Source organism: Pantoea sp. FN0305, assembly GCF_050113845.1.
GTDB classification, from domain to species: Bacteria; Pseudomonadota; Gammaproteobacteria; order Enterobacterales; family Enterobacteriaceae; genus Mixta; species Mixta alhagi.
Window position 1 is genome coordinate 342,414 of record NZ_JBNJSN010000004.1, and the last position, 97,578, is coordinate 439,991.

The 97,578-nt window shown below is 53.5% G+C and carries 89 protein-coding genes and 3 tRNA genes (1 of these 92 cut by a window edge); 43 read left to right on the top strand and 49 right to left on the bottom strand.

Translation table 11 applies throughout. The features are described from left to right. The 5 genes from pykF to ACQE3Y_RS10645 all read right to left on the bottom strand — a co-directional run. Positions 1-123, bottom strand: the 5' portion of a protein-coding gene (pykF, locus tag ACQE3Y_RS10625; RefSeq protein WP_426981617.1) for a pyruvate kinase PykF. The gene continues 1,290 nt to the left of window position 1, outside the view; the window shows 123 of its 1,413 coding nt (coding positions 1-123); it begins with the start codon at positions 121-123; its stop codon lies off the left edge, out of view. A gap of 586 nt (positions 124-709) precedes the next feature. After that, positions 710-786 (bottom strand) — tRNA-Val (locus ACQE3Y_RS10630). A gap of 11 nt (positions 787-797) precedes the next feature. Beyond that, positions 798-874, bottom strand: a tRNA-Val gene (locus tag ACQE3Y_RS10635). A 4-nt stretch (positions 875-878) separates the two neighbouring features. Beyond that, a tRNA-Val gene (locus tag ACQE3Y_RS10640) sits at positions 879-955 on the bottom strand. A 138-nt stretch (positions 956-1,093) separates the two neighbouring features. After that, on the bottom strand, positions 1,094-2,467 hold the full coding sequence (locus ACQE3Y_RS10645) for an MATE family efflux transporter (protein ID WP_426981618.1): 1,374 nt from the start codon (positions 2,465-2,467) through the stop codon (positions 1,094-1,096). A 224-nt stretch (positions 2,468-2,691) separates the two neighbouring features. On the opposite strand from ACQE3Y_RS10645, the gene ACQE3Y_RS10650 reads away from it, so the two are divergent. Next, entirely contained in the window at positions 2,692-3,339 is a 648-nt protein-coding gene (locus ACQE3Y_RS10650) for a riboflavin synthase subunit alpha (RefSeq protein WP_426981619.1), read from the top strand. A gap of 63 nt (positions 3,340-3,402) precedes the next feature. On the opposite strand, the gene cfa is transcribed toward ACQE3Y_RS10650, so the two are convergent. Next, on the bottom strand, positions 3,403-4,551 hold the full coding sequence (gene cfa, locus ACQE3Y_RS10655) for a cyclopropane fatty acyl phospholipid synthase (protein ID WP_426981620.1): 1,149 nt from the start codon (positions 4,549-4,551) through the stop codon (positions 3,403-3,405). Positions 4,552-4,841: 290 nt separating this feature from the next. Continuing rightward, a complete protein-coding gene (punC, locus tag ACQE3Y_RS10660) occupies positions 4,842-6,044 on the bottom strand; it encodes a purine nucleoside transporter PunC (protein ID WP_426981621.1) in 1,203 nt (400 codons plus the stop codon). Between the two features lie 111 nt (positions 6,045-6,155). On the opposite strand from punC, the gene punR reads away from it, so the two are divergent. After that, positions 6,156-7,064: a DNA-binding transcriptional activator PunR gene (gene punR, locus ACQE3Y_RS10665; RefSeq protein WP_426981622.1), complete on the top strand. Its 909-nt coding sequence runs from the start codon at positions 6,156-6,158 to the stop codon at positions 7,062-7,064. A 35-nt stretch (positions 7,065-7,099) separates the two neighbouring features. Here punR and purR read toward each other — a convergent pair whose 3' ends face one another. Further along, on the bottom strand, positions 7,100-8,125 hold the full coding sequence (purR, locus tag ACQE3Y_RS10670; RefSeq protein WP_085071820.1) for an HTH-type transcriptional repressor PurR: 1,026 nt from the start codon (positions 8,123-8,125) through the stop codon (positions 7,100-7,102). 283 nt (positions 8,126-8,408) lie between these two features. On the opposite strand from purR, the gene ACQE3Y_RS10675 reads away from it, so the two are divergent. Beyond that, complete coding sequence (locus tag ACQE3Y_RS10675; protein WP_426972703.1) at positions 8,409-8,498, top strand: YnhF family membrane protein; 90 nt, start codon at positions 8,409-8,411, stop codon at positions 8,496-8,498. Positions 8,499-8,555: 57 nt separating this feature from the next. Here the strand turns inward: ACQE3Y_RS10675 and ACQE3Y_RS10680 are convergent, their stop codons facing one another. Continuing rightward, positions 8,556-9,374, bottom strand: a complete 819-nt coding sequence (locus ACQE3Y_RS10680; RefSeq protein WP_426972702.1) for a C40 family peptidase — start codon at positions 9,372-9,374, stop codon at positions 8,556-8,558. Between the two features lie 358 nt (positions 9,375-9,732). Here ACQE3Y_RS10680 and ACQE3Y_RS10685 point away from each other — a divergent pair, with 358 nt between their 5' ends. Beyond that, positions 9,733-10,068, top strand: a complete 336-nt coding sequence (locus ACQE3Y_RS10685; RefSeq protein ID WP_208615362.1) for a Grx4 family monothiol glutaredoxin — start codon at positions 9,733-9,735, stop codon at positions 10,066-10,068. A gap of 65 nt (positions 10,069-10,133) precedes the next feature. Here ACQE3Y_RS10685 and rnt read toward each other — a convergent pair whose 3' ends face one another. From rnt to eptA, 4 genes are all read right to left on the bottom strand, one after another. Further along, positions 10,134-10,829, bottom strand: a complete 696-nt coding sequence (gene rnt, locus ACQE3Y_RS10690; RefSeq protein WP_250652586.1) for a ribonuclease T — start codon at positions 10,827-10,829, stop codon at positions 10,134-10,136. A gap of 102 nt (positions 10,830-10,931) precedes the next feature. Continuing rightward, a complete protein-coding gene (gloA, locus tag ACQE3Y_RS10695; protein ID WP_085071815.1) occupies positions 10,932-11,339 on the bottom strand; it encodes a lactoylglutathione lyase in 408 nt (135 codons plus the stop codon). A gap of 125 nt (positions 11,340-11,464) precedes the next feature. Beyond that, positions 11,465-12,055, bottom strand: coding sequence for a TetR/AcrR family transcriptional regulator (locus ACQE3Y_RS10700; protein WP_426981623.1), 591 nt, complete (start codon positions 12,053-12,055; stop codon positions 11,465-11,467). A gap of 38 nt (positions 12,056-12,093) precedes the next feature. After that, positions 12,094-13,728: a phosphoethanolamine transferase EptA gene (gene eptA / locus ACQE3Y_RS10705; protein WP_426981624.1), complete on the bottom strand. Its 1,635-nt coding sequence runs from the start codon at positions 13,726-13,728 to the stop codon at positions 12,094-12,096. A 203-nt stretch (positions 13,729-13,931) separates the two neighbouring features. Between eptA and ACQE3Y_RS10710 the strand changes: the two genes are divergently transcribed. From ACQE3Y_RS10710 to slyA, 4 genes are all read left to right on the top strand, one after another. Next, on the top strand, positions 13,932-14,171 hold the full coding sequence (locus ACQE3Y_RS10710) for a DUF1289 domain-containing protein (protein ID WP_250652721.1): 240 nt from the start codon (positions 13,932-13,934) through the stop codon (positions 14,169-14,171). Positions 14,172-14,242: 71 nt separating this feature from the next. After that, positions 14,243-15,139 (top strand): aldo/keto reductase, encoded by an 897-nt coding sequence (locus ACQE3Y_RS10715; protein WP_426981625.1) that lies wholly within the window; start codon positions 14,243-14,245, stop codon positions 15,137-15,139. A 91-nt stretch (positions 15,140-15,230) separates the two neighbouring features. Next, positions 15,231-15,752 carry a superoxide dismutase [Cu-Zn] SodC gene (gene sodC / locus ACQE3Y_RS10720; protein WP_426981626.1) on the top strand — a complete coding sequence of 174 codons (522 nt, stop codon included), beginning with the start codon at positions 15,231-15,233 and terminating at the stop codon, positions 15,750-15,752. A 567-nt stretch (positions 15,753-16,319) separates the two neighbouring features. Further along, positions 16,320-16,763, top strand: a complete 444-nt coding sequence (gene slyA, locus ACQE3Y_RS10725; protein WP_167373298.1) for a transcriptional regulator SlyA — start codon at positions 16,320-16,322, stop codon at positions 16,761-16,763. Positions 16,764-16,812: 49 nt separating this feature from the next. Here slyA and slyB read toward each other — a convergent pair whose 3' ends face one another. Further along, positions 16,813-17,280 carry an outer membrane lipoprotein SlyB gene (gene slyB, locus ACQE3Y_RS10730; RefSeq protein ID WP_426972695.1) on the bottom strand — a complete coding sequence of 156 codons (468 nt, stop codon included), beginning with the start codon at positions 17,278-17,280 and terminating at the stop codon, positions 16,813-16,815. Positions 17,281-17,567: 287 nt separating this feature from the next. Here slyB and anmK point away from each other — a divergent pair, with 287 nt between their 5' ends. From anmK to pdxY, 5 genes are all read left to right on the top strand, one after another. Then, positions 17,568-18,686: an anhydro-N-acetylmuramic acid kinase gene (gene anmK / locus ACQE3Y_RS10735; protein WP_426981627.1), complete on the top strand. Its 1,119-nt coding sequence runs from the start codon at positions 17,568-17,570 to the stop codon at positions 18,684-18,686. 19 nt (positions 18,687-18,705) lie between these two features. Next, positions 18,706-19,020, top strand: a complete 315-nt coding sequence (locus tag ACQE3Y_RS10740) for an MliC family protein (protein WP_426972693.1) — start codon at positions 18,706-18,708, stop codon at positions 19,018-19,020. A 58-nt stretch (positions 19,021-19,078) separates the two neighbouring features. Beyond that, positions 19,079-19,735: a pyridoxamine 5'-phosphate oxidase gene (gene pdxH / locus ACQE3Y_RS10745; RefSeq protein ID WP_426972691.1), complete on the top strand. Its 657-nt coding sequence runs from the start codon at positions 19,079-19,081 to the stop codon at positions 19,733-19,735. A gap of 132 nt (positions 19,736-19,867) precedes the next feature. Beyond that, positions 19,868-21,142 carry a tyrosine--tRNA ligase gene (gene tyrS / locus ACQE3Y_RS10750; RefSeq protein WP_426972689.1) on the top strand — a complete coding sequence of 425 codons (1,275 nt, stop codon included), beginning with the start codon at positions 19,868-19,870 and terminating at the stop codon, positions 21,140-21,142. Positions 21,143-21,199: 57 nt separating this feature from the next. Beyond that, positions 21,200-22,060 carry a pyridoxal kinase PdxY gene (gene pdxY / locus ACQE3Y_RS10755; RefSeq protein WP_085071804.1) on the top strand — a complete coding sequence of 287 codons (861 nt, stop codon included), beginning with the start codon at positions 21,200-21,202 and terminating at the stop codon, positions 22,058-22,060. 55 nt (positions 22,061-22,115) lie between these two features. Here pdxY and gstA read toward each other — a convergent pair whose 3' ends face one another. The 3 genes from gstA to betT form a co-directional block, all read right to left on the bottom strand. Next, positions 22,116-22,721, bottom strand: coding sequence for a glutathione transferase GstA (gene gstA, locus ACQE3Y_RS10760; RefSeq protein WP_426981628.1), 606 nt, complete (start codon positions 22,719-22,721; stop codon positions 22,116-22,118). Positions 22,722-22,846: 125 nt separating this feature from the next. Beyond that, positions 22,847-24,334: a dipeptide/tripeptide permease DtpA gene (gene dtpA, locus ACQE3Y_RS10765; protein WP_426972685.1), complete on the bottom strand. Its 1,488-nt coding sequence runs from the start codon at positions 24,332-24,334 to the stop codon at positions 22,847-22,849. Between the two features lie 533 nt (positions 24,335-24,867). Further along, positions 24,868-26,877, bottom strand: a complete 2,010-nt coding sequence (gene betT, locus ACQE3Y_RS10770; protein WP_426972684.1) for a choline BCCT transporter BetT — start codon at positions 26,875-26,877, stop codon at positions 24,868-24,870. Between the two features lie 162 nt (positions 26,878-27,039). Here betT and betI point away from each other — a divergent pair, with 162 nt between their 5' ends. The 3 genes from betI to betA are packed head-to-tail and all read left to right on the top strand — an operon-like array spanning position 27,040 to position 30,845. Continuing rightward, positions 27,040-27,645, top strand: coding sequence for a transcriptional regulator BetI (gene betI / locus ACQE3Y_RS10775; RefSeq protein WP_426981629.1), 606 nt, complete (start codon positions 27,040-27,042; stop codon positions 27,643-27,645). A gap of 11 nt (positions 27,646-27,656) precedes the next feature. After that, on the top strand, positions 27,657-29,117 hold the full coding sequence (betB, locus tag ACQE3Y_RS10780; RefSeq protein ID WP_426981630.1) for a betaine-aldehyde dehydrogenase: 1,461 nt from the start codon (positions 27,657-27,659) through the stop codon (positions 29,115-29,117). A 42-nt stretch (positions 29,118-29,159) separates the two neighbouring features. Continuing rightward, positions 29,160-30,845 carry a choline dehydrogenase gene (gene betA, locus ACQE3Y_RS10785; RefSeq protein WP_426981631.1) on the top strand — a complete coding sequence of 562 codons (1,686 nt, stop codon included), beginning with the start codon at positions 29,160-29,162 and terminating at the stop codon, positions 30,843-30,845. 162 nt (positions 30,846-31,007) lie between these two features. Here betA and nth read toward each other — a convergent pair whose 3' ends face one another. The 9 genes from nth to ydgT form a co-directional block, all read right to left on the bottom strand. After that, positions 31,008-31,643, bottom strand: coding sequence for an endonuclease III (nth, locus tag ACQE3Y_RS10790; RefSeq protein ID WP_426972679.1), 636 nt, complete (start codon positions 31,641-31,643; stop codon positions 31,008-31,010). Beyond that, the gene (locus ACQE3Y_RS10795) at positions 31,640-32,329 is read right to left on the bottom strand and encodes an electron transport complex subunit E (protein ID WP_250652599.1); all 690 of its coding nucleotides are present in this window, start codon (positions 32,327-32,329) and stop codon (positions 31,640-31,642) included. The genes nth and ACQE3Y_RS10795 overlap by 4 nt, the downstream gene beginning before the upstream one ends. After that, on the bottom strand, positions 32,322-32,954 hold the full coding sequence (gene rsxG, locus ACQE3Y_RS10800) for an electron transport complex subunit RsxG (protein WP_426981632.1): 633 nt from the start codon (positions 32,952-32,954) through the stop codon (positions 32,322-32,324). The genes ACQE3Y_RS10795 and rsxG overlap by 8 nt, the downstream gene beginning before the upstream one ends. Before the next feature lie 3 nt (positions 32,955-32,957). Then, the gene (gene rsxD / locus ACQE3Y_RS10805) at positions 32,958-34,013 is read right to left on the bottom strand and encodes an electron transport complex subunit RsxD (protein ID WP_426972676.1); all 1,056 of its coding nucleotides are present in this window, start codon (positions 34,011-34,013) and stop codon (positions 32,958-32,960) included. Next, complete coding sequence (gene rsxC, locus ACQE3Y_RS10810; protein WP_426981633.1) at positions 34,014-36,455, bottom strand: electron transport complex subunit RsxC; 2,442 nt, start codon at positions 36,453-36,455, stop codon at positions 34,014-34,016. Then, positions 36,448-37,026: an electron transport complex subunit RsxB gene (gene rsxB, locus ACQE3Y_RS10815; protein ID WP_085071792.1), complete on the bottom strand. Its 579-nt coding sequence runs from the start codon at positions 37,024-37,026 to the stop codon at positions 36,448-36,450. Before rsxB ends, rsxC begins: the two co-directional genes overlap by 8 nt. Beyond that, the gene (rsxA, locus tag ACQE3Y_RS10820) at positions 37,026-37,607 is read right to left on the bottom strand and encodes an electron transport complex subunit RsxA (RefSeq protein ID WP_085071791.1); all 582 of its coding nucleotides are present in this window, start codon (positions 37,605-37,607) and stop codon (positions 37,026-37,028) included. Before rsxA ends, rsxB begins: the two co-directional genes overlap by 1 nt. Before the next feature lie 125 nt (positions 37,608-37,732). Continuing rightward, a complete protein-coding gene (locus ACQE3Y_RS10825; protein WP_426972672.1) occupies positions 37,733-38,176 on the bottom strand; it encodes a DUF2569 domain-containing protein in 444 nt (147 codons plus the stop codon). Between the two features lie 110 nt (positions 38,177-38,286). Beyond that, the gene (gene ydgT / locus ACQE3Y_RS10830) at positions 38,287-38,502 is read right to left on the bottom strand and encodes a transcription modulator YdgT (RefSeq protein WP_157130207.1); all 216 of its coding nucleotides are present in this window, start codon (positions 38,500-38,502) and stop codon (positions 38,287-38,289) included. A 681-nt stretch (positions 38,503-39,183) separates the two neighbouring features. Between ydgT and ytfQ the strand changes: the two genes are divergently transcribed. The 4 genes from ytfQ (at position 39,184) to yjfF (ending at position 43,726) form a co-directional block, all read left to right on the top strand. Further along, entirely contained in the window at positions 39,184-40,140 is a 957-nt protein-coding gene (gene ytfQ / locus ACQE3Y_RS10835) for a galactofuranose ABC transporter, galactofuranose-binding protein YtfQ (RefSeq protein WP_426972670.1), read from the top strand. A 71-nt stretch (positions 40,141-40,211) separates the two neighbouring features. Further along, positions 40,212-41,729, top strand: a complete 1,518-nt coding sequence (ytfR, locus tag ACQE3Y_RS10840; RefSeq protein WP_426981634.1) for a galactofuranose ABC transporter, ATP-binding protein YtfR — start codon at positions 40,212-40,214, stop codon at positions 41,727-41,729. Next, entirely contained in the window at positions 41,722-42,741 is a 1,020-nt protein-coding gene (ytfT, locus tag ACQE3Y_RS10845) for a galactofuranose ABC transporter, ATP-binding protein YtfT (protein WP_426972667.1), read from the top strand. The genes ytfR and ytfT overlap by 8 nt, the downstream gene beginning before the upstream one ends. After that, on the top strand, positions 42,734-43,726 hold the full coding sequence (gene yjfF, locus ACQE3Y_RS10850; RefSeq protein ID WP_426972666.1) for a galactofuranose ABC transporter, permease protein YjfF: 993 nt from the start codon (positions 42,734-42,736) through the stop codon (positions 43,724-43,726). The genes ytfT and yjfF overlap by 8 nt, the downstream gene beginning before the upstream one ends. Positions 43,727-43,922: 196 nt before the next feature. On the opposite strand, the gene araA is transcribed toward yjfF, so the two are convergent. Beyond that, positions 43,923-45,425, bottom strand: a complete 1,503-nt coding sequence (araA, locus tag ACQE3Y_RS10855) for an L-arabinose isomerase (protein WP_426981635.1) — start codon at positions 45,423-45,425, stop codon at positions 43,923-43,925. A 9-nt stretch (positions 45,426-45,434) separates the two neighbouring features. Then, on the bottom strand, positions 45,435-47,120 hold the full coding sequence (locus ACQE3Y_RS10860) for a ribulokinase (protein ID WP_426972663.1): 1,686 nt from the start codon (positions 47,118-47,120) through the stop codon (positions 45,435-45,437). A 372-nt stretch (positions 47,121-47,492) separates the two neighbouring features. Between ACQE3Y_RS10860 and ACQE3Y_RS10865 the strand changes: the two genes are divergently transcribed. The 6 genes from ACQE3Y_RS10865 (at position 47,493) to add (ending at position 54,288) form a co-directional block, all read left to right on the top strand. Further along, complete coding sequence (locus ACQE3Y_RS10865) at positions 47,493-48,476, top strand: arabinose ABC transporter substrate-binding protein (protein WP_426981636.1); 984 nt, start codon at positions 47,493-47,495, stop codon at positions 48,474-48,476. Between the two features lie 128 nt (positions 48,477-48,604). Further along, the gene (gene araG / locus ACQE3Y_RS10870; protein ID WP_426981637.1) at positions 48,605-50,128 is read left to right on the top strand and encodes an L-arabinose ABC transporter ATP-binding protein AraG; all 1,524 of its coding nucleotides are present in this window, start codon (positions 48,605-48,607) and stop codon (positions 50,126-50,128) included. A 15-nt stretch (positions 50,129-50,143) separates the two neighbouring features. Then, positions 50,144-51,127 carry an L-arabinose ABC transporter permease AraH gene (araH, locus tag ACQE3Y_RS10875; protein ID WP_249894527.1) on the top strand — a complete coding sequence of 328 codons (984 nt, stop codon included), beginning with the start codon at positions 50,144-50,146 and terminating at the stop codon, positions 51,125-51,127. A gap of 58 nt (positions 51,128-51,185) precedes the next feature. Next, entirely contained in the window at positions 51,186-52,103 is a 918-nt protein-coding gene (gene araC / locus ACQE3Y_RS10880) for an arabinose operon transcriptional regulator AraC (protein WP_085071780.1), read from the top strand. A gap of 299 nt (positions 52,104-52,402) precedes the next feature. Then, positions 52,403-53,125 carry a GNAT family N-acetyltransferase gene (locus ACQE3Y_RS10885; protein WP_426972658.1) on the top strand — a complete coding sequence of 241 codons (723 nt, stop codon included), beginning with the start codon at positions 52,403-52,405 and terminating at the stop codon, positions 53,123-53,125. Positions 53,126-53,289: 164 nt separating this feature from the next. Beyond that, on the top strand, positions 53,290-54,288 hold the full coding sequence (gene add / locus ACQE3Y_RS10890) for an adenosine deaminase (RefSeq protein ID WP_426981638.1): 999 nt from the start codon (positions 53,290-53,292) through the stop codon (positions 54,286-54,288). Positions 54,289-54,336: 48 nt separating this feature from the next. Here add and ACQE3Y_RS10895 read toward each other — a convergent pair whose 3' ends face one another. From ACQE3Y_RS10895 to manA, 3 genes are all read right to left on the bottom strand, one after another. Then, positions 54,337-55,119 carry a DUF1460 domain-containing protein gene (locus tag ACQE3Y_RS10895; RefSeq protein WP_426981639.1) on the bottom strand — a complete coding sequence of 261 codons (783 nt, stop codon included), beginning with the start codon at positions 55,117-55,119 and terminating at the stop codon, positions 54,337-54,339. Positions 55,120-55,320: 201 nt separating this feature from the next. After that, positions 55,321-56,817: a YdgA family protein gene (locus ACQE3Y_RS10900; protein WP_426981640.1), complete on the bottom strand. Its 1,497-nt coding sequence runs from the start codon at positions 56,815-56,817 to the stop codon at positions 55,321-55,323. A 74-nt stretch (positions 56,818-56,891) separates the two neighbouring features. Next, complete coding sequence (gene manA, locus ACQE3Y_RS10905; RefSeq protein WP_426981641.1) at positions 56,892-58,064, bottom strand: mannose-6-phosphate isomerase; 1,173 nt, start codon at positions 58,062-58,064, stop codon at positions 56,892-56,894. 199 nt (positions 58,065-58,263) lie between these two features. Between manA and fumC the strand changes: the two genes are divergently transcribed. Further along, on the top strand, positions 58,264-59,661 hold the full coding sequence (gene fumC, locus ACQE3Y_RS10910) for a class II fumarate hydratase (RefSeq protein ID WP_426981642.1): 1,398 nt from the start codon (positions 58,264-58,266) through the stop codon (positions 59,659-59,661). 97 nt (positions 59,662-59,758) lie between these two features. On the opposite strand, the gene tus is transcribed toward fumC, so the two are convergent. Continuing rightward, positions 59,759-60,697, bottom strand: coding sequence for a DNA replication terminus site-binding protein (tus, locus tag ACQE3Y_RS10915; RefSeq protein WP_426981643.1), 939 nt, complete (start codon positions 60,695-60,697; stop codon positions 59,759-59,761). A 139-nt stretch (positions 60,698-60,836) separates the two neighbouring features. Next, on the bottom strand, positions 60,837-62,093 hold the full coding sequence (locus ACQE3Y_RS10920) for an MFS transporter (RefSeq protein ID WP_426981644.1): 1,257 nt from the start codon (positions 62,091-62,093) through the stop codon (positions 60,837-60,839). A 94-nt stretch (positions 62,094-62,187) separates the two neighbouring features. On the opposite strand from ACQE3Y_RS10920, the gene ACQE3Y_RS10925 reads away from it, so the two are divergent. The 3 genes from ACQE3Y_RS10925 to bioD all read left to right on the top strand — a co-directional run bounded on the left by ACQE3Y_RS10925 (position 62,188) and on the right by bioD (position 65,353). Next, complete coding sequence (locus ACQE3Y_RS10925) at positions 62,188-63,087, top strand: LysR substrate-binding domain-containing protein (protein WP_426981645.1); 900 nt, start codon at positions 62,188-62,190, stop codon at positions 63,085-63,087. Positions 63,088-63,320: 233 nt separating this feature from the next. Continuing rightward, positions 63,321-64,538, top strand: coding sequence for a sugar metabolism global transcriptional regulator Mlc (gene mlc / locus ACQE3Y_RS10930; RefSeq protein WP_426972645.1), 1,218 nt, complete (start codon positions 63,321-63,323; stop codon positions 64,536-64,538). 131 nt (positions 64,539-64,669) lie between these two features. After that, positions 64,670-65,353, top strand: a complete 684-nt coding sequence (gene bioD, locus ACQE3Y_RS10935; RefSeq protein ID WP_426972643.1) for a dethiobiotin synthase — start codon at positions 64,670-64,672, stop codon at positions 65,351-65,353. A 112-nt stretch (positions 65,354-65,465) separates the two neighbouring features. Here bioD and osmV read toward each other — a convergent pair whose 3' ends face one another. The 4 genes from osmV to ACQE3Y_RS10955 are packed head-to-tail and all read right to left on the bottom strand — an operon-like array spanning position 65,466 to position 68,895. Next, entirely contained in the window at positions 65,466-66,602 is a 1,137-nt protein-coding gene (gene osmV, locus ACQE3Y_RS10940) for an osmoprotectant ABC transporter ATP-binding protein OsmV (RefSeq protein ID WP_426981646.1), read from the bottom strand. Continuing rightward, positions 66,602-67,249 (bottom strand): osmoprotectant ABC transporter permease OsmW, encoded by a 648-nt coding sequence (gene osmW / locus ACQE3Y_RS10945; RefSeq protein WP_426972641.1) that lies wholly within the window; start codon positions 67,247-67,249, stop codon positions 66,602-66,604. The genes osmV and osmW overlap by 1 nt, the downstream gene beginning before the upstream one ends. Positions 67,250-67,258: 9 nt before the next feature. After that, positions 67,259-68,170, bottom strand: coding sequence for a glycine betaine ABC transporter substrate-binding protein (locus tag ACQE3Y_RS10950; RefSeq protein WP_426972639.1), 912 nt, complete (start codon positions 68,168-68,170; stop codon positions 67,259-67,261). Between the two features lie 11 nt (positions 68,171-68,181). Then, a complete protein-coding gene (locus ACQE3Y_RS10955) occupies positions 68,182-68,895 on the bottom strand; it encodes an ABC transporter permease (protein ID WP_426972638.1) in 714 nt (237 codons plus the stop codon). A gap of 379 nt (positions 68,896-69,274) precedes the next feature. Here ACQE3Y_RS10955 and ACQE3Y_RS10960 point away from each other — a divergent pair, with 379 nt between their 5' ends. Beyond that, entirely contained in the window at positions 69,275-70,729 is a 1,455-nt protein-coding gene (locus tag ACQE3Y_RS10960; RefSeq protein WP_426981647.1) for an MDR family MFS transporter, read from the top strand. Positions 70,730-70,866: 137 nt separating this feature from the next. Here ACQE3Y_RS10960 and ACQE3Y_RS10965 read toward each other — a convergent pair whose 3' ends face one another. Together ACQE3Y_RS10965 and ACQE3Y_RS10970 are read right to left on the bottom strand one after the other, a co-directional pair. Continuing rightward, complete coding sequence (locus ACQE3Y_RS10965) at positions 70,867-71,163, bottom strand: DUF1161 domain-containing protein (protein WP_250652626.1); 297 nt, start codon at positions 71,161-71,163, stop codon at positions 70,867-70,869. Positions 71,164-71,215: 52 nt separating this feature from the next. Continuing rightward, on the bottom strand, positions 71,216-71,563 hold the full coding sequence (locus ACQE3Y_RS10970) for a DUF1283 family protein (RefSeq protein ID WP_250652722.1): 348 nt from the start codon (positions 71,561-71,563) through the stop codon (positions 71,216-71,218). Between the two features lie 120 nt (positions 71,564-71,683). Between ACQE3Y_RS10970 and ACQE3Y_RS10975 the strand changes: the two genes are divergently transcribed. Beyond that, positions 71,684-72,010: a YnfA family protein gene (locus ACQE3Y_RS10975; RefSeq protein WP_085071761.1), complete on the top strand. Its 327-nt coding sequence runs from the start codon at positions 71,684-71,686 to the stop codon at positions 72,008-72,010. A 98-nt stretch (positions 72,011-72,108) separates the two neighbouring features. On the opposite strand, the gene ydfG is transcribed toward ACQE3Y_RS10975, so the two are convergent. Continuing rightward, positions 72,109-72,858 carry a bifunctional NADP-dependent 3-hydroxy acid dehydrogenase/3-hydroxypropionate dehydrogenase YdfG gene (gene ydfG / locus ACQE3Y_RS10980; protein WP_426972636.1) on the bottom strand — a complete coding sequence of 250 codons (750 nt, stop codon included), beginning with the start codon at positions 72,856-72,858 and terminating at the stop codon, positions 72,109-72,111. A 360-nt stretch (positions 72,859-73,218) separates the two neighbouring features. Here ydfG and guaD point away from each other — a divergent pair, with 360 nt between their 5' ends. The 6 genes from guaD (at position 73,219) to bla (ending at position 82,315) form a co-directional block, all read left to right on the top strand. After that, positions 73,219-74,556, top strand: a complete 1,338-nt coding sequence (gene guaD / locus ACQE3Y_RS10985; RefSeq protein WP_426981648.1) for a guanine deaminase — start codon at positions 73,219-73,221, stop codon at positions 74,554-74,556. Continuing rightward, positions 74,553-75,995: a xanthine dehydrogenase small subunit gene (xdhA, locus tag ACQE3Y_RS10990; RefSeq protein WP_426981649.1), complete on the top strand. Its 1,443-nt coding sequence runs from the start codon at positions 74,553-74,555 to the stop codon at positions 75,993-75,995. The genes guaD and xdhA overlap by 4 nt, the downstream gene beginning before the upstream one ends. Further along, a complete protein-coding gene (xdhB, locus tag ACQE3Y_RS10995; protein ID WP_426981650.1) occupies positions 75,985-78,351 on the top strand; it encodes a xanthine dehydrogenase molybdopterin binding subunit in 2,367 nt (788 codons plus the stop codon). The genes xdhA and xdhB overlap by 11 nt, the downstream gene beginning before the upstream one ends. Further along, positions 78,338-79,129: a xanthine dehydrogenase accessory protein XdhC gene (xdhC, locus tag ACQE3Y_RS11000; RefSeq protein ID WP_426981651.1), complete on the top strand. Its 792-nt coding sequence runs from the start codon at positions 78,338-78,340 to the stop codon at positions 79,127-79,129. Before xdhB ends, xdhC begins: the two co-directional genes overlap by 14 nt. Positions 79,130-79,178: 49 nt before the next feature. Further along, positions 79,179-81,332 (top strand): peptidyl-dipeptidase Dcp, encoded by a 2,154-nt coding sequence (gene dcp, locus ACQE3Y_RS11005; protein ID WP_426981652.1) that lies wholly within the window; start codon positions 79,179-79,181, stop codon positions 81,330-81,332. Positions 81,333-81,448: 116 nt separating this feature from the next. Beyond that, positions 81,449-82,315: a class A beta-lactamase gene (gene bla / locus ACQE3Y_RS11010; protein ID WP_426981653.1), complete on the top strand. Its 867-nt coding sequence runs from the start codon at positions 81,449-81,451 to the stop codon at positions 82,313-82,315. 25 nt (positions 82,316-82,340) lie between these two features. Here bla and hpxO read toward each other — a convergent pair whose 3' ends face one another. The 3 genes from hpxO to ACQE3Y_RS11025 all read right to left on the bottom strand — a co-directional run bounded on the left by hpxO (position 82,341) and on the right by ACQE3Y_RS11025 (position 85,806). Continuing rightward, the gene (hpxO, locus tag ACQE3Y_RS11015; protein ID WP_426981654.1) at positions 82,341-83,498 is read right to left on the bottom strand and encodes an FAD-dependent urate hydroxylase HpxO; all 1,158 of its coding nucleotides are present in this window, start codon (positions 83,496-83,498) and stop codon (positions 82,341-82,343) included. A 155-nt stretch (positions 83,499-83,653) separates the two neighbouring features. Beyond that, the gene (gene glsB / locus ACQE3Y_RS11020) at positions 83,654-84,577 is read right to left on the bottom strand and encodes a glutaminase B (RefSeq protein WP_426972625.1); all 924 of its coding nucleotides are present in this window, start codon (positions 84,575-84,577) and stop codon (positions 83,654-83,656) included. A gap of 161 nt (positions 84,578-84,738) precedes the next feature. Then, positions 84,739-85,806 carry an SDR family oxidoreductase gene (locus ACQE3Y_RS11025; RefSeq protein ID WP_426981655.1) on the bottom strand — a complete coding sequence of 356 codons (1,068 nt, stop codon included), beginning with the start codon at positions 85,804-85,806 and terminating at the stop codon, positions 84,739-84,741. 96 nt (positions 85,807-85,902) lie between these two features. Here ACQE3Y_RS11025 and ACQE3Y_RS11030 point away from each other — a divergent pair, with 96 nt between their 5' ends. Then, positions 85,903-86,808 (top strand): LysR family transcriptional regulator, encoded by a 906-nt coding sequence (locus ACQE3Y_RS11030; protein WP_426981656.1) that lies wholly within the window; start codon positions 85,903-85,905, stop codon positions 86,806-86,808. On the opposite strand, the gene ACQE3Y_RS11035 is transcribed toward ACQE3Y_RS11030, so the two are convergent. The 5 genes from ACQE3Y_RS11035 to ACQE3Y_RS11055 form a co-directional block, all read right to left on the bottom strand. Beyond that, positions 86,805-87,725, bottom strand: a complete 921-nt coding sequence (locus ACQE3Y_RS11035) for a nickel/cobalt transporter (RefSeq protein WP_426981657.1) — start codon at positions 87,723-87,725, stop codon at positions 86,805-86,807. The genes ACQE3Y_RS11030 and ACQE3Y_RS11035 overlap by 4 nt on opposite strands. 188 nt (positions 87,726-87,913) lie before the next feature. After that, complete coding sequence (locus tag ACQE3Y_RS11040; RefSeq protein WP_426981658.1) at positions 87,914-88,873, bottom strand: UV damage endonuclease UvsE; 960 nt, start codon at positions 88,871-88,873, stop codon at positions 87,914-87,916. Between the two features lie 158 nt (positions 88,874-89,031). After that, entirely contained in the window at positions 89,032-89,832 is an 801-nt protein-coding gene (locus ACQE3Y_RS11045) for a MetQ/NlpA family ABC transporter substrate-binding protein (protein ID WP_426972619.1), read from the bottom strand. 120 nt (positions 89,833-89,952) lie between these two features. Beyond that, on the bottom strand, positions 89,953-90,987 hold the full coding sequence (locus ACQE3Y_RS11050) for a tyrosine-type recombinase/integrase (RefSeq protein ID WP_426981659.1): 1,035 nt from the start codon (positions 90,985-90,987) through the stop codon (positions 89,953-89,955). A gap of 265 nt (positions 90,988-91,252) precedes the next feature. Then, complete coding sequence (locus tag ACQE3Y_RS11055) at positions 91,253-91,486, bottom strand: hypothetical protein (protein ID WP_426981660.1); 234 nt, start codon at positions 91,484-91,486, stop codon at positions 91,253-91,255. On the opposite strand from ACQE3Y_RS11055, the gene ACQE3Y_RS11060 reads away from it, so the two are divergent. From ACQE3Y_RS11060 to ACQE3Y_RS11075, 4 genes are all read left to right on the top strand, one after another. Continuing rightward, positions 91,472-92,104 carry a VOC family protein gene (locus tag ACQE3Y_RS11060; protein ID WP_426981661.1) on the top strand — a complete coding sequence of 211 codons (633 nt, stop codon included), beginning with the start codon at positions 91,472-91,474 and terminating at the stop codon, positions 92,102-92,104. The genes ACQE3Y_RS11055 and ACQE3Y_RS11060 overlap by 15 nt on opposite strands. Positions 92,105-92,885: 781 nt before the next feature. After that, positions 92,886-93,965, top strand: coding sequence for a site-specific integrase (locus tag ACQE3Y_RS11065; RefSeq protein WP_426981662.1), 1,080 nt, complete (start codon positions 92,886-92,888; stop codon positions 93,963-93,965). Next, on the top strand, positions 93,928-95,592 hold the full coding sequence (locus ACQE3Y_RS11070; protein WP_426981663.1) for a site-specific integrase: 1,665 nt from the start codon (positions 93,928-93,930) through the stop codon (positions 95,590-95,592). The genes ACQE3Y_RS11065 and ACQE3Y_RS11070 overlap by 38 nt, the downstream gene beginning before the upstream one ends. Before the next feature lie 3 nt (positions 95,593-95,595). After that, the gene (locus ACQE3Y_RS11075; RefSeq protein WP_426981664.1) at positions 95,596-97,473 is read left to right on the top strand and encodes a hypothetical protein; all 1,878 of its coding nucleotides are present in this window, start codon (positions 95,596-95,598) and stop codon (positions 97,471-97,473) included. On the opposite strand, the gene ACQE3Y_RS11080 is transcribed toward ACQE3Y_RS11075, so the two are convergent. Next, positions 97,470-97,578: IS3 family transposase (locus tag ACQE3Y_RS11080; RefSeq protein ID WP_426981673.1), on the bottom strand; the 109-nt coding region annotated here is incomplete at its 5' end. The genes ACQE3Y_RS11075 and ACQE3Y_RS11080 overlap by 4 nt on opposite strands.

Sequence of the window (97,578 nt, forward strand, 5' to 3'; positions counted from 1 at the left end):
TTCGTAGTCACCGTGAGAGAAATTCAGACGCATAACATTCATGCCCGCTTCCAGCAGGTTGGTTAGCATCTCTTCTGATTCAGTTTTCGGGCCGATGGTACAAACGATCTTGGTCTTTTTCATGACAAGTTATCTGTAAGTTGTGATGGATGATTAAGGTTTGAGGTCGATGCCTGGTGCATCGGGGAAATATTCATGCTCAGTGAGCGGACTGCGATACAAACTAAGAATAGGTGACAGATATGAAGCGTGCAGAGGAAGTTGAGCGATGATGTTCCGTGGCCCCTGTGGGCGAGTTGCGCAACTGGTTGTGAGTGTAGGTAAGGGCACGTCAATTGGCTGAAACCATTCAAGTGAAACACCGAAGGATAGTATAGACGCTAAGTATACGAAAACCAATCAAAAAGGGTGGAAGCAGCTGGTGCAAGATCAAGGAAAGTGACGTTGCGGCAACTGTATTTTGCCTTTGCGCGGGGCGGAATTAGCGATAGAGATCGTCTCGGGCATCCAGACGGAATGCCGGTTGTATACCAGGAAAGTTCTGATATGGCGGATTTTTATTAAGGCTGAATTGGCTGATAAAAAACTTTTTTTAGCGGGATAAATTATGAATAAAATTACACTTGCTGTAAGCCGTACAGATGAAAAACCGGCGTAAACAGAACAAGGCTGATGAGAGAAACAGAGAAAAGGGAGAATACAAAGAGAGTGGTGCGTTCTAATGGACTCGAACCATCGACCCCCACCATGTCAAGGTGGTGCTCTAACCAACTGAGCTAAGAACGCAACGTAATTTTTGGTGCGTCCGAGTGGACTCGAACCACCGACCCCCACCATGTCAAGGTGGTGCTCTAACCAACTGAGCTACGGACGCACTTTGGTGCGTTCTAATGGACTCGAACCATCGACCCCCACCATGTCAAGGTGGTGCTCTAACCAACTGAGCTAAGAACGCATCTGCCGTCTTGGGTGACGGCGGGGACGAATATTAGCGACACTGCTCACCGCTGGCAAGCAGAAACATGCAATTTTCTGCGCAACTGCCCATCAACTGTGCGACCCGCCGTTTTTTTAGACGCGGCGGGCGTTTAACTTAATGCGCCGCACGGCTCAGGATCAGTTCAGCCGGTAATTTTTGCAGTCGGCGAATGCGCCACAGCATCATTACTGCCGCTGAGGTTAACCCAAGAATAAAACCGCACCAGAAGCCTGCCGGGCCCATAGGCGGCACAATCCAGTCGGTCAGCGCCAGCAGATAGCCGCTGGGTAAGCCAACCACCCAGTAAGCCACCAGCGTAATAAAGAAGATCGAGCGCGTATCCTTATAACCACGCAAGATACCGCTGCCGATCACCTGAATGGAATCAGAGAACTGATAGAGGGCGGCCAGCATCATGAGCTGCGCGGCCAGCGCAACGACCTGCGGATTATCATTATAGAGCAGGGCAATCTGCTCTCTGAAGGTAACCGTAAACAATGCCGTCGCGGCAGCCATCATGATGCCCACGCCCTGACCGGTCCAGGCCGCGACTTTTGCCGCATCGACCGAACCCTGCCCAAGGCGGAAGCCGACGCGAATGGTTGTTGCTACCCCCAGCGAAAGCGGAAGGACGAACATCAATGAACTAAAGTTAAGCGCAATCTGATGACCGGCAACATTAACGATGCCCAGTGGAGAAACCAGTAGGGCGACCACGGCAAACAGGGTAACTTCAAAAAACAGCGCCAGCGCAACCGGCAGGCCGAGACGGGTTAGCCGCGACAGAACCGTCCAGTCTGGGGCGCTGAAGTAGCCGGGCAGAGTAATATCGCGCATGGAGCGCGCCCGACGCACCCACAACCGCATAATGATAAACATCACCCAGTAAACCGATGCCGTTGCAACACCACAGCCAACCCCGCCTAAGGCGGGCATGCCCAGATGGCCATAAATAAACACGTAGTTAACCGGAATATTGACCAGTAAACCGATAAAGCCCATCACCATGCCGGGTTTGGTTTTTGATAATCCTTCGCACTGGTTACGGGCGACCTGAAAAAACAGATAGCCCGGCGCGCCCCACAGCAGCGCACGCAGATAACCCACCGCCTTATCAGCTAAAGCGGGATCAATATCGTGCATTGCATGGATCATATAACCGGCATTCCACAGCACAATCATAATCAGCACCGAGACCATCGCCGCCAGCCAGTAAGCCTGACGCACCTGACTGGCGATGCGTTCACGATGTCCGGAACCGTTAAGCTGCGCCACCACCGGCGTTAAGGCTAAAATAAGTCCGTGACCAAACAGGATAGCGGGCAGCCAGATTGAGGTGCCGACTGCAACGGCGGCCATATCGGTCGCGCTAACCGATCCCGCCATAATGGTATCGACAAAACCCATAGCTGTTTGCGCAACCTGCGCCAGAATAACCGGAATGGCAAGAGCCAGTAATTGACGCGCTTCTGTCACATACTTCTGCACGTATACACCTTTTTATGTTTTAAGAAATGGATAGATAGTGTCCAGAGGAACAGGATAATTAAGAATAGATAATGATGCACAACGCTGGTGCAGGATCATAACCACATCAGACGGTGAAGGAAACCGCATTTTATGGTACCGGGGTGGCGCTTTTCACGCTTCTGCCGGCCTGCTCTGCGTTGGAGAGTATGTTAATATCAGCAAAAACTCACTGAGGCCGATCTATGTTTACCGGAATTGTGCAGGGCACCGCAGAGGTGGTTGCCATTGAAGAAAAAACTAACTTTCGCACTCATATTGTTAAAATGCCGCAGGCGTTATTACCGGGTCTGGAGCTGGGTGCGTCGGTAGCGCATAACGGTTGCTGTCTGACCGTAACGGAAATTAATGGCGATCGGATCAGCTTCGATTTGGTAAAAGAGACGTTACGCATTACTAATCTTGGCGATTTGCAGCCGGGCGATACGGTAAATATTGAACGCGCGGCGAAGTTTAGCGACGAAATTGGCGGTCATTTGATGTCCGGTCATATTATGACCACGGCGGAAATCAGCAAAATCATTAATGCGGAAAACAACCGTGAGATCTGGTTTAAACCGCAGGACAGCACGCTACTGAAATATATCCTTCACAAAGGTTTTATCGGTATTGATGGCATCAGCCTGACCGTAGGCGATGTCACTAAAACTAAATTTTGCGTCCATCTTATTCCTGAGACGTTGATGCGTACCACGCTGGGCGCAAAAAGGCTGGGTCAGCGGGTCAATATTGAAATCGATCCGCATACGCAGGCGATTGTGGATACGGTGGAACGCGTACTGGCGCAACGTGATGCGGCGCTGGCGACCAGGCTGCAAAACAACGCGGAATAAGCTGGCACACCATAAAAAAACAGGCAACCCGATTGCCTGTTTTTTTATTTGCCCGGCATACCGTTAATGGGGTACGCGTAATCCGCCTTCGATGCCGCGACTAAATAGCACCTGCCATAGCTGAATATCACGTGCACGAAACGCGCCAGCACAGGCGTTAAGGTAATAGGTGAACATGCGTTTAAAACGCTCGCCATATTTCTCCGCAAGCTGTGGCCACGCCGCGAGAAAACGCTCATACCATGCCATTAACGTAGTATCGTAATCAGCGCCAAAATTATGCCAGTCTTCCATAATGAAATGCGGTTCGCTGGCTTCGGCAATATGACGTACCGACGGCAAACAGCCATTGGGGAAAATATATTTATCAATCCAGGGATCAACATCCATATTGGTTTTAATCGCGCCAATGGTATGCAGCAGGAACAGACCATCCGGTTTGAGATTGCGATCGACCACGTTGAAATAGGTGGCATAGTTTTTAGGGCCAACATGCTCAAACATGCCGACCGAAACGATCCGATCGTACTGGTTATCTAAGTCGCGGTAATCCTGCAGCAAAATGTTCACGTCCAGCCCTTCGCAGCGCAGCTGGGCCATTTTCTGCTGTTCGGCAGAAATCGTGACGCCATCAACCGTGACGCCATAATGACGCGCGGCAAACTCAGCCAGCCCGCCCCAGCCGCAGCCAATATCCAGCAGCTTCATGCCCGGTTTCAGCGCAAGCTTTTCGCAGATCATTTTTAGCTTCGCCTGCTGCGCCTCTTCCAGCGTTTGGGCGGTTTTCCAGTAGCCGCAAGAGTATTGCATGAAGGGATCAAGCATCAGCGAAAAAAGATCGTTGCCTAAATCGTAGTGCTCCTTGCCTACCATCCAGGCGCGTTTTTTTGACTGTAGATTGGTCAGGCGCGCTGCTGCAATCCGCAAGGTATCTTTAAAATGATGAGGGAGTTGTTGATCCAATTTGTGTTTCAGCACGCGATGGAAAAACATATCAAGGCGTTCGCAATCCCACCAGGCGTCCATATAACTTTCGCCCAGGCCAAGGGATCCCTCCTGTAAAACCCGTTTAAAAAAGTCAGGATTCTTTACCTGAATATCCCAGGGGCGGTTACCGTTGATTTCAATATCAGCCATCTCCAGCATTTCATGGACGATACGATACCAATGGTTTTCCTCCAGGTTCACTTCTTCTATGCACGATGAACTCATAGCTTCTCCATCACCTGTGTGATACGAACCTGAGAAAGAGAATAGTCAATTTCTCAGGATTGTGAGAAATCTCACGGAAGACCGTGTGCCAGATATCCGACGTTAAACAGAGGATTGAAACTGAATGAAAGCCCGGCCAGGCACGACATTGTCGCCTGAAAAGCGCAGGATGACCGGGAAAAAACACGCTGATTATTATAAGTCACTGCCTTGCAAGGAGTATATGCTCCCGCAAGGCAATATACAACGGCTAATAGTTAGGTTGCTAACTATGCCTGAAGCCGCGAGGTTTAATCGCTAAGATCAGCGCTGGCGCTCTTTTTTGTGTCCGCAGCGCTGTGGCGCGCAACGTACTGTAAAGCGTAACCCACCACCACCAGCAGAATGGTCGACAGCATAACCGTGCTGGTGGTCAATAATGGATGAGTCAGCCAGGATGAGACGGCCAGGCTGGCGAAAAAACAGAGGCCCAGCTGTAAACAGTTCTGCAGCGCTGCCGCTTTACCTGTGTCATCCGGAAAAGGCAGCAGGGCGTTAGCCACCACGATGGGATAAATCGCGCCATTTGCCAGCGCCATGCCGCAAAAAGGAATCAATAAACCCCAGAGCGTAACCTGACCGCTAATCGATACCATAAACAGCGCCGCAACGCTTAGCGCGTAAAAAACCAGCAGGAAGGGCAGGAGCGTACGACCGCTACGGCGCTGCAGCGCCGAACGGCAGCCAAAGCCGCCGACCAGAAACGCGACGGTTTGCGGAAGATAGCTCAGGCCAATATCGGCAGGCGTGAGGCCAAGATCGTGCAGAATAAAGGGCGAACCGGTCAGCCAGGCGAAAAAGCTGGCGGAACAGGCAGCATAAATCAGCACGTTGCCGCTATAAATACGAGACGTCAGCAGGCGGAAAAAACCGCTGCGTTGCCGCGATGGATCGGAAGCGGGCGCGGTTTTTTTCAGGTTTGCCGTGGCGAACAGCAGCGGTAGCGTAACCAGAAACAGCGCCAGAAAAATCGCGCGCCATGAAAAATGGCTGAGCAGCCAGGCGCCCAGCAGCGGCGCCAGCGCCGGCGACAGGGCTACCAGTGGCATAATGGTGGCAAAAACCCGATTCGCCTGTGCGCCCCGATAGCGATCAACCACCAGCGCCTGCCAGCTTACCGCCGCCGCGCAGACACCCACCGCCTGAATAAAGCGCAGGGTCAACATCTGCCAGGTGGCATCCGCCCACAGCATGCCTGCGCAGCCCAGCGCAAACAGCGTAAGGCCCAACAGCAATATTGGCCGACGACCATAACGATCGGAGAGCGGCCCCCACAAAAGCTGAGCGCAGGCAAAGCCGCCTAAAAAAACGGTCAGGCTGGCACTAATCACGCCAGCGGAAGTGTGAAAACTCGCCTGCATGGCAGTAAATGCAGGCAGATACATATCGGTGGCCAGAAAACCCAGCGTGCTGAGTAGCGCCAGATAGAGCATAAATCCTTTTGAAGCAGACATCTCTTTCTCATTTATAAGCAGGTGAACAGACGGCGCGAGGGTAAAGGATGTTTTTCTGAATGTGAAACGCTAAAATTTGCCGATTGATATCAAAATTTTTGCAGGCAAAAAATGTGGTCTGAATATGCACTGGAAGTGGTGGATGCTGTCGCACGCAATGGCAGCTTTTCCGCCGCCGCCGAAGAGTTACATCGCGTACCCTCCGCTATCAGCTATACGGTTCGTCAGCTGGAATCCTGGCTGGCGGTGCCGCTTTTCGAACGGCGTCATCGGGACGTGGTATTAACAGAGGCGGGAGAGCTTTTTATTCGTGAAGGGCGGGCTGTTATCAAAAAAATGCTAGCCACGCGCCGCCAGTGCCAGCAGGTAGCGAACGGCTGGCGCGGGCAGTTAAGCATTGCTGTGGATCGCATCGTTAAGCCGCAGCGTACCCGCCAGCTGGTGCTGGATTTTTACCGACATTTTCCGGATATGGAGCTGCTGATCACGCCGGAGGTTTTCAACGGCGTCTGGGATGCGCTGGCGGATGAACGGGTTGATGTGGCGATCGGCGCAACACAGGCGATCCCGGTGGGAGGGCGCTTCGCCTTCCGCGATATGGGCGCGCTGAACTGGCGTTGTGTGGTTAGCGTTGATCATCCTTTAGCCAGCATCACCACCGCGCTACAGGAGGATGATATTCGCCCGTGGCCGTCGCTGGTGCTGGAAGATACTTCCCGCGCGTTGCCCCGGCGCACGACCTGGACGCTGGATAATCAGCGTCGGCTGGTGGTGCCGGACTGGGAAAGCGCGTTTGATTGCCTGCGTGCCGGCCTGTGCGTGGGCATGGTTCCCGGTCATTTTGCCGCGCCGCTGCTTAAAGCCCGGCAGCTAACGGAGCTGATGCTGCCGGTGCCTTTCCCCGACAGCTTCTGTTGCGTCAGCTGGTCAGAGCAAAGCGCTTCACCTGCGCTGCGCTGGTTACTGGACTATCTTGGCGATACGGAAACAATCAACCGGGAATGGCTGCGTGAAGAGTAGTAGGCTCAGAAAAGGAGGTTTTCTGAGCCATCACATTAACGACGGTAGTCGCGGAAAGGGCCGTCGGCGACGGAGCGACGTTCAATCAGCGTGGGATGAACCTCTATGGTTTGCGGCTCTTCGCGTTTGCTGGTAATTCTGTCCAGCAGCATATCAAAGGCGGTTTCGCCCAGCTGCTCTTTGGGCTGGTGGACGGTGGTCAGCGCCGGGGTAAAATAGCGAGCGTTGCGCACATTATCGTAACCGATAACCGAAATATCCTGCGGCACGCGCAACCCCATTTCATCTGCTGCGCAAATCGCGCCCATTGCCATAATATCCCCGCCGCAGAACACGGCGGTAGGGCGCTGCTTTTGCGCCAGAATTTGCTGCATGGCGCGATAGCCCGACTCAGGTTCAAAGTCACCCTGTACAATCCACTCTTCGCGTACCGGGATATTAGCCTCATTCAGCGCTTTTACAAAGCCGGCAAAACGTCCGCTACCGGTATTGCGCTCCATCTGGCCTGGGATCACGCCGATGTCGCGATGACCGCGCTCAATCAAATAGCGCCCGGCAAGATAGCCGCCTTCGAAAGCGTTATCCAGCACGGTATCGGTAAAATCGCCGCGGGATTCGCCCCAGTCCATGACCACCATGGGAATATTGCGGTTTTCCTCAAGCATTTTCAGCAGTGCTTCAGGATACTCTGAACACATCACCAGCAGGCCATCCACGCGCTTTTGCGCCATCATTGACAGATAAGCCTGCTGTTTTTGCAGATCGTTATGGGCGTTGCCCAAAATCAGGGTATAGCCACTGGCGAAACAGCGCGTTTCTACCGCTTCAATAATTTCAGCAAAATAGGGCGCTTCACTGGAGGTTGCCAGCAGACCGATCGATTTAGTGTGGTTAACCTTCAGGCTGCGTGCGACTGCACTGGGCGAATAGTGTAGTTCTTTGATGGCTGCCCACACGGCCTCACGGGTTTCTTCCGCGACAAAACGGGTTTTATTGATGACGTGCGATACCGTGGTGGTGGAAACGCCGGCACGCTTCGCGACATCTTTGATTGTTGCCATTAAAAAGATACTCCTGCGCCTATCCTAATAGTTTGATAAGGCTAATGTTAATCGTTTGCGTCCACATGGCGTTATTCAGCGCGCGTTGAGGTTGTCATTATGCGGGCTGAGGTACGTCTGACAGGCGGGACGTCTTTAAAAAAGGGTGCCAACGGTTGTTTTTTGTCGTTGCGCAACGCAAGGCGGGGATTCTACCAAGCTGGCGCAAAGAAAACGAGATTTTTACCAGGGAGTATGGGAAAATCTATACCGTTACATTTTATGTGGGTAAAGGAGAGACCAGATGAGCACCGATTTGAAACTATCAATAGGCACCACAGTCATGGCATTGCTGATGATTATGGCGTTTAGTTTCACTGCCGTTATGCACTGAGCGTTGCGCAATAAAAAAAGCCTGTCTCATGACAGGCTTTTTTTATTGCGCAACGCGTTAGCGAATGGTGCGCGGCGTCATAACGCGGCGCGCGCCGACATAGTGCCGCTGCCAGTAATCATCACTAAGCTGGCTAATCTGGATATCTTTACCGGTACGCGGCGACTGGATAAAACGACCATTGCCCAGATAGACGCCAACGTGATCGGCTGCGCCACGGTTATTGATGCGGAAAAACACCAGATCGCCTTTTTCCAGCGCTTCACGATTAATGGGCGCTGCATCTCGCAGATGATACATCTCATTCGCGGTGCGGGGGATCTTGAATTTTACCACATCTTTATAGGCATACCAGACCAGACCGCTGCAGTCGAAGCCGGTATGGGGTGAAGTGCCTCCCCATAAATAGGGCTTCCCTAACTGGCTCATCAGTTTGTTCATCGCGGTTTCACGCGCTTTTTGATAGCGTTCACGGTGCGCCTTGCTCATCTCCAGCGGCCCGCGCCTGGTCGCTGCCGTTTTCTTATCGCCACGCTGGCGACCATAGCGCTGCGTGCCTTTTTTGCTGCTGCTTTTCTTGAAGCTGCTTTTTTTCACGCTGGCGGTTTTCACCGATGCGCGGCTTTTCTTTACGCTGGCGGCGGCAACGGCGGCCGGCTTGCTTTTTTTCTTTACCTTGTTTTTTTCAACGCTGGCCGTACGGGTTTTTTTACTGGTTGTTTTTACCGTCCGACGCTTGCGGCGGTCATCGTCACGGGCGGCTTTTTTATCAACTTTATGCTGACTGGCCTTTACCGGGGCCTGCGGTGAGGCATGGGCAACGTTGAAAAACAGTTGAGCTATAGCCAGCATAAAAAGCGTAATCAATAAACGCATGGTGTGGTTACACTCAAAGCGCAGTGATAGCGCAAGGTTAATCTTATTTCTGCCACATAGGGCAGACTCCTGGTGGGCAATTCTAATCGAACTTTTTCCGAAAAGATAAAGCCTTTTTTAATCAAATAAACTTTAAATGCATACAGATGTAAAAATAAGCATAGTCAGGTGCTTATCTCAGCAAATTTATTGCCAGGTATTAATCGTCGCTGCGGAAAGCGCCCAGGCTGGTGTTATTTTGGCCTGATAAACCGGTACAATAACCTGCATTATTTAACCTTACAGAAAATGTCGTTTTCAGCAACCCGCTACAGTCGCTACAATCAATAGACACGAAGCATGCTATTTAAGGAAGGCAATTATGAGTACTGTTGAAAAAATTCAACGCCAGATCGCAGAAAATCCGATTCTGCTCTATATGAAAGGCTCGCCAAAGTTACCAAGCTGCGGCTTTTCTGCGCAAACGGTCCAGGCGCTTTCTGCCTGCGGTGAGCGCTTCGCCTATGTGGATATCCTGCAAAATCCTGACATTCGTGCTGAACTGCCGAAATATGCTAACTGGCCGACTTTCCCGCAGCTGTGGGTAGATGGCGAGCTGGTTGGCGGTTGCGATATCGTAATCGAAATGTTCCAGCGCGGCGAACTGCAGACGCTGATCAAAGAAACTGCCGAAAAATATAAAGAAGCGGAATAAGCTGTTATCTCGCATTAAATCACGAAGGGCGCCTCAGGCGCCCTTTTTTTATGGCTGCTTAACGCTTATTCGCTGTCGCTGATTTCTGCATCGACAGGTTGTTCATCCACGGGCTGCTCATCGGCCACCGGCAGCGGCGGCCAGCCGCCCAGACGTTTCCAGCGGTTGACCAATTCGCAAAACAGTTCGGCAGTGCGCTCGGTATCATACAGCGCCGAGTGCGCCTGACTGGCGTCAAAAGCGACGCCCGCCGCCTTACAGGCTTTCGCCAGCACCGTCTGGCCGACCACCAGCCCGCTCAGGGCGGCGGTATCGAAGGTGGCGAAAGGATGAAAAGGATTACGCTTTAATGCAGTACGTTCGGCGGCAGCCATCATAAAGCTGTGATCGAAATTGGCGTTATGCGCCACGACGATAGCCCGATTGCAGCCCTGATCTTTCATGCCTTTACGCACCTGCTTAAAGATAGCGTGCAGCGCATCGTATTCGCTAACCGCGCCGCGCAGCGGATTATCAGGATCGATACCATTGAACGCCAGCGCCTCCGGATGCAGAATCGCGCCCTCAAAAGGCTCTACGTGAAAATGCAGCGTCTGGTCAAGCTGTAACCAACCCTCTTCATCCATTTTCAATGTAACGGCGGCAATTTCCAGCAGTGCATCGGTTTTGGCATTAAATCCGGCGCTTTCAATATCAATCACTACCGGATAAAACCCGCGGAAGCGGTCAGATAAAGCGTTCAGTTGTTTCGATTCAGACATCAGGATCTCATTGGCGAAAAAATGCAGCGCGCATTATGGCAAATTTCCACAGGGGTTGCAGCAGCGGGAAAAAGCAGGGCGCCACCAGGCGCCCTGAAAAACTTAGTTGCCGAGGCCATGCCCGGCATGTTGATTTTCAATCAGTTCGATTTTATAACCGTCCGGATCTTCTACAAAGGCGATAATGGTGCTGCCGCCTTTCACCGGGCCAGCTTCTCGGGTCACCTTACCACCAGCCTGACGAATTCTTTCGCAGGTGGCGGCAACATCGTCTACCCCAAGCGCGATATGACCATAGGCGTTGCCGAGGTCATATTGATCAACGCCCCAGTTATAGGTCAGCTCAATCACTGCGCCTTCGCTTTCGTCGGTGTAGCCTACAAACGCCAGGTTGTATTTATATTCCTGGTTTTCGCTTTCACGCAGCAGACGCATGCCCAGCACACGGGTGTAAAAATCAAGTGAGCGCTGCATATCGCCAACGCGCAGCATAGTATGAAGTAAGCGCATAATAGTCTCCAAAAGGGTGTCATCATCCGATGACGGTCAAAAAAGCTTAGTATAGCCGTCTATGGCCAACCGGGAGTGCCGGCCAATAATGAGTAGACCGGTCTTCTTGAAAACAGGTTTTTTTATTAACTTTCCGGCAAGAGCTGTAAAATTGCCTGGAGCGCATGGGTTAACGCACTGCCATCGCGCCCTATTTTACTCTGCAGACTGGCGCCCAGCCAGAGAGAATAGAGCGTTTGCGCCATAGCCTCAGGCGGGCAGGGAAGGTGAACTTCACCCTGCAAAACGGCGGTGCGCAGCGTCGTGGTCAGAATTGCTATCTGAGCTGCGGCACCCTGTTCCAGCGCCACTCTCATCTCTTCTGACAGGTCGCAAACCTCGGCGGATATTTTAACCGCCAGGCAGTTTTCAATATGGCCGGTTTCATGAAAACGCTGTTCCGCCTGACGATAATAGTCAAGCAGACGCTGGCGCGGCAGCACAGGTGAATCGAACCAGGTCAGCATGCTACGTTGCACAGCGCTAAAATAGCGCTCAAGCATGGCGATGCCAAAAGCTTCCTTGGATCGAAAATAGTGATAAAACGATCCCTTCGGCACGCAGGCCTGACTGAGCAATTCATTCAGGCCCATGCCGGTAAAGCCACGTTGCAAACAGAGCTGCTCGCCAATGGCGAGCAGCTGTTCACGGGTATCATGTCGGATCGATTTACTCATAGGGCTCAGGGTAATAGACCAGTTGGTCTAATGCAACCCTAATGCGCCTGACAGACCTTAAGCAAGTCAAGACGGGGCTGATACAATGCAGTCTCAATGTTGACCATGCCGAGCAGCGTATGGAAAACATTATCCTGTGAAACCGCATCCTGCTGCGCATGCTGGCGCAGACAGGACTCATCAACGTCATAAGTTCGGGCATAATCGGAAGAGAGCCATAGCAGGAAAGGTATATGCGTCTGCTGGCTGGGAGCAAACAGATAAGGCGTGCCGTGCAGATACATACCGCGTTCGCCCAGTGATTCGCCATGATCCGAAAGATAGATCAGCGCCACATTAAAACGATCCTGATAAGACTTTAACAGATCGATGGTATCGCTCAGCATGGCGTCGGTGTAAAGCAGCGAATTATCATAGGTGTTTACTAACGCCTGATGATCGCAATCCTGGATTTGTTTACTGTCGCAGGTAGGAGTGAACTGCCGCATAGCCGACGGATAACGTAAATAGTAAGCGGGGCCGTGGCTGCCCATTTGATGCAGTACAATCACCGAGTCATCCTTCAGACTATCAATATAATGCGATAAACGGTGCAGCAGAACCTCATCCAGGCAGTAGTCGCTGCGGCAAATATCCGTGAGTTTCCATAAGGTCATATCGGTGTGTGGAATACGGTTGCAGGCGCCTTTACAGCCGCCATCGTTCTCGCGCCACATTACATTGACGCCAGCATGTGCCAGGACATCCATCAGCCCTTCCTGATGTCGCGCCAGGTTAGCGTTATATTGCGAACGCGGCATGCCTGAAAACATACAGGGCACGGAAATAGCGGTTTCTGTTCCGCATGAGCTGGCGTGCGGATAGTAAATGACCTGCTGCTGTTTCAGTTTGGGATTGGTCTCACGGCTGTAGCCACCGAGTGAAAAGTTCTCCGCACGCGCCGTTTCGCCCAGCACAAAAATAACCAGCGTCTTTTTCCCGGCTGCTTTGACCAGTGGGCCTTTATGAGCGTCCTGACCAATGCGCACCAGATCTTGATTACCCTGCAACCAGCGGTCGTCGGCATAGTGCATTACGCCGCTGACTACGTTCACTGGCGTTACCATTTTCACCAGCCCTTTGTTATTGCGAAACAAAGAGGCGTAGTCTTTATACATCAGCGCCGCTATCAGCAAAATCATCAGGATGGAGCCGACACACCATAACGCCCGTTTCGCCAGCGTAAACCACCACGGGCGCGTCCGCGTGATGCGGGTGGCGCTTATTACTAATGCAGGTATCACGCCCAGTAACAGCAGCCAGAGCACGTAGCGCAGGCTAAGCAGGGCAGAGGCCTCCTGTAAATCTGTCTCAAAAACGTTTTGCACCATATTGGTGTCAATAACCGTACCGAAGCTATACATAAAGTAATTTGCCGCCGCGCCGCATAACAGCAAAATAATTAGCAGCGGCTTACGGATCCAGGGCAACGCCAACAGATTAAAAATCAGCATAAAAGCGCAAAACAGCACCACTGGAATGGTGGCGAGGAACAGATAATCGTGCAGACGGAGAAGAGGCGTTTTTTCTGCCGCACGAATAATAAACTGCGCGTTAAGAATAAAAGTAAAAAACAGGGCGCAACCAATAAGAAACACAGAGTCATTACAGCGTATTTTTTTCAGCATCTGCATAATCAAAATAAAAGTGGAAGAGTTTCGCGCAGACTATTTTAAAAACCTTAGTAAAACCTTAACGTGGACTAACAAAGGCGCCGCTATCCCCCCGCAAGTCACAGATGCTGGCTTATTGGCAGATAGCATGAATTTTCTGAACAGGCTTGCGCTCCAGCCAGAAGCTGTCTTGAATGAAAGAAGACAATGACTCAGGAGGCGATGTGGCAGAGCAGCTTGAATTTTTCCCGGTGCCAAGCCCGTGCCGCGGTATTTGTCAGTCCGATGAACGCGGATACTGTCGTGGCTGCCTGCGCAGCCGTGAAGAGCGTTTTAACTGGATGAAATACAGCGATGCGCGCAAGCGCGAAGTGTTGCGCCTTTGTCGGCAGCGCTGGTTACGGCTGCATCGCAGCGAAAAACCCTCTTCACCTGAAGAACCCCAACAACCGTCACTGTTTTGATATCTTTCCCTTTTTTTCTCTGACGCCAGCGTATACTGCGGCCTGAAAACGTTAGTCGCAAAGGTGAAAAAATGACAGAACGAGTGCGTATCGCGCCGCAGGGGCCAGAATTTTCCCGTTTGGTGATGGGCTACTGGCGGTTGATGGAGTGGCAAATGTCCGCGCAGCAGCTGACAGGCTTTATTGAGCAGCATCTGGCGTTGGGCATTACCACCGTGGATCATGCGGATATTTATGGTGATTATCAGTGTGAAGCCGCTTTTGGTGCGGCGCTGCGCCTGCAGCCTTCGCTACGTCACCAACTGGAACTGGTAACCAAGTGCGGCATCGCCACTACTGCCAGGCCAGAAAATGCGCTGGGCCACTATATTACTGATAGCGACCACATTATCCGCAGCGCAGAAACCTCCTTACGCCATTTCTCTACCGATTATCTCGATCTGCTGCTGATTCATCGTCCCGATCCGTTAATGGATGCGGACGAAGTGGCGGAAGCTTTTAGCGCGCTGCATCAGAGCGGTAAAGTGCGCCATTTCGGCGTATCCAATTTCACGCCAGCGCAATTTGCGCTGTTGCAGTCACGCTTACCCTTTACGCTGGCGACTAACCAGGTGGAAATTTCTCCGCTTTGTCAGGATACGCTATTGGACGGCACGCTCGATCAATGTCAGCAACTGCGCATTAAACCCATGGCCTGGTCCTGTCTCGGCGGGGGACGGCTGTTCAGCGAAGATAAGTTTGCGCCGCTGCGTGCTGAGCTACAGGCCGTTGCCGAAGAAACAGGGGCCGAATCGCCGGATCAGGTGGTTTATGCCTGGATTATGCGTCTGCCCTCTGCGCCGCTGCCGGTTATTGGTTCGGGTAAAATAGAGCGGGTGCGTGCCGCACAAAAGGCCGCTTCATTGCAGCTTAGCCGCCAACAGTGGTTCCGTATTCGAAAAGCTGCGCTGGGTTATGATGTGCCGTAAAGAAACGCAAAAAAATGCTGCATTGTTCAGCTTATACGTGATTTTCAGCCAGGCTGGAAAGGTAAGCTGACATTAATCTGCAGGAGGTTAGATGAAATATTACGGTTTGGCAGCGTTAACGCTGCTGGTATGTGGCTACGCACAGGCAGCCAGCGAAGAGGTGACGCTGCATAGCGTAACCAAAGAGGGCGTCGGCGCGGTTGTCGGCACGGTAACGATTGACGAAACGGCCTATGGCTTAACCTTTACGCCTAATCTCAAACGGCTACCGCCGGGCATTCATGGTTTCCATGTTCATGCCAAAGGCAGCTGTGAACCTGCCACTACCGACGGCAAAACGGTGCCGGCGGGCGCGGCGGGCGGCCACTTTGATCCGCAGAACAGCGGTAGTCACCTGGGGCCATGGGGGGAAGGTCATCTGGGCGATCTCCCGGCGCTGTATGCTAACGCCGACGGTGATGTCACCTATCCCGTACTGGCACCGCGTCTGAAAAAAATCAGTGACATTTCCGGTAAGGCGCTGATGGTGCATGCGGGCGGCGATAACCACAGCGATCACCCACAGCCGCTGGGCGGCGGTGGCGCGCGTTACGCCTGCGGCGTTATTAAGTAAGCTTTGGTTGATATTGCTATGCCTGATTTTGGGATCGGGCAGATTTTATGTCGAACCCGGGTTCTGTTGCGGTAAAACACGCCAGGTTTACCGCACGATAGCCTGAACAGCCTACTTTATCGACCCTTTGAGACGATACCCATTGATGTAACTGCCTGTCCCGGCATGATGACCGGGACGCACGCATCTGAATGCGCCGTGCGTGACGGTAAAATAACTCTTCATTTGGGCGTCTAACGCCCCGATCGGCTACAGCAAAGCCATCCTGGGCGATCAAGGCAAATGGATGAGCTGATACAGCACTGGCCAGTCACGCAGATCATTCTGACTTCCGCGTTGACGGTACTTAACTGAACCACAGCGTCTGGTCGGCCAGGTGAAAATCTGAAAAACATTGCTAAACAGCAGGATAGGCCAAACAAGCGATCCCTATTCACACAGAGATGCAAGGTGTTGAAATCAGAAACCAACGCCCGTTACACAGCGTGCTGAATTTGTATTTTGCCCGTTAAACTCGCAGAATAGACTAAAATCACGCTTGATTGCTAGCAAGCTAATTATAAGGAGATGAAATTGGATACGCCATTAGGAACGGATTTAGCACGCTTAGTGCGCATCTGGCGTGCGCTGATCGATCAACGTCTTAAACCGCTGGAACTGACGCAAACGCATTGGGTTACGTTGCATAATATCCATCAATTACCCCCGCATCAGTCACAAATTCAGCTGGCTAAAGCTATCGGCATTGAACAGCCTTCGCTGGTGCGTACCCTCGATCAGCTGGAAGAGAAGGGGTTGATTATGCGCTGTACCTGCGCTAACGACCGCCGGGCGAAACGCATCAAGCTAACGAAAGCGGCGGAGCCGGTTATCCAGCAGGTGGAACATGTTATTGACGCCACGCGTGATGATATTTTAGCGGGTATTTCGAAGCGCGAAGTTGAGCAGCTGATTACGCTTATTGCCCGTCTGGAAAAAAATATTGCCGAACTGCAAAAGAAAAGCGAGTGACAGGCGATAAAAAACCGACGCGACGCGTCGGTTTTTTGCGCAACAGGATTTAACGCGGAGAAACGGTCACCTGGCTGCCGTTTGAGGCAAGCACCACGCGCTGGCCCACAGAATAGCGGCTGGCAGCCTGTTTCTGTACCACCATAATGGTGTTGCCGTCATCCTTACGAATTTCCAGCTCGACGCCGTCCGCTTTATTCATCGCGCCCTGAACGCCCTGACCAGCCACGCCGCCCAGCACTGCGCCGCCTGCGGTCGCCAGACTACGGCCAGTGCCGCCGCCCACCGTATTACCCAGGAAGCCGCCCAGCACCGCGCCACCGATAGCGCCGATAACGTTACTGTCATCACCACCCTGGATTTTAACCGGGCGAACGGATACCAGCGTCCCGTAACTTACGCTTTGCACCTGTTTAGCTTCGTTAGCGCTGTACACGTCACCGGAAAGCGTATCCGTGTTAGCACAGCCTGCCAGCGTCATGCCTGCCAGCGCCACAACTAATAAACGCTTCATCATTATAAAGCTCCTTTCATGATTGTTGACTGCACTGTAAAGCAGCCACAGATGACCTAATTATACGGCAGAACCTACGCCTGTTTTAAAATAGTGAAAAAAAGACGAGGGCTGAGCATAGACCGTATCAGATAAACAAAGATTCAATTACGCCAGCAAAAAATCATGCCTGAATGTAAAAGCGTCGGGTCGTACATGAAAAACAACAATTAATCATAGAATTACCCAGCCTTTTTTGCCAGGCTGAGAGCTGTTTGAATTCTCTTCCAGAGCGGAAGTAAGGTCAGTTGATGAAATCGGGACGCTATATTGGCGTAATGTCCGGCACCAGCCTGGATGGCGTGGATGTGGTGTTAGCCGCGATTGATGAACGAATGGTGGCGCAACAGGCGAGCTATTGTCATCCGGTGCCGCAGGCGATACGCCAGCAGCTGTTGGCGATCAATCAGGGGCAAACCCTGACGCTGTCGCAGCTGGGGCAGCTGGATACCCGTCTTGGCCGCCTGTTTGCGGAGGCGGTATTAACGTTAATGAAACAGCAAAACCTGAGCGCCGATGATATCACCGCCATCGGCTGTCATGGCCAGACGGTATGGCATGAGCCCTATGGCGATGCGCCCAGTACGCTGCAAATTGGCGACAATAACCAGATTGCCGCTGCGACCGGCATTACCGTAGTCGGCGATTTCCGTCGGCGCGATATGGCGCTGGGCGGACAGGGTGCGCCGCTGGTGCCCGCTTTTCATCAGGCGCTGCTGATGCATCCGCAAGAGCGTCGCATGGTATTAAACATTGGCGGCATTGCGAATCTTTCGGTGCTGCTCCCTGGCAGAGCGCCGGGCGGGTACGATACCGGCCCTGGCAATATGCTGATGGATGCCTGGATCTGGCGTCATCGCGGTCTGCCTTATGATAAGGATGGCGCATGGGCAGGCAGCGGAAGGGTGATTCTGCCGTTACTCAAGCAGATGCTGAGCGACGGCTGGTTTGCGTTGCCGGCACCGAAAAGCACCGGCAGAGAGTATTTCAATTTCAGTTGGATCGAAAAGCAACTAAGCCATTTCCCGGGCCTGGCTGCGCAGGATGTACAGGCTACGCTGCTGGAGCTGACGGTGATGACCATCAGCGAACAGGTGCAACTGAGCGGTGGCTGCGACCGTCTGTTGGTATGCGGCGGCGGCTGCCGTAATCCGGCGCTGATGGCGCGTCTGGCAACATTATTAGCAGGCACGGAAGTCTCAACCACGGATAAAGTCGGCATCAATGGCGATGATATGGAAGGGCTGGCTTTCGCCTGGCTGGCTTTCCGCACGCTATCAGGATTGCCAGGTAATTTGCCGTCGGTTACCGGCGCTCGCGAAGCCAGCATACTGGGCGCTATCTATCCGGCCAATCGGCCACCGCTGTGAGGTATCGTAAGGAGATCGCATGCACAAGTATCTGATACTGATTCCGATCATGCTGCTTTCCGGCTGTGGCCTGTTTGGCAAACATCAGCCGCAAGAGCAGACGTTACACTATCTGTGTGGCACGCTGCCGCTGACGGTTAAAATCGCGCAACAGCAGGCGCATTTTATTATGGACGGCCAGCCGCTCACGCTGACTGAGCAGCAATCCGCTTCCGGGGTGATTTACAGCGACGGTACCTACCGTTTCTGGTCAAAGGGCAACAGTGCGTTTATCGAGCGTAATCAGCGCATTATTGTCAATGATTGCCAGCTGCAGCACGCGCCTGCGCGTTGAATATTATCAGGGTGAATAGCACAATAGCGGCACCCTATTGCTATGGTTGGATCCGGTTATGAGTGACAATGAGAGTTTGCAACAGATAGCCCATTTGCGCCGTGAATATACCCGCGGCGGTCTGCGTCGTAAGGATCTGCCTGAGCAGCCGCTGGCCTTATTTGAACAGTGGCTGCGTCAGGCGTGCGATGCCCGGCTGCCCGATCCCACCGCGATGTGCGTGGCGACGGTTGATGCACAGGGTCAGCCTTATCAACGCATTGTGTTGCTTAAGCATTACGATGAGCGCGGCATGATTTTTTATACCAACCTGGGCAGCCGTAAGGCGCAGCAGCTGGCTGAAAATCCGCGCGTGAGTTTGCTGTTTCCCTGGCATTTTCTGGAGCGTCAGGTGATGGTGCTGGGCCAGGTAGAAAAGCTGTCGACGCTGGAGGTGGTGAAATATTTCCACAGCCGTCCGCGTGATAGCCAAATTGGTGCCTGGGTTTCGCAGCAGTCCAGCCGCATTTCAGCGCGCGGGGTACTGGAAAGTAAATTTCTTGAGCTGAAACAGAAATTCAGTCAGGGCGAGGTGCCGCTGCCCAGTTTCTGGGGCGGATTTCGCATAAAAATCGACGCAATGGAGTTCTGGCAGGGCGGCGAGAACCGGCTGCACGATCGCTTTTTCTATCAGCGCGACGGCGAGCGCTGGAAAATCGATCGGCTGGCGCCCTGATTCACTAAATATCCGCCTGAGGCGCTGGCGCTGGCGACAACAGCGCTTTATTCTATAGGCCTTCATTTCTCCGCACGTCAGCGGAAAGCTGTGTACCAGCATAGGTGCAGTCGTTACAACATGGAGTCTTTAATGACCAGCAGTAACCTGATTAAACAATTGCAAGAGCGGGGCCTGATCGCCCAGGTAACGGACGAGGATGCGTTAGCAGAGAGACTGGCGCAAGGGCCAATCGCTCTCTATTGCGGCTTTGATCCCACTGCCGATAGCTTGCATTTGGGCCATCTGGTACCTTTGCTTTGTCTGAAACGCTTCCAGGATGCGGGACATAAACCGGTTGCGCTGGTGGGCGGAGCCACCGGTCTGATTGGCGATCCCAGCTTTAAAGCGGCAGAGCGCAAGCTGAACACGACTGAAACCGTAAATGAATGGGTAGATAAAATCCGCAAACAGGTCGCCCCGTTCCTGGATTTCGACTGTGGTGAAAACAGCGCTATTGCGGCCAACAACTACGACTGGTTCGGCAGCATGAACGTGCTGACTTTCCTGCGTGATATTGGCAAACACTTCTCTGTTAACCAGATGATTAACAAAGAGGCGGTGAAGCAGCGTCTGAATCGCGAAGATCAGGGCATCTCCTTTACCGAGTTCTCCTACAATCTGCTGCAGGGTTACGATTTTGCCTGCCTGAACGAACGCTACGGCGTGGCGCTGCAGATTGGCGGCTCCGATCAGTGGGGTAACATCACTTCCGGCATCGATTTGACGCGTCGTCTGCATCAAAATCAGGTGTTTGGCCTGACCGTACCGTTGATCACCAAGTCTGACGGCACGAAATTTGGCAAAACGGAAGGCGGCGCGGTATGGCTGGATGCCGCGAAAACCAGCCCGTACAAATTCTATCAGTTCTGGATCAACACCGCCGATGCGGACGTTTATCGCTTCCTGAAATTCTTCACCTTTATGAGCATTGAAGAGATCAATGCGCTGGAAGAAGAAGATAAAAACAGCGGCAAAGCGCCGCGCGCTCAGTATGTGCTGGCTGAACAGGTTACCCGTCTGGTGCATGGCGAAGAGGGGCTGACTGCGGCGCAGCGTATCACGCAAAGCCTCTTCTCCGGCAGCCTGAGCGAGATGACCGAAGCGGATTTCGCACAGCTGGCGCAGGACGGCATGCCGACCATTACGCTGGAGGCCGACGCCGATCTGCAGCAGGCGCTGGTTAATGCGGAACTGGTGCCGTCCCGCGGACAGGCGCGCACCATGATCAATTCTAACGCGGTTACGGTTAACGGTGAAAAACAGTCTGATGCGGAATACCGCTTCAGCGACAGCGACAGGCTGTTTGGTCGTTATACCTTGCTGCGTCGCGGTAAAAAGCACTATTGTCTGGTGTGCTGGAAATAAAGATAAAAGGCCGGTTCGCCCGGCCTTATTTTTTGGCAGGGCTGTGCAAGGTTTAACATGAAAAATATTCTCGCTATTCAGTCTCACGTAGTTTTTGGTCACGCCGGCAACAGCGCGGCGGAATTCCCGATGCGTCGTATGGGCGCGAACGTCTGGCCGTTAAATACCGTTCAGTTTTCCAACCATACGCAATACGGGCACTGGACCGGCACCGTTATGCCGGCTTCACATCTGACCGATATCGTGAAGGGCATTGCCAATATCGATCGCTTAAAAACCTGCGATGCGGTGCTGAGCGGCTATCTCGGGTCTGCCGAGCAGGGTGAACAGATTCTGGAGATTGTACGCCAGGTCAAACAGGCCAATCCCGACGCCTGGTACTTCTGCGATCCGGTGATGGGACATCCGGAAAAGGGCTGCATCGTGGCACCGGGCGTGGCGGAGTTTCACTGCAAAGCGTCGCTGCCTGCCAGCGATATCATTGCGCCGAACCTGCTGGAGCTGGAGATGCTCAGCGGCAGCAGCGTGACATCAGTCGATGAGGCGGTGACAGTGTCACGCAAGCTGATTGCGCAAGGGCCAAAAATTGTGCTGGTTAAACATCTGGCGCGCGCCGGACGTCGCAGCGATCGTTTTGAGATGCTGCTGGTTACGGCCCAGGAAGCCTGGCATATCAGCCGTCCCCTGATCGATTTTGGCGTCAGACAGCCGGTAGGCGTTGGCGATTTAACCAGTGGCCTGCTGCTGGTGAATTTGTTAAAGGGCGAAACGCTGAAGCAGTCGCTGGAGCATATCACCGCAGCGGTGTATGAGGTGATGCTGAAAACCCATGAGATGGGCGAATATGAACTACAGCTGGTGGCGGCCCAGGATTTGATTGCGCAACCACAGCAGCATTTTGTCGCTGAGAAACTTTAAGCGACCAACAGACGAAAAAGAAAAATAGCGGGACGCGACAGCGTCCCGTTCGATATCAGGCCAGGCCTTCCGCTTTCAATGCGGCAATCACGGCGGGTCGTTCAGCCACGCGCGCCTGCCAGGCCGACAACGCTTCCAGCTTGCTCAGGTCTAGCTGCACCGCGTTTGCCCAGCGCAAGACAACAAAGAGATAGGCATCCGCCACGCTAAAGCGCGAACCCACCAGCCACTGTTTATCCTGCAGCTCATCATTAACATAGCGGAATTTGCGATCCAGCTGCTGACGCTGTTGCACCTTAACCTCTTCTGGCGTATCGGGGCGGAACAGCGGGGTAAAGCCTTTATGCAGCTCAGTGGCGATATAGTTCAGCCATTCCAGCGTATGGTAGCGTGTCAGGCTTCCGGCTGGCGCCAGCAACTGACGATCGGGCTTTAAATCGGCCAGATATTGTACAATAGCCGGGCCTTCAGTGAGCAGCGTACCATCATCCAGTTCCAGGGCCGGAACCTGCCCCTTGGGATTGATCTGCCAATAGTCTTCGCCGCGCTCGGTTTTTTTGCTGGCTAAATCGACATTCACCTGGGTGAAATCAAGGCCGCACTCGCGCAGGATGATATGGGGAGAGAGGGAACAGGCACCGGCTTTACTGAACAGTTTCATACAATGCTCCTTGTTGCATGCGGGGGTGAGCCTCATCCTACTGCGGGCTTTGAAAAATGTCAGCGTAAAAAAACAATAAAAAAAGCCGTCACGAGGACGGCTTTTTTATGCATCACACCAGCCGCTTATGGCTGTTTAGGTGCATCATGATCGATAGTCATGCGGTTCAGGATCGGCGCGGTCAGCAGCATCAGCACGGCGATAACTGCGGTGGCGATACCGATCTTCTGGAACACATCGCTGTAGATTTGCAGCGACTGCAGCGGATCGTTGATGCCTTCCGGGACTGCCATCAGGTTAGCAACCTTACCGGCAATCATGGCGGCACCAGCGGTGGTCAGGAACCAGGAGCCCATGATAAAGCCCATCAGACGCTGCGGCACCAGCTGAGCAACCATCGCCAGACCCAGTCCAGAAATCATCAGTTCACCGATACTTTGCAGCCCATAGCTCAGGATCAGCCAGCTAACGGATACGATGCCTAACTGATTGGCGAAGCTTGCGCCCAGCGGCAGCACCAGGAAGGCACCAGAGCAAAGCACCATACCAATAGCAAACTTATGCGGCATCGGCAGGCGGTCGCCCATTTTGTTATAAACGGCGGCCAGGATTGGGCTGGCTACCATGATCCAGAACGGGTTCAGCGCCTGATACTGCTCAGGTTCAAAAGCAATGCCCAGAATACTGTGTTCTACGTTACGAATGGCGAAGAAGTTAAGCGAGGTCGGCATCTGCATATAGAGTACGAAAAACACAATCGCTTCGACCATCAGCAGGAAAGCAACAATCATGCGGCGACGCGCCGCGCCTTTCAAGGCGAATGCTTCTTTCGCGAAGACCAGCAGAATGCCCAGCGCAATCACGCCCAGGACGATGCGGGCAATAAACTGATTATGCAGCAGCCAGGTGGCGATAGAAATAAGCACCACTACGCCGACCAGCGTTACCAGCAGTTTACCGATATTCAGCGGCGCGAAATCGGGTTTAGAACCATAGTCTTTCACCATTTTCTGACACAGCAGGAAGTTAATAACCGTGATTGCCAGGCCGACCACGGAAAGGGCAAAGGCCACGCTCCAGCCGTAGCGCGCCGCCAGCCATGGCGTCAGCATCATGGAAACCAGCGAGCCCACGTTGATCGACATATAAAACATGGTGAAAGCGCCGTCGATACGCGGGTCATCTTTGTCATAGCAGGTGGAAAGCAGCGAAGATGGGTTAGCTTTAAACAGGCCGCTACCCATGGCGATGGTAGCCATGCCGATATAGACCATTGACACATCATGCCCTGACCAGGCAATCAGGCTGTAACCTACCGCCAGCACCAGCGCACCAAGCACGATCACACGTTTGGTGCCGAGCACTTTATCCCCCAGCCAGCCGCCGATAGCGGTCAGGCCGTAAACCAGCGCGCTGAACGATGAGAAAAGCGTGATGGAGTCAGATTCGGACATACCCAGCTGTTTAACCAGATAGACCGCCATAATGGCTTGCAGACCGTAGTAACCGAAACGTTCCCAAAGTTCGATAGAAAAGATCAGATAAAACGCTTTTGGTTGTTTGAACGCATTAAGGCTTGCCGCCTTGTCAGTGTGTTTGTTTGCTGTAGACACTGTTACCTCTGTTGTTTCAACCTGATTTTCATCAGGAAATAAGACTGCGTCGCTGGCGAAACCTGCGCGCGGTTCTGTAATAAAATCTGAAAAAACGGCGGTTAATTTCTCTTATCCCGCCACGAGTGGCAAGTGTTTTTTTATTTGCTATCCCAGCCTTAGCGCATAGGGTTAACAGCAAGAGTTAAGCGTGTTAAATAGTGTTAAGTACTATTTGGTAATTTATTGACGGAACAATATGTCATTTTAACCTGAGGGGCAGGGCTGAAGGGCGATTGTTTTCTGGTAACGCTATTAACCTTATGACACGCAAAAATTCACTAAAAACGCAGAATAAATCGCTAATAAAACGCTTTTAGTGAAAATTTTATCAATGTTTATAGAGGGTTGCACAACGGTGGAAATTAAGCAGCTTCAAGATGTGAACGGGATCACAATTTAACCGATTAATTCAGGATTCAAAATAAGTGGTGATGAATTAATAAACTATAAAAGCCGGGCATAACACTATTATGCCCGGCTAAAGATACAGATTAGCGAATTAAATGCAGGAACTGCAGATGTCGCTCATAGTGATCCAGAATATCGTTAATTATCTGCTCTTCGGTATAACCCACCAGGTCATATTCCTGGCTGCCCTCCCATAAATGGACTTCTGCACGATAATAGCGGCTGGCAGTAGGTAAATTACCGCCGCGACGCATAAAGGACGGGGTGCTGTAACCCTGCATCTGCACGCCGTATACAAAAGGCGCTTCCTCGCCGTGTTCGACGCGAATGCTCATTGAAAAATCCTGCGGCGACAGATCGCTTTCCACCTGTAAACCTTTCTCTTCCAGGACCTCAACGACCTTACTCAGCGCCGGACGCGCCGTCTCATCCATAAAACGATAAACCATATCGCGTCCCGGATAAGAGATAGCCCGGTTCAGGCGTCGACGCCAGCTGCTGGTATGGCCCGGACGATAACGCCCGTTAAGCAGCGGTGAGGCAATGGCCAACGAGCGGCTGCGATCGCGCTGTTTTTCATGATGCAGCGCACGATACATCGCCACCACAAACAGCACCAGTACCAGAGAAAAGGGCAAGGCGCTCAGCACCACTGCGGTTTGCAACGAGGTATAGTCACCGGCAAACAGCAGAGAAAGCGTGAGCATACAGACCGCCGCTGCCCAGAAAATTCGCAGCCAGTTGGGCGCATCGCTGCTGCTGTCGCCGGTACAGGAGAGATTAGCCACCACCAGCGCGCCGGAGTCGGCTGAGGTTACAAAAAAGATAAAGCAGATGGCTACCGCCAGCACAATAAGCGGCGTCGCCAGCGGATAGCTGGAGAGCATATGGTAAACCGCCATCGCCGGCTCGCTCAGAGCAATATCGCCCAGCTGTTTCATTCCATGCTGGAAGAAACTCAGCGCGCTGTTGCCGAATACCGACAGCCAGGCCAGCGTAAAGCCCATCGGGATCAGCAGCACGCCAATAACAAATTCGCGCAGAGTACGGCCACGGGAAATACGCGCGATAAACATGCCGACAAACGGCGACCATGCAATCCACCAGGCCCAGTAAAACACCGTCCAGCTGCCCAGCCAGCGCTCTTTACCACTATTGCCGTAGGCGTAGAGATCGAAAGTTTTACGCGGCAGGCTGGTAAAATAGTCGCCGAAGTTTTGCACCAGCGTGTTCAGCAGATGGCTTGTTGGTCCGGCAAACAGCACAAAAAAGAACATCAGCAGTGCCAGCAGCATATTCAGCTCCGACATCCGACGAATGCCTTTATCGACGCCGCTGACGGCGGAAAGGGTCGCAGCACCCATTACCACTACAATCAGAATCACCTGCATAGTATGACTCTGCGCGATGCCGGTTAAAAAGCTAATGCCGGAATTAATCTGCATTACGCCGATGCCCAGACTGGTTGCCAGGCCAAACATAGTGCCGACGATGCCGAATATGTCGACCGCATGGCCCACAGGGCCGTTGATACGATCGCCAATCAGCGGATAAAACGCGGATCGCAGCGCCAGCGGCAAATTATGACGATAGGCAAAATAGGCCAACGCCATCGCCACCAGCGTATAAATGCCCCAGCCGTGCAAACCCCAGTGCATCATGGTCAGCACCATGCCGTCGCGCGCCGCCTGGGCGGAGCCTGCAACCCCTTCCGGCGGCAGCAGCAGGTGATCCAGCGGCTCTGAAGCGCCAAAAAACAGCAACTCGGAACCGATGCCGGCGGAAAATAGCATCGCTGCCCAGCTGCCATAGCTGAAATCGGGCGTCGCGTGATCCGGGCCCAGTTTGATATCGCCATAGCGGGAAAGGGCGACAAACAGCACAAAGCCCAGATAAAAAGCCACCACCAGCATGTAATACCAGCCGAAGGTGGCGGAAGCCCAGGTTTGCGCCTTACCCAGTATCAGGCTCGCCTGTTCAGGAAAGGCGAGTACGCAAGAGGAAAAAAGCACAATGATCAGCGCAGCGCCATAAAACACTGCGCGGTTAAGCGTAACGGATTGAATGGTATCTCGGTCTTGTGACCCCGGCATGCAAGCTCCCCATCAAATTAAGTGAATCATCCCTGCCTGAAAGCCCCTGTAAAGTTCAAGGTTTTGTTATCCATTTGTTATAGATAGTAGGTTTTATTGATTGAACGTTCAATATAAAAAAGCTAGCCTATAGAGACTTTAGTGGTGAAAAGTGACAGCACGATGCCAAAAGTCGGAATGAAAGCCATACGCCAGGCGCAGCTAATCAAAGCGACCCTGACGGTAATCGATCGGGTAGGACTGGCGGAAGCCAGCATTGCGGTTATTGCCAAAGAGGCGGGTGTCTCGACCGGCATCGTCAGCCACTATTTTGGCGACAAAAATGGCCTGCTGGACGCCTGCATGCGGCAGATACTGGCCGATCTCTACCTGGCGGTAGAGCGACAAAGACGTCAGGTGCCGGATACGCCGGAGGCGCAGATACGCGCCATCATCGACGGCAACTTTGACCTTTCGCAGGTTGATGCTCCGGTATTAAAAACCTGGCTGGTGTTCTGGACGAACAGTTTGCATCAGCCCAGGCTACAGCGCCTGCAAAGCATCAACGATCGGCGGCTGTGGTCGAATCTGACCGCTCAGTTTGCCCGCGCCATGCCGCGCGAGCAGGCGCGAGCGGCGGGCAGCAGCATGGCGGCAATTATTGACGGATTGTGGCTGCGCATGACGTTATCGTCAGAGTCCATCGAAGATGGGCTCCGACGGGCCCGAACGCTCTGTTATCAGAATCTCGCGCTCTGGCTACGGTCGCCGGAGCAGAACCCGTATTAACAGGAGGAATCATGGCTGAACGCCGCGGAAACTATATTAACGGTTGCGAAGAGCCGGGTCAGGGCGCAATTTTTACCAGCGTCAACCCCGCTAACGGCAAGGTGCTGGCGGAAATCAGCGCCGCCAGCCGTGAGGATGTGGATCGCGCCGTGGCCAGCGCCCAGGCTGGACAGCGTATCTGGCGCAGCTATACGCCGGTTGAGCGTAGTCGCGTGTTGCTGAAGGCGGTTGCGCTGCTGCGGGAACGCAATCAGGCACTGGCTGAGCTGGAAACTGCCGACACCGGTAAGCCGATTAGCGAAACGGCCGCTGTGGATATTGTGACCGGCGCTGATGTGCTGGAGTATTACGCAGGCCTGGCGCCTGCGTTGCAGGGTGAGCAGATCCCGCTGCGCGACAGCGCGCTGGTATACACCCGCCGCGAGCCGCTGGGCGTCTGCGCCGGGATTGGCGCATGGAACTATCCGATTCAGATCGCGCTCTGGAAAAGCGCGCCCGCGCTGGCTGCCGGTAATGCGATGGTGTTTAAACCCAGCGAGGTCACGCCCTTAAGCGCGCTGGAACTGGCCAAAATCTATAGCGAAGCGGGCCTGCCGGACGGCGTATTTAACGTGGTGCAGGGGGCTGCCGAGGTCGGTCAGGCGCTGAGCCAGCATCCCGACATCGAAAAAATCTCTTTTACCGGTGAAGTGAACACCGGCAAACGAGTGATGGCGGATGCGGCGCTGGCGAACCTGAAAGAGGTCACCATGGAGCTGGGCGGTAAGTCACCGCTGATTGTGTTTGATGACGCTGACCTGGAGCGCGCCGTTGATGGCGCCATGATGGCCAATTTTTATAGCAGCGGTCAGGTTTGTACCAACGGCACGCGCGTTTTCGTTCAGCGCTCACTGCTGTCGGCATTTGAACAGCGTCTGCTGGAGAAAATGGCCCGTATTAAAACCGGCGACCCGCGCGATCCGGCGGTGAATTTCGGTCCGCTGGTCAGCGCACAGCACTGTGAAAAAGTGGTCTCTTACCTGCAGCTGGGCAAAGAGGAGGGCGCGCGCCTGCTGGCGGGCGGGCAGCGCATTACGGAAGGCGAGTTGGCTGCGGGTTACTACGTAGAACCCACGGTATTCAGCGACTGTGATGATGAGATGCGCATCGTACAGGAAGAGATCTTCGGCCCGGTCATGAGCATTCTGGTCTTTGACCACGAAGGCGAGGTGATTCAGCGTGCTAACGCCACCGGCTACGGTCTGGCGGGCGGCATTTTTACCCAGTCGCTGAACCGGGCACACCGCGTGATCCATCAGCTGGAAGCAGGCATCTGCTGGGTTAACAGCTGGGGAGAGTCCCCGGCCCCGATGCCGGTTGGCGGCTATAAGCAGTCTGGCGTAGGTCGTGAAAACGGCATCGATACGCTGCAGCACTATACCCGCACCAAATCCGTGCTGATTGAGCTGGGCGACTACCCGTCAGCGTTTTAATGCATACACCGGCGGCGCAGGCCGCCGGATTCTGGAGGTTTAATGCAGGAATTTGATTACATTATTATTGGTGCTGGTTCAGCGGGAAATGTGCTGGCGACGCGCCTTACCGAGGATGCTGACGTATCGGTACTGTTACTGGAAGCAGGCGGACGCGATCACCGCTGGGACTTCCGTACCCAAATGCCAGCCGCTTTGGCTTATCCGTTACAGGGTAAACGCTATAACTGGGCCTACGAAACCGATCCTGAACCCCATATGAACCATCGCCGGATGGAGTGTGGACGCGGCAAAGGGCTGGGCGGCTCCTCGTTAATCAACGGTATGTGTTACATTCGCGGCAACGCGCTGGATTACGATGGCTGGGCAAAAAAATCGGGGCTGGAGAGCTGGTCTTATCTGCACTGTTTGCCCTATTTCCGCCGGGCGGAAAAGCGTGATATCGGCGAAAACGACTATCATGGCGGCGAAGGCTATCTGAGCGTAACCACGCCGAAAACCGGCAATAATCCGCTTTATCGCGCCTTTATCGAGGCGGCAAAACAGGCAGGACACCCTGAAACCGACGATCTGAACGGCTATCGCCAGGAGGGTTTCGGGCCGATGGATCGCACCGTTACGCCACAGGGACGTCGCTCCAGCACCGCGCGCGGCTATCTTGACGTGGCAAAACAGCGTTCAAACCTGACGATTATTACCCATGCGCAAACCGATCGTATTCTGTTTGAGGGTAAAACCGCCAGCGGCGTAACCTGGCTGCGCAAGGGCGCGCGTCAGCAGGCCCGCGCACGGCGAGAAGTGTTGCTGTGCGCGGGCGCCATCGCCTCGCCGCAGATCCTGCAGCGCTCCGGCGTGGGGCCGAAAGAGTGGCTGAGCGAACTGGATATTGATGTAGTGCATGCGCTGCCGGGCGTAGGGCGTAATCTGCAGGATCATCTGGAAATCTATATGCAGTTTCGCTGTAAAGAGCCCATTTCTCTCTATCCCGCACTGAAATGGTGGAACCAGCCGGCAATCGGTGCCGAGTGGCTGCTGAAAGGAACCGGCATCGGCGCCAGCAATCAGTTTGAAGCGGGCGGTTTTATCCGCAGCGATAAACATCCGGAATGGCCGGATCTGCAATATCACTTCCTGCCAGTGGCAATTAACTATAACGGCAGCAGCCCGGTTAAAGAGCATGGTTTCCAGGCGCACGTCGGGCCGATGCGTTCCATGAGCCGCGGGCGTATTAAACTCAAGTCAAAAGATCCTTATGACGCGCCGTCAATCTTTTTCAACTATATGTCAGAAAAGCGCGACTGGGTGGAGTTTCGCGCGGCGGTGCGGCTGACGCGCGAGATCATGCGTCAGCCGGCGCTTGAGCCCTACTGTGGCGCGGAAATCCAGCCGGGCATCGCAGTGCAGAGCGACGATCAGATCGACGCCTTTATCCGCGAGCATGCGGAAACTGCTTACCACCCCTGCGGCAGCTGCGCGATGGGTTACGGTGAAATGGACGTGGTAGACAGTGAAGGACGGGTACATGGTCTGCAGCGGTTGCGCGTAGTGGATGCCTCGATCATGCCGCAAATCACCACCGGTAACCTGAACGCGCCAACGGTAATGATCGCTGAAAAAATCTCCGACTTGATCCGTGGCAAACAGCCGCTCACGCCATCGCAGGCGGACTATTACCGCCTGCAGCGCGAACAGGAAATAGCCGAGGCGGATGCGCAGGAAAGCGCGTAAGCAAAGCCGGCCAGCATCACCGGGCCAGTCAGTTCAGGCTGACTGGCCTTTTTTATAAAGAAGAAAGCGGTCAGGCATCCTGTACTCAGGAAGCCCGCTCTCCAGTAAACCCGATTGCAATGCCTGCCTGTCAGCAGGTGATTTGGCACAAAACACAACGTTTCAGAGCTCGACTTTCTCTTTATATTCGCACAGATCTTCAATCAGGCAGGAGCCGCAGCGCGGTTTACGGGCAATGCAGGTATAACGTCCGTGTAAAATCAGCCAGTGGTGGCAATCCACTTTAAATTCAGCGGGCACCACTTTTAGCAGCTTCTCTTCTACCTGCTCAACGTTCTTGCCAGGCGCAAAATTGGTACGGTTACAGACGCGGAAAATATGGGTATCCACGGCGATTGTCGGCCAGCCAAAGGCGGTGTTCAGCACCACGTTGGCGGTTTTACGCCCAACGCCGGGCAGGGCTTCCAGCGCGGCGCGATCTTCCGGCACTTCGCCATTATGCTGCTCCAGCAGTATGCGGCAGGTCTTGATCACGTTTTCCGCTTTGCTGTTAAACAGGCCGATGGTTTTAATGTACTGCTTTACGCCCTCGACGCCGAGCTCCAGCATCCCTGCGGGCGTATTGGCGACCGGATAGAGCTTCGCCGTTGCCTTATTGACGCTGACATCGGTGGCCTGCGCCGAGAGCAGCACCGCAATCAGCAGCTCAAAAGGGGAGTTAAACTGTAGCTCGGTTGTGGGATGAGGATTGTTATCCCGCAGTCGTGACAGAATCTGATAGCGTTTTTCTTTATTCACACCGCTTTCCCGGCTGGCTCCTGTGCAAGGCTCTGCTGCGCGGCGGCACGCGCCTTCAATTTCTGATCGATGATATATTTGGCCGCCAGCAGCATACCGAGGCCAATAAAGGCGCCCGGTGGCAGCATCGCCAGCAGCATTGGCGAATCGAAATGTACGACTTCGATGCGCAACACTTTCGCCCAACTGCCCAGCAACTGATCGGCACCGTTAAAAATTGTACCGTTGCCAATAATTTCACGCAGGCAGCCCAGCACGAACATCGCGCAGGTGGCACCCATACCGATGGCAAAGCCATCCAGCGCCGACAGCGGCACAGAACTTTTCGAGGCGACCGCCTCCGCGCGTCCCACTACAATGCAGTTGGTAACAATCAGCGGGATAAAGATCCCCAGCGACTGATACAGGCCGTAAGCGTAAGCGTTAATCAGCATCTGCACACAGCTCACCACCGAGGCGATGATCATAACGTAAATAGGAATACGGATTTCCGACGGCACCCAGCGGCGCGAGGCGGAGATAGCGCTGTTGGTGATGGTCAGCACCAGCGTGGTCGCCAGCCCCAGCCCCAGCGCGTTGGTAGCAGTGGAGGTCACGGCCAGCAGCGGGCAGAGGCCCAGCAGCTGCACCAGCGAAGAGTTGTTCTTCCACAGGCCGCCGATTAATAAATTTTTAGCTTCACTCATTAGCGTCTCCACAAACGGGTAGCGCAGAAATTTTTTCTGGCAGAGATTCTATAAGCAGCGTAGCGCGTTTAGCCGCGTTAACCACTGCACGTGGGGTAATGGTCGCGCCGGTAAACTGATCGAAATCACCGCCATCTTTCTTTACCGCGAAATGGGTATCCTGTGCGCCGTTCAGTTGCACGCCACTAAAAGCCGTGATCCAGTCGGAAATGCGCAGATCAATTTTATCGCCCAGGCCTGGCGTTTCATGATGTTCAACCACCCGTACGCCCAGTACTTTGCCATGGAAATCGGCGCCAACCAGCATCTGGATCGCGCCGGAATAGCCGTCTGGCGCGGTGGTTTCCAGCGCTGCTGCGACCGGGCGATCGTCTTTACGCGCCACGTATAAACGGTGGGGCTTGTCATTGCCTAACGCGCTATCGGTGACAACGTAACATTCATCCTGCATTACGTTATTATATTTTTCAGGCGGCACCACCTGATCCAGCAGGATTTTTTGCTGCACTGCGGTTTGGTGAGCAATAGTCGGCCTGGTAACCGTATTGATCACTGCGGTCAGGCCGGTGGTTACAGCGGCAAACAGCGCCAGCCTTACGCCATTTTTACGTATGGTATCCAGCATGCTTTACTCCTTGCGGTGGCCGTATACGCGCGGCTGGGTATAGTAATCAATCAGTGGCACGCAGATATTCGCCAGCAGCACCGCAAAGGCAACGCCATCCGGATAACCGCCAAAACTACGGATCAGCCAGACCAACAGACCAATCAGTGCGCCATAAAGCAGGCGGCCTTTATTGGTCGTGGAGGCGGTAATCGGATCGGTTGCGATAAAAAACGCGCCCAGCATGGTTGCGCCGGAAAAGAGATGAATCATCGGCGACGCCAGCGTAGCGGGAGAAAACAGCCAGCCCAGCGTGGCGCAGAGCAGCAGCGCAAGCAGAAAGCTCAACGGAATATGCCAGCGGATAGTGCCTTTCGCCAGCAGAAACAGCCCGCCCAGCAGAAAAGCCGCATTTACCCATTGCCAGCCGAGGCCGGCAAGCACGCCGCTGTAGATCGGCTGGGCCAGCAGCTGATCGGCGCTGTGGCCGGCGCGCAGGCCGGTTTTAAAATTATCCAGTGGGGTTGCCTGGCTAATGCCGTCCACGCCCAGCTGCAGCTGTTGCATGGTATCGCCTGCCAGCGTGTGATGCGTAAAGATCATGCTCAGCGAGTCAGCCAGGCCGGGCGTGACGGATTGCAGCGCCTGTGGCGGTAGCCAGCTGGTCATCTGCACCGGGAAGGAGATTAACAGCACCACATAACCGATCATCGCCGGGTTAAACGGGTTTTGTCCCAGCCCGCCATATAGATGCTTGGCGATGATAATGGCAAAGGCAGTGCCAATAACGATCAGCCACCAGGGAGCCAGCGGCGGCAGGCTAATGCCCAGCAGCACCGCGGTCAGCAGGGCGGAGTGATCTTTCAGGTTTACCAATACCGGCTGTTTACGCAGATGTAAAATGGCCGCCTCGGTGCCCCAGGCCGTCAGCGCCGCCAGCGCTATCTGAATAAGGTTGCCATAGCCAAAGAAATAGCACTGGGCAATGATGCCCGGTACGGCGGCCAGCAGCACCAGCAGCATAATGCGGCTGGTGGCGCGATGGTTATGCGTATAAGGGGAGCTTGCAATACGAAACATTTAATCCTCAAGGCTCTGCTGCTGTGCTTTACGCGCTTTGGCGCGGGCAACGGCGGCGGCAACGGCAGCCTTACGGCGCGCATCCGCATCCGTATCCGTTTCCATGTTGTTGTCCGCCTGCTGTTGCTGCTGTTGCTGTGCTTTTTTCGCTTTGGCACGGGCAATGGCGGCTTCTACCGCTGCCTTGCGCGGATCGACCGGCGCTTCGTCAGCCGCCGGGGGACGTTGCGGCTGCCCGTCAACGCCTGGCGCATCAGCGCTGGCGGCCTGCGCCTGTGCCGCTTTCTTCGCTTTGGCGCGGGCAATGGCAGCCTCCACCGCTGCCTTGCGCGGATCGACCGGCGCTTCGTCAGCCGCCGGGAGACGTTGCGGCTGCCCGTCAACGCCTGGCGCATCAGCGCTGGCGGCCTGCGCCTGTGCCGCTTTTTTCGCTTTGGCACGGGCAATGGCAGCCTCCACCGCTGCCTTGCGCGGATCGACCGGCGCTTCGTCAGCCGCCGGGGGACGTTGCGGCTGCCCGTCAACGCCTGGCGCATCAGCGCTGGCGGCCTGCGCCTGTGCCGCTTTCTTCGCTTTGGCGCGGGCAATGGCGGCTTCTACCGCTGCCTTGCGCGGATCGACCGGCGTGGCGGCGTCGGCAACCGGAGAGGTCGCATCGGTCGCTGGCACGCTGTGACTTTCCGCATTCATGTCATTCTCAGCTTCTGACCGCGCGACGCCTGCCGCCTGCGCTTTTTTCGCTTTGGCGCGAGCGATAGCGGCTTCCACTGCCGCCTTGCGCGGATCGCCTGCCTGACGCGACAGCGGCTCGGTTTCCGCCTGTTTTTCCGCCTGACGGGCGCGGGCCATCGCCTTACGCGCTTCGCGTTGCGCAATAACCGCAGCGTTGTCAGGTTCCTGTCCGGCTTGCACTTCAACAGTTTCGGCTGCTTTCCTGGCCTTCACGCGCTCAAGCGCGGCGGCGATTTCATCCTGCTCGCTGGCGCTGACCCGGCGTTTCGCCTGGGTATGACGCGCTTCGCGCTCCAGCTTTTCACGCTCAAGACGCGCCTGGCGCGCTTCAAAACGCGCTTTGGCCTCAGCGGTACGCTTCGCCTCCAGATCGATAGCGCGCAGTTCTGCTTTTTCCTGACGGTAATACTGCACCAGCGGGATATTACTGGGACAAACCCAGGCGCAGGCGCCGCACTCAATGCAATCGTCAATATGATAAGCCCGCGCTTTGTCATGATCGCCCCCCTGGCTGTACCAGTAGAGCTGTTGCGGCAGCAGATTCGCCGGACAGGCATCAGCGCAGGCGCTGCAGCGAATACAGGAGAGTTCCTGTTGGGGCGCGCCCATCTCGCTGGCAGAGGGTGCCAGCAGACAGTTGGTGATTTTTACTACCGGCACATCCAGCGCGGGCAGGGTAAAGCCCATCAGCGGACCGCCCATAATCACCATCTGCTGCGGCTGCGGCTGGAAACCCGCCTGATGCAGCAAATGGCTGACGGGGGTACCAAGACGTCCCCAGACGTTACCGGGCTGCGTCACCGCTTCGCCAGTCAGGGTCACCACGCGTTCGGTTAGCGGCTCGCCGTCGATAATGGCGCGCTTAACCGCCCAGGCAGTGCCGACATTTTGCATCAGCACGCCAATATCAGAAGAGCGCCCGCCGTGTGGAACCTCTTTGCCGGTAAGAATTTTAGTTAACTGTTTTGCACCGCCGGAAGGGTACTTTGTAGGGATCACGCGGAGTTGCAGATCGGTGCTGTTGCCCAGCGCACGCTTCAGGGCGGCAATCGCTTCTGGCTTATTGTCCTCAATGCCGATCAGTACGCGTTCCGCCTGCAACACCCAGGCAAGAATACGGCTGCCTTCCAGCACCTCATCGGCACAATCCTGCATCAGCCGATCGTCGGCAGTGATATAGGGTTCACATTCGGCGGCGTTAATAATCAGCGTACGAGTGCTGTTAAGCCCGCCTTTTAACTTGGTTGCAGTAGGGAAGCCTGCACCGCCAAGACCTGCCACGCCTGCCTGATGAATACGTTTTATCAGCTCTTCACACGGCAGCTGGCGATAATCGGTCAGCGGTTGGCGCTCAATCCAGCGATCTTCACCGTCAGGAATGATAAATACAGAGATCTCAGCCAGCCCGGAAGGATGCGCAGTCATATGCGGACCAATCGCCTCTACCGTGCCGGAAGTGGGCGCATGTACCGGCAGCATTCGACCATTGCCGAATGTCAGCGGCTGGCCGCGCAGCACCTTGTCGCCTGGCTTAATGCAGAGTTCGCCTTCATGGCCGATGTGTTGTTTCAGCGGGATAATAAAGCGGTCCGCCAGCGGCAGATGACGCAGCGGCGTGCCGTTTGACTGGGTTTTCATTTCAGGCGGATGAATGCCGCCGTCGAAATCCCAGATTTTATCTTTACGGAATAGATTCAGAAGGTTAAGCATGATGTTCCACAGGAATAACCCGAACAGGGATAGTGTGCAGATCCCATTTCCAGTTGGCTGTCGTGGTGGCAACCGGGCGCATTTCAATACAGTCGGTCGGGCAGGGGGCGACGCAAAGGTCGCAGCCGGTACACACATCGCTTAGCACGGTGTGCATGGCACGGGTGGCGCCGACGATAGCATCTACCGGACAGGCCTGAATGCACTTGGTACAGCCAATACAGTTGGCCTCGTCGATCCAGGCAACGGTGCGTACCGGCTCTTTGACGCTGGCATCGCCATCCAGCGGCTGCGGCTCAACATTCAGTAGCTCTGCCAGTTTCAGCATGGTTTGCTCACCGCCGGGGGCGCATTTATTGATCGCCTCGCCATTGTTGCCGACCGCTTCGGCATAAGGGCGGCAGCCGGCGTAACCGCACTGCCCGCACTGGCTCTGCGGCAGAGTTGCGTCGATTTGTTCCACGATGGGGTCCGCTTCTACTTTGAAGCGGCGCGAAGCGTAGCCCAGCAGCCCGCCAAAAATCAGGCCCAGGGCGCTAATTGCAATAACAGCTATCCAGATAGCGGACATCAGAATTTCACCAGACCAGAGAAGCCCATAAACGCCAGCGCCATCAGGCCAGCGGTAATCAGGGCAATAGAAGAACCTTTGAACGGCGCCGGCACGTTAGCCAACACCAGACGCTCGCGCATCCCGGCAAATAACACCATTACCAGCGAAAAGCCCAGCGAAGCGCTGAAGCCATAGAGCGCCGCCTGCAAAAAGGTATGGTTGAGGTTAACGCTCAGCAGAGGCACCGCCAGCACCGCACAGTTGGTGGTAATCAACGGCAAAAAAATACCCAGCAGACGATAAAGCGGCGGACTGGTTTTACGCACCACCATTTCGGTGAACTGTACGGTTACCGCAATCACCAGAATGTAGGAGAGCGTACGCAGGTAAACGAGATCCAGCGGCAACAGAATCAGATGGTTCACCAGCCAGGAGCAAATTGAGGCCAGCGTAATCACAAAGGTGGTCGCCAGCCCCATGCCTATCGCCGTTTCCAGCTTTTTGGAGACGCCCATAAACGGGCAAAGGCCGAGAAACTTCACCAGAACGAAGTTATTCACCAGCACGGTGCCAACAAAAAGAAGCAGGTAATCGGTCATCGTTTCGCCCGGAGTAATAAAAGCCGCTTATTATCAAATATTCCCGACGCTATCACAACGGCACCGCGCCGTTAAAAAAGCAGCAAAAGCACTCAGGATTAAATTTAAAGTAATTTTCATGGCGCTCAGGGCGCAATAAACGTCGCTTTTACCCGTCGGGAACGTCTGAAATAGGGCACCAGTACCGCCGCCGCCAGCAAAGCGATCAGCAAAGAGCGCACCGCCGCGCCATCGGTGACCGGCGAAAAGGCGAAGGTTTTCAAAGCCAGCACCACCGTTAACAGCAGCCAGATAACGTAATGGCGTGGCAGGCGCCGCGAGCGCAAACAGAAAATCCACGTTACCCAGGCGCTGTAACACCATACGGCCAGCGAAGTTGCCAGCGATAATCCCCACTGTAAAAGAAACGTATGGTCATGACTGAACAGCAGTTCGCGCCACGCGGGATTAAACAGGGCGCTAATATACATCACCACGACCAGCGCACTGGTTATCAGGGTCACAATCAGCCAGGCGAGCGGCAGCAGTAGCCAGCCGCCAGGACGCGGCGGGGAAGAGGTTAATGACATAATGCATTCCTTACAGCAGAAACGGAGGCGTGAGACAGGCGTTGTCCAAGCGAATCACGCCTGTTGGACCGGGCATTATAGGGGAAAGAAGCGGAAGGAAACAGGCAGGATTAAACCACGTAGCGCCAAACCGACTTAGGCACTTCGCCTAAATTAAATAACCGTCCGCCGGAAACCAGCTCTGCACGACGATGATCGGCAGCGCGGTACATATTCATTAATTCCCGATCGTCAGTCAGCGAGTAATTAAGATGATCAAATAATTTTTCCAGACTTTCAGAGGTATTCACTTTACGAAATTTTAACAGGTAATCTTGCGCTGTCATAATAACCATAATTATGGAAAGAAGAATGAGCGACTCAGTATAGAGAGGCCGCGCCATCTGTCCAGATCCTGCCGGATAAAAATTGGTTAAATTCAGAAAATAGCGCTGTTCAGAAAGAGTTAAGATTCAAACTTAACCTTTGATCGGCTTTTTTATTATCGCAAACGATTACGCAGCGACTTATTACCAGAAATGAAGCGAGAGCTAGGATTTTTCCTAATAAATAATATTTAACTACAGAGTTGTCATATAAGGAAAAAGTGACAGATTCTCTGTCACAATAAACCTCTATATTCTTACATTCTGGCCATTTGCGCCTTAATTGTTAACATTTTTGCTAAAAATCACGCACTCCTGCATTGTGCGAATCATCACAAATCCATTATTTAACTGCCCGAATCTGGCGTTAACGCTGACGACTGAAGTTTACACGACTTTGTAATCGGTTCCAAAGATGGGTGCGCTAAGCGCTTCTCTTTATTACATTTATTTAACAGTCTCGCCATTCAGCTTCAGGTAAATTGTCCATATTGCCCACAGAAAATTATCAAACATGAAACAGTTAACTCATTTAATTAATTGAATTTTGTGAAGTATATCCAAATCTGACGTAGCCGAATCGGCCAGGCTGTAGGGGCTTTTGTACCTGAACATCTGAATCCCATCAGAGGAATAAATATTATGTGGAAGCGTTTACTTATCTCAGCCATGGTGAGCGCTGCGCTCGCCGCGCCGGTGCTGGCGGCAGATTTAACCGTTGGCTTTTCCCAGGTTGGCTCTGAATCAGGCTGGCGCGCCGCTGAAACCAGCGTAGCGAAAAGCGAGGCGGCAAAGCGTGGCATCACCCTGAAAATTGCCGATGGTCAGCAGAAACAGGAAAACCAGATCAAGGCGGTACGTTCGTTTATTGCGCAGGGCGTAGACGCCATCTTTATTGCGCCGGTGGTGCAAACAGGTTGGGAACCAGTACTGGAAGAAGCCAGGGATGCGGAGATCCCGGTGTTCCTGCTTGACCGCGCTATCGTAGTGAAAGATCCGTCACTCTATATGTCAGTGGTCACGGCGGACAATGTGTTGGAGGGTCGGCTAATCGGCGACTGGCTGGTAAAACAGATGAACGGCAAGCCTTGTAACGTTGTGGAGCTGCAGGGAACGGTAGGGGCCAGTGTGGCTATCGATCGCAAAAAAGGCTTCGCTGAAGCGATCGCCAATACGCCGGGGATCAAAATAATTCGTTCGCAGTCCGGCGACTTTACCCGTAGCAAAGGTAAAGAAGTGATGGAAAGCTTTATTAAGGCGGAAAATAACGGAAAAAATATCTGCATGGTTTATGCGCACAACGACGATATGGCGATCGGCGCGATTCAGGCTATTAAAGAAGCCGGATTAAAACCGGGCAAAGATATTCTCACCGGCTCGATTGATGGCGTACCCGATATTTATAAAGCGATGCTGGCAGGCGAAGCCAACGCCAACGTTGAGTTAACGCCGAATATGGCTGGCCCGGCATTTGACGCGCTGGAGAAATTCAAGCAGAACGGCACCGTACCGCCAAAAGTGATTAAAACCGTGACTACGCTCTGGCTGCCTGCTGATGCACAAAGCGAGCTCGATAAGAAAAAAGATATGGGCTATTAAGGCGAGCTTAACCCCTGCTGTCGGCCAGGCATCGCTGCCTGCGCCGACCTTCTTATCTACCGAGGCGCATTATGAACGAGCAAACCGATCGGCTGCTGGATATTCGTGGCGTCAGCAAATTCTTTCCCGGCGTAAAGGCGCTGGATAATGTCTCTTTTAGCCTGGGGCGTGGAGAGATCATGGCGCTGCTGGGCGAAAACGGAGCGGGAAAATCAACCCTGATTAAAGTACTGACCGGCGTTTATCAGCGTGACGCCGGTGAGATTATCCTGGATGGTCAGCCGATAGCGCCGCGCAATACCGCGCAGGCGCAGCAGGCAGGGATCGGTACCGTTTATCAGGAGGTCAATTTGCTGCCGAACATGTCGGTGGCGGATAATCTGTTTATCGGGCGCGAGCCGCGCCGCTTCGGGATGGTTGATCGAAAGAGAATGGTCAGGGAGGCCCGCAGCCTGCTTAATCGTTATGGTTTCGAGCTGGATGTTAACCGCCCGCTGGGGCACTACTCTGTGGCGATGCAGCAAATTATCGCTATCTGCCGTGCGGTAGATCTCTCTGCTCAGGTGCTGATCCTGGATGAGCCCACCGCCAGCCTTGATGCCAGCGAAGTTGAAATGCTGTTTACCTTGATGAATCAGCTCAGAGCCAAAGGCATGAGCCTGATCTTTGTCACGCACTTCCTTGACCAGGTTTATCGCGTCTGCGATCGCATTACCGTACTGCGTAACGGGCAATATATCGCTACCCGTGACACCCATACGCTATCCCAGCTGGAGCTGATTAAACTGATGCTGGGCCGCGACCTGCTGCAAACGGCGCTACAGCGTGCCGGACGCACGCTGCGCAGTGAAAAACCGGTAGTGGAATTTCATCATTACGGTAAGAAGGGCGTGGTTGAGCCGTTTGATCTGCAGGTGCGCCCCGGCGAAGCGGTGGGGCTGGCGGGGCTATTAGGATCGGGCCGTACTGAGACAGCTGAACTGCTGTTTGGCATTCGCCGTGCCGATAGCGGTACGGCCATTATCCGCGGTAAAAAGCAAAATATCCGTAGTCCGGCGCAGGCTTCGCGACTTGGCATGGGATTCTGTCCCGAAGATCGTAAAACCGACGGTATCATCGGTGCCGCTTCGGTCCGGGAAAATATCATTCTGGCGCTACAGGCGCAGCGGGGCTGGCTGCGTCCAATTAGCGATCGTGAACAGAGTGAGATCGCCCAGCGTTTTATTCGCCAGCTGGGTATTCGTACACCCAGCGACGATCAGCCTGTTGAGCTGCTCTCAGGCGGTAATCAACAAAAGGTACTGCTTTCGCGCTGGCTGGTCACCCGACCCCAGTTTTTGATTCTTGATGAGCCAACGCGTGGCATTGACGTTGGCGCACATGCGGAAATTATTCGCCTGATCGAGACGCTTTGCGCTGACGGGCTGGCGCTACTGGTGATCTCTTCAGAGCTGGAAGAGCTGGTGGGTTACGCCGATCGCGTGGTGATCTTGCGCGATCGACAGCAGGTCGCGGAAATTCCGCTGGAGAAACTGTCGGTGGCGGCAATCGTCAGCGCAATTGCGGATGGAGGAACTCAACATGCCTGAAAGCCACCTGTTATCGGAGAAACCCGTGATGCAGAAGCGTAAATTCCCCCCTGGTATGCCACAGCTGGCGGCGTTGATTCTGGTGCTGCTGGTCGACAGTCTGGTAGCACAAAACTTTTTTGCGCTGCATTTGCAGGATGGGCGACTGTTTGGCAGCCCGGTTGACATACTTAACCGCGCAGTGCCGGTTGCACTGCTGGCCATCGGCATGACGCTGGTGATCGCCACCGGGGGCATCGATCTTTCCGTGGGCGCAATTATGGCGATTGCCGGTGCCACGGCAGCAACCTTAACGGTAGCGGGGCATAGTTTGCCGGTGATTATTCTGGCCACCTTGGCCAGCGGCGCGCTGTGTGGCCTGTGGAATGGCATTCTGGTGGCGCTACTGAAGATCCAACCGTTTGTTGCCACCCTGATCCTGATGGTGGCCGGGCGCGGGATTGCTCAGCTGATTACCCAGGGGCAAATCGTGACCTTTGACAGCGACGCGCTGGGCTGGATCGGTAATGGCGCGTTTGCGCTGTTGCCGGTGCCGGTGTGGATCGCTGCGATCGTCGCGCTGTTGGTTTGGCTGCTAACGCGTAAAACCGCGCTGGGGCTGTTTATCGAAGCCGTGGGCATTAATTTGCGCGCCGCACGTAACGCTGGCGTCAACGGCTGGCTGGTAGTGATGTCTGTCTATGTGATTAGCGGACTGTGCGCGGCGGTGGCCGGGTTAATTGTTGCAGCGGATATTCGCGGGGCCGATGCCAACAATGCCGGATTATGGCTGGAGCTGGATGCGATTCTGGCTGTGGTGATCGGCGGCGCTTCGTTGATGGGGGGGCGCTTTAATCTGTGGCTCTCGCTGCTGGGCGCGCTGATTATTCAGGCGATGAATACCGGCATTCTGCTTTCTGGCTTTCAGCCGGAGCTGAATCAGGTCGTCAAAGCGGTGGTGGTGATGGCGGTCCTGCTGCTGCAGTCACCGCGTTTTCTGCAATTACTGAAACGGCGAGGCAAAAATGCTTAAACGTCATTTACCCCTGATGATTACGCTGTTGGTGTTTGTCACGGGCTATCTGTTTTGTCTGACACAGTTTCCCGGCTTCGCCTCTACCCGCGTGATTGGCAATATTCTTACCGATAACGCGTTTCTTGGCATAGTCGCCGTCGGCATGACCTTTGTGATCCTCTCCGGCGGGATCGATCTCTCTGTGGGTGCGGTGATCGCCTTTACCGGCGTTTTTCTTGCCAGAGCGATTGGCGACCTCCATCTTTCCCCCTGGCTGGCTTTCAGCATTATTTTGCTGGCGGGTGCCGCTTTCGGCGCGCTGATGGGATGGCTGATCGATGCGCTGAAGATCCCGGCATTTATTATTACTCTGGCGGGGATGTTTTTCTTGCGCGGCTGTAGCTATCTGATCGCGGAAAGTTCGATACCGATTGATCATCCCCTTTACAGCACGCTTTCCAGTATGGCGTGGAAAATGCCGGGCGGAGGGCGGCTGAGCCTGATGGCGTTAATCATGCTGATGGTGGTGGCGCTGGGAATTATGCTGGCGCATCGTACGCGCTTTGGCAATCAGGTATATGCCATCGGCGGCAGTATGCATTCGGCGCAGCTAATGGGCGTTTCAACCCGCGCCACCACCGTGAAGGTTTACATGCTTTCCACTTTACTGGCAACGCTGGCGGGGATTGTTTTCTCGCTCTATACCTCGGCGGGCTATGCGCTGGCGGGCATGGGCGTGGAGCTGGATGCTATCGCATCGGTCGTTATTGGCGGCACGCTGCTTTCCGGCGGGGTAGGCACCGTGCTGGGCACGCTGTTTGGCGTGCTGATTCAGGGACTGATTCAGACCTGGATTAATTTTGACGGCACCCTGAGTTCATGGTGGACCAAAATCGCCATTGGCATTCTACTGTTTGCTTTTATCGCGCTCCAGCGTCTGCTGACAGTGATATGGGATCGGCAGCAGAATGCACCGGTGAGGCGTATTACGCTAAAACCCTAGCTATGGCGCACCATGTCTGACGGTATCCTTTGGCATGCCAGCCAGGGGTTACCGTTCATACGTGGTGTGCTTTTTAACAATATTAATTAGTTACAACATACTATGGAGTGGATTTCCGACCCGGTTTCAGCATGCACCGAACCCAAGTCATAAAAAAGCCGCATCATTGATGCGGCTTTTTGCTCAGCTAATGAAGTTAGCGGTTCAGGCGGTAATACACCTCATTCCAGCGCAGCGCATCCTTGAAAGCAGGCAGCGTAGTGTCATTATCAATCACCATCACCTCGATACCGTGCATCTCTGCATACAGACGCATATCATCCACATCCAGCGCCTGGCTGAAGACAGTATGATGCGCGCCGCCGCCGAGGATCCAGGCTTCAGACGCCGTGGCAAGCGAAGGCTGCGCTTTCCACAAGGCGTTGGCCACCGGTAGCTTCGGCAACGGCTGCGGCTGTTCAATCGCATCCACCACGTTGACCAGCAGGCGGAAGCGGTCGCCCATATCGATAATACTGGCGTTAACCGCCGGGCCGGCAGGCGTCGAGAAGATCAGGCGGGCCGGGTCGGCTTTGCCGCCAATGCCAAGGAACTGTACATCCAGCAAAGGTTTCTCTTCTTTAGCGATAGAGGGGCAAACCTCCAGCATATGCGAACCCAGTACCAGCTCATTGCCCGGCGAGAAGTGATAGGTGTAGTCTTCCATAAAGGAGGTGCCGCCAGGCCGATCTCCCGCCATCACCTTGAAAATATGCAGCAAAGCGGCGGTTTTCCAGTCACCTTCACCTGCGAAACCATAACCCTGCGCCATCAGGCGCTGAACCGCCAGGCCCGGCAACTGAGTCATGCCGTGCAGCGTCTGGAAGTTTGTTGTAAACGCGCGGCAGCCTTCATCGTCCAGAAAACGTTTCATACCCAGTTCGATACGTGCCGCATCCAGCACGTTCTGGCGTTTCTCGCCGTTAACGGCGGCGACGGCACTAAACCGGTACTGGCTTTCATATTCATCAATTAACGCGTTAACATCGCCATCGCTGACCTGATTAATCACCTCTACCAGATCGCCCACGCCCCAGCCGTTAACGGCATAACCAAACTGGATCTGCGCCGCAACTTTATCGCCCTCGGTTACCGCGACTTCACGCATATTGTCGCCAAAGCGCGCCACTTTCAGCTGCTGACTGGCGTGACGCGCCGCCGAAGCGCGCATCCACTTACCGATACGCTGATGGCTCTGGCTCTCCTGCCAGTGGCCGGTTATCACACTATGAGAAAGACCCATGCGCGCGCCGATAAAACCAAACTCACGGCCGCCGTGCGCCGTCTGATTCAGGTTCATAAAATCCATATCCATGGTTTCCCACGGGATCTCCGCGTTAAACTGGGTATGGAACTGCAGCAGCGGCTTATTCAGCACCGACAGACCGCCGATCCACATTTTGGCCGGCGAGAAGGTGTGCAGCCAGGTAATAATACCGATGCAGCTGTTGTCATAGTTAGCGTCGCGGCAGAGCGCCAGCGCTTCGTCCGGACTTTTCACCAGCGGCTTCAGGACCAGTTTTACCGGCAGGCCCGCTTCGCGATTCAGCCCATCGACCACCTGCTGCGCATGATCGGCGACCTGGCGCAGCGTCTCCGGTCCATACAGATGCTGGGTGCCAATCACAAACCACACGCTCAGCGAATCGAACTGTTGCATAAAAACTCCTTAAATAGCGGAAGAGGGACGTGCGGCATAATTCGGTTCAGCTGTCGCACACCACTGTTGATAACGTTCATAAAGTTGCTGATAGCGCGCCACGCGCGACGCATCGGGCTGCAGCGTTTTCTCTACCGGGCTGGCCATCTGTTGCTGGGCGCTGGGAACATCGTCATACACGCCCGCCGCTACGGCGGCAAAGATCGCCGCGCCCAGTGCACAGCACTCATCGGATGCCACAATATCCAGCGGTCGATTCATCACATCGCAGCAGACCTGCATAATTGCCGGAGATTTACGGGCGATGCCGCCCAGCGTCAGGATGTTCTCTACCGGGATCTGCTGCTGTTCGAAACACTCCATAATGGCGCGTGCACCAAAGGCGGTGGCGGCGATAAAGCCACCAAACAGGGTGGGCGCGTCGGTACCCAGATTGAGATCGGTGATCACGCCTTTCAGACGCTGGTTGGCAAACGGCGTACGGCGGCCGTTAAACCAGTCCAGTACCACGGGCAGATGATCCAGTTGCGGGTTAGCGACCCAGGCATCGGTTAACTGGCGCAGCAGGTCCTGCGACAACGCCTCAAGCTGCGGTTTTAACTCTGGCTGTTGACGGGCGGCCAGCTGCAGCGGCCAGTTCAGCAGACGACTGAACCAGGCATACATATCGCCAAAAGCGGACTGGCCCGCTTCCAGACCCATCGCGCCTGGCGTGACGCTACCGTCAACCTGACCACAAATTCCTTCAATCGCACGGCTGCCGACGCGTTCGCTGTCAGCAATCAGAATGTCGCAGGTGGAGGTGCCAATCACTTTTACCAGGGTATAAGGCTGGGCACCGGCGCCCACCGCGCCCATATGGCAGTCAAACGCGCCGCCGGAGAGCACCACGGAGGTAGAAAGGCCGAGACGCTGCGCCCATTCCGGGGTGAGCGTGCCAACGGGTTTTTCCGCGGTAAACGTATCGGTAAACAGGGGATAATCCAGCTGTTGAGTCAGCATGGGATCGAGCGCGTTAAAGAATGCCGCTTGCGGCAGGCCGTCCCACTGCGGATGCCACAGGGATTTATGACCAGCGGCGCAGCGCCCACGACGAATGGCTGCCGGAGCGGTGGTGCCGCTCAATAATGCTGGCACCCAGTCGCACAGTTCAATCCAGGAAACGGCGGCGTCGCGCACGGCGGCGTCAGCGCGGGAGACGTGCAAAATTTTTGCCCAGAACCATTCAGAGGAGTACACGCCGCCAATATAGCGCGAGTAATCTTCAAACTGGCCGCTGCGACAGAGTTGATTAATCTCCTCCGCTTCTTCAATGGCGGTGTGATCTTTCCACAGCACAAACATCGCATTGGGGTTATCAGCAAATTCAGGGCGCAACGCCAGTACGTTACCGTCACGGTCGATCGGTGCCGGCGTTGAGCCGGTAGAATCCACACCGATGCCGACAACCGCAGCGCGCTGCTCTTCGCTCAGGCGCGCCACCACGCCACAAATTGCTTTTTCCAGCGCCTCAATATAATCCAGCGGATGATGACGGAACTGGCTGACCTGCGGCACGCTATACTGGCCGGCCATCCAGCGCGTATAGGGCGCCACCTCTTTTTGTAGTTCCTCGCCGCTTTGGCAGTCTACTGCCAGGGCGCGAACCGAATCGCTGCCAAAGTCCAGACCAATCGTTATGGCACCAGCACGCATTCGGGCTCTCCTGTTAATGAACAATCGCAGGCTCTAACACTAAAAAGTGTGGCGGTTTTCGGTTAGCCCTTGCCAGCTGCATATATGCATTTTTCTGTCATCGTCATGGGTTATGTGAAGCCGGTCAAAAGTTAATGCTCGGTTAAATCTGCTGAATTTATGGATTAAATTGCTATTGTTTTGCTATGTGATACCGCTCTACATTTCCTGGTGCATTTCCCGCTAAAACTAGCCCAGCGTTTGTTCAGGTAACGCGCAATATTAAAGCTAATTACCTGATTTGCCGTTTTCATAATCTTTTTAATCCGATTGGTATCGTTTACACCGTTTCGTTGCGCACAACGAAATAATTACACTGCGCCGGAGAACACCATGCACAAATTCACTAAAGCGTTAGCCGCCATTGGACTGGCTGCCGTTATGTCACAATCCGCTATCGCTGAGACGATGAAACTCGGCTTCCTGGTTAAACAGCCGGAAGAACCCTGGTTCCAGACGGAATGGAAATTCGCTGATAAAGCGGGCAAAGATTTGGGCTTTGATGTGATCAAGATTGCGGTGCCTGACGGCGAGAAGACGCTGAACGCCATTGACAGTCTGGCCGCCAGCGGCGCGAAAGGCTTTGTTATCTGTACTCCCGATCCCAAACTGGGATCGGCGATTATGGCAAAAGCCCGCAGCTACGATCTGAAAGTGATCGCGGTGGACGATCAGTTTGTTACCGCCAAAGGCAAACCGATGGATAGCGTGCCGCTGGTGATGATGGCGGCGACCAAAATCGGCGAGCGTCAGGGCCAGGAGCTGTATCAAGAGATGCAGAAACGCGGCTGGGATGTGAAAACCTCAGCGGTCATGGCGATCACTGCGAACGAACTGGACACCGCACGTCGCCGCACCTCTGGTTCCATCGAGGCGCTGAAGGCAGCCGGATTCCCGGAAAAGCAGATCTATCAGGTTCCTACCAAATCTAACGATATTCCCGGCGCTTTTGATGCCGCTAACTCGCTGCTGGTCCAGCATCCGGAAGTGAAAAACTGGCTGATTGTCGGCATGAACGATAACACCGTGCTGGGTGGCGTGCGCGCCACTGAAGGTCAGGGCTTTAAAGCGGCCAACGTTATTGGCATTGGCATCAACGGCGTGGATGCCATCAGTGAACTCTCTAAAGGTCAGGCGACCGGCTTCTACGGGTCGCTGCTGCCCAGCCCGGATGTACATGGCTACAAAAGTATCCAGATGCTGCACGACTGGGTAACCAACGATAAAGAGCCGCAGAAATTCACCGAAGTAACGGATGTGGTGCTGATTACCCGCGATAACTTCAAAGCTGAACTGGCGAAAAAAGGGTTGATGTAACGCGTGGTTTCATCGACGGGCGGCATGTGTCGCCCGGTAAGCAGGCCCGCACGGTTGATGCGGGCAGGTTGTGCTCATCTTACGCCGATTAACCGGCGTTCACAGTGAACAGGCAAAGCGGAGACACCATGAACACTGATTCAGCCTTTCTGTCGTTTCATGGCATCAGTAAAACTTTTCCCGGCGTAAAGGCGCTGCAGGATATCAGCTTCAGCTGCCGTGCAGGCGAAGTGCATGCGCTGATGGGAGAAAACGGCGCCGGTAAATCGACGCTGCTGAAAATCCTTAGCGGCAGCTACCAGCCCAGCGGCGGCACCATTCAGATTCAGGGCAGGCCGGTAAATTTCAGTCACACCACCGACGCGCTGAATGCTGGCGTGGCCATTATCTACCAGGAGCTGCACCTGGTGCCGGAAATGAGCATTGCGGAAAATATCTACCTTGGCCAGCTGCCACAGCGCGGCGGACTGGTTAACCGTAAGCTGCTGCGCTATGAGGCAGGGCTACAGCTGAAAAACCTTGGCATGGATATCGATCCCGATACGCCGCTGAAATATCTGTCGCTTGGGCAGTGGCAGATGGTGGAGATTGCCAAAGCGCTGGCGCGCAACGCCAAAATCATCGCCTTTGATGAACCCACCAGCTCACTGTCGGCGCGGGAAATCGAGCAGCTGTTCCGCGTTATTCGTCAGCTGCGTGCGGAAGGGCGCGTGGTGCTGTATGTGTCGCATCGTATGGAAGAGATCTTTGCGCTTAGCGACGCCATTACGGTGTTTAAAGATGGACGCTACGTGCGCACCTTTGACGATGTGCCCAATACCAGCCACGACATGTTGGTACAGGCGATGGTCGGGCGCGATCTGGGCGATGTCTATGGCTATGCGCCGCGTGAGCATGGCCCGGTGCGATTGCAACTGGAGGGCGTACATGCGGTCGGCGTGCGCCAGCCGGTCTCGTTCAACGTACACGCCGGTGAAATCGTCGGGCTGTTTGGTCTGGTTGGCGCCGGACGCAGCGAGCTAATGAAAGGGCTGTTTGGCGCGACACGCCTGAAGGCGGGACGTGTGCTGCTGGACGGCAAAGCCCTGGCTATCAGCGAGCCTTCAGATGCCATTCGCGCCGGGATTATGCTCTGTCCGGAAGATCGCAAAGCCGACGGCATTATTCCCGTCCATTCGGTGCGCGATAACATCAATATCTCTGCACGACGTAATAACCTGACGGCGGGGTGTTTGATCGATCGGCGCTGGGAATCGCAGAACGCCGATAAGCATATCCGGTCGCTGAATATCAAAACTCCGGGACCTGAACAACTGATTATGAACCTCTCCGGCGGCAACCAGCAGAAGGCGATCCTCGGCCGCTGGCTGTCAGAAGATATGAAGGTCATTCTGCTGGATGAGCCGACGCGTGGGATAGATGTCGGAGCAAAGCATGAAATCTATAACCTGATCTATGCGCTGGCGCAACAGGGCATTGCCGTGCTGTTCGCCTCCAGCGATCTGCCGGAAGTCATGGGTCTGGCCGATCGTATTCTGGTGATGCGCGAAGGTGAGATCGCCGGTGAATTGTTACATGATGAGGCAACGGAACAGCTTACGCTGAGCCTTGCCATGCCGAAAAATACGCAACAGACGGCCGCCGTGGCCTGATGCAGGAGTAATGCTATGTCTTCCACGACTTCAAATACGCCGCCAGTAGCGCGTTCCGGTTTACGTTTGGGCCGTATCTGGGATAACTTCGGGATGCTGGTGGTTTTTGCCGTGTTGTTTATCGCCTGCGTACTGTTTATCCCTAACTTTGGCTCCTTTATCAATATGAAAGGGCTGGGTCTGGCGATGTCGATGTCCGGTATGGTGGCGTGTGGCATGCTGTTCTGCCTCGCCTCCGGCGACTTTGACCTCTCCGTGGCGTCGGTGATTGCCTGCGCCGGGGTGACCACGGCGGTGGTGATCAATATGAGCGAAAGCCTGTGGCTGGGCATCGGCGCGGGTCTGCTGCTGGGGATGCTCTGCGGCTTCGTTAATGGCTTTGTCATCGCCAAACTGAAAATCAATGCGCTGATCACCACGCTGGCAACCATGCAAATTGTGCGCGGCCTGGCCTATATCTTTTCCGATGGTAAAGCTGTGGGTATTGAAGATGAACGTTTCTTCGAGCTGGGTTATGCCACCTGGTTCGGCTTGCCGGCACCTATCTGGCTGACCATCGGCACCATGATTATCTTTGGTTTTCTGCTGAATAAAACCACCTTTGGCCGCAATACGCTGGCGATCGGGGGTAACGAAGAGGCGGCACGGCTGGCCGGCGTGCCGGTGGTACGTACCCGCATCATTATCTTTATTCTTTCCGGACTGGTTTCAGCCGCTGCCGGGATTATCCTTGCTTCACGTATGACCAGCGGTCAGCCGATGACTTCGCTGGGCTATGAGCTGATCGTTATCTCCGCCTGCGTGCTGGGCGGCGTATCGCTGAAAGGCGGAATTGGTAAAATCTCCTACGTGGTGGCAGGCGTACTGATCCTCGGTACCGTTGAGAATGCGATGAATCTTCTGAATATCTCACCTTTCTCACAATATGTGGTGCGCGGTCTGATACTGTTGGCAGCGGTGATTTTCGACCGCTACAAACAGAGCCATAAAGCGGCCTGATCGTCGTGGGCAGCCGCACGGCTGCCCGCAATTTCGACGCTTCGTTACGAGGATTATTATGTACCATCGTCAACCGATTGAGTCACAGCCCAACCCTTTACTACCGGGCTATGCGTTTAATGCCTGGCTGGTGGCCGGGCTGACGCCGATTAGCGCTGGCGGCGCGCTTGATTTCTGTATCGACCGCCCGCACGGCATGAAAGGCTATATTATCAACCTGACGATAAAAGGACGGGGCCGGGTATTTGACGGCGATGCCTCTTTCGACTGCGAGCCGGGCGAAATGCTGCTGTTTCAGCCCAAGACGCCGCACTATTATGGCCGGGCGCCCGATAGCGACTGTTGGTATCACCGCTGGATCTATTTCCGTCCACGCGCCTACTGGCATGACTGGCTGCGCTGGCAGGATGAAACCAATGGCGTGGGACGCCTGCGGCTGCCAGAGTCGCTGCGCGGTGAGTTTGATCGTCTGTTTGCTAATATTGAACAGACGCATAATTCCGGCCGTCGCTTTGCCGAAGAGCTGGCGATGAATTTGCTGGAGCGGCTCCTGCTGCGGGCAGTAGAGGAAGATCCGCGCTCGCATCAGCAAATTCGCGATCCGCGTATTATTGAAGCCTGTCAGTATGTGACCAGTAATCTGGCTGGCGAGCTAAAAATTGAGGCGGTGGCGAAGCACGTTTGTCTGTCGCCGTCGCGGCTGGCGCACCTGTTTCGTGAGCAGATGGGGGTAAACCTGCTGCGCTGGCGTGAAGACCAGCGGGTCATTCGTGCCAAGCTGCTGCTGCAAACCACCCAGGAGCCAATCGCTTCTGTGGGCCGTGAGGTCGGTTATGACGATCAGCTCTATTTCTCGCGTGTGTTCCGCAAACGCGTCGGTGTCAGCCCTAGCGATTTCCGACGCCGTAGCCAGGACGCGCATGACGCGTTGGTAGCACAGGAAACCTGGCAATTGCCAAAGCGAGCAGGGGAGTAAAAGGTTTGTTGGCCCGCGTCAATCGCATCGCGGGCCTTGTATTGAAAAGAAACAGTAGCATCGCTCATCTTTTTATCTGAAATATTCTTCTTTCTCTTTAGGCGTTACCACTCTTGCGCCTTACATCGACTGGCTTAGCGCCGCCTGTTTGCCGGAACTCTATGTTCAGGATCACAGGATATATATTGCATGATATTAATCTTTTATTTTTCGCTCTACATTATACTGTGCAATAAGCAGGGATTTCAGGCGGCTTACCGTCGTTATCTTTCAGGCAATAACCATGCGAAGGAGAAGGTATGCTTACTCATAACCACTATGGCCAGGCTTTAGGCAGAGAAATTAAAGATTGGGTGAAGAGAGCCGCTCCTGAAAAAGTCACGCTGAAAGGCGATTACTGTATCGTTTTACCGCTATCATCCGATCATGCCGAAGATCTCTTTCCTGAATGGCACAGCATTGACGATGACCGGGACTGGACCTATCTTTCTGATGCCAAACCTGCCACTAAAGAACAATGCTATCAGTATTTTAGAAAACTCAGCGCAGATAAAGATAAACTCTACTTCGCCGTGAAAGATATTCATGATGGTCACATAAAAGGCATGCTTTGCGTCACCCATATTGACCCGAATAATGGGGTATTTGCGCTGGCGGAAATCAACTGGACGCCGCTGATGAAAAGAACACGGCTCAGTACGGAGTCGCTTTTTCTGATCATTAGCTATTTTATGGATAAGCTGCATTACCGGCGATGCGAGTGGCAAACCAACAGCCTGAACACTCAGTCCATAGACTCGGCCCAACGTATCGGGTTTATCAGAGAGGGAATACTGCGTGATAAAAGGATCAGTAAAGGTTATGCCGAAGATATCGCGTTTTTTTCCATCACCGCTTCTGACTGGGTTGATACGGCTGCCGCACTTAAAGCCTGGCTGAGAAAAGAAAATTTTGATGAGCGTGGCAGGCAGATCCATAAGCTTGAGAGCTTCCGCGTTGCAGTGAACAGTGGCGAGGCATAAGCCGGGTTTAGGTTGAGTGCGCTTTGCGGCCTCTGCGCTGGCAACGCGCAGACGGCTATTTAATCAGCAGTTGGTTTAACATCTTGCGCAATTATCTGGCATAGTTGCGCAACTTATTTTTATACTACTCTGCACTTTACCTTAAAGATTAAAAGTGAGTGCATATGATCGACGCCCGCCTTCCGCTTACCGATATCCATCGCCATCTTGATGGCAATATTCGTGCCGCCACCATCCTTGATTTAGGTCGTGAGTTCAACATTGCTTTGCCAGCCAACAGCCTGGAAGCACTGCGTCCTCATGTTCAGGTGGTCGAAAACCAGCCCGACCTGGTAAGTTTCCTGCAAAAGCTTGACTGGGGGGTAAAGGTGTTGGGATCGCTGGAGGCCTGCCGTCGCGTGGCGCTGGAAAACGTTGAGGATGCCGCCCGCGCCGGGATCCATTATGCCGAGCTGCGTTTTTCGCCAGGCTATATGGCGATGAACCATCAATTGCCCATTACCGGCGTAGTGGAAGCGGTAATTGATGGCGTACGTGCTGGCTGCCAGCAGCATAATATTGATGTACGCCTGATCGGTATTATGAGCCGTACCTTTGGTGAAGAAGCCTGCCTGAATGAGCTGGAAGGACTGCTGGCCCATCGCGATGGCATTACCGCTGTGGATCTGGCCGGTGACGAGCTGGGATTCCCTGGCAGTGAATTCCTCAGCCACTTCAATCGCGCGCGTGACGCAGGCTTTCGAATTACGGTACATGCCGGTGAGGCTGCCGGTGCGGAAAGTATCTGGCAGGCGATTCGTGAACTGGGCGCCGAACGTATTGGTCACGGGGTTAAGGCAGTAGAAGATCCGGCGCTGATGGATTTCCTTGCCGCGCAGGGGATTGGTATTGAGTCCTGCCTGACTTCAAATATCCAGACCAGCACCGTAGCGCATCTGAGCCATCATCCGCTGGTGAAATTTCTTGATCATGGCATTCTTGCTACGCTGAATACTGACGACCCGGCGGTGCAGGGGATCGAAATTGCTCATGAGTATCAGGTTGCCGCACCGCAGGCTGGGCTGACGGCTGAGCATATTCTTACCGCCCAGGAAAATGGCCTGAAGATCGCCTTCCTGAGCGAAGAAGAGAAGCAGCGTATCCGTCAGCGTGTAGCGGGCTAAGCGGAACTGAGCCAGGGCCAGCCCGCAGCGTAATACGCTACGGGCTGACTAGCGCGGACGGGCAACCACAATGCCTGGCCGCGTTTTAATGTAAGAGAGCAGCGGTGTATCGACAACCTTCATATTTTTCTTTAAAGAAGAGGCATTACGTAACCAAACCTGATTACCTTTTTTAATGATAATTCCGGTATGCGAAACATCCAGACCCGCCAGCGGCGAATAAATTCCCACATAGTCGCCCGTTTGCAACGCTTTTAAAGTTCCCTTATTAATATTATTAGCTGGAATATAATTAATTATTCGGGGCGTTATCGGCAAGCCAGGTAAATATTTTCCGCCGTCGGTTTTTAAATTAAGCTGTTTAGTAATTTTAACCGTCGGGGTATTCAGTTTATCGGTAATATCGCGCGCATTTAAGGGTGCCAGGCTAAACCAGTCGGAGAAAAAATGTTTACGATGGACGAAACTCACCTCTCCCTGGTGATAACGCGTGAGGCGCAACTGAGTAAAAAAGTCGTCTCGGCTGCTGGCGTGGCTGAGCGCGGCAACATAATCCAGCAGCGTAAAGCAGTCGACGCCGTTAAAATTGACAACCAGCTGCTCTGGAACGTTATCCGATCCCGTTAGCGTATCTGCCTGATAAGGCGTCCCGAGAAAAGCCGCAGAGATATCGGCAATGCGCTCTCCCAGTGGTTTATTATGTGCGGGAATAACCTGCTGTTGCAGCATCTCATCAAGTCGCTCAGAGGTTTGTTTATCTATTACCGGGCGAGATGTAGTGGTGCAGGCGGCAAGAGAAAATATTAATAATAACGATGCTATTAATTTCATTTTTAATTCCTTCTGTATTATTTCTGTCAGGCAAGAAATAACCTCAATCCTGAGGATGGAGTGGCATAATTATTAAATAATCATCTGAGCGCAAATTTTATTTTTATGAATGAGAGGGGGCGCGCAAAAAAAACGCTGATATAAAAAAGGGCGACATGATGTCGCCCTGAGAGTGAATAGCGCGTTAAAAGCGCAATAACCTTATTCCGGCAGGTTTTGTGCCGGCGCGCCCAGCATATAACGGGAGAGAAAGCCGTCGAGCGGCATATTTTCACCGTTCATCGTCACCTGAGTGCCGTTAAACTGCAGGCTGGTCACGATGTTGTCATCCTGCTGCTGGGTCAGGCGGAACATTTGTCCCATCGCCGCCAGGCCTTTAATCTGCTGTTCAGCCAGCTTGCTGGCATCAGATTCCTGATAACCTTCCGCCATAGCAACCTGCTTCATCAGCGCGGTCGCCATCGGCATATTAATCACCAGTTTACCTTCCAGCGATTTTAGCATCCGGCTCAGCGCGTCAGCCGGCGTTTGCGCCACGCCCTGAGCAGTAGCGGGATCTTTAAAATGCGCCGCTAAGTTAAAGGTGCTTTCTCCTTTATCATTTTTCCAGCTTAGCGGAGCCACGGTCACCACCGGATCGCCTTTCAGCAGCAGCGGCAGGTTAGCGGCCATAATCTGACGTACGCCTTCCTGATAACGCTCGGGATCCTGTTCAATGCCGGGCTGATTGATTAATGCCTGCATCTGGCTGCGATAGTTATCCGAAGCCGTTTTCAATGCCTGTCCATCAAACTGTGACAGCTTCAGGGTCATCTTGCCGGAACCAAAACTCTGTTTTTCCAGCATGAGGTTATCAATGGCGTAATCCATCTGGCCAGAGAGCGTATTGCCGCTGGAATCAAACTGCGTTTTGATATCCATGCCTTCCAGCGTTGCTGTTTCCTGGCCGTTAACCGCCGTGGTCAGCTTTTTCAGATTGAAGTGTTGATCGCCAATACGCACACCCTGCGGGCTAAGGTGGGTTTTACCGTTAAGGCTAATGCCATTCAGGGTGAACAGCACGGGCTGATTTGCTTCGTTTCTTATTGTCAGCGCCACGCTGTCAATATCGGAATCGAAATTAACCCGATCGCCTTCGGCATCGCTGTCAATGCCCAGCGTGCCGCCGTTCCAGGCGTAGCGCTCGCCGGTTTCACTGTTTTGATAATCCAGCGGCAACAGACGAATCGTTGAAGCGGTAGCGCCGCTGTAACCGATACGGGTATCCGCATCAATCACCGATTTACCTTTGGTCAGCTCAAACAGCTTTTTCAGCGCGGGGGTATTTTCCAGCTCGCTGTGTACCGAGGCCATGCTGGGGATCAGATTAAAGTTTTTCAGCTGAGCGAAGGGGAAAGGGCCATGATCGATGGTCTCATTCAGCACCACGCTCTGGCCCGGCTTCAGCAGCGCATTATCTTCTGTCTGCGAACTGGCCTGTACTACCAGCTGAGTATGGCTGGTAAACAGGCCGCGCTGATAATTTTGGTAACTCACTTTCAGACGGCTGTCGGGCGCAAGCTTTGTCAGCTGCGCATTCGCATTTTGCACGATCTGATCCATGTGGCTTTCGATCTGCTTGCCTGTTAGCCAGGCCGCGCCCGTCCAGACCACTCCCAGCGCGACTACAACGCCAACCGCAATTTTCGTCTTGTTCATCGATTCGTCCTTTTTACGGCATCAATGCCTGATATTAATTTATTGAATAATCATAGCATTTGCAGAACTGGCCGTCAGCCTGGCAGGTTATAAACTCGGGCAAGTTGTCCCTGACCGCAAGCCGTTATCGGTGATTCGCTGGCGGCGACGAAACAGGATTCGCCTGCCCTGAGCGTCAGCGGCTGTTGGCCCGTCAGCCGGGCTTCGCCTTCAATACAGAACAGGATTGCCGCGCTCTGCTGGCAGAGCGTTATCGGTGTAGCGTTCAGCGCGTGAATTGCGAAAGCGAAATCATCCACCGGAACGGGAAATTCGCGCGTATTTCCCTGCTGCACCGGCTCGGTGAGCAGGGTATCCGCCGCGCGGGGCGTAAATTTTATGTTGGCCATCAGTTCATCAACATCAATATGTTTCGGCGTCAGCCCGGCGCGTAACACGTTATCTGAGTTTGCCATCACCTCCAGCGCCACGCCGCGTAGATAGGCATGGGGCGTCTCAGCAAATAAAAACATCGCTTCGCCCGGCTGTAGTTCAATCAGGTTTAGCAGCAGCGGAGAAAAAAGCCCGCTGTCATCAGGATACTCTTCAGCGATGTTGCGAATAGTCCGCCAGGGTTCGCCGTGTTGCGTATGCAGCGTGGCTTTAAGAATATCAATCGCACGTTGTTTCTCTGCCTGCTGTAACGAGAGCAGCGAGGAAAACAGTATGGCCAGGCTCGCCTCATCCGGCTGCTGTAAGAAGTGGGCGATGGCCGGATGCGCACCGGCAACCGGCTGCAGCAAGGAAATGATCTCCGCAAAAGGGCGAAAACCGTTAATGGCTAAAAAAGGGGTCAGCGCATAAACCAGTTCAGGCTTATGGTTAGCATCTTTATAGTTGCGTTCCGGCGCGTTCAGCGGGATGCCCGCTGCGTTTTCACGTGCGAATCCAGCCTCGGCGGCGGATTTGCCAGGATGCACCTGAATCGATAGCGGCTGTTCGGCACACAGCACTTTAAACAAAAAGGGGAGCTCGCCAAAACGTGCCGCCACTTTTTCTCCCAGCAGGCCCGGCTTATCTGATTCGATCATCTCCCGCAGTGAGCGCAATTCGCCGTTCACTTCAATCCCCGAGCTGCTTTTAGGGTGTGCGCCCATCCATAGCTCAGCCATCGGCTGCTGCGTCGGATTCTCAATGCCATACATCTCAGTTAGTGCCGTTTTACTGCCCCATGCATAGTTTTGCAGCGAATTGTGAAGCTTAAACATGATCTCTCCTTTTACTGGCGGCTGACCGCAGGTATTAAAGCAGAACGTGTTTTCGAAACCTGGACACAAGTCAAATAAGGACGATTGGCTCGCAGAATGTTAAATTATTGTATGTCACACTATGGCCCATGCCCGCTGTGTCGGATAGTCACAGGTCAGGGCTTTTTAAATCATATGTTTGTGCTAAAGGAGAGAAGTAATGGCAGCCAACCGCATTGAAAAAGATTCAATGGGACCTATTGATGTACCGGCTGATAAACTGTGGGGCGCGCAGACGCAGCGCTCGCTGGAACACTTTCGCATCTCTACAGAAAAAATGCCTGCCGAGCTGGTGCATGCGCTGGCGTTAACCAAACGCGCCGCCGCAAAAGTTAACAGCGATCTCGGCCTGCTGCCGCAGGAGAGAGCGGAGGCGATTATTCAGGCTGCGGACGAAGTATTGGCGGAAAAGCATACCGCTGAATTCCCGCTGGCTATCTGGCAGACCGGCTCCGGCACACAAACCAATATGAATATGAACGAGGTGCTGGCCAACCGCGCCAGTGAGATCCTCGGCGGTGAGCGTGGCATGTCTCGCCTGGTGCATCCAAATGATGATGTCAATAAAAGCCAGAGCTCCAATGACGTTTTCCCTACCGCTATGCATGTGGCGGCGGTGATCGCTCTGCGTGAGAACCTGGTTCCGCAGCTCAATTTACTGAAGCAAACGCTGCAGTCTAAAGCGGAAGCGTTTAAAGATATCGTTAAAATTGGCCGTACCCACCTGCAGGACGCCACGCCGCTGACGCTGGGCCAGGAGATTTCCGGCTGGGTAGCGATGCTGGAACATAACCTGAAGCATATCGAGCAGAGCGTGCCGCACATAACTGAGCTGGCGCTGGGCGGCACCGCCGTTGGCACTGGACTGAATACGCATCCTGAGTATGCAGTGCGCGTTGCTGAAGAGCTGGCCGCGCTGACGCGTCAGCCGTTTGTGACCGCGCCGAATAAGTTTGAAGCGCTGGCGACCTGTGATGCGCTGGTGCATGCACACGGCGCGCTTAAAGGTCTGGCGGCCTCGTTGATGAAAATCGCCAACGATGTGCGTTGGCTCTCATCTGGCCCGCGTTGCGGCATCGGTGAAATTGCCATTCCGGAAAATGAACCCGGCAGCTCTATCATGCCAGGTAAAGTTAACCCGACCCAGTGCGAAGCGATGACCATGCTTTGCTGTCAGGTGATGGGGAACGATGTGGCGATTAATATTGGCGGCGCGTCCGGCAACTTTGAACTGAACGTGTTCCGTCCGATGGTCATTCATAACTTCCTGCAGTCGATTCGTCTGCTGGCGGATGGTATGGATAGCTTTAATCATCACTGCGCCGTAGGCATCGAGCCAAACCGCGATCGTATAACGCAACTGCTGAACGAGTCGCTGATGCTGGTGACCGCGCTGAATACGCATATCGGTTACGATAAAGCCGCTGAAATTGCTAAAAAAGCGCATAAAGAGGGGCTGACGTTGAAAGCGTCCGCGTTGAAGCTGGGCTATCTCACGGAAGAAGAGTTTGATGCCTGGGTTCGACCAGAAGAGATGGTTGGCAGCATGAAGCAGTAAATTATCTCCCGGGGCCAGCAGGCCCCGGTTTTTGCTTTGCGCCTGAATCCGCGCGATTTAGCGCCGTTATGCTCTCTCTTTGCCTGTGATCTTTCCCTTAAACCGAACTTACTGGCCTGTCGCAATAAAGATGCAGTCGCGGGATCAACAGCCACAGCGGATCCGCCTGCGGCTTATAGCGATGGGTAATATTTTCCGCATCATAATTTAACAGCTCACCTAATACCGGCACCTGTTGCCGATCCGGACAAAGCACCAGCAGCGGGGAAGGGCAGGCCAGCTGCGTCTGTTTTTGCTGCTCTTTATCCCAGATACGTGCAATCGGCTGCACTTTAACCGGCCGTTTGATTTTCAGCTTCGCGCCCGCAGGCAATGACTGCACCGCGATCAGCTCCTGCTGTACCTTCTCCGCCCATTGCTCACGGGTCCAGGGCGCCTGCGCGCGGCCCGCCTTCAGGCTCTTTTCCAGCTTTGCCACAATCTCCTGCGGCGTTACATTTTTAATAATATGTTTGTTGGCCCAACCGAAGCGCACGCTGTCTGGCGCATCCAGCAGGGTAATGGCGCGGTAGGCGTTTAGCGTTAGCAGGCCGCGCAGATGCGTATGCACAAATTCAAAACGTGCTTCACTCGGTAAGCCAGATTCCACGGTAATGATCTGCTCCAGCCGCGCCTTAAGCAGATTGATTTTATCAACCTGCTGATGGAGAAGGGCATGCTGGTGGCTGTCTGCTTCAAAGCAGAGTGCGCCGGGCAGGCGAACAGCAGCCTTGGTGCTGATATTTTCCGACTGACGTTGAATAAACAGACGACAATAATGCTGCAAAGCAAGCTGTCGCGCCTCATCCCCCAAATGCTGGGTTACGCTGATTTGCGCTATGGGATCGTGTTCAGCGCCTTTTGCCACTGGCGGTAACGAGAACACCCGGCCGACCAGCAGCGGCAGCGACGTTAATTGTTGCTGGAGAACGCTAAGCTCCTCATCAAGCTGATTAGCGCACTGACGCAAATCTTCCACTAAGTCATAGCGAGGCATGGTGGCTCCTGCGGTGAAAAATATTATTAGTTACAACATACATATGAATAATCAAAAATACCAGTCCAGCTACGGGGAAATCATCAGTCAGGCAGAAAAAAAGGCCACGTGAGCGCGGCCAGAAGAAGATGAGGTGAGGCTAGAGTTTTTTACTGTGGAGTTGGCTGGCGACAAGCAACGCCAACAGCAGCATTATGGCAATAAATGTCGTAATGCCTGGCCAGCCCCAGGCGTGCCAGAATACGCCGCCCAGGGTGCCCGCAATGCTGGATCCCGCATAATAGCTGAACAGATACAGCGATGAAGCTTGCCCTTTGGCGCGACGCGTACGTGGACCAATCCAGCCGCTGGCAACGGAGTGGGCGGCAAAGAATCCGGCGGTAAACAGCATCATTCCCGGGAAAATCAGCCACAGGGAATTAAAAAGCGTGATAAGCAGGCCACACAGCATCAAAGCCGTGGAGAAAAACAGAACCGGGCCGCGTCCATAGCGGGCCGTCATCGCCCCCGCTTTGGGTGAGCTCCATGAACCGGTGAGATAAACCACCGACAGCAGGCCAACAACCGCCTGACTGAGAAACCAGGGCGCACTCAGCAAACGATAGCCAATGTAATTAAATAGCGTAACGAAGGCACCCATCAGCAAAAAACCCTCCGCAAACAGCAACGGTAAACCGCGATCGCGCCAGTGCAGGCGAAAGTTAATCGCCAGGCTACGGGGATTAAGTGAAGCTGGCCGAAAATGACGCGACGCAGGCAGAATTTTCCAGAACATCAGCGCCGAAGCCAGGGCAAAACAGCCGATCACGACTACCGCCACGCGCCAGGAGCTAAAATCAGTAATAACGCCGCTCAGCAAACGACCGCTCATCCCGCCAATAGAGTTGCCGCTGATATATAAACCCATGGAAAAGGCAACCACACTGGGATGAATCTCCTCACTCAAATAGGTCATACCAACCGCAGCCACACCACTTAGCGATAAACCAATCAGCGCCCGCATAATTAAAATGCCGTGCCAGCTGTGCATGGTGGCGGAGATCAGGGTGCATATCGCGGCCAGTAGCAGCGCGATCACCATTACCGGCTTGCGGCCCACGGCGTCGGAAAGCGGTCCGGTTACCAGCAGCCCCAGCGCCATAAGAGCGGTTGAAATTGACAACGAAATGCTGCTTGTTGCGGGTGACACGCCAAATTCGTGAGAAAGCACCGGCAAAATAGGCTGAACGCAGTAGAGCAGGGCAAAGGTGGCGAGACCTGCGGAAAACAGCGCCAGCGTTACGCGCATAAACTGCGGCGTGCCGCGTTTGATATAGAGGTTTTTATTCACGACAGCGGGCGAGACACGCTGAACCTGGTCAGCGGGTAACGTCGCGCCCTGGGATGAGCGTTCCACAATAGTTCCTTATTTAAACATCAACTATTTAATTGTGGGGCGACCTTATTATACTGTCTAATATATTAATTATCTGAATTGATACATGTAAAGTATGAATGTCGAACTTCGTCATCTTCGTTACTTCATCGCCGTTGCGGAAGAGCTGCATTTTGGTCGTGCGGCGCTGCGATTGAATATTTCACAACCGCCGTTAAGCCAGCAGATCCAGCAGCTTGAACAGCAGGTAGGCGCTTGTTTGCTGGCGCGCACCAATCGTAGCGTTCAGCTTACCGCAGCTGGACGTCAGTTCCTGCAGGATGCGCGCGTGATCCTGTTGGATGTTGAGCAGGCGGCCAGCCGCGCCGCGCGTTTGCATCAGGGGGAGGAAGGGGAGATCCGTATCGGCTTTACCTCATCGGCACCTTTTATTACCGCCGTTTCCGATGCGCTGTTTACCTATCGTCAGCGTTTTCCGCAGGTGCATATTCAAATGCAGGAAATGAACACCCGCCAACAGCTGACGCCTTTAAGCGAAGGGCGACTGGATTTTGGCGTAATGCGTAACACGCCTCTGCCGGAAACGCTGGCATGGCAGCTGCTGCTGCGTGAGCCGCTTTGCTGCATAGTGCATCATGCGCACCCTTTGGCGAGTCAGCAAAGCGTCTCGGTTACTGCCCTGGCCAACGAACCTTTTGTTTTTTTCGATGCGCAAAGCGGCACCGCACTGTATGGCGAAACGATGGCGCTTCTGCAGCGCTACCAAATCCAGCCTTATATTACGCAGGAGGTCGGCGAGGCGATGACCATCCTTGGCCTGGTTGCCACCGGGCTGGGCATATCTATCTTGCCCGCCTCTTTTCGCCGTGCGCAACTGGCTGGCGTGGTCTGGTTGCCACTACAGGAGGCGGATGCCTGGTCGGAAATGTGGTTGGTCTGGTCAAAACAGCGTGAAATCAGTGCGCAGATGAAGCAAATGAAGTCCTTGTTGCTAAGCGAAAGCTGGCGGCGCTGAGTTTGCAGCCCATTTATTGCTTACAATGGCGGATAGCTCCCGATTTATTCACATGCGCCTTGCAATATTACTCGGCGGGCCGCAGGCCTAATCGATCACAGCCTCTCTGCCTGGTCCTGTTTTTGTGCAGTAAATCACATTCCGAATCAAATAGTTGACGCCTGTTAATATCTCATCCACCATAGCCTGAGCAGGTTTATTTTGAAGCGCGAAAATAAGTGGGAGCAGGGGTAGTGATAGCGGACAGTCAACCTGGTCATATCGACCAGATCAAGCAGACAAACGCTGGGGCTGTATATCGCCTGATCGACCAATTTGGCCCGATATCGCGTATTGAGCTTTCCCGGCGGGCTCAGCTGGCGCCAGCCAGTATCACCAAAATTGTCCGTGAAATGCTGGAAGCCCATCTGGTACAGGAAACGGAGTATCAGGAGCCGGGCAGTCGTGGTCGGCCTGCGGTTGGCCTGATTCTGGATACCGTAGCCTGGCACTATCTGGCCGTTCGTATTGGCAACGGCGAGATCACGCTGGCGCTACGCGACCTCAGCAGCGCGCTGGTTACCGAAGAGACCCGGTCGCTGCCGGTGCAGAGCGAGACGCCGCTGCTAAACCGCGTGATCCTTGAAATCGATCAGTTTTTTATCCGCCATCAGCACCAGCTGGAGCGGCTGACCGCCATCGCCATTACCTTGCCCGGTATTATTCATTCCGGCAAGGGAATGGTTCATCGCATGCCGTTTTATCAGGTCGCTGATATGCCGCTGGGGCCGGAACTGTCCGCCCATACCGGTCTGCCGGTTTATATTCAGCATGATGTTTGCGCCTGGACCATCGCTGAATCGCTGTTTGGCGCATCGCGCGGGGCCAGCGATGTTATCCAGATCGTCATCGATGACAACGTCGGCGCAGGCGTAATCACTGGCGGTCGCCTGCTGCATAACAGTCGCAGTTCGCTGGTTGAAATTGGGCACACGCAGGTGGATGCGTATGGCAAGCAGTGCTATTGCGGCAACCATGGTTGCCTGGAGACGGTCGCCAGTATCGGCAGCATTCTGGAACTGACGTCACAGCGCATGCAGACCGCGCTCAGTTCTATTCTGCATCATCAGCCGTTAACCGTGGAATCACTGTGCGATGCGGCACTGAATGGCGACCCGCTGGCGCGCGATATCATTACAGGGATTGGCAATAGCGTCGGGCGCATTCTGGCCATTATGGTCAATCTGTTTAATCCGGAAAAAATCCTGATTGGTTCTCCGCTTAACCGCGCCGCCGAGGTGCTGTATCCGGCAATCGGCGCCTCGATCCGCCAGCAGGCGCTGCCAGCTTACAGCGCCGATATCCATGTTGAACCCACCCAATTTCCCAACGTCGGCACGATGCCTGGCGCTGCGCTGGTCAAAAACGCCCTGTATAACGGTGAACTGCTTATCAAACTGTTGCAGGGCTAATCTAATTTCAGTTATCACTAAAAAATTGCGCTAACGCAAGCTGTGCAAAAGCGCGATTTCCTACACTGTGCGACATAAACCGATGATTAATGTTTAACTATTTCAGGCCGACAGCCTGCCGGAGTGTTGCTATGCTGAGTCGTCTTTTCATTACCGGTACGGATACCGCCGTCGGTAAAACAGTTGTTACACGTGCCCTGATGCAAAAACTGGCGGAAACGCACCCGGCGGTAGTGGGATATAAACCGGTAGCCAAAAGTAGCCAGATGACGGCAGACGGGATACGCAATAAAGATGCGTTGATATTACATCGTGCCTCCACGCTTGATGTGCCTTATGAAGCGATAAATCCCGTTACGCTGCTAGAAGATGAAATCAGCACCCATCGCGGCGAAGCCATTAACTATGCGTGTCTGAGCAGCGGCCTGCAGGCGCTGGAAGCGCAGGCCGATGTGGTGGTGGTGGAAGGGACCGGCGGCTGGCGCAGCCTGATGAACGATCTGCGGCCGTTATCCGACTGGGTTATTCAGGAGCAGCTGCCGGTGGTGTTAGTTGTCGGCATCAAGCTGGGTTGTATCAGTCATGCCTTACTGACGGCGCAGGCAATCATTAACGATGGTCTGCCGTTGATGGGCTGGGTCGCCAACCGCATCAATCCGGGGCTGGCGCACTATGCGGAAATTATCCAGGTACTGCAGGAGAAAATCCCGGCGCCGCTGTTAGGCGAGCTGCCTTATTTGCCACGGGCTGAAGAGCGCGAGCTGGCAGGTTATATCGATCTCTCCTCGCTTTTACTGCCGCAGGCTGTCGCCTGATTCACAGAGGGCATACGCACAGTTATCGAATAAAGCGCGGGGGCAGGAAGAAAACGCCCCACGCAAACAAGGTAATCATTTTTTGATGCGCCCTCAGGGCGCAATCGTATGTTTAGCGACTGAGTGCGCGACGCGTACGGCCTGAACTCAGATAATCAGCGATATAATCCTGCGAAATTTCGCCGCTGTAGCGGCCTTCTTCATCCACAATGGGCATCCATACCAGATTATGTTCATAGAGTTTTGACAGTACCACACGCAGGTTTTCTTCCGCTTTGCCGGTTACGGTAAAATTGTGCAGTTTCTCTTCGCAGTAGCCGCTGGCTCCGCGCGCTTCACGCCGTTTCACAAAGCCCAGCGGGCGATCGTCGCTATCAACCACGGTAATGGAGCGCATATCATTATCATCCATGATCACAAATGCTTCTGACAACGGCGTGGACCGCTTAACGGTAAGGGTTTGCTGTTGATCGGTCACGTCGCCAGCCTGGACCAGCAGCAATCGTTTCAGTGTGCGATCCTGACCGACAAAAGAGCCAACAAACTCGTTGGCCGGTTTCGCCAGGAGTTCGTCAGGCGTGGCGCACTGCACAATTTTTCCCTGACCGAATACAGCGATGCGATCGCCCAGCTTGAGCGCCTCATCGATATCGTGGCTAACCAGCATGACGGTTTTCTTTAACTGGCGTTGCATTTCCAGAAACTCGTTCTGAATCGCCTCTCGGTTAATCGGATCGACCGCACCGAAAGGCTCATCCATCAGCAGGACCGGCGGATCCGCCGCCAGCGCACGAATGACACCTATACGTTGTTGCTGTCCGCCGGACATCTCTTTCGGATAACGATGCAGAAACTTATGCGGATCGAGTGCCACCATATTCATCAGCTCGCTGGCGCGATCGCGGCAGCGTTTTTTATCCCAGCCGAGCATGCGCGGCACGACAGTGATGTTTTCTTCGATAGTCATGTTAGGGAACAGGCCAATCTGCTGAATCACGTAGCCGATATTGCGGCGCAGGGTAACGGTATCCTGAGTGCTGGTATCTTCACCGTTAATGGTAATTTTACCGCTGGTTGCCGGAATCAAACGGTTTATCATTTTCAGCGTAGTGGTTTTCCCGCAGCCGGACGGACCAAGCAGCACGCACATTTCTCCCGCTGGCACGTGCAGGTTGACATTATCCACCGCATTAAACGTCGTGCCATTTTTCTGAATGAAGGTTTTAGTCAGGTTTTCCAGCTTTATCATTATCGAATCCCCTTCGGTGTCAGCACCAGCTGCAAGCGATGCAACAGCCAGTCAAGAATAATTGCCAGGAAGCAAATCAGCACTGCGCCTGCGATCAGCATACGAATATCGCTGCCGCTAATGCCGTCCAGCAACAGCAGGCCCAAACCGCCAGCACCAATAATTGCCGCAATCGCCATAACGCCTACGTTCATCACCACTGCCGTACGAATACCGCCGAAAATAATCGGCAGGGCAAGCGGGATTTCCACCCAGCGCAGGCGCTGCCAGAAGGTCATGCCGATACCGCGCCCGGCTTCGCGCAGGCCAGGCGGCAGACTTTCCAGCGCGGTATGGGTATTGCGTACAATCGGCAGCAGGGAATAGAGGAATACCGCTGTAATCGCCGGCACCACGCCAATACCCTGACCAATAAGGGAAAAAAGTGGGATCATCAGACCAAACAACGCGATCGAAGGGATAGTAAGCACAATGGTGGCGATCCCCAGCACCGGGGTCGCCAGCCATTTAAAGCGCACAATTAAAATGCCCAGCGGCACGCCGGCCAGAATAGCGCAGCCAACCGCCACCAGAACCAGCCACAGATGTTGCCAGCTAAGGGCGACGAGGTGAGGCCAGTTGTCGATCATATAGTGAATCGTATCCATAGCATCTCCTTACAGCATGCCTTTAGACTGCAGAAAATCGCGGGCGACCTGCTGCGGTGACTGATGATCGATATCGACCCGTTTGTTGAGTTCGGTAATTACGTCATCTGTGATCAATGCAGAAAGCTGATTGAGCGCCTCCGCCAGACCTGGATTCGCCTCCAGTACCTCTTTACGCACCAGCGGCGTCACGTTGTAGCTGGGAAAGAAATGCTTATCATCCTCCAGAATTTTCAGGTCGAAGCCTTTTACCCGTCCGTCGGTGGTATACACCAGTCCGGCCTCGACAAAACCGTCGCGAATGGCGTTATACACCAGCCCCGGATCCATCTGGCGGATTTGCGGACGATCCAGCGTTAATCCATACAGTTTTTGCAGCGGCTTCAGACCATCGGCGCGCCCGGCAAACTCCAGGTCCAGACCCAGCATCCAGTTATGGTCCGGATCCTGTTTGCGGATCTGCTCAATACGCGCCACCAGCTGTGAAACCGTGGTGATATGCTCTTTTTCGGCGCGTTGACGCTGCATGGCAAAAGCGTAGGTGTTATTCATGGGTGCCGGATTAAGCCAGATCAGACCTAATTTGCCATCCAGACGCTTTACCGTTTGGTAGGCCTGCTCAGAGGACATCCGGGTTGTAATATGATTAAAGACAATCAGTGAGGCGCCGGTATATTCCCAGGTCATGTCGATCTGTTTGTTCAGCATTGCGCTGCGCCCGATCGACACCGGGATATTCGTTTTAGGGATCACCTGAAAGCCTTTTTTATTCAGCCACAGCGTGGTCATTGCTGACAAAATATGTTGTTCGGTAAAGCCTTTGGTAGCCATGGTAATCGGTGCGGCCTGCACGGAGGAGAGGCATAGTAATAGCGTCGCCAGCAGCGTGCCCAGCGCCCGAGTCAAAACAGAAATAGTCATAAGGCTCCTTTTTACAGCGCATGTGGGCTTAACCAGCGACCCAGAGCCGCCAGCAGCATATCCAGAATCAGCGCAAACAGCGCCGTCGCCACCGCGCCTAAAATCAGGACAGGAAAGTCATTGAGGTAGATCCCAGGGAAGATCAGCTCGCCGTAGCTGCTGGCGCCAATCAGGAACGCCAGCGGCGCGGTGCCAACGTTAATTGCCATCGCGATGCGAATACCGGAAAGGATCACCGGACAGGCGTTAGGCAGCTCTACCTGACGCAGACGCTGCATTTTTGTCATGCCGATGCCGTTGGCGGCTTCCCGCAACGATTCCGGTACGCCAATCAATCCTGCATAGGTGTTACGCACAATAGGTAATAGCGAAGCAAGAAACAGCGCGAAAATCGCCGGCCGATCGCCAATGCCGATCACTACCATCGCCAAAGCCAGCACCGCTAGCGGCGGCAGCGTATTGCCGACATTAAAAATCTGCATAATGTATTCCGCCCAGCGGCGCATATAAGGACGACTGAGTAAAATACCGCTGGGAATGCCGACCAATAGAGCGAACAGCATCGACCAACCCACCAGCCAGAGATGTTGCCTGCCAAGGTAAATTAAATCGACCTGACGCGCTTTAATCACCTCAGGGCCGACACCGTAAATCAACAGCGCAGCCACCAGCGCTATCACCAGCAACGCCAGAATGATTCGCTTAATCGCGGGGGAAAAATGCATGAACAGCGTTCTCCTGGGGATGACCTGAAGCGCATCCCTGCAGGATGGCTCAATTGTTATATTAATCCGTGTGCATAGCGCCGTGGAAAGCGGTACGCGTCAGCGACGCCGGACGATAAAGATAAAGTGCTGATTTTTACGTCTTTATCAGCAAAAAAAACGTGGTGCCTTAAATCTATAGCAGCGCGCAGACGGGTTCGCCAGTTTTGCGGCAGGATCAGCAGGATAGTTTTTCCCGGCAAGGGGAGAAAACATGTTTTCAAACGCCAGCGGCAGACAGGAAACAACCAAAGCAAACTTAAGTGACAACGTCACTTAAGGGAGTGTACGCAATGCGCCGCGTTGGGCTACGCTTAGGAAATTAACAGGAAGGGAAAACATGTCAGAAGCTCAACATCAGACGGTCGCACACCGTCACTGGATTTTAATTGCCTGTATGCTGGCGATGTTTATGGCGGCAATTGAAGTCACTATTGTCGCGACGGCGATGCCCACCATCATTGCTCAACTGGGCGGCTTTTCGCAATTTGGCTGGGTTTTTTCCATTTACCTGCTAACTCAGGCGGTAAGCGTACCGATCTATGGGCGGCTCGCCGATCTGTGGGGACGTAAACGCATGTTCCTGATCGGCGCCTCGCTGTTTTTACTGGGTTCGGTGCTGTGCGGCATGGCGCACAGTATGACCTGGCTTATTCTGTTCCGTGCTTTTCAGGGGCTGGGTGCAGGAGCGATTATGCCGATCACCTCGACTATTGTGGCGGACATTTATTCGCCTCGCGAGCGGGCGGGCATTCAGGGCTGGCTTTCCAGCGTCTGGGGCGTTGCGGCGATTATCGGCCCGCTGAACGGCGCCTGGATTGTGCAACATTTCAGCTGGTCGCTGGTTTTCTGGGTTAACGTACCCTTGGGCATTATTTCAATGCTGATGCTGGCGCGCTGGCTGCCGGCGCATCAACAACCTTCAGAGCAGAGCCTTAACGTATCCGGCAGCGCCTGGCTGATGCTAAGCGTCAGCGCGCTGCTGGTTGCGCTGCTTCAGGCTGAGGCGCTGGGCTACTGGCTGTTGTTGTTTCTGGCCGTGGCGTTAATCGCCGGTTTTATTCTGCTGCACCATGAAAAAAAAGCCGAGGCGCCGCTGTTTCCGCTGGCTATCTGGCGGAGCCGGGTCATTGTTGCCGGTAATGCCGGGAATTTGATTATTGGCGCGGCGATGATGGGCATCAGCGCCTTTTTGCCCACCTGGATTCAGGGCATCAATGGCGGTTCGCCGTTGCAGGCGGGCAGCGCGCTGGCCATGATGTCGATTGGCTGGCCGCTTGCCAGTACCTTTAGCGGCCGTCTGATGCTGCATACCTCTTATCGTTTTACCGCTCAGCTGGGCGCGCTGTTATTGATTGCGGGCACGGCGCTGCTGTTGACGCTGCATGCCGGGAGCAGCCTGTTGCAGGCTGGCTTTGCCGCTTTTGTGATTGGTACCGGAATGGGCATGACCAGCACCACCTTTTTGGTCTCGGTTCAGAATAGCGCCGATTTCGCTATTCGCGGTATCTGCACCGCCTCGATTATGTTTAGCCGCATGCTTGGCTCCGCATTGGGTACAGCCATTATGGGCGCGGTACTCAATTATAATTTGCTGCTGCGGTTGCCTGACGCGCAGGATCCGGTGCAGCAAATTATGTCGCCGGAGCGGCGGCAGGCGTTAGACGGGGGCACCCTGCATCAGATGACGCTGCATATCGCTGCTTCGCTGCACTGGGTATTTATTGTCTCGCTGGTGATTGCCGTTGGCAGCCTGTTTATCGCCTGGACCATGCCACGACGCAGACCGGAATAGGAACGCGTGAAACAAGAATCTTAACCCTATTCACTATTGAAAAGTACCGGTACAAATAACCGGTAACTATCAGCTTAAATGTGATTAATAATTCGCTTGAGAAAAAACAGGCGCCGTTCAGGCGCCTTGAGGATAAATCAGGAAGCGGGGGCATCCTGTGCGGTACCGGCATCGGCAGGCACGTTAGTTTCACCGTCGACGCCGGTACGTTTATAAACGATTTTCTGTGAGTCGTTGTCACAATGTCCAACCACCTGGCCACCGGCAGCCTCAGCCTGATCGTTAGGCACAATATCCAGCGTAAAGCCTGATTCAGGCACGCCGTTATTGATGATCTTCTGACTAATATCCGCTTTTACCGATTCGCACGATGCCTGGGCTGCCAGCGGAGCAACAACCAACAGGGCGCTTAACATCCACTTCTTCGCTCTCATCACATCATCCTTTTGCAATAAAACCAGCGGTAACTATAGCAGCAAAGTAAGATCAGGGTGTTACGGGGCGTCCGGTGCGTCGATCCAGGCAGCGTAGGGTATTGGCTTCCCAGTATGCGTTGACGTTATAGCTTTTTTCACAGGCGTCACGGCTATCAAAGGCACGATCGGTTTTATCAAACTCTTTTTCGACGCGGCTGTTGAGCTTTTTACGCAGCATGCGCGTGTCATCCCACTGTTCTTTATTTTGACGCGCTTCTTCATTGCTTAACGCATTACTTCCGTTTTCAATGATCAAACGCTCGGTGCGCGCCTGGGCCGACGCAGATGACAGCGCCAAAGCGCTGAACAGCGTAAACGGAAGCAGAGCGACAGCCAGACGGGTAAATAATGTTTGCATCATCGGTTCCTTATCTTTATGGCAACCTGCCATGAGGTGATACCGCTTTTAGTATATCATCGTCGCTTGTTTACTCACCAGCGAGCCAGACGCTTCGTTTAGCTTTGAGAACGCTTTTTTATGATCAAAACCACGCTGCTTTTTTTTCTTACCGCACTGGCGGAAATTGTGGGCTGTTTTCTTCCCTGGCTGTGGCTAAAAAAGGGCGCGTCGGCGCTGCTGCTGGTTCCGGCGGCACTGAGCCTGGCGGCTTTTGTCTGGCTGCTGACGCTGCATCCCGCCGCCAGCGGGCGCGTTTATGCGGCTTACGGCGGCGTTTATGTGGTCACGGCGTTGCTGTGGTTGCGCTGGGTGGATGGCGTACGCTTAAGCTACAGCGACTGGCTGGGCGCGGCGGTGGCTTTCTGCGGCATGCTGATTATTGTGGCGGGATGGGGCAAAGCGTAACCTTACGCCGGGCAACTAAACCTGAGGAAATCAATCAGGCTTAGTTGCCATACACCTCGCAGTGCCAGAGCCGGACGGATGTTCGTCCGCCTCTGGCGTCAGGATTCTTTCGCCACTTTTAGCCCGGCGGTGGTCTGGCTAACCGGCATCATTTCCAGCGTATTAATGTTCACATGCGCTGGCAACGTCGCCACCCAATATACTGCTTCGGTCACATCTTCTGGCGTCAGCGCGGTAGTACCGGCATACACACTTTCCGCCCGACTATCATCGCCTTTAAAGCGCACGTTGGAAAACTCGGTGCCGCCCACCAGGCCTGGCTCGATGTCAGTCACACGCAGCGCTGTGCCGTGCAGATCGGTGCGTAAATTCAGGCTGAACTGACGTACAAAGGCTTTAGTTGCGCCATATACGTTGCCGCCCATATAAGGCCAGTTACCGGCAACCGAGCCGAGATTAATAATATGCCCGGTATTACGCTCTACCATGCCAGGCAACAGCGCGCGGGTCATGTACACCAGCCCTTTATTATTGGTATCGATCATGGTTTCCCAGTCGTCGATGCTGGCCTGATGGGCAGGTTCCACACCCAGCGCCAGTCCGGCGTTGTTAACCAGAATATCGACCTGTTGCCATTCAGCCGGCAGAGTAGCCAGCGCAGCATCGATTGCAGCACGATCGCGGACATCGAATTGCAGGGTATACAAATTTTCACCCAGTTCAGCCTTTAGCGCATCCAGACGATCCTGGCGACGTCCGTTAGCAATCACTTTATGTCCTGCTGCGATAAAACGACGGGCGATCGATTGACCAAAACCGGCAGTCGCACCGGTAACAAAGATTATCATCTCGCTGTTCCTTAACAGGTTTTTCAGGATAATTACCATAACACTTCGTTTTGCTGCTGCCCAGTACCGGTTAATGATGAACAAAAAGCACTGTACTGGTGCGCATTGCACCAAAAGTTTGCCGACATAACAGGTCGTTCAGACGTTCCGGCAGGGGCTATCTGAAAGGCCTGGGAAATATTAACGCTTTAAAGGCAGGCAAGCGTTTGCGCAATCGTTTGGGATAGACAGAATGAGTGTTATTTATGATAAATCATTGATTTTAAATATATTTAAACAAATAACCGGCTGGCATAACTCTTGCAGTTTGCTAAATACCCGCTCATTTGCCATAACGAAAATTTGGGTTAAGGAAGCTTTATGTCTGTGCCAGCCACTGAAACTTACGCCATCCGCAGTAGCTTTTTTGATATAACCGCTACGGTCAGCAATCCACAGGAGATCGAGCAACGGGCACGCTATATTGAAGACGGCCTGCTGCTGATCACAGCGGGAAAAATTGCCAGCCTGCGCCCGTGGCTGGAAGCGGAGGGCAGATTGCCTGCCAATTGCCCCATGCTCGATCGACGCGGAAGCCTGATCGTTCCCGGTTTTATCGACTGCCATATCCACTATCCGCAAACCGAAATGGTCGCTGCTTTTGGTGAACAGCTGCTGAGCTGGCTGGAAAACTACACCTTCCCGGTTGAAGGGCAATACCATTCAGCCGGGCACGCAGCAACAATGGCCGCCTTCTTTTTACAACAGCTGCTCAGCAACGGCACCACCAGCGCGCTGGTTTTTGGTACGGTGCATCCCGAGTCAGTTGAGGCGCTGTTCCAGGCGGCGGAACAGCGTGCGATGCGCATTATTGCCGGTAAGGTGATGATGGATCGCAACGCGCCAGATTATCTGCTGGAAACCCCGGAGCAGAGCTATCAGCAAACGCGCGCACTGATCCAGCGCTGGCACAAGCGTGGCCGCCTGGGATATGCGCTCACGCCACGTTTTGCGCCGACTTCATCACCAGAACTGCTGGAAAAAGTCACGCAGCTTCATCAGGAGTTTCCTGATACCTGGATCCATACCCATCTGGCGGAAAACCCGCAGGAGGTGGCGTGGGTGAAAAAGCTGTTTCCGCAGCAGGCAGGCTATCTTGATGTCTATCACCATTATCAGCTGACCGGCCCGCGCAGCATCTTTGCGCACTGTTTACACCTGGAGCCTGAAGAGTGGCGCTGCCTGCATCAGACCGATTCCGCCATCGCCTTTTGTCCAACCTCGAACCTGTTTCTTGGCAGCGGACTGTTTAATTTACAACGCAGCTGGCAGCAGCCGATCAAACTTGGTATCGGCACGGATATTGGCGCGGGCACCACCTTCAGCATGCTGCAGACGCTGGGCGAAGCCTATAAGGTCAGTCAGCTGCAGAACTATAAGCTGCATGCCAGCGAAGCTTTCTATCACGCCACGCTGGGCGGCGCACGGGCGCTAAGCCTGGATCATCTGATTGGTAACTTTATGCCCGGTAAGGAGGCAGACTTCGTGGTGCTGCAGCCTGAAGCTACGCCGCTGCAGAAAATGCGCTGGCAAAACAGCCGCGACATCTGGGAAAAACTGTTTGTGCTCATGACGCTTGGCGACGATCGTACTATCGCCGAAACCTGGGTAAACGGCCAGCTTGCCTGGCAACAACCCCATCAAGAGGCAGCGATATGATCCAGTTCCTGCTCAACCAGACGCTGGTAAGTGAGCATCAGATTGATGCAAATACCACGGTGCTGAACTATTTGCGCCAGCAAAAAGGGCGCTGCGGTACAAAAGAGGGCTGTGCCTCGGGCGACTGTGGCGCCTGTACCGTTACGCTGGGCAGCGTGGTGGATGGCAAAATGCGCTATGAGACAGTTAACAGCTGCCTGTTGCCGATTGGCGCGCTGGATGGCAAACAGCTGATCACCGTAGAGGATCTACGCCAGGGCGACCAACTGCACAGCGTGCAACAGGCGATGGTTAACTGTCACGCCTCGCAGTGCGGTTTCTGTACGCCAGGCTTTGTTATGTCGCTGTTTACACTACAAAAAAACAGCAACGGCTGGGATCGCCAACAGGCGGAAAGCGCGCTGGCGGGCAATCTCTGTCGCTGTACTGGCTATCGGCCTATTGTGGAAGCAGCGCGCATCGCCTGCAACCAACCGGAAAAAGACAGCTTTAGCCAGCGCGAGCAGGAGACCATCATGCGTCTGCAGGCGCTGCATCAGCACGCTATGAGTGACGTTGTCACTGAGTCTGTTCGCTGTGTGATACCCGAATCCTGTGCGCAGTTGGCAAGCTTTTATCTGGAAAACCCACAGGCGGTGCTGCTGGCTGGCGGTACCGATCTGATGCTACGGATTACCCAACAATATCAAAAGCTGCCGCTGATGATTGCGCTGGAAAGGGTAGAGGAACTTCGGCAGTGGCAGGAAACACCGGAAGCGATTGTGATTGGCGCAGCCGTGCCGCTCAGCGTTTGTCAGCAGCGCCTGCAAACCACCATCCCGATTTTTAGTGAAATGCTGCACCGCTTTGCTTCATTACAAATTCGCAATCGCGGCACGCTGGGCGGCAACATCGCCAATGCTTCGCCGATCGGCGATTGCTCACCAATGCTGCTGGCGCTGGGCGCATCGCTGATTTTGCAGCAGGGGGAACGCCTGCGTCAGCTGCTGCTTGATCAGTTTTTCCTCGGCTACCGGCGTACGGCGCTGGAAAGCGGCGAGTTTATTCGCGCCATCCATATTCCCAGAGTGACACTGTCACCTGATTTTCGCGCCTGGAAAGTTTCAAAACGCCGTGAGGATGACATTTCTGCGGTATTTGCCGCTTTTAATCTCAAACGAGATCACGGTGTGATCACCGAAGCGCGGCTGGCGTATGGCGGCATGGCCGGGGTACCGCGACGCGCTTCCGCCTGCGAAGCCGCGCTCCTTGGACAGACAATGTCAGCGACCACGCTGGAAAATGCCTGTCGGGCGCTGGAACAGGATTTTCAGCCGCTAAGCGATGCGCGAGCCAGCGCCGCCTGGCGCATGCAGCTGGCGAAAAATCTGCTGCGCCGCTATTTCCATCAGCTGAACGGCGAACTGGCCGTGAGCGAGGTATCCCACTATGTCTCATAATCGTCCGCCGGTTAAGCAAGAGGTTCTTGAAGCACAGTATCTGGCTGGCATCCAGCACGGCGTTGGCCGCGATCGGCAGCATGAAAGTGCGGAAAAGCACGTTAGCGGCGAAGCGCAATATATTGATGACCGGTTAGCCTTTCCGGGTCTGTTGCACCTTTGCCCACGTCTGAGCGATCAGGCGCATGCGCGTATCCTGCATATCGATACCGCAGCCTGTTATGCCATTCCCGGCGTGATTGAGGTTTTCACCTGGCGCGACGTGCCCGGCGAGCTGGATATTGGTGCGCTGGAGCCGGGCGATCCGCTGCTGGCGCGCGACACGGTCTGTTATGTGGGACAGATAGTGCTGGTTGTGGCGGCGGAAAGCGAAGAGGCAGCACGGCGGGGCGCGGCAGCTGGCCATATTGAATATGCGCCTTTGCCGGCAATTCTTGATGTGGAAACGGCTCTGGCACAGCGCCATTTTGTGCAGGAGCCGCATATCCATCAGCGTGGCGATGTCGATACCGCGCTGGCACGTGCGCCGCATCGCATTCAGGGGGCGTTTCATATCGGTGGGCAGGAGCACTTCTATCTGGAAACGCAGATCGCGCTGGTTGCACCGGGCGAGGATCGCTCTTTTCAGGTCTGGTCATCAACGCAGAATCCGACTGAAGTTCAGAAACTGGTTGCTTCAGTCATGGGCGTGGGGATGAATAACGTTACCATCGATATGCGACGCATGGGCGGCGGTTTTGGTGGCAAAGAGACCCAGGCGGCGGGTGTTGCTTGTTTATGCGCGCTGGCGGCGCATAAAACCGGGCGACCGGCAAAAATGCGTCTGGCGCGGCGTGACGATATGCATATCACCGGCAAACGTCATCCTTTCTTTGTGCGCTATGACGTGGGCTTTGATGATGACGGCCTGTTCTGCGGGGTAAACATCGAGCTGGCGGGCAACTGCGGCTATTCGCTCGATCTTTCCGGGTCAATTGTGGATCGTGCGATGTTCCATGCTGATAACGCCTATTATCTGGGCGATGCGCGCATTACCGGCTATCGCTGTCGCACCAATCTGGCTTCCAATACCGCCTATCGCGGCTTTGGCGGCCCGCAGGGCATGGTGGCGATTGAACAAATTATCGAAGCTATCGCACGCCACCGCCAGCTGGATCCGCTCACGGTACGTAAACGTAACTACTATGGACAGCAGACGCGTAATATTACCCATTATCATCAGCGGGTTGAGGATAACCTGCTGGAAGAAATTACCGCACAGCTTGAGCAGAGCGCTGATTATCAGACGCGTCGGGAAGCGGTACGGCGGTTTAACGCCGCCAGTCCGATCCTGAAACGTGGCCTGGCGCTGACGCCGGTGAAATTCGGTATCTCTTTTACCTCCAGCTTTCTAAACCAGGCCGGCGCGCTGATCCTGATTTATACCGACGGCACCGTTCAGCTGAACCACGGCGGCACCGAAATGGGCCAGGGGCTGCATACCAAGGTAGCGCAGATCGTAGCGGAAGTGTTGCAGATTGATGCAAGCGCCATTCGTATTACCGCGACCGATACCGGCAAAGTGCCCAATACCTCGCCGACGGCAGCCTCCAGCGGCACCGATCTTAATGGCAAGGCCGCTCAGCACGCGGCGGAAATTTTGCGCCAGCGACTGACGGAGATGCTGTGTCGCCTGCATCAGTGCCAGCCGCAGGAGGTAAGCTTCAGCAACGGCATCGTGCGGGTGAAGCAGCACTATTTTACCTTTAGTCAGGTCGCGCAGCTCGCCTGGCTGAATCAGGTGCCGCTGTCTGCCACTGGCTACTATCGTGTTCCCGGTATTCATTACGATCGTGAGGCGGGACGCGGTCAGCCCTTTTATTATTTCTCTTACGGCGCGGCCTGTAGCGAAGTACTTATTGATACCTTAACCGGTGAATATCGCCTGCTGCGTGCAGATATTCTGCACGACGTCGGTGCATCGCTGAACCCGGCTATTGATGTGGGGCAGGTCGAAGGAGGCTTTGTACAGGGCATGGGCTGGCTAACCTGCGAAGAGCTGGTCTGGGATAGCCAGGGACGCCTGATGACCGATGGACCGGCCAGCTACAAAATCCCTACCCTGGGCGATCTGCCTGACGATCTGCGCGTGACGCTGCTGGAAAACCGTAAAAATCCTCAGCAGACGGTATTTCATTCCAAAGCGGTGGGCGAACCGCCGTTTATGCTGGGTGTTTCCGTCTGGGTCGCACTACAGGATGCGATAGCCAGCGTGGCCGACTATCGTCAGCATCCGCATCTGGATGCGCCCGCCACGCCAGAAAAGGTTTTCTGGGCGGTAAACCGGCTGGCGGGAGAAAGTAATGCTTGCTCATGAGTGGATTGAAACGCTGCAGCGGCTACGAGCGCAGCGTCAGTCGTGCGTGCTGATTACCGTGCTTAACGAGCGCGGTTCAGTGCCGCGCGATCGCGGCAGCAAAATGATCGTGACGGCGGATGGGCAGTTTTTTACCATCGGCGGCGGACACCTGGAATTTCAGTGTATTGAGATAGCACGCAATGTGCTGATGCAGGGCCGCGAAAGTCTGCACAGCGAACAGTTCAGCCTGGGCGCGCGGCTGGGGCAGTGCTGCGGTGGTAGCACCAACATTTTGTTTGAGCCGCTGCTTTATGTACAGCCGCAGATCGCTGTTTTTGGTGCGGGACACGTCGGCCAGGCGCTGGTCACGCTGCTGGCGACGTTACCCTGTCACATACAGTGGTTCGATCAGCGTGCAGAGCTGTTCACGCAGGTGCCAGCTGGCGTCAGCGTCTGTCAGGTAGAAGAGCCGGTGGAGTATGTGTCGCAGCTGCCGCCAGAGAGCTATTTTGTAGTGATGACGCATCATCATCCGCTCGACCTGGCGCTGTGCGAGGCCATTCTGCGCCGCGATGACTATCGTTATGCCGGGGTCATTGGTTCAAATACCAAGCGTCAGCGCTTTGAGTATCTTTTGAGCGGCAAAGGATTCAGCCAGCAGCAGCTGGCGCGCCTGCGCTGTCCGGTAGGGCTGCCGCAGGTCAAGGGCAAACTGCCGGCGGAAATTGCCGTCGCCGTAGCGGCAGAAATTATCGCCGTTTATCAACAGACGCAGAATGCTGGCACCATCGGTTAACTGCGCTTATGATTCTGACTTTACAGGCAAGGAACAGGAGAGTAAGGATATGCGGTTATCGGTGTTATTTTTGGCCATTGGCCTGGCGCTGAGCGGCTCAGCTCAGGCAGCCGGTGCGACGGCGAATCACGATCAGGAGAAGACCATGTCCGGCGAACAGCACAATCCCTTCAGTCAGCCCAGCGCTCTGCCTTTTCAGGCACCGCCTTTCGACCGTATTAAGGACAGCGATTATCTTCCTGCGATTGAAGCGGGTATCCGCGATAAGCAGCAAGAAGTGGCGCGTATCGCCAACGATCCGCAGCCGCCTACTTTTGAAAATACCTATGTGGCGCTGGAGAAAAGCGGCCAGATGCTGAAGCGGGTGTTAAACGTGTTCGGCGCCATGACTTCTGCCAATACCAACGACGAATTACAAAAAATTGATGAAGAAACGGCTCCCAAACTGGCGGCGCTGGACGATGAAATCCACCTTAACAGCAAACTTTTTGCCCGCCTTGATGCGGTTTATCAGCAGCGCGACAAGCTTCAGCTGGATGCGGAATCCCGTCGTCTGGTTGACGTTATCTGGCAGTCGTTCCAGCTGGCTGGAGCCAGCCTGAGCGACCAGCAAAAAACCGAACTCAAGGCGCTGAATCAGGAAGCGGCGACGCTGAGTACCCAGTTTACTAATCGTCTGCTTGCGGCTACCAAAGCAGGCGGTCTGCTGATTAAAGATAAGGCGGCGCTGGCTGGCCTGAGCGAAGGTGAAATCGCGGCCGCCGCCGAAGCAGCCGGTGCGCGCGGCCTGAAAAACCAGTGGCTGCTGGCGTTGCAAAACACCACCCAGCAACCGGAACTGCAAAGCCTGTCGGATCGACAGACGCGTGAAGCGCTGTTCAACGCCTCCTGGCAGCGCGCGGAAAAAGGCGATGCCAACGATACACGTCAGCTGATTGCGCGTCTGGCTGCGGTACGGGCGCAGCAGGCGAAGCTGCTGGGCTTCGACAGCTACGCCGCATGGAAGCTGCAGGATCAGATGGCGAAAACCCCGCAGGCGGCGCTGGACTTTATGCGCAATATCGTTCCGGCCGCCACAGCACGCGCGCAGCGCGAAGCGGCTGATATTCAGGCGGTGATTGACCAGCAGCAGGGCGGCTTTAAGCTGGCGCCCTGGGACTGGACCTTTTACGCAGAGCAGGTGCGTCGCGCTAAATACGATCTCGACGAATCACAAATTCGCCCTTATTTCGAACTGAACAACGTGCTGGAAAACGGCGTATTTTATGCGGCCAACCAGCTTTACGGCCTGACCTTTAAGCAGCGTAACGATTTGCCGGTTTATCAGCCTGACGTACGTGTCTATGAAGTGTTTGATAAGGATGGCTCCTCGCTGGCGCTGTTCTATACCGATTTCTTCAAGCGTGATAACAAAGGTGGCGGGGCGTGGATGAGTAACTTCGTCGACCAGTCGAAGCTGCTGGGAACCAAACCGGTGATTTATAACGTCGCTAACTTCAGCAAACCGGCGGCGGGCCAGCCTGCGCTGCTGTCGTGGGACGATGTGATTACAATGTTCCATGAATTTGGTCATGCGCTGCACGGAATGTTTGCCGATCAGCAATATCCGAGCCTGTCCGGCACCGAAACCCCGCGTGATTTCGTGGAATTTCCGTCACAGTTTAACGAGCACTGGGCCAGCGATGATAAGGTGTTTAAACACTTTGCCCGCCACTATCAGAGCGGCGAACCCATGCCGCAGACGCTGCACGATAAGATCCTGAAAGCCAATAAGTTCAATAAAGGCTACGACATGACCGAGCTGCTGGCGGCGGCGCTGCTGGATATGCACTGGCACAGTCTTCGCGCCGGAGACGCGCAGCCAGATGTGGATGCTTTCGAGCAGAACGCACTGGCGCAGGATAAGGTCAACCTGCCGCAGGTGCCGCCGCGCTACCGCTCCAGTTATTTCCAGCATATCTGGGGCAACGGCTACGCGGCAGGCTATTATGCCTATCTGTGGACCGAGATGCTGGCGGATGACGGCTTTGCCTGGTTTAAAGAGCACGGCGGCCTGACGCGTGAAAACGGCCAGCGCTTCCGCAATATGATTTTGTCACGCGGCAACAGCAGCGATTTAAAGCAGCTCTATCATGACTGGCGCGGTCACGATCCTGACATCGAACCGATGCTGATCAACCGGGGGCTGAAGGAAGCACCTTAAACCGCCTCCTCATCATCAGGGGAAAAAGGGCAGCAATGCCCTTTTTTCCATCTGAAAACAGTCGTTTGATGTACAATAACGTTCAGGCACCAGGCTAACCTAAAAGGACGTTCCACATGCAAAAAAACTGTTTCTGGCGCTATTCGCTGCTGGCCGGATTGTTTTCGTTATGGTCGCTCAGCGCGATGGCTGATGAAGCCACTCTGACGCAAAAGTTGGCCGGACTGGAGAAAGCCAGCGGCGGGCGGCTGGGGGTGGCATGGATTGATGGCGATCGACGCTACGGCTATCGCGCCAATGAACGTTTTCCTTTGACCAGCACTTTTAAAGCGTTGGCGGTATCGGCCATTCTGCATAAAAGCGTCAGCCAGCCCGGTTTGCTGGAGAAAAAGGTGATGATCAACAACGCGGACAATGTTCCCTGGACGCCCGTCACCGGTAACTATATCGGCAAGGCCATGAGCATTGGCGCGCTGTGCGCCGCCGCCATTGAATACAGCGATAATCTGGCGGCCAATTACCTGCTGCATGAGCTGGGCGGCCCGCAGGGCGTTACCGCATGGGCGCGTCAGCTGGGCGACCGGATAACCCGGCTCGATCGCTACGAGCCCGATTTAAACAGCGCGGTGCCGGGCAATCAACGCGATACCAGCACGCCAGCGGCAATGGCATCTAACCTGAATCAGCTGGCGCTGGGCGATATCCTGCCGGTAAAGCAGCGCCAGATGTTTAACCGCTGGTTAAAACAGAACACCACCGGCGATGAGAGTATTCGTGCTGGCGTACCCGAGGGCTGGGTGGTTGGCGATAAGACTGGCGCCGGTGATTATGGCACCACCAACGATCTGGCCGTGCTCTGGCCTGATAAAGCACAGCCGAAAATTTTAGCCATCTACTTTACCCAGCCGCAGCGAAAAGCTGCCAGTAATAAAGCGGTGCTGGCCGCCGCCACGCGTGCGGTTATCGCTGAACTTCACCCATAACGGGCCGGGCCTGAAGCCCGGCTTTTCACGCCAGCGGGCCGCCGACAATGGTCTCCTGCATACCGCTCAGGATCCGTTCGCCGGTTTCCCGCTTCAGTTCTTCATACCAGGCAAGCGTTACCTCAGGCTGTTTACCGTGGGTCACATCGCAGCGTTTACGCGCCTTCAGCACCAGATCTTTGACGCGATCCGCGCGGCGAGCCTCATAGCGCCGCAGCGCATCCTCGATGCCCAGCGAGTGCGCCTGAAGCGTTAATGCCAGCACCACCGCATCTTCCATTGCGGCGCAGCCGCCCTGGCCAATATCCGGCGTAGTGCTGTGTCCGGCATCGCCCAGGAGCGCAACCCGACCTTTGACCAACTGCGGGAAAGGATCGATATCATGAATTTCAATACGGTTGGTGGTTTCCGGGTTAATCACGGCGATCAACGTCTGCACCGGTTCGGCCCAGCCGCTAAAATAGCGGGTTAAGTCCGCTTTTACAGTGCTGCGATCTTCCGCCAGCCCCTGCGGCAACGGCACATCAAAGAAAAAGTAAAAGCGGTTGCCGCTGACCGGCATCAAAGAGACGCGTTTGCCTTCACCGACAAAGGTGGTCCACTGATCGGCGGGAGCAATGGTTTCATCAATGCTCACCAGACCGTTCCAGTTAACGTAGCCGGCATAACGCCGCTCAGCGCGCTGACCGGTTACCGAGGGGCGGATTACCGAATGCGTGCCGTCGGCAGCGATCAAAAAATCGCCGCGCGCTTCGCTACCATCCTCAAACCAGGCGGTAACGCCCGTGGCGTCCTGTTCAATATGGCTGACGCGTTTGCCGAAATTAACGCGCTGTGCGCCGTAGCGATCGAGCAGCATCGCCTGCAAATCAGCGCGCGCTACCGGATAGGGACGTTCACCAACGCTTTCCACCAGCGGCATCATGGAGAAGCGGGTAAGGGTTTGTCCGTGCCGGAAATCGTTATAGGCCATAAAAGCCATATTGCCGCCCAGCGCCTGCAGCTGCGCTTTCAAACCCAGGAAGTTCAGGCATTTAACGCCGTTTGGCCAGATGGAAATCGCCGCGCCTACCGGGCGAATGGTTTTTACCGCTTCGTACACCTCGGTTTGATAACCGCTCTGTTCCAGCGCCAGCGCTGCGCACATCCCGCCAATACCGCCACCGATTACGATCGCTTTCATTGCTCTCTCCTTGCTGTTGATAGCAGGAAACTGCAACTTTTGTACCAGCTATGCAGGTGCCAAAAAGGGCGATGTTACCGTTGCGATTGCGCATTTACAGGGCAGGAGGCATGTTCAACGCTGCTTTAAGGTGCAACTTGCCTGTTGAACGCCCCTTAAAAGATTGAACAGCCGAGCCGCTCGGAAAGCAATTCCAGCACCGCAGTGCCTGCCAGGGAGTTGCCGGACGCGTCAAGGCCTGGCGACCAGACCGCGATCGTCATCTCCCCGGGTATAATGGCAATAATTCCTCCGCCCACGCCCGATTTCGCAGGCATTCCTACCCGCCAGGCAAATTCGCCTGCGCCGTCATACATTCCGCTAGTGATCAGCAGGGCGTTGATCTGGCGCGTCTGCCGTACCGTCAGTATTGGCGTTGTCTCGCCCAGCGGGCAGCCCTGGTTGGCCAGGTAGAAGAAGCAACGCGCCAGTTCCTTACAGCTCATCGCCAGCGAACAGTAATGAAAATAGGTTTGCAGCACGCCGGGTACATCATTATCAAAGTTTCCAAAGGACTTCATCAGCCAGGCGATAGCGGCGTTGCGCGCCGAGTGATCGAACTCGGAGCGGGCAACATAACGATCGTAGTTAATCGATGGCTCGTCACACAGCTGACGCACTACCTCCAGCATCCTTTGACGCGGGGCGGTCAGACGGGTTTCCAGCATGTCGCAAATCACCAGCGCGCCCGCATTGATAAAGGGATTGCGCGGCTTACCGCGTTCCATCTCCAGCTGCACCAGAGAATTAAACGGCTGGCCGGAAGGCTCTTTACCCACGCGCTGCCAGATCTCCTGTTCCTGATAACGCGTTTGTGCCAGCGTCAGCGACAACACTTTGGAGATCGACTGAATAGAGAAACGGACATCAGCATCGCCAGCCTGATACAGCGTGCCTTCGCGGGTGAGCACAGCGATACCCAGATAGTCAGGCGACACCTGCGCCAGCGCCGGGATATAGTCAGCCACTTTTCCCTGACGCGTTAAAGGGCGCACCTGCTGCAGGATCTCTTCCAGTAAAGCATTGCTGAGTTCAGCCACGACAATCTTCTCCGTTACGTTAGATGCGCAGCATGATGGGAGGTTGTCTTCACGGCGTCAATAAATTCAGAAAAAAGCGTCTGGCGCAGGAAAAGGTAGAAAGAAGGGATGGCCGGATCGCCTTGTAAACTGTCGCGTTCCGGCCTGTGTTTTGCGTGTGATCAGGATGGGATAATACGGTTAGCCTTCAGCTTATCAAACAGCGTAAAGAAGGCATCGCGCGTCGAGCGATATCCGGTAAAGCCCGCCTTGCGACTTTTGCTGATGTCGGTAAAGACTTCCATCGGACGACCGAGATCGGCATCGGTATGCCACCAGGAGGCGAGACGGGAAATCTCTTGCTCGCGCAACTGGTACTTCTCAGCAATTTTTCCCCAGTCATGATCGGCGTTCAGCATGCGGCCTTCCAGCGGCTGCATCTCACCGGGGAACGGCGCTGCTTCAATTCCAAAGTAATCGGCGATCTGCTCCCACATCCATTTCCAGCGGAAGACGTCGCCGTTTACCACGTTATAATCCTGATTTTGTGCTGCGGGAGACGTCGCGGCCCATTCCAGCTGCTCCGCCAGCAGGCTGGCATCCGTCATATCAGTTACGCCATTCCACTGCGCTTCTGAACCCGGGAAAATAAAGGGCTTGCCGGTTTCTTTGCACAGGGTAGCGTAGACGGCCAGCGTCTGCCCCATATTCATCGCATTGCCCAGTGCATAGCCGATAATGGTATGTGGACGATGTACGCTCCAGGTGCAGCCATATTTGTTGGCAGCGGCGAACAGCTCATCTTCCTGCGCATAGTAGAAGTTATCGACCGGCTGACGCCCCTGTTCTTCGCGGAACGGCGTCATTGGCACGCTGCCTTTACCATAGGCGTCAAACGGGCCAAGGTAGTGCTTCAGACCGGTAACCAGCGCGACATGGCTGCCTTTCAGGCGCTCGCCCATCGCTTCCAGAACGTTGCGCACCATCGCGCCGTTTACCCGGATATTCTCTTTCTCATTGGCCTGGCGCGACCAGACGCTAAAGAACAGGCTGTCAAAATGGAGATCTTTTAGCGTGGCGTTAACCGATTCCGCCGAGGTGAGATCGGCGGTCAGAGAGTGACAGCCCTGCGGCACCGGCGCGCGTCCCCGCGACAGACCGTAAACTTGCCAGCCATCCGCCTGTAGTTTTTCTGCCAGCGCGCTGCCAACTACGCCGCTTACGCCGATAATCAATGCTTTTTTGTTCATTACGCCTCCTGTAACAGATGCTGTTAAGCATAGTTCGGAATTAATTTCATATCTGAGGTATAAATTCACAAGATTTCGGAAAAGGATTCATGAATCATGATTGGCAACGATCTGCTTAAGGGCATTATGCCGTTTGTGGCAACGGTAGAAGCGGGCAGCTTCAGCGCGGCAGCGGAGCGGCTGAATCTGACCAGCTCAGCTGTCAGTAAAAGTATAGCCAGGCTGGAGCAGCGCCTGGGATCGCGGTTGTTTGAGCGCACCACGCGTACTCTGCGGCTGACCGACGCCGGAGAAGCCTATTATCAAACCTGTCAACGGGTGGTGAATGAACTGAGCGAGGCAGAAACGGTGCTGGCGGCACAGCGTACCCATGCGGTTGGACGCTTGCGCGTCGCAGTGCCGATGACCTTTGGCCGCACGCACGTCATGCCGTTAATCAATGACTTCTGCCGCGATTATCCCGACTTGCAAATCAACATGACCTTTGCCGATCGCTTTGTGGATCTGTTTGAGGAGAATATCGATATTGCGGTGCGCATTGGCGGCCCGGCAGATTATCCCGCCTCGCTGGGGATGCGCTATCTGGGCAACGAGCAGCTGGTATTTTGCGCCGCCCCGGACTATCTGCAGCGCTACGGTACGCCGCAGAGTTTCGATGAGCTGCAGCAGCATCGCGCTGTGGCCTATGAACGGGTGGACGGCACCACCACGCCCTGGCGCTTTATGGCAGCCGACGGCCGTGTCGCCAGCCGGACGGTAAACGCCAGGCTGGCCTTTGGCGATAGCGAAGCACAGCTAAGCGCAGTCAGCGCCGGTTTGGGTATCGCCCAGATGGCGACATGGCTGATACGGGAAGCAGAGCAGGCGGGCAGGGTAAAGATTATCCTGCCACAGCTAATGCTGGATGGCCTGCCGCTTTGGCTGGTTTGGCCGCGCAAGAAACAGCTGCTGCCAAAAGTGGATGCGCTACTGAAAACCTTTCATCATCTGGTGATTCGTTAGCAGCCCGCTGCAATAAAATCTCCGCTCGGGCTGACCGGCACTACGGTCAGAAACAGGATCAGAGCAAAAAGCAGCAGCAGTACGCCACCGGCAATGCGGACCAGCGCCATAATACTGGCGGCGGCAGGCGAATCGCGAAGCCAAACAGCGGTGACGGTATCGCGTAAACGGCTTACCGCCATAGCCAGTAATAACAGGGAAAGGCCGGTGCCCAGCGCCATGGTCATCACCGCCAGCATGCCCCATGTCACAATGCCAATTGCATTTGAGAACAATAAAACGGTAATCGCGCCGCTACAGGGACGTAAGCCGATGGCCATCATTACGCCAAGCAGCTCTTTCCAGTTTGCGGGCTGAGCCAGCGGCATATGATGACCGCAGCCGCATGGCTGATGGGTATTATGATGAGAGAAAGAAAAACTGCGCAATCCACGTAGCAACATCCAGCCGCCAAAAGCGGCGATCAGCAGCGCGCTGACCTTTTCCATAACCCAACGGCTAAGGCTTAAGTCACCTGCTACCAGGTTAAAACCCACGGCCAGAATAAACACAAACAGAATGGCGCTGAGTCCCTGAACCAGGCTGCCAACCAGCGGCACCGCTCGCCGCGCGGCAGTTGCATGCTGCGGTTGGGTACTCAGCCAGGTAGTGACAACGAACTTACCGTGTCCCGGTCCAACCGCATGCAAAACGCCATAGAGAAAGGTGAACAACAGCAGCCACAGCCCGCCGCTGTACTGACCGTTGTTGATTTGCAGCAGATGCAGTACCAGGTAACGATGCAGAGTAATCTGCGTCGCCAGACTCCAGGCGAGGAAATCATCCCAGTTCCACCAACAATACAGCGCCAGCAGCACCAGTGGCGTGACGACAACCATCAGAGCATGCTTGCCAGAAGAGAGGGAGCGACCAAACATAAAGCATCCTGATTAAGAAAAATCCGCCTTCAGTATACGGAGTCTGGTGCTTAGTGGAACGAAAACTCACGTTAAGCTATAAACGCCAGACCGGAACACCGATGGCTGCGGGAAAGCATGATGGCCGTGTGCCGGCAAACGCATCACCGGTTCGCGCCTTAATCCCGATAGCTTAGCATTGCATGCAGCTATTGGGACGCCTGCCGGTACTGGTAGAGCCGATCTCTGGCAAGATTCTTCATTTTCACCTCGCACATAATATCGAAATCAACAAATGATAATGCCCAGTCATTTAGCGTGTTGTTGAAATAATAGTCTGAATGGGAGCGGAATTTCATTTTTGATAAACCCAATGCAGCCTGATCGGGAAAACCCTCTTCAGGAATCAAGCCTTCCTGCGATATTGAATAATGCAAAACGGGTTGCACACCGCGCCATGATTCCTTTACCTGTTCAATACGCGGATCATCAGGCTTAATAAATTCATTTTCCTTTACCCAGTGATGATGAATATCTAAAACCACCGCGCAGAGCGCTTTGGCCTGTAATACATCGTCCAACGAACAGGAGATTTCGTCATTTTCAACGGTCAGCATTAATCGCGCTTCCGGGCTCAGTTTACCGAACGCCTGTTGAAAACCGGTAAATCCTTTTCGTCCGTTCATATGGATGTTGATTTTAAAATCCTGAAATGTGCGGCCATAACCCATTAATTTTGCACAAAGCGCATGATATTCAACATCTTCAATGGCCCGGATTACCACTGACTCATCCTCTGAAGCCAGCACGGAATATTGTCCCGGATGGAAAGAGAGACGGATATTATTGCCTCTGGCAAAATCACCGCACTTAATAAATAAAGGATAGAGGTCAGGTAAAAATTCCTGATATAAATCTGTTGCTTCGGGAACGGTATATAACGGCAACAGATCGCTGCCAATACGCATCATGCGTAAATCTTCGGGAAGCAAAGCCAATTGCTCCAGGGTTTGAAATAAATTAACCAGGTTGTTCTTAGCTAACTCATAAATAAGAAGGGTTCTTTGTTCATTATTCAGACTCAGAAAACGCTTCCTGGTGGTGGCTTTGAGCGGAAAAGGCTGTTTTAAATCAGCAGTAAGATATTTGCAAGCAAAGCCTAATTTCATAATTTCTCCTGTCTGTCGGGCATACTTAAGTGTAACAGCTAACAGAGAAATGAGATCATGCCGCAAGCAGTGTTACCGTACCGCTCGGGTCGGACAAGAAACAGATGAGCAAAAAAAAGCCGCGCAAGCGTGGTTTACGCGGCCTGTATCAGGGGAAATTACCAGCCTTTGATGATATCGCCTTTGTACAGTTCGTTGGCTTTGTCGAGCACTTGCTGCGAGCGGAAAGCCTCTTTCAGCTTCTGAACATTCGGGCTGTCTTTGTTGTCTTCACGCGCCACAATAGCATTCACATAAGGAGAGGCTTTGCCTTCCATAAACATACCATCGCGAGAGGCAGACAGATTCACCAGCGCGGCGAAGTTGTTATTGATAATGGAGATATAAACCTGCGGATCGTCCAGGGTACGGGCCAGCTGCGGCGTATCCACCTCAACAAACTTAAGTTTTTTCGGGTTAGAGGTAATATCCAGCGTGGTTGGTAACAGGCCAGCCTCTGGCTTAACGGTGATCAATCCCTGCGCCTGTAACAGCAGCAGGCTGCGGCCCAGCGTCGTAGCCTCATTGGAAATCGTAATGGTTGCGCCATCCGGCAACTCTTTTAATGTTTTGATTTTGTGTGAGTAACCCGCGATCGGGAAGACGAAAGTGTGGGTGATCACCGCAAAGCGATAGCCACGCTCTTTCGATTGTTTTTCCAGATAGGGCAGACTCTGGAAGGCGTTAGCGTCAACATCTTTGTTAAACAGCGCTTCGTTCGGCTGCACATAATCATTAAACGCCACCACATCCACATCCAGCTTATATTTATCATGAGCGACCTGTTTAACAGTTTCCCATAATTGCTGGTCGGGTCCGGTGTTAATCGCGACTTTGATTTTATTATCGCTGTCTTTATCACAGGCGCTGAGCAACGTTACTGATGCAGCAAGCAGGACCGTGAGCAGTGTTTTTTTCATTCTGTAGTTCCCTTATACGTGTTAGAAAAACACTATAATATACATCCAGACGTCTGTACATCCATAAGCGTTACGTTTGATGAAAATTACGTCAGATTGCCAGGTTGAACTGACGGGGGGTCAACGCTGGCCGCTTTTCTTTTCCATCAGATCGATCATCGCTCCGGCATGGGCATCAACATTACGAATATAACGCATCAGCGTTTCCGGTTTTTTCCAGGTGCCTTCCTGCATAATCTGCGCTACGGCATAACCCTGTTTTGCCATATCCTGAGCGGCACCAACGCGAGCGCTGTGTCCGCTCCAGCCACGATAGCGATTCTTGTTGCCCTTTGGCCGACTCTGTCCGATCTCTCGCCAGGCATGAATAAAAATATCCTCCAGCGCCGGCGTGCTTAAAGGCCGGTGCGTGGTGATCAACGCTTTATTGGTGCGATGTACCGGACAGAAGAGGAAGGCATCCGGTTCGGCAGCAAGACCGGCAAGTTGTATCCATTCCGTGAGGCGCTGTGACGAGAGCGTGCTGAGTGCTTTGATCAAGCCGCCGGTTTGAACAATGGTTTTTGTCCAGGCGACGTCCAGAATAATGCGGCCATCTTCGGCGCGCGTAATATCACTGACCCGCAGACGCGCCAGCTCGCTGACGCGTAATAGCGTACTGTATGCAACATGCAGAAATGCCAGATTACGCATCTCTTTTAATTGCGCTGAATTTTGCCAGCGTACATCCAGGGCGTTTAAATCTGACAGGCAGAAAGGGACGGCCTGTCCGGTTCGTTCTCCTGACACCACAGCCATGCGGTTGATCTTCTTGATCGCCCGGAACACCGCAGGAGAGGTGTTGGGCGGCAGCAGCCCGGCATTACGATGAAGCATGGAAATCAATGATGCATGGGTGGCGATAGTGGAAGAGGCCCGTCCGTTCGACTGTAAAAACGTCAGATAATCCCGCAAATCTTCCGGTGCCATTGGCAAAAAGCGGCGATCGTTTTCCGTGGCCCACTGATGGCAAATTCGCATAACGCTCAGTAACTGACGCCAGGTATTAGGCGAAAAGGCTTCCCGATCCTGCACAAAGGCACGCAATTGCCCGGCGATATCATCATCGGCGCTTAACGCCGGTAATTGCGCACTCTGTTGAATAGTTTTTGTCATTTTTTGCCCGGTAAATAACCGCTTTAACGGCGATCGCGCTACGTGAAATCTGAGCCAGAAGCAGGGCAGTTACCCTGCAGAATTTACGTAGCGACGTCAAAACAAGGACCAGATATCATCCTCTTAAAAGAGCTGCCCATGATACCTGTCTGAAAAAACGCTGTCCTGACTTTATATAAGTCCCATTATATAAAGCTAATCAGTTCAGATCGCAAGGATCGGGCTGGGAATCCAGGTTAGTCCCAGCCCGATTACGGTTACATGCTTATCGGTTATTTAATGTTTCCGACAGAGCCGGGATTTCACCAAGTCCGGCACCTTTGATTTTCATCGTCAACTGAACGTTGCGATGCGTCACAATGCTGATGGCGGCAAGCAGCGCGGGCAGGGCAAGGATAAAGAAGATGCCAGACTGGCCAGGAAACGCCCCCATTAACAGACCGCCCAGTGATGAGCTCAGGATAGCGCCAATGCGACCAATGCCATGCCTTTTGGTCATCTGTTTGAGATCTATTACGATACCGTGCGCTATCAGGCTGAAGCGGGTGAACGTCCATCGTTAAAAAATCTGGCGCAGCGCTATCATGGCCGTGGCGCTTCACCTCGCCGCCTCGATCATTTAAACCTGTTGGCAGCGGATGTCTCTGAATTTAAACGCTTTATGGAGAATTGTCTGGGCTCGCGGGTGACAGAGATGATCCAACTGGATAATGGCCGTATCGGTGGCTGCTGGTTTACCATTAACAATAAGACGTACGATCTGGCATGCACTGAAGAGCATGGTGGAGGCAACGGTCGTCTGCATCACGTTACCTATGCCACAGATACCCGTGAGGATATTTTGCGCGCTGCCGACATTTTTCTTGAGAACGGCGTGCACATTGAGACCGGACCGCACAAACACGCAATTCAGGGGACATTTTTCCTCTATGTCTGGGAGCCTGCGGGCAACCGGGTAGAGCTGGCAAACGCTGGCGCGCGTTTGATTCTGGCTCCGGACTGGCAGACGATCGTATGGACAGAGACCGAGCGTAAGAAAGGACAAGCGTGGGGGCTCAAGACCATCGAAACGTTTCATACGCACGGTACGCCGCCAGTGCCGAAAAATCTGCAATAAACATTTTTGTTTTTTATAAACGGCGCACTGTATGCACAGTCGTGCGCCGCAAATCATCGATCATGAAAAGCTGACGCCAGAGAAGCTCATAGCCAGTTAGCCGCAGCATGAGTATTCGAGCCTGAGATGTTGGCTAATTGAGGCTGAATATATGACTCAGTGAAGCTAACACTTCGGTGCGCATAATGTATATTATGTTAAATATGGTGGGTTTGTTCTTAGGTTCATGAGTTCCTCTCTTTCAGGAAATTACCGATGAATCAGTCAGTTGCCAAAGTTTAGTTGTGGACTTACGATGACTTCATAACGCAAAAATTACGGGGCATCCGCTAAGTTCATGGCATATTCCATCTTACATTTATCGAGGAACAACCAGAGAACTCATCTCATAGTTGATGATGTGACTACCCTACCGGTCATGTTCGCCACGATTTATGGAATGAATGAACTGAGCAAGAAACATCTGGGGACTCAAGAAAACATTCTGTGTTCGCTGCGTTTCTTTTACGTCTATTACTTTAAGAAGCACAAACGAACATTTGACTATGATTTCTATCGGTCTGGCTACAATATCTCCTGTTTTATCAGGGAGCTTGATGGCTTCTTTACTTACCTGCTCGGGAAGCAGCACCTAAGTGACGAGACCGACATAATCTCTACCGGGTTTTTACATTCTGCACTCTCCAGAACCAACAAGTCCACCTATGGTAACCACGTCAGAAACGTTGGCCGATTCCTTAAGTATCTCCACTATAGATATATGAATCTGGCATACCAGGATATGTCACCTGTTGAAGCTCACCAGATTAACCAGGCGAACCACAGAGATCTCGCTGACAGAATTAAGGTCTTCAACAGAGTTGAAGTATCCAGGAACGAACCCGCACACCGATACAAAAGTATCACCAGTCAGCAAAGTGTCGAACTAACGAACATGTTAATCCCCTCCACTCCTGAATTCTCAGATATCGAGACCGGCGAATTATTCACGGCCGTGGTTAATCCCCAAAACCCATTCGATTCAGGATTTCAACAATACCGTAACTACCTTATCCACCGGTTAATGTTTAACTATGGCTTACGTGTTGGTGAAGTTCAATTGTTGTTGAAGGATTGCGTGGGGCCAATCCTTCCAGACTCACGAGGTAACATTCGTTTCATCCTGATTGTACAAAATCTACCAGATGATGTAGTTGATCCAAGGAAACAACAACCTTCACTCAAGACTGAGCATTCACAGCGACAAATCGAACTGACCGAAGATGACTTCATTATGTTTACCATTTATATGGAGCAATATCGGTCCCCATTATTTGAAGAGAAAAAAATTGATGACCATGAATTTGTTTTTATTAAAGGCTCAGGTAGGTTAACTCCATTAACTTACGATGCAATTAGAACATTTTATAAGGAAAAAATTGATCCGGCATTCATTGCCCTATTCCCTCATTATCGTGCGAAAAGTAATAAGATTATTAATAATATGGTTAATATAACACCACACGTTGGGCGGCATACTTGGGCTAACATCACTCTTGAGTTTATTTACAATAGTCTCCTGAGTGAATCACTAATACTGGCGCAAGACTATGGTATTCGAGCAAGGATGAATGGAGTACTTGAACCAGCTATTGAACAACTTCGTGCTTTAGGCGGCTGGTCACTGACCAGTAAAGTTCCATTAAGATATGCCAAGCGGTTTATTGAAGTGGTGAGTAACCAGAGCAACTATAAGCGTACGAAACATTCAGATATGCATTTAGCTTCCCCAGGAACAAACATTTCGCAAACAAAAACCTACAACTTGCTAGAAGATAATGTTTATGACGAAGACTTCACATTCAAAGATCTATTCAACTGAGAGCGGTATCATCGGGGGCGATTTATTTAAAATCTCTCCCCTTCACTTTAAAAAAGAACAGCTTGAATGGATTGAAAATATTCAGCTCCCTACACGATTGTTTTTAATAAATGCAACAGAATTTGATGACCGATATTTATATCTACATGATGATTGGCGATACAGATTCTCAGGTAATAATGTGGCTATATTATTCTCTACTGGTAAATACTTTTGTGATTTATCACCAGTTTCACTCAAGCTCTTGAAATACTTAACGATCGCGTACATTAATGAGAACTCGGCAAGCGTTGCTGATAAATTTGCTCAGTTTGTCGCAACAACTTTCAAACAAATTGAGGTTATCACTCGCGAAAGCCTTATTGAAAAAATGCAAATGCTGGTTGCGAAGACTGAGCGAAATCACTCAGACAGCAGTCAGTTCTATTACACCCTCTATGCGTTACGAAAACTTGATCGTAGTGGGTTCTTCGAAAGTAAGGATGACAGTAATGAGCTGGAAGATCTATTGCTGGAAGTGCCACGCCCTAGGAACAATAACTGGGCTCGCTACCAAAACCTAGACCTCGTTATACCAGAAGAAGTATGCCTAATGATAGAAAATGGCATTCAACGTTGGGCATCTAAACTATGTCCAAAAATTGATGTTGAAGAAAATAAAAACATTCATCTGGAAACTGTAAAGAAAACCATTAAAATTGATACATTACGGGACTGCATTATTATTGGCATAGTATATTACATTGGGGCCAGACCTGTACAGATCGGTAAACTTTCCGGAGGCGATTTTATCGTTGATACCGAGAATAAGTACGGGATGCGTTATTCAGTACTTGTGCCATATGCCAAAAAGTCAAAACTAACTATCGATCGAGTTCGAGTTGCAATTCCGGAAGAACTTGGAAAGTTAATCTTACTGTATAAGTACCTAGTTGGAATTGGTGATACCGACCCAATGTTTTCCATCATAGTATCTTCAATGAAAATGGTGGAAGCGTCATTAAAGAAAATGCTTTTCAGATTTTCACCACAGGAGATTCAGGAGGCAGTAAAAAACGATCATTATCAACTACCTGTATATACCGCAAGCCTCTTTCGTCACAACGTTGGTCACTCAATGGCAATGAGTGGTGCCAGTGCTCCTGAGATAGCTTATATATTGGGTCAATCCTCTTATGTTGTTGCAGATCGATACATTGCAGCCACCCCTGAGATGGCTGATATTCGTGAGGCAGCTTTGGGTCGCAACCCTGTGTTTAAGAACATGATGGCACTCATGTTGACTGGGAATTTGGTTCACAGCAGCGAATGGGAAGGCCGCAATGTTGCAGGGTCAATTGGTGGGCAACTTCATTACCATCTCGGTGGATGTAATTATGAAGAAGACATGTGCCCCTTTGCACAGGGGCGTGGATGTTACGGTTGCCTGTATTTCAAACCATTTATAGATGGAAACCACAAAAAAGTATTTCTTTCGCTGAATGATGAAATCCAAAATGTCCGTGATGTTGCCGATGATGCTGGCCTTTTAAATCATCCACTTCTCAAGGAATTAGTGCGGCTGAAACAGCATGTAAATCAGGTTATGGCTCGCATTGAAATGGCAAACGTCCGGAGGGCTATTTAAAAGATGACTACGCAAATAACAATACTTAATAAACAGGCGGATAATCTTCTTATTTATATAGAGAAATATAAAGCAAAATTTGAAGAGCGTCTTGTTGCCTACAATGCTGTTGGGCAATTGGAGTGGAATGCCGGTTCCTGGCATTTTGGTGAGAAAGGTGTTGCATGGCTTAAAGAAACAAAAGATCGCGGCTTTAAGTGGGACGAAGTTTCTAGTCGTGTTAAGGGGCTCTCACAAATGAATATTTCTTCGGAGTTTCAGGATTTTATGCGAGCTTATCACATGCATCTGGTGTGTATCACTGGCGGATTACCATCAGGTTCTACACTAGACAAACCATTACAGGTGATGAAGCGCTGGTATTGGGAAATGGTAAATAAAACAAGTCAAACGCACCCAATGTATCTGACTTCCGATATTATTCATGCAGCGATGGAGCGGCATCATGAGAATTCTGACAGTCCTGATAATGTCAGTGACTATTGCGATATTGCAGTAAAGGCCATTGCTTTACTACGTCAATATGATCTTTTCTTAGTTAATATTGAAGTCAAAAATAAGTATCCTTGTCGAAATGGTTCTAACAGCACTAAAGAAAGGAAGAAAGCGCAAGAAGCCACCCCTGAGCAAACTGATGATGAAAGACTCATATCAATCCGTGCATTTATGTGTGTTATTGAGTTGATCGCTTTAGCTGAGAATAGTTATCAGCGTATCTTTTACAATATGTTGTTACTCACAATTATTTGCGGTTTCCGTTTCCAAGAAATAATGTTGCTGAAAATGACTTCTTTGGTTAAGCGAGAAATCACGGATAAAGAAAAACGTCAGCACGCAATAGATCAAGACTGGCCTACTTACAGGTTGGGTATTGAGTATCTTGGTGCGAAAAAGGCTGGATGGCGGATCCATTGGCTGGCGCCAAGCACTTATTCTGTCGTTGAGATGATTTATAAATCTGTTCAAGAATTGACCTTGGGGTTTCGTAAAACGATTCAGGGCTTCAGAGATTCTAATTTCACTAACCTGCTCCCAGATAAGATCGCTGATTTTCCTGATGAATGGATTGAGCAAAATTATCTTGAAGACATCATGTTTAGTGGTTCTGGTGGCTCTAGGAATGATCTTGGAAAGAGTATTCGGAATTCCATTGCGAACTTTAGTGGACATAAACCTAAGGTAATACCCGTTCATAAACAGAAGAACAGCTGGTACTTCACTAAAGAACAGTTGAATGATTATGTCTATCAGCGTTACGCTCAAGCAAAAAACTTCGAGCCTGGGCACCAGTGCATAATTTCAGCCAAAAACAATGGTGACTGGGAACACTTCAATTATGAAGACCTGATGTTCATCATGCCGGAAGGTGCATTTGGAATTGGTAAAGATTTTGTTTCATTGCAACATATTTTTCCACTTGATGAAAACTCAATAGAAGCGTGGTTAGGCGGAACACAAAACCGAAAATCAATCTTTGATCACTTTAATCTTTTTGAAGATGATGGGTCCCGTGTCATTATCAAAAAGCATGTACCGCGACATAACATAAATACATTCTTGGCAATCGCTGGAGTGACGGATCATATTCAGGCCATCCTAATGGGGCGTGTTGATATTACCCAGAATAAACACTATCAGCATCAGGCCGAATCACAGTCCTATCAGACCGCTTCTCTAGCAATCAATATGCTCGAAAAGGCTTATGATGAGAACAATCAAGCTCTCACGAAGAGTTTCCAGCTATCACTCTTTACTACGCAGCAGAAGCCCCGCATTCCGCTCAACCTACCCTCCCCCAGAACTGAGCTTAGCCGCAGAATGGCAGCTCTATCACAGTCTTCTAACACGGTAAAAAATACTGAATCGCCACGGATAATCTAGACACTTCTGAGCCGTTGATAATACTGGTTTTCATATTCTGCCGGTGACATCTGATCGCTAGAACCATGCCGACGCTTACTGTTATAAAACATTTCGATGTAATCA

What these genes read in the sequence shown, in the direction of transcription:
- ACQE3Y_RS11060 (WP_426981661.1), top strand. Translation starts at nt 91,472, where the DNA reads ATGCCTTTTGGTCATCTGTTTGAGATCTATTACGATACCGTGCGCTAT.
- ACQE3Y_RS11040 (WP_426981658.1), bottom strand. Translation starts at nt 88,873, where the DNA reads ATGAAATTAGGCTTTGCTTGCAAATATCTTACTGCTGATTTAAAACAG.
- slyA (WP_167373298.1), top strand. Translation starts at nt 16,320, where the DNA reads ATGAAATTGGATACGCCATTAGGAACGGATTTAGCACGCTTAGTGCGC.
- araA (WP_426981635.1), bottom strand. Translation starts at nt 45,425, where the DNA reads ATGCAACAGTTCGATTCGCTGAGCGTGTGGTTTGTGATTGGCACCCAG.
- ACQE3Y_RS10825 (WP_426972672.1), bottom strand. Translation starts at nt 38,176, where the DNA reads ATGTCATTAACCTCTTCCCCGCCGCGTCCTGGCGGCTGGCTACTGCTG.
- ydfG (WP_426972636.1), bottom strand. Translation starts at nt 72,858, where the DNA reads ATGATAATCTTTGTTACCGGTGCGACTGCCGGTTTTGGTCAATCGATC.
- ytfT (WP_426972667.1), top strand. Translation starts at nt 41,722, where the DNA reads ATGCCTGAAAGCCACCTGTTATCGGAGAAACCCGTGATGCAGAAGCGT.
- tus (WP_426981643.1), bottom strand. Translation starts at nt 60,697, where the DNA reads ATGCCTCGCTATGACTTAGTGGAAGATTTGCGTCAGTGCGCTAATCAG.
- ACQE3Y_RS10925 (WP_426981645.1), top strand. Translation starts at nt 62,188, where the DNA reads ATGAATGTCGAACTTCGTCATCTTCGTTACTTCATCGCCGTTGCGGAA.
- ACQE3Y_RS10865 (WP_426981636.1), top strand. Translation starts at nt 47,493, where the DNA reads ATGCACAAATTCACTAAAGCGTTAGCCGCCATTGGACTGGCTGCCGTT.
- betA (WP_426981631.1), top strand. Translation starts at nt 29,160, where the DNA reads ATGCAGGAATTTGATTACATTATTATTGGTGCTGGTTCAGCGGGAAAT.
- araC (WP_085071780.1), top strand. Translation starts at nt 51,186, where the DNA reads ATGTACCATCGTCAACCGATTGAGTCACAGCCCAACCCTTTACTACCG.
- pdxH (WP_426972691.1), top strand. Translation starts at nt 19,079, where the DNA reads ATGAGTGACAATGAGAGTTTGCAACAGATAGCCCATTTGCGCCGTGAA.
- ACQE3Y_RS10700 (WP_426981623.1), bottom strand. Translation starts at nt 12,055, where the DNA reads ATGAGTAAATCGATCCGACATGATACCCGTGAACAGCTGCTCGCCATT.
- manA (WP_426981641.1), bottom strand. Translation starts at nt 58,064, where the DNA reads ATGTTTAAGCTTCACAATTCGCTGCAAAACTATGCATGGGGCAGTAAA.
- hpxO (WP_426981654.1), bottom strand. Translation starts at nt 83,498, where the DNA reads ATGAAAGCGATCGTAATCGGTGGCGGTATTGGCGGGATGTGCGCAGCG.
- osmV (WP_426981646.1), bottom strand. Translation starts at nt 66,602, where the DNA reads ATGATAAAGCTGGAAAACCTGACTAAAACCTTCATTCAGAAAAATGGC.
- ACQE3Y_RS10895 (WP_426981639.1), bottom strand. Translation starts at nt 55,119, where the DNA reads ATGAAATTAATAGCATCGTTATTATTAATATTTTCTCTTGCCGCCTGC.
- punR (WP_426981622.1), top strand. Translation starts at nt 6,156, where the DNA reads ATGTGGTCTGAATATGCACTGGAAGTGGTGGATGCTGTCGCACGCAAT.
- betB (WP_426981630.1), top strand. Translation starts at nt 27,657, where the DNA reads ATGGCTGAACGCCGCGGAAACTATATTAACGGTTGCGAAGAGCCGGGT.
- ACQE3Y_RS10795 (WP_250652599.1), bottom strand. Translation starts at nt 32,329, where the DNA reads ATGAGTGAAGCTAAAAATTTATTAATCGGCGGCCTGTGGAAGAACAAC.
- anmK (WP_426981627.1), top strand. Translation starts at nt 17,568, where the DNA reads ATGAAATCGGGACGCTATATTGGCGTAATGTCCGGCACCAGCCTGGAT.
- ACQE3Y_RS11035 (WP_426981657.1), bottom strand. Translation starts at nt 87,725, where the DNA reads ATGTTTGGTCGCTCCCTCTCTTCTGGCAAGCATGCTCTGATGGTTGTC.
- ytfQ (WP_426972670.1), top strand. Translation starts at nt 39,184, where the DNA reads ATGTGGAAGCGTTTACTTATCTCAGCCATGGTGAGCGCTGCGCTCGCC.
- bioD (WP_426972643.1), top strand. Translation starts at nt 64,670, where the DNA reads ATGCTGAGTCGTCTTTTCATTACCGGTACGGATACCGCCGTCGGTAAA.
- ACQE3Y_RS11030 (WP_426981656.1), top strand. Translation starts at nt 85,903, where the DNA reads ATGATTGGCAACGATCTGCTTAAGGGCATTATGCCGTTTGTGGCAACG.
- ACQE3Y_RS10885 (WP_426972658.1), top strand. Translation starts at nt 52,403, where the DNA reads ATGCTTACTCATAACCACTATGGCCAGGCTTTAGGCAGAGAAATTAAA.
- ACQE3Y_RS11075 (WP_426981664.1), top strand. Translation starts at nt 95,596, where the DNA reads ATGACTACGCAAATAACAATACTTAATAAACAGGCGGATAATCTTCTT.
- ACQE3Y_RS10860 (WP_426972663.1), bottom strand. Translation starts at nt 47,120, where the DNA reads ATGCGTGCTGGTGCCATAACGATTGGTCTGGACTTTGGCAGCGATTCG.
- rnt (WP_250652586.1), bottom strand. Translation starts at nt 10,829, where the DNA reads ATGTCTGAATCGAAACAACTGAACGCTTTATCTGACCGCTTCCGCGGG.
- osmW (WP_426972641.1), bottom strand. Translation starts at nt 67,249, where the DNA reads ATGGATACGATTCACTATATGATCGACAACTGGCCTCACCTCGTCGCC.
- ACQE3Y_RS11055 (WP_426981660.1), bottom strand. Translation starts at nt 91,486, where the DNA reads ATGACCAAAAGGCATGGCATTGGTCGCATTGGCGCTATCCTGAGCTCA.
- ytfR (WP_426981634.1), top strand. Translation starts at nt 40,212, where the DNA reads ATGAACGAGCAAACCGATCGGCTGCTGGATATTCGTGGCGTCAGCAAA.
- punC (WP_426981621.1), bottom strand. Translation starts at nt 6,044, where the DNA reads ATGTCTGCTTCAAAAGGATTTATGCTCTATCTGGCGCTACTCAGCACG.
- purR (WP_085071820.1), bottom strand. Translation starts at nt 8,125, where the DNA reads ATGGCAACAATCAAAGATGTCGCGAAGCGTGCCGGCGTTTCCACCACC.
- ACQE3Y_RS10740 (WP_426972693.1), top strand. Translation starts at nt 18,706, where the DNA reads ATGCACAAGTATCTGATACTGATTCCGATCATGCTGCTTTCCGGCTGT.
- ACQE3Y_RS10975 (WP_085071761.1), top strand. Translation starts at nt 71,684, where the DNA reads ATGATCAAAACCACGCTGCTTTTTTTTCTTACCGCACTGGCGGAAATT.
- ydgT (WP_157130207.1), bottom strand. Translation starts at nt 38,502, where the DNA reads ATGACAGCGCAAGATTACCTGTTAAAATTTCGTAAAGTGAATACCTCT.
- betT (WP_426972684.1), bottom strand. Translation starts at nt 26,877, where the DNA reads ATGCCGGGGTCACAAGACCGAGATACCATTCAATCCGTTACGCTTAAC.
- ACQE3Y_RS11065 (WP_426981662.1), top strand. Translation starts at nt 92,886, where the DNA reads ATGTCACCTGTTGAAGCTCACCAGATTAACCAGGCGAACCACAGAGAT.
- ACQE3Y_RS10970 (WP_250652722.1), bottom strand. Translation starts at nt 71,563, where the DNA reads ATGCAAACATTATTTACCCGTCTGGCTGTCGCTCTGCTTCCGTTTACG.
- rsxA (WP_085071791.1), bottom strand. Translation starts at nt 37,607, where the DNA reads ATGACCGATTACCTGCTTCTTTTTGTTGGCACCGTGCTGGTGAATAAC.
- ACQE3Y_RS10965 (WP_250652626.1), bottom strand. Translation starts at nt 71,163, where the DNA reads ATGAGAGCGAAGAAGTGGATGTTAAGCGCCCTGTTGGTTGTTGCTCCG.
- xdhA (WP_426981649.1), top strand. Translation starts at nt 74,553, where the DNA reads ATGATCCAGTTCCTGCTCAACCAGACGCTGGTAAGTGAGCATCAGATT.
- rsxB (WP_085071792.1), bottom strand. Translation starts at nt 37,026, where the DNA reads ATGTCCGCTATCTGGATAGCTGTTATTGCAATTAGCGCCCTGGGCCTG.
- bla (WP_426981653.1), top strand. Translation starts at nt 81,449, where the DNA reads ATGCAAAAAAACTGTTTCTGGCGCTATTCGCTGCTGGCCGGATTGTTT.
- ACQE3Y_RS11045 (WP_426972619.1), bottom strand. Translation starts at nt 89,832, where the DNA reads ATGAAAAAAACACTGCTCACGGTCCTGCTTGCTGCATCAGTAACGTTG.
- xdhC (WP_426981651.1), top strand. Translation starts at nt 78,338, where the DNA reads ATGCTTGCTCATGAGTGGATTGAAACGCTGCAGCGGCTACGAGCGCAG.
- guaD (WP_426981648.1), top strand. Translation starts at nt 73,219, where the DNA reads ATGTCTGTGCCAGCCACTGAAACTTACGCCATCCGCAGTAGCTTTTTT.
- ACQE3Y_RS11025 (WP_426981655.1), bottom strand. Translation starts at nt 85,806, where the DNA reads ATGAACAAAAAAGCATTGATTATCGGCGTAAGCGGCGTAGTTGGCAGC.
- rsxD (WP_426972676.1), bottom strand. Translation starts at nt 34,013, where the DNA reads ATGTTTCGTATTGCAAGCTCCCCTTATACGCATAACCATCGCGCCACC.
- araH (WP_249894527.1), top strand. Translation starts at nt 50,144, where the DNA reads ATGTCTTCCACGACTTCAAATACGCCGCCAGTAGCGCGTTCCGGTTTA.
- dcp (WP_426981652.1), top strand. Translation starts at nt 79,179, where the DNA reads ATGCGGTTATCGGTGTTATTTTTGGCCATTGGCCTGGCGCTGAGCGGC.
- fumC (WP_426981642.1), top strand. Translation starts at nt 58,264, where the DNA reads ATGGCAGCCAACCGCATTGAAAAAGATTCAATGGGACCTATTGATGTA.
- ACQE3Y_RS10680 (WP_426972702.1), bottom strand. Translation starts at nt 9,374, where the DNA reads ATGCGTTTATTGATTACGCTTTTTATGCTGGCTATAGCTCAACTGTTT.
- ACQE3Y_RS10715 (WP_426981625.1), top strand. Translation starts at nt 14,243, where the DNA reads ATGACAGAACGAGTGCGTATCGCGCCGCAGGGGCCAGAATTTTCCCGT.
- betI (WP_426981629.1), top strand. Translation starts at nt 27,040, where the DNA reads ATGCCAAAAGTCGGAATGAAAGCCATACGCCAGGCGCAGCTAATCAAA.
- pdxY (WP_085071804.1), top strand. Translation starts at nt 21,200, where the DNA reads ATGAAAAATATTCTCGCTATTCAGTCTCACGTAGTTTTTGGTCACGCC.
- rsxC (WP_426981633.1), bottom strand. Translation starts at nt 36,455, where the DNA reads ATGCTTAACCTTCTGAATCTATTCCGTAAAGATAAAATCTGGGATTTC.
- araG (WP_426981637.1), top strand. Translation starts at nt 48,605, where the DNA reads ATGAACACTGATTCAGCCTTTCTGTCGTTTCATGGCATCAGTAAAACT.
- eptA (WP_426981624.1), bottom strand. Translation starts at nt 13,728, where the DNA reads ATGCAGATGCTGAAAAAAATACGCTGTAATGACTCTGTGTTTCTTATT.
- rsxG (WP_426981632.1), bottom strand. Translation starts at nt 32,954, where the DNA reads ATGCTGGATACCATACGTAAAAATGGCGTAAGGCTGGCGCTGTTTGCC.
- ACQE3Y_RS10650 (WP_426981619.1), top strand. Translation starts at nt 2,692, where the DNA reads ATGTTTACCGGAATTGTGCAGGGCACCGCAGAGGTGGTTGCCATTGAA.
- yjfF (WP_426972666.1), top strand. Translation starts at nt 42,734, where the DNA reads ATGCTTAAACGTCATTTACCCCTGATGATTACGCTGTTGGTGTTTGTC.
- xdhB (WP_426981650.1), top strand. Translation starts at nt 75,985, where the DNA reads ATGTCTCATAATCGTCCGCCGGTTAAGCAAGAGGTTCTTGAAGCACAG.
- ACQE3Y_RS10960 (WP_426981647.1), top strand. Translation starts at nt 69,275, where the DNA reads ATGTCAGAAGCTCAACATCAGACGGTCGCACACCGTCACTGGATTTTA.
- ACQE3Y_RS10950 (WP_426972639.1), bottom strand. Translation starts at nt 68,170, where the DNA reads ATGACTATTTCTGTTTTGACTCGGGCGCTGGGCACGCTGCTGGCGACG.
- ACQE3Y_RS11070 (WP_426981663.1), top strand. Translation starts at nt 93,928, where the DNA reads ATGACGAAGACTTCACATTCAAAGATCTATTCAACTGAGAGCGGTATC.
- ACQE3Y_RS11050 (WP_426981659.1), bottom strand. Translation starts at nt 90,987, where the DNA reads ATGACAAAAACTATTCAACAGAGTGCGCAATTACCGGCGTTAAGCGCC.
- sodC (WP_426981626.1), top strand. Translation starts at nt 15,231, where the DNA reads ATGAAATATTACGGTTTGGCAGCGTTAACGCTGCTGGTATGTGGCTAC.
- ACQE3Y_RS10900 (WP_426981640.1), bottom strand. Translation starts at nt 56,817, where the DNA reads ATGAACAAGACGAAAATTGCGGTTGGCGTTGTAGTCGCGCTGGGAGTG.
- gstA (WP_426981628.1), bottom strand. Translation starts at nt 22,721, where the DNA reads ATGAAACTGTTCAGTAAAGCCGGTGCCTGTTCCCTCTCTCCCCATATC.
- ACQE3Y_RS10675 (WP_426972703.1), top strand. Translation starts at nt 8,409, where the DNA reads ATGAGCACCGATTTGAAACTATCAATAGGCACCACAGTCATGGCATTG.
- cfa (WP_426981620.1), bottom strand. Translation starts at nt 4,551, where the DNA reads ATGAGTTCATCGTGCATAGAAGAAGTGAACCTGGAGGAAAACCATTGG.
- gloA (WP_085071815.1), bottom strand. Translation starts at nt 11,339, where the DNA reads ATGCGCTTACTTCATACTATGCTGCGCGTTGGCGATATGCAGCGCTCA.
- add (WP_426981638.1), top strand. Translation starts at nt 53,290, where the DNA reads ATGATCGACGCCCGCCTTCCGCTTACCGATATCCATCGCCATCTTGAT.
- ACQE3Y_RS10955 (WP_426972638.1), bottom strand. Translation starts at nt 68,895, where the DNA reads ATGCATTTTTCCCCCGCGATTAAGCGAATCATTCTGGCGTTGCTGGTG.
- slyB (WP_426972695.1), bottom strand. Translation starts at nt 17,280, where the DNA reads ATGATGAAGCGTTTATTAGTTGTGGCGCTGGCAGGCATGACGCTGGCA.
- tyrS (WP_426972689.1), top strand. Translation starts at nt 19,868, where the DNA reads ATGACCAGCAGTAACCTGATTAAACAATTGCAAGAGCGGGGCCTGATC.